Below are 115,343 nucleotides of genomic sequence, written 5' to 3' on the forward strand. Positions count from 1 at the left end.
ACTTACCTGTTCCATGTACCTGACTGGCTGGCAAACGATACTACTTTTAAGCTCACGGGGTACAGTGCTGAAGTTTATTTCGGTACAGCGCAATCCAATGCGCTTGGCCGTTTGCTGGGATCAGGTATCCTGAATGGTTTGGTGAAGAACGAAGTGGATTACAAGAATGAAAAAGTGTATACCGTTACCGAGTTCCTGAACGACCTGAAGAAAAGCATCTGGGGCGAGCTATACACCAACAAACCGATCGATATCAATCGCCGCAACCTGCAACGCACGTATGTTGATCTCTCATTCAATGCCTTCAGGGCCGTTAATGAAATTGTAGGCCGCAATAATGGCAACGGGACGCAGATCTATGTAAATCCCGATCCAACAAGAAATGATGTTTCCGGTGTGGTGCGCGCGCATTTACATGAATTGCGCAATGATATCAAAAAAGCCATTCCTTTTCAACAGGGGATTGCCAAAGCGCATTTGGAAGATCTTGTAGCCCGCATTGACAGGGTATTTAAGGGCGTGGAAATGCCGAAATAATGCTTTCGTCACAATAAATAAAGTATAGCCAGAATTACAAAGCGCCCCGACTCTAATGTTGGGGCTTTTTTATTCAATTCTGTACACAAACTGTCCGTTTTCGTACACCGGCATATTTTACAGAACTTTGCCTATGGAATAGAGCAGAATATCTTCCCATATCTCATGGTACTGGCGGCAGTCGCAGCCCTGGCGTTTGGCCTCATCAGTGTGCATTGTGCCAGGACCGCCGTGGCTAATCCGGTCGGAGCTTTACGTAGTGAGTAATATGGAGAAAAACTTTTGCGGAGATCCCGCTGAAAGCGGGATCAAGAGTTTAAGGACTGAATAAGCCTGTTATAAAAGATCAGGGTTTTGTTGGGGTTCGAACCGGTAATACCGCTGAAAGAACAGGATGATTGCCAGGATGAAGAACAGGAGAGACAGTGCATATAACTGCCTTACCACCATGGCAATGATAACGGCAAAGAACAGCTGTGCCACGTTTACGAGGTAATTTTTCAGATTGAGGTAATTGTACAGCTGAAGACTGTTGAGCAGCAACAATATCCCAAACCCAAAGAAGATAAAGAATCCTGCTTCGGAGTATGTTAGGCAGTCTGGGGTGCGTGCGGCGAGGGTAATTATTTCAGGAATAAACAAACAAAAATAAAACAGACAGTATTGAACGAATCGCCGGCCAATAGAAACAGGCAGACTGCGATAAAATGACAATCCGGTGTTTTCCATTTCCTTTAACCGGTGGACCAGGATGCCATGTCCCAGCATGCCCGCACTAAAGAAAAGCGCCATCATGCGAATGTCGGAGGAGCGGGCGGGGTCGCGGCCAGCTAACAACAGGTACAACGTTAGACAGTTATACAATTTAGTGACCAGGAATAATACTTTCCCCTTTTCCAACACATAGCGCAACAAAAAGCTAACGTAGTATTGGCGCTTCAGCAATGGCGGCCACTTCCATTTTATTACAAAGGGAAACGACCCTTGTTGCTGAAAAAGATATAAATAGCATCCTGCGCTTGTAGTGCATACGATCACATTGAACAGCAAGGCCAGGGAGGCAGCCACATACCAGTGTTCATGATAACCGATACCCAGTACAACCACGAGGTACGACAACACCGGTAAAAAGAGTATCAGCTGCACCTGTAGTAATAAGAGATATAACTTCCGCTTATTTACCAACGACAATTGGTATAAATAAGTGAACGCCGGCTTTTGCAGGGTACTTGCAACAAACTGTGCGCATTTGATGGCATAGATAAGCCACCCTCCACATACCGCCAACAAAAACGAGGTATCGGTAAGCATACCCCTGATCAGTGAGTAATGATATTCCAGCAGGCCCACCCCGTTGGCCCTGCCTACTGCCAGGGTCATTATATAATATACAAAACAAAGCAGGGCCGCATTCTGCCGATAAAACGGTGTTACGAGTGACTTAAATAATAATGACCGTTGGATGTTCATGGGATAGGCTGTATGGTATTGTCTGTAATGGTGAAGTTTTTGTCAATAGAAAGCGCGGCTGATAAAAATGGCTGGTGCGAACTGAAGATAAAACTGGTGCCATATTGTTGGCGGTATTCGTTTATCAGCTCAGGCAGGGCATGAACGGCTTCTGTATCGAGGGTAGCCAGGGGTTCGTCGAGCAGGATCCATGCCGGATTGCCAATAAACGCCAGCAGCAATGACAATCGTTTTGCCATTCCACTTGAATAAGTGCCGATAGGGTTTTCGAGCTGTGCGTGCAGGCCTGAGAATGCAATAAGCCGGTCTGTTTGTTGTTGGGACGCTTTCCTTATATCCTGGTAAAACAACACCAGGTCGCGGCCAGTGATGTAGGAGGGGTATACTGGTTCGGCCTCAGCAAAACTGATCAGTTTTCTATATTCAACGCCATTCTTTTTTAAACTGAGCTGGTTAATATGGGCGTCGCCGACAAATGGGATCATGCCGGCGAGGATCTTCAGAAAGGTGGTTTTACCAGAGCCGTTCAGCCCATAGATCCAGTAAATGCCCTTGTCGAGCTTTAATTCCGGAATATATAAGATCAAGTTATCGTGGTAGTACTTCTGAACCTGATGTAAATGGATCATGGGATACTGTTTTCTGCCTATTAGTAGCCCAGGCCCCGATAATGTTTCAAATAAAACGACATAAACTTTAACACTGGACAAGCTCTTATAGGCCTTATCGGCACTCCGACGAGTCGGAGCGCCATTTTTATTTAGTTAAACCAGACCTGTCAGGTCTGTTCATCAGGTTGATTCGGCAAATTCAAAAGGCAGACCTTACAGGTCTTTTATCTGAGCGCTATAATTCATAACAGGCACTCCGACGAGTCGGAGCGCCATTTTTATTTAGTTAAACCAGACCTGTCAGGGCTGTTCATCAGGTTGATTCGGCAAATTCAAAAGGCAGACCTTACAGGTCTTTTACCTGAGCGCTATAATTCTTAACAGGCACTCCGACGAGTCGGAGCGCCATTATTATTTAGTTAAACCAGACCTGTCAGGTCTGTTCATCAGGTTGATTCGGCAAATTCAAAAGGCAGACCTTACAGGTCTTTTACCTGAGCGCTATAATTCATAACAGGCACTCCGACGAGTCGGCGTGCCATTATTATTTAGTTAAACCAGACCTGTCAGGTCTGGTCATCAGGTTGATTCGGCAAATTCAAAAGGCAGACCTTACAGGTCTTTTACCTGAACGCTATAATGCAAAATAGGCACTCCGACGAGTCGGCGTGCCATTTTTATTTAGCTAAACCAGAATCTGTCAGGTCTGTTCCAGGTTTATTTCGTTAGAAGCCCAATTTGCTTCCCAGGTCACCCAGTATATTGCTGCCGCCAGCATTTCCGGAATCGCCGCTGGTGCCTAATAAAGAATCGATCTGGCCGCCGAATTGCGGGAACTTTTGTTTTACAAAATTAGCCACTACGTCTACAACCTGTTGCGCCTGTTCCGCAGGTACGCCTGTTTTCTCAACTATTTGCTTAATTAACTCGCTCATGATATTTCGGTTTTATATAATACTGCAAATGTAGGGTCTGCACGTGGATTTGGGTATTTTTCCTGCAATGTCCAGGGCTCTTTGTATATTGGCGGCCATGTATTCCCGTATTATTACCACCTTCCCCATACTCTCTGGACGAATGGGTATGCTTTTTTACCGGGAAGATCTAGTACTTTACTATAAACTACAAACATGAGAATATTTGCTTTCTTATTGCTTAGTACAATTCTATTGTATTCCTGCCAGTCATCCACCGAAAAGCCTTCCTTCGCAGCTACCAGCTATTTCAATACTGGTGATACCGGCGTGCGGATGGCGGGCATAAAAATGGTCCCGATACAAACACCTGTGGGTACTTTCAAAGTGTGGACCAAACGTTTTGGTAACAATCCCACTATAAAAGTATTGCTGTTGCATGGTGGGCCAGCTGCCGGACATGAATATATGGAATGTTTTGAAAGCTTTTTCCCCGAGCAGGGCATCGAGTTTTATGAATATGATCAATTAGGTTCTTCGTATGCTGATCAACCCACCGACAGCAGCTTATGGACAACCGAACGTTTTGTTGAAGAAGTAGAACAGGTACGTAAAGCATTGAACCTCGATAAAAGCAATTTTTATTTGTTAGGTCATTCCTGGGGCGGCATCCTGGCCCTGGAGTATGCACTGAAATACCAGGACAACCTGAAAGGACTGATCATTAGTAATATGATGGCAAGCGCTCCGGATTATGGTAAATATGCCGACAGTGTGCTGGCCAAACAAATGGACCCCAAAGTACTGGACACGATTCATCAACTGGAGAAGCGTGGTGCAACCAGCGATCCCAAATACATGGAACTGCTGACGACCCATTATTATAATCAGCATATCTGCCGCCTGGCGGAATGGCCTGAGCCGGTTAATCGTGCATTCAAACACCTGAACGGTGTTATTTACACCATGATGCAGGGCCCTTCTGAATTTGGGATCAGCGGCCGCCTGGCCAACTGGGATCGCAAAGCCGATCTGCCAAAGATCAAAGTACCTACTTTAACAATTGGCGGTCAATTTGATACCATGGACCCTGAACATATGAAGTGGATAAGCACTCAGGTGCAAAAAGGTTCTTACCTGTATTGCCCCAAGGGCAGCCATATGAGTATGTGGGACGATCAACAAACTTACATGAATGGCCTGATCAAATTTATCAGGGACGTGGATGGTGGGAAGTAGGATGAACTTTCCATAAATCTTAGTTAAATCAACGTGTATCCTTGTTTCCTGGCTGGGACTCAGATAACTTAAAGGTTATTTGTTTAAAGTGATTGCCCATGAGGAAAATAGTTACACTGTTCAAAATAACATTCTTCAGTTTATTGGTAGTTGGCTTTGGTGTTACTCAGTACTGCTGGTTGAAGTCGATACAAAAAGATAAATTGGAGCAATGCGAAACGAATATTGTTAGCGGTATTAATAACGCAGCGGTGGCAATGCCTGTAAACGAGGCCGGATATACCTTAAAGGAAAACACACTTACGGCCCTTTTACATCAGTCGTTTGCCGCCAGGAATTTGGGTGATATCCATTTTGAATATTCAATTGTAAAAGGAAGCAATCGGTTATCAACAAAGGGTTTTGATCAAACGCAACTCAACAATTCCCGTGATAAAGTTTGGTATTACCAGTTCCAGGACAATGGAATAAGCGGTGGCTATTCGGGTGATCAATTGATTGTAGTTATTAAGTCCTGGGAAAAAATAGCATTGAAAGGAATGGGCTGGTTGATTGCGGCCTCTCTGCTGCTTACTACATTGCTTTTGATCGTATTTTGTTATGGCTTCCTGATGATGGGCCGAAAACAACAACTGTTGTATGATAACAGAACAACTATCATTAAAGATATGTTGCAACAATTGGAGACCCCGCTCAGTACCGTATCGGTAGCAGTAGAAGCACTGCGCAATGATGGCGTAATGCACGACTCAAAAAAAATAAATTATTACCAACAGATCATTAACGAAGAAAATAAGCGCATGAATGAGCAGGTGAATAAATTATTGCGAGACCTTGTATGAGCCCGGAATTAAAAATATCGATCGATCAGTTGTACGATGGGAATCGACGGTTATTGATGAGAGAAAGATAGCCAATATAAACTAAATCTCAATTACTGTTCAAGTTCATTCAAGTGCGTCCAAAACAAAAAAGCTTCCGGTCTCTAATAGAGCCGGAAGCTTTTTTAATATAATGAAGCGCTGGAGACTATTCAAGCTTTCCTTCCAGCGCTAGGAAGAACGCATACTGCCAGGCTTTGTCTTTCAGGTAATCGAAACGGCCCGAAGCGCCGCCATGGCCTACATCCATATTGATCTTGAACAGGAGTTTATTGTTACTGGTATTGAGTTCACGCAACCTGGCTACCCATTTGGCTGGTTCAAAATACTGTACCTGCGAATCGTGCAGACCTGTTGTTATCAGCATATTGGGATATGCTTTCTTTTCTACATTATCGTAAGGCGAATAGGATCTCATGTAAAAATATTCTGCGCTGTCTGCCGGGTTGCCCCATTCTTTGTACTCGCCGGTTGTGAGCGGGATGCTGGGATCTGACATGGTAGTGAGCACATCTACAAAAGGAACATCTGCCACTACGCCGTGCCAAAGGTCGGGACGGAAATTGACAATACCACCCATCAGCAAACCGCCGGCGCTGCCACCATTGGCGTACAGGTGTGCAGTACTGGTATATTGTTCTTTGATCAGGTATTCACCGCAATCTATAAAATCGTAAAAAGTATTTTTCTTGTTAAAGAGGTGGCCCTGGTCGTACCACTGCCGGCCCATTTCCTGACCACCGCGGACATGCGCAATGGCATATACAAAACCGCGGTCGAGCAGGCTGATGATATTACTGTTAAAGCCGGGTGCAACGCTGTAGCCATAAGAGCCATACGCGTATAATAATAAAGGATTGCTGCCATCTTTCTTTAATCCTTTTTTATACACCAATGATAAGGGTACTTTTGCGCCATCCCGGGCGGTAGCCCATAAGCGCTCCGCTGTATAGTCTTCCTGTTTGAACCCACCCAGCACTTCCTGTTGTTTCTTCAATTCCCGTTGTTGTGTATCCATGTTAAAATCATAGATAGAACGGGGCGTGGTCATAGACGTATAGGAAAAGCGCAGGATATTGGTATTATAATCGGGGTTTACATTTTGGAAAGCCGCAAATACAGTTTCCGAAAAAGGGATGTAATAATCTTTGTGATCGGTTTGGTTTATTACACGCAACTGGTTCAGGGCGTCTTTCATTTCACTCAACACCAGGTGGTTTTTAAATACTACCATGCCGGAGATATATACATCTTTCCGGTGCGGGAGCACCTCCTTCCAGTTTTCTTTTGCGGTTGATGCTTCCGGTGTTTCCATCAGTCGGAAGTTTGGCGCCTCCCAGTCGGTCAGGACATAGAACTTGTTGTTGAAGTGTTCAATGCTGTATTGAAAGTTCTCTTTCCGGGGCTCAAAGATGGTGAATTCGCCGGCAGGATGGTTGGCCTCGAGCAAGCGAAATTCGGAAGATACCTGATTCATGTTGGAGTAGATGCCAACATATTTCTTTGATTTGGTGCGGTACACGCCAATGTAATAGCGATTGTCTTTTTCCTCGAATACCAGCACATCTTTGGCTGGATCGGTCCCCAGTTCATGTCGCCACACCTGGTAGCCCAGTAAAGTGGTAATGTCTTTTTTTACGTAGAAAATAGTTTTATTATCAGCTGCCCAGGCAATATCATTATCCTCCACATTGGTAATGGTTTCGGGATAAATAACGCCGGTTACCAGGTTTTTTATCTGCAGACCATAGAGCCTTCTGCTTACAGAATCAACCGTAAAGGCCAACAGTTCGTTGTTATCGCTTACTGCGGTGCCGCCGATGGAATAATATTTAAACCCTTCTGCCATTTTATTCTGGTCGAGCATGATCTCCTCAGGTGCGTCGAGCGTTTCTTTTTTACGGCAGAAAATGGGGTATTGTTTGCCTTCCTCATAACGGCTGTAATACCAGTAGCCATTATCTTTATAAGGTACCGACTCGTCTTTTTCCTTGATGCGGCTTTTCATTTCAGTATATAACTTCTCCCGCAGGTTGCTGGTACCGCTCATCATGGTGTCGAGATAAGTATTTTCAGCTTTCAGGTAGTCGAGCACCTTTTGGTCTTCACGCTGGTTCAACCAGTAATATTCATCAATGCGTTTATCACCATGGGCAATAAATTCCTTTGGTTCTTTGCCTGCTATTGGAGGCTTCACATCGGCCGGCCATTTATATTCATTCATAGTAGAAGATGATTGGTTACAGGCTGCAATGGATGCAGCAGTGAGCAATATAAGTATATTTCTCATACTTCAACTTTGATTGAATATACTGCTTCTGCCGACAATCATTGCAGCCGTTCATCAATCAGGTTATTGGCCTGGGATGATATTGCCTTCTTTGTCTATGGAATACCGTTTGCCGCCCATTACTACCCGGGCAATGCTATCTGTAAACGAAGTGGCATGGTGAAAGCGACAGGTAATTACTTCGTTCCCATGTTGATCAATATATCCCCACAATCCTTTTTTATTGCAAACCGGGGCTACACCGCCGCTAAAGCTGCCGGCACGAACAAAATGCAGGGGGATCACTACCCTTCCGGTAGAGTCGATAAACCCAAAAAGATCGTCTTTTTCTACAACGGCCAAACCTTCATGGAAGGAATACACTTCATTATATTGGGGTTTTACGAACTCATTCCCATTCCTGTCAACAAACCCCCATTTCCCATGAAGCGCAACCGCGCCTCTGTCCTCTGAAAATGCCATGGCTTCATCATAGATCAATGGAACTACTACCTGCCCCTGTTCATTTACATATCCCGATCTGCCCCCTTTTTTTACCAGAGCCAGTCCGTAGTTGCTGGCATCAATACGGTCATAATTTTTTGTCCAGCTTTGACCAATAGTATACATACTGAATGCGAGGAAACTTACAAGTAAAAGATATGTTTTCATAAAATATGCTTGAAATGCAAGGGCAAGGTACAGGCAACACCTGCCGGGAAAACATGATCTATTACAGTTGGGAAATTGATGTTAAAGCATAAAAGGCATGACGATTGTCATGCACTGGGTTGTTCTGGTCAATTATAGTAATTTGAGGTTTCTTTCTGTTAAATACAATGACAACTACGGCAAAAAATATTATGATCATCAATGGCTCGCTCCGGGGTGCGGGCGGTAATTCGGGCGCGGTAGCAAAACAGGCTGCCAGCATACTAACGAACGAATTTCAACAACAGGCAACCCTACTAACGCTGACCGATCCGCTGCCAACGATCAGGGAGGTATATGAAAAGCTGGTTGCTTGCGACGGCTTTGTTGTGATAACCGGGGTCTACTGGAATAACTGGAGTTCCCCTTTGCAACGTTTTATTGAAGTAATGACCGCTTTTGAAAATACACCGGCATTTTTCGGCAAGCCGGTTGTCAGTGCCGTGACCATGGATTCAGTAGGCGGTATTGAAGTGGCGGCCCGGTTGCAGGCCGTGTTTGGCGGACTGGGTTGCTGGAGCCCGCCCTGTTCTACGGTTGTCTTATCGCGAACAGGCCAGGAAGCCATGGCGGCGTCGGATGGTTCAGCAGAGGACCCTAATAACGATGTGTGGCGATTGGACGATCTGCCAATCGTTTTACAAAATCTGGTTACAGCCGCTGCTCTGCCGCGTCATAACTGGGTAGCCTGGCCGCATAGGGAACTGACGGTCCCTGATGGGCCCTGGCCTGGTCAAGGACCCCTGGATATGGGGACGCCTAAGTTTCTTTGAAGGCCCTCCTTCGCTAAAGCTTCGGCGGGCGAGGCAATGGGAGAAAGGCAGACGGCAGACGGCAAACGGCAGACGGCAGACGGCAGAAGGCAGACGGCAGACGGCAGAAGGCAGAGGGCAGACGGCAAACGGCAGACGGCAGACGGCAGACGGCAAACGGCAGAAGGCAGAAGGCAGAGGGCAGAAGGCAGACGGCAAACGGCAGACGGCAGACGGCAAACGGCAGACGGCAAACGGCAGACTGGACCTTCGCTGCGCTCAGGTCCGTTAATGGGTAATCAATGTCGTTTGATTAATGCTTGTTTTAAAGGTATCCCCTCCTGGGAGTGGTAGGGGTGGGTTCTCGCTGCACGCTGCAGCCTCCCGATGCATCAGATGGATTTAGCTCTCCTATTCGCTTAACTAATCGACATTAAATAGGCAATGAGTCTCGGTGAAGCAGGGCGCGAATAATAAAGGCGCCGATGATCGCTCACCGGCGCCAGACTTGAAGGTCTACTATTTTTTACTGATCGTAAACACGCGCGACAGATTAAACCCGAACCGCACTTCGCCTTTTCCCCAATCGCCGGTGGTATTGGTGATGAATGCTTTTTCGTTCATGCCAGTAGCATTGGAGAAATGAAGCTGGAAAACGTGTCCGCCGGTTTCGATGTCAAAGCCAACTGATAACGGGTCTTTGTAGATGTTTTTATCCAGGCCTTTTGCGATGTAATGGTAATCGGCAACAAAAGCAATTCGTTTGGATAATTTAAATCGCCCGCCTATGCCAATTGCGTATACGTCGTTTTCTTCGCTTGCCAGGGCTACCAGGTTCCGGTGTATAAAAATGGGTGCTACCTGCAGGCTAAACCGTTCACTGAACTTTCTGCCAATGATCACTTCATTATAAAAAGCCATCCGGTGGCTGAAGTTGTATTTATGACTGGTGTCGCTCCAGGGCGAAGTACCTATAGTTACGCCGGTTACCAGTACAATGGAAAAAGGAAATGAACCGGGGCCTGTTGATTGCCAAACGGGTCTGAACTTCAGGAACCCATCCAGCTCTTTGCCTGCCGTGCTGCGGCCAACCCCCACCATTAACCGGTTGGAAAGACCATAATCAAACCCCAGCCGCATATTGGCCTCATCAAGACCAAAGAGGTTACTGGCGCCTGAATTCAGTTCGCCAAAACGGTGCAGGATACGCACATCGAGCACGCCCTTTCCTAAAAATTCTATGGAATGACCGTTTATAACCCGGCTCGATTTAAACGCATTGCTAACAAATGCTTTCTTATTTTCTTCTTTATTGTCAATCAGTGCAAGCAGCTCCTGCGCCTGTAACCGTTCTGATACGACAACTAACAAAAGGCCTACCAATAATTTTCGCATGAACTCGGATTTTTATTTAAGCGGGTTATAGTTGCAGAGCACTTTTATGGTCACTGTTTTTGATACTTTGTCTTTTACCAGGGAGGGAATGGCTATATTATAATCGGCCAGTAATACCGTGAAATCTGCATTGGAGGCTATGGTCTCTCCGGTTACTTTCATGGTGCCGGTTGTTTCCACCTCTTTTTTTACTCCGTGCATATCGAGCTGGCCTTTTACTGTTACCGGGTATACGCCATTTTGTTGGAAATTGACCTTGTCAATATTCACAATTTTCCCTTTGAATAAGGCCTTGGGGTACTTATCGCTCTCCATATAATTTTCATTGAAGTGTTCCTGCATTAAGGCTCTTTTAAATTCAAAGCCTTTAATGAGTACCGCAAATTCCATTTGACCGGTAGCCCCATCCAACACACTAACGGTGGTCTTGTTGGTGGCATCAACATCTTCTACCGATGTGCCGGCGTTAAAGGTGATCTGTCCTGATTTAGTAAAGTATTTTTTCTGAGAAAAAGCCAGAACGGTAACCAGCAGGCATGCTGCCAGCATAATAGAATGTTTCATGTTATTTGGTGTTTCTTATAATTTAATCATTAGGCATGCCGGAATCGAACCAGCATTGCAGGATGGCTATATCATTGGCGGAAAGCGGGGCTGCAGGCGGCATGGTTTTATCTACAAGGGCCCGTTGTTTAATACGGGTTGCGTTTGCTTTTACCTGGTCATAGGTTTCCAGGATAACGCCACCTTTGGCTGCAGCTGCGCCATGACAGCGGGAGGAACTGCACTTAGAGGTCATGATCGATTTCACTTTGGTAAAGTTGGCATTCAGTGTATCACAGGCATTGGGCTTGGGCGGATACAACAATTCTGTTTTGTCGTACGTACAACCTGTACTGAATAGTATTAAAAGCGCGGGGAAGAATGAATTCCTGTTTCTGATAATGCTGGTGCTTTTCTTAAGCAGCAAATGGATATTAGATTTCACAATTCGTTTTCTTTTGGGTGAATAACTGGTAAATGATCAAGGCAATTTTAGCATTCAATTACTGTGCTTAAATGAGGATTGATCTGTTACAAATTACCCAGTGGTAAATATTGGTAACCGAATGGTCATTTATTGTTGCTGGTTGATCATCCCCGATGGACCGTTTATTCAAGGCATACTAAAGCCACCCAGAAGCCAGTTGTAGAAAGTATCTGTGCGGCCAAAACTGGTAATGGTATTGTAGTTGGTGTCAGGCCGTACAATCACTTGCAGCCGCGATTTACTGGCCGGGATCATTTTTACGATGGCAGACATATGAATGATGAACTGGCGGTTGATGCGGAAGAAAAGGGCGGGGGCGAGCAATTGTTCCAGTCGTTCAAGGGTAAAACCGGTGCGATACTTCTGCCCTGCAAAGGTGATGAGATACACGATCTTTTGTTCTGAAAAGAAATAAGCCACTTCGTCGGCTTTGACCAGTTTTACCTGTTTTCCTACCGTGACCAGGAACCTGTCCTGGAACCGATTGCCTTCAACAGCCGGTGCTGGCTCCTGGGGGTGTAAATACCGGTACCGGGAAACCGCTTTTTCAACTTCTGTCTTGTCCAATGGTTTTAATAAATAGTATAACCCATTTTGTTTGAATGCTTCCAGGGCAAACCGGTCGTTGGTATTCATATATACAACCGGTGGGTTGTTTTTAAGCGATCTGAATAGGTCAAAGCTCAATCCATCGGGAAAGGTAATTGCAGAAAATACCAGTTGGGGGTGGGTGTTTTTCCGGAACCAGTTCCTGGCTGTGGGGATATCGGTACAATGGCTGGTTGCCACGTCTGCTGATATGCCCTGTAAAATACATTCCAGGTCTTTTATTACTTCTTGCTCTTGCTCAATGATCAAAATGCGCATGTTCTATAGGATATATATAAGGTTTACACTATGGACATAAAGATCCACCACTCCCAAAGGGAGCCGGTTGTTTTGGCAAGCTGGGGTAAATTATCCTAATAAAGGCGGCAGGGCTGGTTGTAGGGAGTTGTTGTGTAGGGGGAAATCGTTGCATGCAAGTTATAAAAAAATGCGCATAAGTTGACTAACTATTTCCCAGTTCGTCTATTCGTTTCATTACACCGGCTACAATACGGTCACAGCAAACCAGGTTAAATTCATAGATGTCTTCGGTTGAATAATTTTTTTCAATTGCTTTTCTGAGCATGGCCTTGGCCCGGTTCAACCTGACCTTAACGTTAGAGGCGGTGGTGTTCATCGCTTCGGCGGTCTCAGCTACACTTAAACCTGCCAGTTCGCGCAGCGCAAATGTTGTTCTGTATTCCTCGGGAAGTTGTTGAAGACAGGCTTCCACCACTTTGTTGAATTCCTTGCTGAGGACTGCATCGTCGGTGTTGCTGTGGTTCTTAGGTAAAAACATAAGCGATGAATTGTCGGGTAAAAGATCCGCTGTTTGCTCTTTAAGGTAATTGAACTTATGTGTTTTTCGATAGCACTGGTGAAGCATAATGGTAATGAGCCAGGTCTTAAAGGAAGAGCGTTCAGCAAATTGTTTAAGATTTACATAACAATTGATAAATGATTCCTGCATCAGGTCCTCCGTATCCTGGTGGTTAAAACCATAGCTTCTCCCCACTTTATACAAATAGGGATTGTACCTGCGGATAATTATTTCAAATATGGCGGTATTGCCAGCCAAGACCTGCTGAATGATCTCGGGATCGGTATATTGCTGAACGCTCTTGTTAAATAGGTGGAATACCATATTACAAATTTACCAATTAGTATGTGATCGAATGCCTATCCTTTGGAGAATTGCACGCCGCTGCTGGTTGCCTGGTGAGCTTTGGAACCGCCTTCTGTACGGGCCAGTTGGGCCAGCGAATAAGCGCCTATGGACATTACCAGGTCACGCACGGCTACATCGAGATAACCTTTGTTCATAAGTAGGGTTAAAGCGATCAGTGCCAGCCAGGCCATTACAATGTAGGCGCCAATGGCAGGCCGGGCAAGAACGATCAGCCCTGCCACCATTTCAATTACCCCAACGATCAGCATAAAGGTATGTGGGCTAAACGGAAGCATCTGGGCGATGGAAGGGTTTAGGTATTTCTCCCAGTCTGTAAACAGGTTGGTGAATTTATCCAAACCGGCCACTATGGGTACCAGTCCATAGGTAAATCGCATCAGTGTATAAACCTGGTGTACTCTTGGTGTTGATAATGCTGCTGTTGTCATAAAATTAGCTTTTGATGATTATAATAGTAAGGCTCATCAAAAGAATAGAGCAGGTGAGGGGCCAAAAGGTAACAAAACAGGAAGAATTAATTTAAAATGCTGTTTTTGAGGTGGTAATGCTAATATACTGGCAAAACTACACCTGGGCGGCTATCTGAAGGGCGTTTGAAATTAAAAACTCTTTTGTATCTTTCCCTTCTCACCCAACCAAGGTTCACGAGGTCCCACCATTTAGATTGCGCTGGAAGCCGTTTTAATAATTTCCGGTAAAAGCGTATATTGAACTACGTAAAAACCAGCATGTTACTAATGCTGATAAAATTTGCCATATAAATAACCCCTGCCTGATGAGTAAAATAGCACTGAAATTAATACACACATGTTTGGAGACAAAGGAAACAAGTTTAGACCTTGGCAATTGCGGGTTGACGGATTCCGATTTTGAACCAGGTGCTCCTATTGATATTGAACTCCGCAAATGCAAGCACCTGGAAAGTCTTATCTTAAGTGATATGTGGTATAATGCCAAACGTGGATGGGTTTCCAATGACAAGGGGGATTATAATTATTTTACCAAGGGGCCTGCGGCCATCAATGAATTACAGGGACTATTAAGGTTGGAGTGTGCAAGTCATCAGCGGTCAGATTGGGGAATTGCCGATACTTTTTTTGTATCTCAATTGCATCAATTGCAATACCTGAATCTGCGAGGTAATAAAATTCATGATCTTGAGGGGTTAAAGAGTTTATCTGTTATTGAAGATCTAAACTTGTCATCAAACGGAATAAAAACTTTGCAAGGTTTTGGACCATTGCATGGGGTGAAAAAGCTGAATCTGTCAGGGAATTATATCTCAACACTCGATGGGCTTGAAGGCCTGATTTCTTTGCGGAATATTTCATTGGTAGGAAATGAGATAACAAATTTAGGACCCCTGAAGAGTTTGGTCAACCTTGAAATTCTTCAATTGCAAAATAATGGTATAACTGATCTGAAAAGTCTGAGAACACTCACCTCTTTGGAACAACTTAATTTGAGTCACAATCAGATTGGTAAGCTTGTAGATATTGAGGAGTTAAATCAATTGACTCAATTATCAATAGATAAAGCCAATATTACAAGTCTAAAAGGCATTGAAAAGCTGTTAGAATTAAAGTTTCTAAATGTAAGTGATAACCGTATAACCAGTTTAAAAAGCCTGGAAAAACTAAGTAACCTTATTACACTTATTGCAAGTCGCACTTATATAAAAGATCTTAGATCACTTGAAAAATTACCTGCCTTGGAAATATTGTTTGTAAGTGATACTAAAATTACCAGTCCGGAAGGTCTTGAAAAAATAACAACTTTACGTGAATTAAGGATAAGGGGCAATACTATTAGAGACTTTAAATGTCTGGAATCTCTGCATAATCTGATAAATCTTGATGTAAGTAACACGGGAATAAGTAGCCTAACGAGTTTACAGAAATTGACCTGGTTGAAACAATTGAATCTTTCGAGAAACAACATTTCAGACATAAGCGGTTTGGAAACTTTAACCGGGTTAATGGAATTGGATATTAGCTTCAATAAAATTAAAGACCTTTCTCCTTTACTTCCGTTCCTTACAAGGCCCAAAAAACCTTTGACCATAGTAGTGAAAAGGGTAGCGCTTATCGGTTTGGGTAGAATACACGTAGCGGGGAATCCCCTGGAAAATCCTCCCCTTTCGATAGTTGAACTCGGTAATGAAAGTGTTTTAAGACATTTTGAAAAAATAAAAGCAGAAGGCATCGATTATCTGTATGAAGCAAAATTAACGCTGGTAGGAGAAGGTAATGCAGGAAAAACTTCGTTGCAAAAGAGGCTGATGAATGCGAAAGCAGCATTGCCCACAGACGATACCCGGACAAGGGGTATAGAAGTAGTTGACTGGAAATATAAAGGGGCAAAAAGCAAATCGCATATCGCTCATATCTGGGATTTTGGTGGCCAGGACGTTTATTATCCTGTTCATCGTTTTTTTCTTACTGAAAATTCTGTATTCGTTCTATTGGCCAGCACCCGCCAGAACAATCATCATTTTGATTATTGGATCCCTACCATTGCCCAGTTTGGCGGTAAAAGCCCGATCATCCTGGGCCAGACCTGTCACCAGGGGAATAAGATCTCCTGGACTGACCTGGGCCATTATCTCATCAATGATCATTTTAATATCATTAAAGCCGGACAGCTTTCTTATACCGAGCTCAATTTGCAAAAGAAAAATGAAGGCCTGGAAGAAATAAAGAAAATAATTGTTGACCAGATTGAAAAGCTGCCACATTATGGAAAGGGCGTGCCTAAATCGTGGATCCCGGCACGAGAGGCAATTGCTGCAGAATCTACAAAGAAGGCCTGTATTTCATTTGAGGAATTTATGGCCATCTGCCGGAAAACAGATCCGGATAAAATGTCAGCAGAAATAGACATTATGGACTTTGCCAGGTTTTTACATAGCCAGGGGATCATCTTGTGGTATTCAGGCATTGAAGAGTTGAGGAACTGGGTGATTTTGCAACCAGAATGGGCCATGAATGCCGTATATAAGATCATAGATGACGAGGATATCCAAAAAAGGCGCGGACATATTATTGCGTCAGACTTTGAAAGGATTTGGCGTGAAGCGCATTATAAGCAACGGTTTGAGATCCTAAAGAAATTGCTCCAGGTCTTCAAGATCGCCTTCCCTAAAAAACATAACAACAAAGACTTTATTATTCCTGCCCGGTTACTGGCGATGCCAAAAGAGGCGCGATGGGAGAACGATCAGCAATGCCTCCGGCTGATCTACAAATATGAGTTTATGCCCAAAGGGCTGGTTAACCAGCTAAGCGCTGATCTAAGCAAGTTTATAAAATCGGATGGTGATGTGTGGAATGATGCGGTCAATATAGAGCATCCTGATACTGCGGCGCAGGCCCAGGTGATAGAAAATTTTTACGAACGAACCATTGAGATCAAAACAACGGGGAAAGATGCCCGGGGATTAAACATGATGATCACTGCAGCCATGGAAGACGTAACAAAGAGTTATAAGGGAGTGCATTATTCTCTATTTGTTCCTTGTTCATGTGGGGAATGTATTAATAGCAATAAACCAGAGAAATTCGAATACCAGAAATTGCTAAAGTGGTCTAAAGATCGCGATCATATAACCTGCAATGAAAGCCAAACCCGGTTGTCTATTGATAACTTACTTTTTAATGTTGGTTTGGCCTCCTCTTTAAGGGGGGTGTATAGAAGGATTATAAAAAAAGAAATTCGCCAATTAAAGACGTTTATCTCCTACTCGAAATCAGAAGGTGAATTGGCAAAAGATACTAATTATTTACAGGAGTTTAAAAACCGGCTGGCACCATTGAGTAAATTCAATAATACCCTTATTACCTGGGATGATACGAACCTGATACCTGGTGAGGAATGGGATGACCGGATAAGGGAAGAATTAAATACCTGCGATGTCATTTTCCTTTTAATAAGCCCGGCTTTTTTAAATACCAAATACATCAGGGAAACGGAACTAAATATTGCGATGGAAAGGCAAAGCAAAGGCGAATGTATGGTTGTGCCAGTGGTTATCAGGAATTGTGCCTGGACGGATATTCCTCTACTTAGTAAATTAAGCGGTATTCCACGAAAAAATATTCCTATTGCATCATGGAAAAAGAACAAGAAAGAATGGCCTTCCATAGATGATGCCTGGCAACATGTGTATGATGAAATAAAAAAGCTCATCCAGGCTTTTTATAAAAATGATTAACATTAAAACTTAAAGAAAAAGAAAACAACTGCGGCCCATTCTCTTTTAACATCGCTGGCATAGCCAATAGTTGAATGACTGCTGTTTTCTACTGTGCCATTTTCTTTTACATACCCTATGGTGGAATGGCTGCTGTTCTCTATAGTGCCATTCTTTTTTATATAACCAACGGTAGAATGGCTAGCGTTTTCAACCACTCCATTGTCTTTCAAATAGCCGATGGTGATGTGGCTGCTGTTTTCTATGGCGCCGTTTTCTTTAATATAACCTACTGTTGAATGGCTGCTGTTTTCTATAGTGCCATTGCTTTTAATATAACCTTTGGTGGAATGATTGCCGGCTTCGATAGTTTGTGCATGCGAGCAAAGGACTAGCAATAAGGGGGCTAACAGGACTATTAAATGCTTCATGCGTTTAAAAATAATAGCAGGGCCCCAGTATTCAAAGCAGGCCCCTGAATTTTAACAAATTGTCCCGATCCCGGCTCAGCCGGGACGGGACAACAGTTACTTTTAAAACTCAGCGATCAACGACAACCACCGGGCGGCAGGTGCTCCCCATACTTCTTTATAGGTAGCGGTATTAAATTGTGGCCAGTAAGGCGTGTCTTCATTAAACCTCGATTGCATGCCAACAGGAATGCCACCTACTGTTTCTCCGGGCAGTGCGGTATATAGCTGGGGATAGTTGCTTCCTTCACCCCAGATCAATGACTGACCAAAAGGGTTTTTCCCAACTATCCAGAATAATTGTTGTTCGGCAATATTCATCAATTCCTTATCCTTTAAAAATTTCCCGCACAAGGCAGCGGCTTTGCCAGTTGACAATTGCACTGCCGCATTTCCTCTAAAGGAGAACCATACCGGGAACACTTTTAGGTAATGTTCATTATCCAATTTAAATCCATTTTCCAACTGCGCTTTATAGTCCGTGCCGGCCCCACTGAATATGCCTACCTGTACTTTGTAAAAATTGACTGAGTCTTTTACTTCATTTATGTTGTATACCCCGCTTGGGACCAAACCATAGGGGGCTACATATTGCATGATCTTTTTGAGATATTCTCCATACATCCTGATGGAAGTGGTCCATTTCCCATAGTCGGGATGATTGGGCTGGGTCTCACAAAGTGTAGTCAGGGCCTGCATGTATACCTGGTCGCGCGACTGATGGGTGTAATGCACAATGGATCTCTTCTCTAAATCGCGATAAAAGAAACCGCTGGTTTTGTTCTTATCGCCCAGCGGCTCTGTTCGCTGGCATTGCAACGTGTATTGAATGGATTTAGCAGCCTCTGTTGCATAATATTTGTCGCCCGTTAATTTATACAGTAAGCTGGCCGCAAGCGAAATATTGGCTGAATACTGGCTGTTGGAAGCCATGGCTGCATGATCGCCGCCACCGCCAATGCTGCTCAGGTCGTTAAAGCCCAGGCTGTCGTAACGCTTTTTTGCCAGTGCAAAATCTTCAATCGCTACTTTGCGCAGGTTTTCCCTGAGCATGACATCGTTTTCTATCTTCATGGCGGCATAGGCTTCAATACCGGAAAAAACAAAATTCTCGAAGGCGCGGTTGTGAACATGTACCAGGCGTCTTTTGGTAGAATCATCTCCGGTGCCAATAAAACCGTCTGTCCATAAATTAGTGCCCCAGGTTTGGGCGCGGTAACCGTTACCAAGGCGGCCTTTTAAAATACAGTCAATGCCCCATTCTGCTTCTTCCTGTAGCCGAAGGAATAATTCTTTATTGTCTTTTTCTTTCGCCTTGCTGGTCATTTCGAGCAGGGAATAAACTATCTCGCCCGATTGCATTACCTGCTGCGACATATCCGCCGCATCATGCCAGCCACCATTGAAGGGAAAGGTCCTGCCGTCGACCACTGCATGCAGATCGTTGTGACAGGCGCCGTGTTTACCCGGGACCGGATAACCACAACGTTCGCAGAAAATAAAATTCAGTACCCGCCAGGCAGAATTGTCCCAGATATTGCGATTTATGTAAAAGGGCTGGCAGGTAACATTGCCAACGCGAATACTGTACTGCCCTTCCTTTTTAAAATCACTAAAGTCGATCGTTTCAAAGGTGCCGAGAGCTGTTTTCTTTGAAGTGATGTTGCCTTCATACACAACGCCGTTAGTTATATGATCTACCAGTTGAAACTTTCCAGTATGGTTGTTTACCCGTACGATGGCTGTTTTTTCACTTTCAACCCCATAGCCGGTAGTTGAGTAGATGATGCGATTGTCAGCGGGTGTCCAGCCGGTCACTACTTCAGGATGTTCAATGGTTTGCAGGGATACGGCATCAATATCAAATTTCAACGAATCGCCCATGGTACGTTCCTTTCCAAATACCTCTATGGCAAATGAGATCTTTGTTACCTTGTCACGGGCCAGTTCGCTCATTTCCACAAAACATTCATTCCATTGCCGGTTGATCAAATTGATCTCATGATATCCTTCCCGCTCATACTTGTCCGGTACTTTTATTTTGCCATCGTTCTCGACATATAAATTAAGGTAAATGCTGCGGGCGCCTTCACAATTTGGGTAAATATAAAAATGAAGCCGGTTGTATTTTTCCCAGTTCATTCCACCTACTTCGTAGCTGGCCAGGGAGGTACCAAACCCTAAACCCCAGTCAAGGAATTGCGGATAGGTGGTGGGCGCTGTCAATTGCAGGCTGTGTTTTCCGGAAACACTTCTTTCAGCGGTAAGCGACATGCCGCCAATTCCCTTATGCGACCATTTGTTGAGGTCCTCCATGTCGCAAAGCAGGTCGGTAGCAATCACTTTTTTGGTAAGGCCAAATGATTCAAACGACTTACTGTAGTCAAGCGAAAGCGGACTGTGCACATACCCGGTATTCCGGAGGTCTTCTTTTAATTTCCCGTCAATTTGAGCGAATAGTAAACTGCCCGGGCTAAAGAGCAATAAAGCCGATACTAATACTTTTTTCATAATGCTTTGAGGGTGTAAGTTAAACGTTATGTCCGCCAGGGCGGACTGTGGCAACCGATTGAAGTTAGGAAACAAAAAGGGGAGTACAAACTGCGCGGAGCCTGCGATGGATACTATTTTAGGATGACAGTAATCATAAAAAGAGATATATGATAAGCCTGATGAAGTTTTAATCAAATTCTAATTTGCCAGAAAAGGCAATATTGAACAGGCGTTAACGTTAGAGCTCCACCAAAAACTTTTCTCATTATGCACTTTTACAAATCTAAACCGTTAGTGTTTTTCCTATCGGCCCTATTAGGATTAGCTGCCTGTAGCAAATCTTCCGATTCCGATCCTGTCACTTTGCCGACCCCTGTAACCGAGCCGCTAAAAATAGCAGCCGCCAAACCAGGCGATACGCTGATCATCAAAGGACAAAATTTCAATGAAATAGCTGCCAATAATACCGTTAAAATCAGCGGCATAACGGCTACCGTTGTAAGCGCTACCACTACTGAATTAAAGGTGGTAATTCCGGCCAATGCAACTTCCGGCGCGGTTACGGTAAACGTTAACGGCATTACTGTTGACGTAGGCTCGTTAGTGCTAAATCCGCTTACTTTATATTGTGTTAAAATGGATACGGTTACCAATGCGCCCGAGTGGCTGGTTGGTATCAACCCGGCAGATGGTAAAGAGTCACCAATCGCCTCCATGGGGGAAATTCCGGAATATGCTATACCCAACATTGTATACCTGTCGGCTACCAACGAAGTGATCTATTTGAACGACTCGGCTACCGGGTTGATAAAAATAAATGTTGCCACCAAACAAACAAGCACGGTAAGACTGGCGGGTGCCGGCAACCTTGTAAGGTTTAATGAGCTGGTGACTGATAAAAGCGGCAACCTGTATGCTATTAAAAATGATGCCAGCATTCAGAATAACTATTATCAGAATTTTGTAAGAATTGATCCCAAAGACGGCGGCCTTACATCGCTTAAAACAATCGTCCGGAAAAACGGTTTACATGTGGAAGCCTCGACCTACGTTCCTGCTACCAATGAAATAGTTGGTAAGTCAGACTTTGGTGGTTTATTCAAGATAAACCTCAGAACTAACGATACCAGCACCATACAATTAACCAATGGTAATTTTGAAACAGTTTATGGAATGGGGCCGGACAAGCAGGGGAATTTGATCGGTTATAAAATGATCACTGATCCCAATACATACAACAGCACCGAACAGGTAGTGCAGATCAATACGGTTACCGGCGCGCAAACTGTACTTGTTCCTATAACCGGTGATATATATTTACCTCAAAATACCATCTGTGCTTTGCCTACACGGAATGAATTGGTAGGTCTTTATGAGAAAAACAAATTGTACAGGATCAATCTGGGCACAAAAACTGCTGATGTAGTAACGCTTACCACGCAAACCAATATGTGGTATTATAAGATGACAAATAATTAAAAGGGTAATAAATTAAAAAGGGATGGAACTCAAATTCCATCCCTTTTTTTATTTATTGAACTCAGGGTGATTTAAAAAAAATCAGGGCAATAGTCCGAAAAGGCCCTTTTTCCTTTAACGAAGAAATCCTTTTCTACGGCACCTGACAATAAAACCGGGTAAAAGATCGAAAAGGCACTTACGGCGACATTTTAATTAAACTACCTTTTACGGGGCAGGATTGATTACCTGCATCTTCGCCTTGAATCGAAGAAATCCTTTTCTACGACACCGGTTTCGTTATACAAAGATGGCTACCCGCTGCGCAACTGATCTGCGTAGTAGAAAATTTCTTTTTATTTTTTACGGAGTATGGAAACTTACACCCGACGCATCTAATTGAATTGGCTAAAGTCAATCAATTCTATTAACTATTGCGCCTTCCCATGAGAAAATTATCATGTCTTGTTTTTGTCCTTTTGTCTCAACTGGGCAGCATAACAGCCCAATCGTCACTGCCTGATAAAAATAAAGTGATGGAGTTTTTTCAGAATATGGAATACGAGGATGCCATCAACTATTTACTCATTGCTGAAAAGGCAGATAGTTTAAATCTTCAGGTGCTGGGCTATTTGGGGTATGCCTACCAGATGAATGAGGAGCCAAACAATGCCAGCAGATATTATCAAAAAATGTTGGATGTTGATTCCAATAATGTATCTGCCAACCAGTATTTTTCCAGTCTCTATAGCGATGAAGATCCTGTAACGGCCCGCAAATACTTATCCCGGTTGATCAACCGTAATCCACAGAAATCGGTTTACTACAGAAAGATGGGCGATCTGTTCCGGCGTAAAAATCAGAAAGATTCCGCTTTTATTTATTATGAACAGGCATTCCGGTTGTTGCCAAACGATAGCAGAAATGGAGCAGCCCTTTCTGATCTTTTAATTGATCAGAAAAATTACCAGCGGGCGGATAGTATTATTGATGAAGGCCTGCTCAGGGATTCTTTAAGTATTGCTTATTTAAAATTGCGGATAAAATCATCGTACGAAGCAGCAGCTTATCAAAAGGTCATTATACCAGGTGAAAGGCTGTTGCGGTTGGGGGAAGGATCGTCAACCACGCTTACCCAGGTTGTGTTGGCTTATTATAATCTGAAGCTGTATAAGGACTGCATCAGGGTTTGCGAGCTGCTGATCGAAAAAGGGATGGCTGGCGAAAATATATTTTATTATGCGGCTAAATCACATGCGAAATTGAGGGAATTTGAGGAAAGCAATGAACTGCTCAAAACATGCCTGGGGCTGGCTATCTCAAACACGGCTGAATATTATTTCCATGCATTGGGGGATAATTATGAAGAGCTGAAGCAATATAAAAAGGCCATCGCCCAATATGATACCGCATACTATTTATTTAAAAACCCATTGATGCTGTACGATTGCGGGCGGATATGGGATGGGAGTTTAAATAATTATAGTGCGGCTAAAAAATATTATAGCAAATACCTGTCACTGGCAAAGCCACAATCGACTGATGAAAAAAAAGCCTATAATTACATCAGGAAGAAGTATCGTAAAGAAAATGATCAATAAGTCACCGTTCAACACTATTGCCTGCCATGATCAGAAATTATTTTAAAACTGCCTGCCGGAGTCTTAAAAGGAATAAGGGTTTTACTTTCCTCAATATTCTGGGATTGACAATCGGCCTGGCCGTTTGCCTGTTGATAGTTTTTTATGTGCTTGACGAAACCAGTTACGACCGGTACAACAGTAATGGAAAGCGTATATACAGGGTAAACACCGATACGAAATTCAACACCAGCGTAACTTCCAGTGCTAATACAGCACCCAAAGTAGCAGAAGCTTTGCGGCTCAATTTTCCGGAGATCGAAAAAACAGTAAGGCTGCTGCCTGATGAAGGGGTGCGGTTCCAAAAAGGCGATGAATTGGTGGTGGAAAAAAACGCCCTGTATTGTGATCCCACCGTCTTTGATATTTTCACTTTGCCTATGCTGGAGGGGGATCCACACACCGCTCTTACAGAACCACACACCGTTGTTATTTCCGAACGAATGGCAGAAAAATACTTTAATACAACGCATGTGCTGGGTAGGGTGCTTGTTAGGGTAGGGGATAACAATCGAAACAGCAACTTAAAGATTACAGGTGTTATTAAAGACCTGCCTGTGCAGTCACATTTCGAGGCTGACGTTTTGGAATCGATGATCTCAGATCCTTTAGCTTCCAATGAAAACCTGGCAGCCATTTTCCCTTTTCATACCTATCTTTTATTGAAACCGCATACGGATCACAAAGCATTAGAAGCCAAGTTTCCAGCCTTTTTGAAGAAGTATCTTGATTTCATAGAAGAGATGGAAAAACAGGGCGACTATATAAAATTGAACCTTACTCCTTTATTTGATATTCACCTGCAATCAAACCGGTCAAACGAACTGGGGGCTAACGGTAATATTCAATACATCTATATTTATTCGGGCGTAGCCCTGTTCATATTGTTGCTGGCCTGTATAAATTTCATGAACCTTTCTACCGCACATTCCGCAAACCGGGCAAAAGAGGTGGGTGTAAGAAAAGTGTTGGGTTCATCACGCATGGGTCTCGTACTGCAATTTATTTCAGAGTCAATGCTGATGAGCTTTTTTGCAACGGTTGCCGCCATATTGCTTGCATGGGCGTTGCTGCCTTTTTTCAATCAAATATCAGGTAAAACGCTTGCCCTTACCAGCAGCACGTTTGTTTGGCTGCTGCCAGCTATAACAGGTATTACGCTGGTTGTTGGGTTATTGGCAGGTTCATACCCCGCCTTCTTCCTTTCAGCATTCATGCCGGTTAAAGTACTTAAGGGCAAAACTGCTGCAGGGATCAAAGGGAACGGGCTCCGCAGCCTGCTGGTCATATTCCAGTTCTCCATTTCCATTTTTCTTATCATTGGAACGCTGATCATCTATAACCAATTGAATTATATGCAACACAAGAGCCTTGGTTTTAACAGAAAGCAAGTGCTGTTGGTAAAGCAGATGAATGTATTGAATAAGCAGGCGAATGTATTTAAGCAGGAAATGCTGAATTTGCCGGGCGTGACAAGCGCTACGCTCAGCTCTTTTATGCCAACCGCTCACAGAAGATGGTCCAATTACGTTACTGCTAATAACAACGTGCATCAAACGGAATTCTGGCCCGTTGATGAAGATTACCTCCGTACGCTGAATATCAGTCTGGATAATGGAAGAGATTTCAACCCGGCGCTTTCATCTGACTCGTCTGCTGTAATTATCAATCAAACGGCTGCCAGGTCAATGGGCTTTGCCGGTGATGCCATTGATAAGACCATTGCGTATGGTACCAATCAGAAACAATATCATATTATAGGTGTTGTAAAAGATTTTAATTTCAATTCCCTTAGAGATAACATTACACCGGTGGTTTTAACAATGACCACCCCCTTTGAGCGAAAAAAACAAGGCGACGGACCAGATGTGCTGGCTATTAAATTGAATACCGGAGAATTACCGGTGCTGATGTCTCTGATAGAAAAAAAGTGGAAGGCTTTTTCGAAGGACCAGGCATTTGATTATTCTTTTATGGATGAAGATTTTGATGGACTGTACCGTGCAGAACAACGCACGGGAAAAATTGCTATCCTGTTTACAACGCTTGCCATTTTTATCGCCTGTTTGGGTCTGTTTGGTTTAGCCGCTTATACCGCTGAACAGCGTACCAGGGAAATAGGCATCCGAAAAGTGTTAGGAGCGAATGTGGCTGACCTGGTAACCATGCTTGCTGCGAATTTCATGAAACTCGTGTTTATTGCCTTCCTGGTGGCGGTACCATTGGCCTGGCTGTTTATGAATAAATGGTTACAGGGTTTTGCTTACCGGGAAAGCATTTCATGGTGGGTGTTTATTACGGCAGGGCTGGGGGCCTTCTTACTTGCACTGGTTACCATTATCTCCCAATTTATCAGGGCTGCCATAGTCAATCCGGTTCAAAGTTTAAAAGTTGAATAGTATGATGAGCTATTTCTTCATTGAAATTATTGGCAGCTGCTGCACGTTTATCGTCCAAAACTACACACTTATACCTTAAAACTGCACGAATATCAGCTTGTAAGACACATATATAGGAAGATATTATCTTTGCCAACCGAAATACATACCCGCTTTCGGGTGTATCTCGAATTGCATTGTAAAATATCAAATTGTTAAAGACCGATCTTATGAAAATGACTTTTCGTGGCGCCTTGTTGTGCGCGAGTATAGCCTCTTGTCTGATCCTGTTCTCCTGTAGCAAAAATGATTCATCGTCTGATCCTTCTTCCAATCCGCCAAAAGATTCTGTTGTAACTCCGGTTGTGAACTCCATCTCGCCTTCGCATGGTACAGCAACCACATCGGTGACCATTTATGGCGCGGGTTTCAGCGAATTTGTAACGCAGGATAGTGTTTTATTCAATGGAGTTAAGGCCGTGTTGGTCAGCGCCAGTAAAACACAGATCGTGGCTAAGGTGCCGCTGGGTTGTGGTACGGGCAAGATCACGGTGTACTGTAATGGAACACAGATCACCGGGCCGGTATTTACGTATGATCCCAGTTACGTCGTTAGTCTGCTGGCAGGCAGCGGGAACATGGGTTTTACAAACGGGACTGGTGCGGCTGCCAGTTTCTGGGGGCTGGGTGACGTAGTAACTGATGCCAGTGGCAATGTCTATGTTACTGAAATGGGCAATCATACCATTCGCAAAATTACCCCCGATGGGGTGGTTACCACCCTGGCCGGTGGACTTGGAACGGGTGCCGAAGATGGTACGGGAATAGATGCCCACTTTTATAACGTAAAAGGGATCGCCATCGATGCAGCCGGCACACTGTATGTATGCGATGATGGCAATTATATAATCCGGAAAATTACCTTATCAGGTGTCGTTACAACGTTAACCAGTGGGGGATATGGGTTTGCCGACGGACCAGGTGCTACTGCCAAATTTTCTACAGTCGAAGGCATTGCAGTTGACAAAAACGGGAATGTATATGTGTGCGATGCAGGCAATAACAGAATAAGAAAAATTACACCCGCCGGCGTGGTATCTACCCTGGCCGGGACCGGCGTTCCAGGTGGAAATGATGGCCCCGGCGCTTCTGCTACTTTCAATGCTCCTATTGATGTGGCAGTAGATATCAGTGGCAATGTGTATGTAACTGAGAACAGTCGTAAACAGTTTTATAACAATGTATATTATCCAGGTAATAATAAGATCCGTAAGATCACCCCGGACGGTACCGTGAGTACCTTTGCAGGTAGTGGTGCTGTAGGTGCAACCAATGGAAACGGTGCAGCTGCCAGCTTTAATGATCCCGGTGGTCTTTGTTTCGACAGCAATGGCAATTTATACGTGACGGAAGTGAGCGGCAATAGCATTCGTAAAATCACCCCCAACGGCGATGTGACCACTGTGGCCGGTTCTATATCAGCTGGCGCCACTAATGGTACCATTGATGTAGCTACCTTTAAAAACCCCGTCGGCATAGCTGCTGACAATAATGGTAATTTGTATGTAGCAGATTTTGGCAATGTGATGATCCGAAAGCTCTCCCTGAAATAATTATCCGGAACTCCCGGCATTGATGGGGCTGTTCCCATGTTGTTAAAAACATGGAGACAGCCCTTTTTTACTAGATTGGGATGGAACGTTCATTTTATATTGGCCTTTAGTTCTTTCAAAAGCGTATCGAATCGCACCCAATAAAAATTACAATCTTTTTCACTGGTGCCCCGGGTATAAAACAGATATTTCCCATCTGGCGATACATACTGCCCGAACCGGTGGGCGAGGCCATCGTTGATCGTTGGCCCCAGGCTTTGTGGCACTGTCCAGGTATTGTCTTTCTTTCTAAAACTGATCCAAAGTTCCGATTCATAACTTTGGGTTTCTTTGGCCGAGATAATAATATAAGACTCATCAGGGGCAATAAAAAAATCGCCATCGAAACCTTTTGTATTAATAGTATTTCCCAGGCTGCTGATCGCAGTATCTTTTTCTGAGATGGTCAGCTTACAAAAGTCGTATGTGCTCCAATCGCTTTTGCTTCCGGCAGTCCCATTGCTGCTCACATAATAGGTATCGGTACTGGCAGCCTGAAAATTGTACAGGCCGTATGGTTTCTCCAGCCACAATACGGGTTTCATCCATCCTTTTGTTGATTTTTGTAGAACCCATACCTGGCCATTGGGAGCGCCCAGAAAGATTGTTCTCTCATCAGGAGACAGGGCAGGATTGGTTAGATTTTCAGCAATAACGACCGGCTTTTGCCACGATTCCCCATTAAACACCAGTTCCTTTGTGCCGGAGCCTTCATTGTTAAACCAATGTTTCGCATAGGAATAGTAGAAGGCCCGGCCGTCGCTTGAAAAGCTCACTTTTCCCAATACAATGCCCGAATCGGCCAATATTCCTTTCCCAAATATCTCAGGCGTATCGCCTGGTGGTTTTTGACCCAGGTAGGCGGCTGGACTGTTCCACAGATCTTTTTGGCCAATAGCATTACACGATAAGCATGTATAAAACAAAGAAGCAAGGATACAAATGGCAAGGCGTTTCTTGTTCATTTTAATAGTTTGCAGGGTTACTGTTATTTGTTGCAAATCTTTGTAATCCGGTAGAAATTATGCCTGTATGGGCTGTTCAAGTTGGTTCAAATTTGTTCAAGATCGGCCCACCTATTTTTCATCCATTTATATCGATTTATTAATTTTAATTCGTTGTTAATGAATAATTAGAAACTTTTGACCAGCCGGTATGTTAATAACCAATAATTTTACCGACTGTTTTTATCCTACCCATCGTTTTTACTCCTGCCCAAATTGTTAGCCGTTATTTAATCACCTGTTATTACACTTCTATGAGAGGAGTATCTACTTTGCTATTGCTATTGATACTGTGTCCTTCAATAATGTATCCGCAGGCAATTACTGATACGCTTAAGGAAGCGACCCTTCCCAATTGCATCCGGTATGGGCTGGAACATCAGCCTGCCATCCGGGCTTCCCTGATTGATGAAGAGATTACCGAAGCAACTATTAAAAACAAACTGGCCGACTGGTACCCACAACTAAATGTAACGGCTAACTTTCAGCACTACCTGAAAATGCCGGTTTCTATCTTTCCGGATTTCACCAATCCCAATGGCCCCAAACGGGAGGTGCAAACAGGGGTACGTAATTACTTTACACCGCAGCTTGCATTAACACAAACCATTTTTGACCGGGATGTACTACTGGCAAGCCGTACTGCCCGGGATGTTCGCAAACAGGCTAAACAAACTACTACCGCCAATAAAATTGATGTGGCGGCTGCTATTTCAAAAGCGTTTTACGATGTGTTGCTTTCCATGCAGCAAATACAGGTGTTGGAAGAAACCATTACCCGGCTCGACCGGAGTTTGAAAGATGCGTATTATCAATACCAGAGCGGTGTAACAGATAAAGTCGATTATAAAAGAGCTACCATTTCGTTGAACAACTCCAAGGCCGACCGGAAGGTGGCCCAGGAAATGCTTTTTGCCCGGTATGCCTATCTTAAACAGCAAATGGGCTATCCCGCCGAAAAGTCATTACAACTGTCATACGATACCACACATATGGAAGGGGAGGTAGCCTTCGATACGTTACAAAAAGTACAGTATGAAAGCCGGATAGAATTCCAGCAATTGCAAACCCAGCAACGGCTGTTACAGGCCAATCTAAAATACAATAAATGGAGTTATCTCCCCACGTTGTCGGCCTTTGGTTATTATAACCTTATTTATCAGAATGATGAATTTTCAAAATTGGGCAGTCGGTCGTTCCCCAATTCGTATGTCGGCCTTGGGTTCGCCTGGCCGCTTTTTCAGGGCGGCAAGCGAATATGGAATGTAAGACAGGCCAACCTGGAGTTAAAACGAAATGAGGTGGCCATGACTGACCTTAAAAATAATATCAACGCCCAGTTCAGCCAGGCTATAGCTACTTATAAAGGGTTTCTCGCTGATTTTTATGCCCAGAAGGAAAACCTTGACCTGGCCAGTGATGTATTAAGCACCCTGACGTTGCAATACAAGTCAGGGGTTAAAACCTACCTGGATGTTATTATTGCCGAAACCCAATTGCACACTACTCAATTGAACTATTATAATTCCTTATACCAGGTAATATCAAGTAAAATAGATGTTGAAAAAGCACTCGGTACCTTGACGTACTGAAATAATAAAGCTAATGTATATGAACAAAAAGCTTTCATGGGCAATTATTTTTACCGCCGCAGGTTGGTTGCTGTCGTCGTGTAAAGATGATAAAGCCAATTCCCAACAAGCCGCTCCGCCGCCAGTTCCTGTAAATGTATATACCGTAAGCAAAGGCAAGGCCTCTTATTATGATCAATATCCCGCTACGGTAACGGCGTTGAACCAGGTTGACCTCCGGCCACAGGTGAATGGGTATCTCACCGGCATCTTTTTCAAAGATGGCAGCCGGGTAAAAAAGGGGCAGAAGTTATATGAAATAGACCGCCAGCAGTATGTAGCGAATTACCAACAGGCCCAGGCCAATTTACAGGTACAGCAAACCAACCTGATAAAAGCACAAAAGGATGCCGACCGCTATCATGAGCTGGAAAAGCATGATGCTATTGCTAAACAAACGGTAGACTATGCCGACGCGGCCCTCGCTGCTGCCGAAAAACAGGTGGTTGCTGCCAAAGCAAATGTAGAAAGTGTTCAAACCGGTTTGCGCTATACTACTATTTATGCACCCTTCGATGGTACCATTGGCATTTCACTGGCCAAAATGGGAACTGCTGTTTCTGCCGGACAAACTTTGCTTAATACCATTTCTTCTGATGATCCGATGGCTGTTGACCTGGCCATTGATCAAAAAGACCTCTATCGTTTTGCGCAGTTGCAAAAGAAAAACGCCAATGCGAATGATTCTACTTTTAAGCTGATACTTCCGGGACAGGAAACTTATCCTCATTCCGGCCAGATCTATTTAATTGACCGGGCCGTTGATCCACAAACAGGTACTATAAAAGCCCGGCTGCTTTTTCCCAATAAACAAAGCGAACTGAAAGCGGGGATGACAGCCAATGTGCGGATCCTGAACAACGCCAATACCGAAAAATTACTGATACCCCAAAAAGCAGTTGTTGAGCAAATGGGTGAATACTTTGTATATACTACCGATGGCAAAACGGCCCATCAGAAAAAGGTTAGCCTGGGCGCAAGAATTGGTGACCGGATTGTTGTTAACGATGGGGTGACTGAAGGTGAACAGGTTATAACCGATGGCCTGCAAAAGTTAAAGGAAGGAGCGCCTGTTCAGTTGGGGCAATCAAAACCAGCCTCAGCACCCACTGCAGCTAAGTAATAATGAATATTGACCATTTTCAAGAAGCTACAATATGATCGCCAATACATTTATAAAACGACCAGTGACCGCTATAGTGATCTCTATTGTGATTGTTATGACAGGCTTACTGGCAATGAACGATTTACCCGTAGCGCAATACCCCAACATCACGCCGCCGGTTGTTCAGGTGACCGGTGCTTTCACCGGTGCCGATGCCCAAACGGTTGAACAAACAACTACTACTGCCGTTGAAACGCAAATAAATGGTACACCTGGGATGGCTTTTTTGCAAAGCAACAGTACAAGCGATGGCCGTACCACCATGAATGTGACCTTTGAAGTAGGTACCAATGTTGACATTGCTGCCCTGGATGTACAAAACAGGGTTAGTGTGGCCACGCCTGCCTTGCCTGATGATGTTAAACGGCTTGGTCTTACCGTTCGTAAGCGTAACCCCAGCATACTAATGCTGGTAGCCATGTACTCACCCAAAGGGACACATGCGGTACCCTTCCTTGACAATTTTACCAATATATATGTAAAGGACGCTTTATTGCGGGTAAAAGGCGTTGGCGATGTATTTACCCGTGCAGATGATTTCAGTATGCGGGTTTGGTTGCATGCCGACAAACTGGCCCAATTAGGCATCACGGCCAATGAAGTAATTGCTGCGCTGCAGGAACAGAATCTGCAAGTGGCTGCCGGTTCTGTTGGTGCTCCGCCGCAACGCTCGGTCCAGGCTTTTGAATACACAGTGTTCACAAACAGCCGGCTTACTACCGCAGACCAGTTTAAAAATATTATTGTACGTAGTAACCCACAGAATGGTTCTATAGTTTACCTGAAAGATGTTGCCAGAGTAGAATTGGGTAAGTTCAATTATTCAAATAATTCTTTTGTAGATGGTCAAAGGGCTTCGTACTTATTAGTTTACCAGGCGCCTGGCAGCAATGCATTGGAAACTGCACAAGGGGTATATGATGTAATGAGCCGGTTAAAAAAATCTTTTCCTACCGATGTTGAATATGTTGTTCCTTTTGAAGCGGTTTCAGTGGTGGAGGTTTCTATTCATGAAGTAGTGCATACCCTGTTGGAGGCATTGGCGCTGGTAGTACTGGTCGTATTCCTGTTTTTACAAAACTGGCGGGCTACTTTGATCCCTGTACTTGCCATTCCCGTTAGTATTATTGGGACTTTTGTGTTTTTTTTCCCGCTTGGGTTCACTATAAATACGCTCACCTTGTTTGGTTTTGTACTGGCCATCGGGATTGTGGTTGATGATGCTATTGTGGTGGTGGAAGCGGTGCAGCATTATATGGATGTGCAAAAAATGTCGGCCAAAGATGCTACGGCGGCTGCCATGGGCGATATCTCGGGGCCCGTTGTGGCTATTGCCCTGATACTGGCATCGGTTTTTATTCCGGTAGGTTTTATCCCGGGTATTGTGGGCCGGTTGTATCAGCAATTTGCTATTACGATTGCCATTTCGGTGTTGATCTCTGCATTTGTAGCGCTTTCGCTCACCCCGGCCTTATGTACTCTTTTATTGAAACCCAGCCATATTAACAAAGACGCAAAGGGTCTTAACCGTTTATTCTTTTTGTTTAATGAATGGTTTGCCCGAACAACAGATTCTTATGGCCGCGGCGTAAGCAGATCTATTAAAGGCGCCCGGTATATAGTAATATTGCTGGTGTGTATTCTGGTAGGTACTTATTTACTTTTTAAGACCAAACCTACCGGGTTTATTCCAACCGAAGATGAGGGCCGTGTATACATTACCTACGAGCTCCCCGAAGCATCTTCTACCACCCGTAGTATCGAAGTATTGACTACCATTCAAAATACTTTGAAAAGCATGCCGGCCGTAGCGCATTATGCTGCATTGGGCGGATTGAATGTAGTTACCTTCTCCACCAAATCGAACGCGGGTACGGTATTTACGCAATTAAAACCCTGGGATCAAAGAAAGGATAAACAGCTGCAGATAAACGGCGTAATTGCAGAGGTACAAAAGCGATTGTCTGTCATTAAGAACGCCAATATTGTAGTGATCCCGCCGCCACCCATACCGGGGTTAGGACAAACTGCCGGTTTTACCTTTGAATTACAGCAACGGGAAAGTACTGACGATCTTAAAACCTTTGAAAAGGTAGTGCAGAATTTTGTGGCGGAGGCCAATAAGCGGCCTGAGATAAACCGGGCCTTTTCATTTTTTACTGCCCGTACACCTGGTTATCAGGTGAATGTAGACCGGGAGCAATGCAAAAAGCTCGGCGTGTCTATTGCTGATGTGTACAACACCATGCAAACATTTCTTGGCAGCCGCTATGTAAACGATTTTAATATTTATGGAAGAAACTTCCGCGTGGTAGCCCAGGCTGATACAGCTTTCCGCGGTGATATAAGCGAACTGCAAAGGTATTATGTGCGTAACACCGCAGGAAGCATGATTCCGCTAAGTGCAGTTACTTCTTATTCTTCTACTGAAAGCGCCCCGCTGATCCAGCACTATAACCTGTTCAGATCTGCAGAAATAAACGGCGGCTCAAAAGAGGGCTACAGCAGCGGTGACGCGCTTGCGGCATTAAGGGATGTGGCCGATAAAGTGTTGCCTACTGGCTATGGGTATGAATTTTCGGGTCTGAGCCGGGAAGAAGTGAACGCCGGTTCAAAAACAGTGTACATTTTCGCCCTGTCAGTGGCATTTGTATTTCTATTCCTGGCGGCGTTGTACGAAAGTTGGTCGGTACCTTTTTCTGTCTTGCTGGCGGTACCTATTGGTGCCTTTGGGGCTATTCTAACCCTCACGTTCATTAAAACTCTTTCTAATAACGTATATGCTCAGGTAGGATTGATCACATTGATCGGTTTGGCTGCCAAGAATGCTATTCTGATTGTGGAATTTGCGAAGGAACGGGTAGACCGTGGGCAGGAGCTCCTTGCTTCTACGCTGGAAGCGGTAAAACTTCGGTTACGGCCTATTCTTATGACTTCGCTGGCATTTATACTTGGTGTACTGCCGTTGGCCTTTGCCAGCGGGGCGGGAGCTAATGCCCGTATGACCATCGGATGGACGGTTTTTGGCGGCATGCTATCAGCTACTATGTTATCGATATTTATAGTGCCGGTGTTATTTGTGGTCATCACCCGCTTCTCTTATGGTAAGCAAAAACTCGAGGCGTTGCGGAAAAAGGAAGGCAAGTTGGCTGAATAACACAGCTATAACCAAAAAAACAGGACAAGCGTGCGAAAAGCTGCTTGCCCTGTCTGAAATCCACAAACACTGACCCATTTATAATTCTATGCGAATACCGGCCTGAACAAAAATAGTCCTGGTTTTGCCAACATCAATAGTATTTACGTCATCACTTATATCGGTTAGCGACCATTCATAGGACGCATCCAGGAAGAACATGGAGATATCAAGTCCTGCTCCGGCAAATACACCCCATTGGGCATTCTTTAAATCATCTTTATTTATACTTTTTGTATTGGTAAGTATAAAGGCAGAGCCGCCGCCAAAGATGCGTGCTTTGACACTTGATTTTGAATCACCCAGGGTATAGCCGATAGATACGGGTATGCGTATGCCGCTAATGTTGAAATCAAGGTCTTCGGCAGAGCTGCCTGTAGAATCAAATTTGCTTGATTTTTGCACATAAAAGATCCCTGGTTCCAGGTAAAAGTTCTTTTCTCCCAACACCACGGTGCCACCGATCTGCCAACCTACTTTCGCTTTGACCTCAGTGCCCGCTGCATCTTTTGACAGGTCTGTAAAATTGACCCCGGCAGCTGGTTTTATTACAAACTGTGCCTGTGTCATCGTAATTCCAAAGAACAATGCCGAAAATGATAAGAATAGTTTTTTCATAAAAGAAAATTTATCCTTGTCTGTACAAGGGATTAAAAATTAATTAGTACTACACTCCAGGCAACAAAGGGAATATGTAATCAGGATAAGTCGGGCACAAAAGGAATGCACAACCCCGTAGGATTATACGAATTGTAATATTGGGAAGAAAGAGAGCGGATTTCTGGAAAGGCAATATTATGTATAAAAAATTTCAGGTAACCGAAGAGCAACCTTTTTATTATGCCTCAATTTGCCAAAACGGGCAATACATAAAAAAGCTCCCCGATGAATCGGGGAAACTTTTTCCTGATTCCGTCGATACAATTTTTTCGATAAATAGGTAGGATACTTATAACTGCTTTGACGTTTTATCTCCCATTAGTGGCTTTGTAATTCCTGTATTTTTTCCATTAATTGCGGACCTAAGATCATAGATAGTGTTTTGAGATGAACACATGTTGGGTTGCAAAATGGTAACTATCATATGTGACACTTGTCATGGGGTAGAACCGCCATGTTGAATTTTATTTTGGCAGGTTTTCTACAAAATGGGGGCTATCGGATCAATTCAACTATTCCCTTTCTGTACTTCGGGTCATCGCCTTTCAGCTGATATCTGCATTGCCATACAAAAGTTCCGGAATTGGCCGGTGTTCCATTCACTTTTCCATCCCAGCCCTTTAGTGGGTCCTTGCTGGTAAAGACCAATTGCCCATAACGATTGAACACCTGCAGTTCAAAATTGATGGCTATGCCATATACCATGGCGCGAAATACATCATTCTTTCCATCATTCCCTGGCGTAAAGCCATTGGGAATGAAAACTCCGGCAAGGCAATCCTTCCGGTAGATCTGTACCGTATCACTGCCGGAACATCCGTCCTTATTCGCTACGCTTAAAATATAAACTCCCGGCTTATCGATAGTAATAGACGGTTGTAAAGAACCGGTAGACCACAGGTAATTACTATAAGAACCCGATGGTACCAGCTCAAGTGAAGCATAGCTGCATAATGAATCACTTGCCGTAAGGAAATTGGCAGGCGATGGAACAATCTTCTTTATATTGATGCTGTCCTTGCTTATACATCCATGACTGTTTGTTACGCTGACCTTGTACAGGCCTATGTTATTGACGGTGTAGTACCGGGAAGTGCTGCCGTCTTGCCATGCATAACTGCTCTGCTGGCCCGCATCAAGCACCACGGGGGATTGCCCCTCGCAGAGGTTGCGGTCGGCCCCCAGGTTTACGTGTGGAAGTGAATACAATTGCTGGATTGTGAGGGTGTCGTTAGTAGTGCAATTATTAGTATCCAATGCGGAAATGATATAGGTGGCAGCTTGTTTGGCAATGATGGTTGCTGCAGTAGCTCCTGTATTCCATAGATAGCTGGCATAATTGGCGCCTGCTTGCAGGATAATAGAATCTCCACTGCAAAAGCTGGTATCGGCGCCTAATGAAACAGGTCTCGCATTTTTTACCTCCATCAAAACACTGTCTTCTGCCTTGCAGCCTTCTTTGGTGGTAGCCAGCAGGTTCACACGTTGTGCCTGTAAGAGTTTAAACGATGCGGTTTGATTGGTTGAGAGCTGGGCACTCCCTGATCGCCACTGATATGTCTGGAACTGACCAGGTGCAGTAAGCAACGCCGGACCGGCATAACAAACAAGGGTATCGCCTGAAATGTCAAGTGGAGGAACGGTTATGGCTGTTATATTGACCGTATCATAGAAATGTTCGGCGCATTTATTATCTGTTTCTACAAAATATTGTCCGCCCTGCTTCACCTTGAAGTCTGTATTGGTTGATCCATCCTGCCATTTATACGAATTAAAACCGGTTCCCGCCGTCAGTAATAAAGAATCTCCCGGACACAGGTAGCTGTCATTGCCAAGGTTCAGGGTTGATCCGTCACTTTGAATTTGGACCAGTTTGCGGTCGGTAATGAGGTGGCAGCCATCATCTACTTTAGCTTCCACCCATATGCTACCTGTTTTTTTGAACTGTAATTCCAATTCACCGGTATTGTTGCGGATGCGGGTGGCATAAGCCGTGTCGAATGTCCATTGAGGAAGCACTTTACAGTCAATATCCTTATCGGCCAGATAATTATAGGAACTACCAATTCGGCAAATATCGTTGGGCCCGGTGATCTGTAAAGCCGAACACACGTCGAGGTGATTACAGGGAATGGCTGTAACTTCCTGTCCGTCGTCATCAGGCGCCAGGGTAATAGTTTTGCTGGCAGTTTGAAAGCTCACGGGGTAAGGGGTCACTATGATCGGGATAGGAGCAGGGTCCAGATCGAGCAATGGCAGGGTGCCTTCTACATATGGGCAATCGCCGCGTTCGCCAGTACTGCTGAGTTTAATTATATAGGGGTCCCAATAGTAGCTGTTACTGCCCCCAAAGCTATTACCAGCCAGGTATATACTGCCGTTATCAGCCACAGATAACCCACTGGGGCTTCCATAGTCCAAAGGATATTCATGCTTGAATACTGCATCCAGCGCCGTATCTATTTTTATCACTACATTGCTGTATGCTGAGCCCTTTAAGGAATGACACGCTGCATACATGAATCCGTTCTTCACATCGCCAGCGCTGTATCCACTTGATTGTTCATCAATTATCCGCATTTTTTCAATCTTGCCGGTGGTGTCGTAAGTAGCCATAAGGAAGTGGCTATTTTTGTCATTACCAGCATAGAATATATGACCGTTGTCGAATTTTGCCAATCGGGTATATAATGAAGATCCAAAGCCCACAGCTTTTGTAAGCCGGTAGGCATTCAGTGCATTTCCTGTTTGCTTATCAAGGCGGATAGTGGTGGTGGCGTCGCCTTCCATAATTATAATTAAAGATGTATTGGTAATGGCCATGGTGAGGGGACCGCCATTGCCCGTTGGTAATTCATAGGCCTTTAGCCAAACGTCGTTGCCCAGTGCATCCATTTTGTACACCAGCACTTTTGCTTTTGTAAATCCGTACCCCATTACCGATTGAATAAAATAAAAATTGCCTTCCTGGTCTTTATACATGTCGCCGAATACCAATCCTGCCCCTGCAGAAAAGTTCGAATTGGTGATCATTGTTTTTGACCACAGCATATTCAGGTTATCTGAAAGCAATGAGAATGTGTATATAGTTTTTCCAGAACTCCCATCATAGGTCTGTAACATCATTTGGTGCTCGTCCATTTTATTGGCATATACAGGGGTAGCTACGCCATCACTGAACACTTTTACTCCTTTTACAAAATTTCCCTTTTCATCGAATAGTTTAATGCCGCCGGAAGTCACGGCAGCATCACCAATGTAGCGGTCTTGCCGTGAGGTCACTGTTACCTGGATCGTATTGTTCAGTAAAAAATATTTAGTGAAACCGTCGTAAAAACTATGCGAAGCGTATTTCTTGTAATAAGAAGTGAAACAATCATCGAGGTTGGGAATAAACGGGCAATAATTCTGGTTGCAATCAAAGCTGGCATTGATGAAGGCATCGGTCAGTGAACCTGAGCTGGCAGACAACGGTACAGGTTGCGGCGATGCAGAAAAGGACATCACTTTATTGGGGGCTTGTATCTTCTCATTCGACTGATTAACTTCCTTCTGGTAACCGCAGCCAGTGGCGCCAATGCTATCAGTTTTAATAAGAATAACCTCTGTGCCGGCGCTGGTATTCAGTCCAAAAAGAAACCCGCCATCGCCACACGCGGTAACGCCTTTTAATGCTGCACCGATGGGAACTGTAATGCTTTTGGAATGTTCAATCGAGGTGGTATAGTCGGGAGGTTGCCGCAGAAAGAACAGTTTCCCATCCTGCGGAACGCATACTCCCATTGCACGACCTGTATTGTCCAGGCCTACAGTCGAGTTCCAGTCAATGTTGGCAGGCGCCAGGTAAGTATGTTGGGTTTCAGAGCCGGCCGATTGATAAGTGATATTACGTATCAATGAAAATCCGGTTGGGCGTTTTAAAATGCCAAGCAGGACAGTGCGGCCAAAAAACCTGGTCATGGCGCCATATTGTGTTTCATCGGTTCCATTATTCATTTGGGCGCCGGCTGTAAGGGCGCCGGTATTGACATTCATTTCCACCAACCGGGTAAACCGGTTGCCGGTCTCCAGTACGTTACAGACCAGTAACATTGTTGAATTCGAATAATTATAACCGGTTATATCCACCAGGTTGGGCACACTTACCTGAGACGAGTTGAGCGTAGTTCCACTCAGGTTGATTGTTGCGCATATAACAGCATCTGTTATCCGAATGGCCAGCGCGATGCGATTGTTTTCAGATAATTGCATGCTTACCTGTAACGGACTGGTTGGTGCAGTATATTGCTGTAGCCAGGTTATAGTGAGATCAGCAGCAAGCCTGGCTACGAATACCTGGTTAAGCCCGTTGTTAATGGTGCCTGCTATTATCATATCGCCTTGTGCCAGGGTGCCAACTGCGTGTAAGGTACAGGGTTGGCCATTGATCAGTAATGTTTTTTGAAGTAGTGTATTGCCTGCATTATCCAACCTGATCAGCAGACCTTCCTGTTGTAAACCCGCTGTTGTGATATTACCGGCGACGATAATGGTTGCGTCAATTAAGGTTTGGAGTCCCCTGATCTCTATCTTTTCACCGGCTGCCGGCGTAAGCCGTAGGTAATAGGTTGATGTTTTGCATGCCCTTGAAGATGTCACTGCCAGTTTAGCAGAGCGCAAGGCATTGAGATTATTTTTGGGTAGAATGGCTTTAATAGTTCTAAATCTGGATGTATCCAGGGGGATTTCACCTGACTTGCCAGCAAGTGGGTTTATATTGAATGGTATCGGCTGGCTATACACGATCAGGCATAACAGGCATAGGACGGCAACGGAAATAAGGGGTTTGATATTTTCACGGTTTTGGTCAGATACAAAAATGCTAAAAAAGTCGGAAAATCTGGGAAAACGAATACCGGAAGGCGTCAGGGGCATAAAAAAAAGCATCCACCGGTAAGTAAATGCTTTAATTCAAGGTAAACACTTATATAATAATCATCACATAATGCATTGATTGTTATCAGGTAGTGTTATGCTGCCTGCAATCTTTTGCCGTATGAATTTCTTTTTCCTATTTTTTTTCGAAGGAGAATATATTGATCGTACCATTATTATAACTACAAACCCAGGCTTCCAGCTTATCATCATCTTCAAAAATATCCACGCCTACCGGGTGGCCTTTGCAGGGAAGAGATGCCACACGGATAAATCTGTTATTATTAGTTTTAAATACTTCCACTTTATCACTGCTATAGCAGGTTACAAACAGGAACTTATTATTTTTTGAAAGCACAATGGTACGAGGTTGTGCGGCGGTTTTGGCTGTATATAATGTTTTACGGGTTATAGGATCAATACAGGCGATCCGGCCCAGTTTATTGTAGGATACCAATAACCTGCCACTATCAGCTAATACAATATGGCGGGGATTGGAAGCAACGGGAATATCCGATTCCTTTTTCCAGGTATCGTTATTTATGACCGTAATGAGGGCGCCACCCATTATGGCAACATATGATTTTTTTCGTTCGTCATCCACGACTATCCCTCTTGGTATGGCAGAGACAGGGAGGGTGCTTACTGTTTTCGCGTAAGGATAAGCTACAGAATCAATGGCTAATACGCTCACGCTATGAGAGTGCCAGTTGCTTACCAACAGATGTTTGCTATCGGCTGTACGGGCAATTATTTTTGGGGTAAGACCTGTGGCAATTGCCGGTACCTGTATTGAATCTTTGCTGGCAGAACCTGCATATTCTATATAGATCTTTTTTTGTTTTACCGTGCTTTGTGAGGTGTCTTGTCTGTAACCAATAACTGGATCGGTGGGAATGGGTACAATGCTTGCCGCATTATGCAAAGAAACCCAAAGTAATTTGTCGTCATTGCTCAGGCACGCTTCTACCGGTTTTTCTTCAAAACTTGGCATGGTTTTGTTGGTTTCATAATCCCAGCCGGTACCTACTGTAGGTTTAAATTTAAATTCCCGTTGTAACAGTCTGCTGTCCCTTTGAAATTCGTATATGCTCATACCTTCCAGGTTCATGGCGTATAGTTTCTGACCGGTTTTATTAAATAAAACTGATTTTGTGCCGGGGGCAGCCTTTATGTGTTCAGATTTCTGAAAGATCAGTCTTGTATATGGTTTTAATGAGGTGTGAGACTGAATGGTGTCACCGGTTGGATGCTGAGCCGTATTGGTTTTGTTTGAAATAAAGGAGCTGTCGCTAAGAGGGGAGTCGGTTAAGTTTGTATAAGGAGTTGTTGGGAATGCACTATAAGGTATACAAAAAAATAAGGATACGATTACCGGGTACGATTTCATTTGATTGGGTTTATCACTCAGGCTACATGTATCTGTTTGCTGATAGGGGTCTGAGTGGGAGTTTCGGGGGCGAAAAATATAAAAAAAATGGAGAAAGTGGAAATATCTTCACTTTTCCTTTATAGTTATTTTCTCATAAACGCAGTTATGACTGTTACCTACAATCGCTTGCCGGATTTAAATTTTCTTTATCGGTTGAGATAGTTGCCTGGCCATTTTTGAAAGTAACTATCCAAATAGAGTCAAAATCGTCATTGCTCCATTTCATTCCTTTGGCATCTGCCCCCAGGGCTTTCACCAGATTGTCTATTTTATCGTGCTCCCAAACTACCAGGGCGTAACTTTTTGTTTTTAGAATAGCTTCCGCCATCTCTTTTACATTGTCTACATCGTATTTTGAGTTGATGCTGATGTTGTATTTTACTGCAAACGGAGTAATAGTTTCAAGCATTCTTAAATGACTGGCCGATTTTGTGTTCCCCATCGACGGTACGAAGATCTTATCCGGCGTTTTGTATTTGGTATATAGGACAGCAGGCAATTGCAGCGACCTGTTAAATCCTTTGCAGGAAAGATTGTCGCCATTTTCCGGTTTTTCGGCATGACGGATAATGACCACTTTTTGTAAACTTTGAGCAAAACTATTATTACAAAAAAAGGCGAATGTTATCACTGCAACAAAGCACTTAAAATGGGTTTTCATACTTCATGATTTAATGCTGTCTGTAAATTAGTAAATTAGGGGTATAGCTGCATAACATAAAAAGTTGCGCCACATGGGGTAGGGGCATAAAAAAAGCTCTCCCGGCATGTAGGGGAAAGCTTTTTTCCGTAGTTCAGCTATTCTTATTTTTGGGACATCTTATTTTTCCTTTTCAGGGCGATTATTAAAAGGGAAATGGCAAGCAGCATAACAGCCAAAATGGTAAACACTATCGGTTTAGAATTGCTGTTTTCTGCATTCCACACTACTTGTCCGCCTTTTAAATGCCCTTGCTTGTCGTTAAGTTTAAAGGCAAGCTTGGAACGATCAACAAAGAGCGAATCATATTTTACCTCCAGTACCGTTTCCCCTTTCGTATTTACCACTCCCCATTTGTTGTTTTCCATTAGAGCGATCATTACTTCATCTCCCACGATGAAATTTGATTGCTCATATTTAATAGGAACAAGCAATCGGCCCGAGGTGTCTATTACGCCCCATTTTCCATTCAGCCGCACTAATGACAGGTATTGAACAAGATCTGATGCCGCATCATATGCAGGTTGAATAACTACTTTTCCTTGGGGATCAATAAAGCCCGCTTTTCCATTTAACTTAACAGCCGCATAACCCAGTTCGAACGCGCTCACCTCGTCGTAGCTGAATGGTACCTTTACATTGCCCAGCGTATCTATATACCCCCATTTTTTGCCCAGTTGCACGGGGATCCTGTTCTCTCTCCAGTCAGGGTTTATCCCTACTGCATCATATTTTGGGCTTACCACTTCCGCTCCATTCCAATTGATCAGTCCATATTTGTTGTTATTTTGTATATATTCCAGTCCGGCATAAGCAAAGGCACTGCCGGCTTTATCATACTTAGGGACAACTATTTCTTTTCCTTTGCCATCAATAAAGCCCACCTTACCTTTTGACATTACCCATGCCCGGTCATTTTCAGGGTAATATTCGTCAGCAGAATCATATTTTAAGGCAGTTACCAGGTCGCCCTGTTTAGTAATATATCCCCACTTCCCATCCTTCTTCACGCAGGTGATTTTACCCCAATAATCTCCTACATGATCATATTGGGCAACGATAACTACTTCACCCTTATCATTTTTAAATCCATATTTTCCGTTCTCTTCATATTGGATGTTGTTTTGTGATATCGCTGCTAATGACAGCCCTGTCATGGCAATTAAACCCAGTAATTTTTTCATAAGATATTTTTAAGTTGCAGGGCTCAAATATACTTCCGCGGTAACAGATATGCAAGCGGGGGGATCCCGTCTTTTTAGGGTTTTCAGTTGGAAAACTACCGGGAAGGGCTTTATTTTGTCTGCAAAAACCTGAATACTTATGAGCGATAATGTCGGCAATACTGTAACGCTTCGGTTTCTAGCGGAGCCTTCGGACGTAAATTTCGGCGGTAAAGTACATGGAGGCGCTGTAATGAAATGGATAGATCAGGCTGGCTATGCCTGTGCTGCCAACTGGAGCGGGCAATATTGTGTGACCATATACGTGGGTGGGATCCGTTTCTTCAAACCCATTGCTATCGGGGATATGGTGGAAATTACTGCTACTGTTATTTATACCGGTAATTCCAGTATGCATATCGCGATCAATGTACAAGCTGGTAATCCGCGTCGTCAGGAAAGGATAAAAACTACCCATTGTGTGATGGTGTTTGCGGCAGTGGATGATAGCGGCAAAACAGTACCCGTTCCTAAATGGGTACCCGAAACACCCGCCGGTATTGAGATGGAGAGTTATGCCAAAAAGTTAATGGCGCTAAGACAGAATATTGAAGATGAGATGAAACCACATATGTAATTGTAATTGAACCCCGAGATGATCGGGGTTTCTTTTTTAGCTGATGAATTTCATGTACTTTACAGTGGGATCAATATGAAGCATAAATTACGGCAACATATAGAGGAAATTACACCGCTTACTGACAGCGAATTTGACTACATTCTTTCTCATTTCACTCCTAAAAAACTTCGAAAGCATCAGTTCCTGGTGCAGGAAGGCGACCTGGTAAAGAATGATTATTTTGTGCTTTCAGGTCTTCTTAAAGCCTATTATATAAACCCCGATGACGGGAAAGAGCATATTTTACAACTTGCCTGGGAAGACTGGTGGATCACAGATTATCAGGCATATTTCAATGGGACCAGTTCAACACTTAATATTGACTGCGTAGAAGAGGTGCAGGTGCTTTGTTTATCGCTTCATAACCGGGATAAGATCTGTGCTGAGCTGCATAAAATGGAACATTTTTTCAGACGAAAATCCAATAGTGGCTATGTTGCCCTGCAACGCAGAATATTGTCCTTGCTTACCAATACAGCTAAAGAAAGATATGAACAACTCCTGAGCGACTACCCAACTTTGTTTCAGCGGGTACCTAAAACGCTTATTGCTTCTTTTCTGGGTGTTTCGCGGGAAACACTAAGCCGCCTTTCCCAATAGCGTGATATAGATCACACAAAACCTGTGACCTGGTTCCTGTGTCTTCTCAATGGCCCTGACGAATTTTACAATGTCAATCAAGCATTATAACAAATGAAAAAAACATTGCTAAAGATCGCAACAGGGCTAATGGTTATTGCAGGCTGCACCGTTTCCGCTGTTTTTAACAAAGCAACTGCACAATCCAAAAGATCACTTCCTGGAATGGAAAAGAAAATTCTTTTTGTAGTTACAAGCCACGCACAGAAAGGCGCTACAGGACAATCAACCGGTTATTATCTGGCAGAAGTGGCACACCCATGGGATGTACTTCATGCTGCAGGTTATGAAATTGATTTTGTAAGTCCTAAGGGCGGGAAAGCACCCGTTGACGGTTTTAATTTAGAAGACCCCGTCAATAAAAAATTCTGGGAAAACCAGGTATACCGGAGAAAGGTAGAAAACACCTTAAAGCCCTCACAAGTAAATGCATCACAATATGCGGCCATTTTCTTCGCAGGTGGGCATGGTGCCATGTGGGATTTTAAGGACGATCAGGAGATCGCTGAAATTGCCAGGGAAATATATGAAAGTAATGGGGTAGTCAGTGCTGTTTGTCATGGGCCGGCGGGGCTGGTGAATATCAAACTTAGCAACGGTAAGTACCTGGTGGAAGGAAAACGTATAAACGCCTTTACAAATGAAGAAGAGGCGGCTGTTAAATTGGAGAATGTAGTACCCTTTCTTTTAGAAAGTAAACTGATTGAGCTGGGAGCTATTTTTGAAAAATCAGGGCTTTGGCAAAAGCGCGTTGTTGTTGATCAGCGGTTGGTCACCGGGCAAAATCCTGCATCTGCTCAGGGGGTTGGCGAAGCCATGCTGGAGCTGCTTAAATACAACATTTCGACGAAAAAGTGATTGACCTGGTAAAGGCATTCGACAGCGATAATAAAATTGTAAAAGGAAAGGAAACTACTTCCTGGTGGAGTATGATGGTGGACCTGAAAAATGCGGGATCCATAGTGAAAGATCAACCGGTGGTTAAAAGTAAAAATCTGATCACCAGTCGCGCATCAATAGATCTTGCTCCCTTTACAACAAAAATTATCAATGCTTTGAAAAAGTAGCGTGTAATAGAATGCTTCCGGATCGCTCCGGTCTTGAGCTGGGTTTGATCTCAGCGTTGTTCGGACTTTGTTCGGATTTTCCCTGGGTACACCCGAACATTCCCGGGGAGAGTCCGAACAACTTCCGAACATTGTGCACAATAATACAGGCACAATACCGGCGCCATCCCAAACAATTGCCGGCTTTCCCTATAACCAGGCAAGACACTTGTAGACACTTGTAGACTCTTGTAGACAATTGTAGACACAAATGGGAAACATAATCCATTATAGACTCGTCTGGACATGCCTGTTATTGCTGAGCCAAACACCTGTTGTACCTTTGTATGGTGTTGCAACTGCTCCTGCGCAAAGCAGCTGTAATACACCTTACAGCTCTTTGACATAGTTAAGAATTTCAGCTTTGGATGCAAACCACTCAGCCCCGCTGTTCAACCATCCTTCAATAAGCTTCAATTGCTCATTCTTGCTTTTTTATTTGGCTAAATGCTAATAGCTTAGAAATGTTTTCGGGCAGAAATGCTGAATCTTTTATTTAACTTTAAAAAAAGAAAAGTATTCTTTTTGAGTGAGACATTGCCTTAAAGAATGCAGCATGAAATACTTCAAATGCATATTGCTTCTTATTCTCATTTTTCTTTCTACAATTGGTTTTGCTCAGGAAAGGTGTGTTGACAGTCTGAAAAAGCTCCTGCCATTAATACACGATAGTGTAAAAGTGAAAACACTGATCCAAATTGGGTGTTGGTATGGAAATATGTGTAGTACTGGTGATACAGGTACTAATAGAGATTCTTCACTTCTTTATTTAAACCAGGCTTTTAACGAGTCAGTAAAAATAGGTTACATCGAAGGAACAGCCAGTGTTCTATTCGCCAGGAGCATGGATGAAATGAACCGGCATCACTATCCGGCTTCCGAGCGGTATCTTCGTCAATGTGTTCCCTATTTTGAAAAAGTTCGGGATAGCAAGGGGATAGCATGTACACATATTTTACTTGGCTATTTACTATATCAACAAGGGCGTTTTGATAAAGCCATACAAGAACTTCAAATTGGTATCTCTCTTTTGCAAAAGTTCAATACAAGCGAGGATAGATTAGGTATCAGTCAAGCGTTTGAAATATTAAGTGTGACGTACGGTTTAAAAGGTGATCTGGCAAAGGGGTTTGAAATTGCCCAAAATGAGTTAGCGAAAAGTCAGCAAAGGAATGACTCTTTAGGTATGGCTTTCCCCTTACTGATTATAGGTGATCTGTACGAAAGTATGGGCGACCACAATATTGCGTTGGAATATTATTATTCAAGTGCTGCATTGGGTGGGAATTTAGATCTCTATCTGGCGTTGCAGATGGCTGCTGTTCATAACGCGATGCACCAGTATGATTCCGCTTTATACTATTACCGAAGCGCCTCCCAAAGAGATACGGCCAATTATAGTGCGCGTGTATATTTGGGCGAAATTTATTTGAACCAAAAAAAATACAACGAGGCCCTGCAGGTCTTTAAAAAATCAACAATTTTCTTAAAAAAGAATAATGGATACAACGGGTTGCTGCGGGTACTACCTGATATGGCAAAATTATATGTGGCCTGGAATAATCATCAGCAGGCCCTGTATTATGCACGGGAGGGGCTGAAACTGGCTCAAAGAACGGGCGCCCGCCAGTATAAAGCGGAAGATCTGAAATTGCTCTCAGAGATTTATTCGTCAATGGGGAAAAGTGAGATGGCGCTTTCTTATTTAAAGCAATTTATGACACTGAAAGATTCCCTGTTGAACGATCAGTTAAAAGCTAAGTTGTTTGGTTATAGATCGAGGGTGGAAAATGAGAAAAAGCAGGCGCAGATAGAATGGTTAAAAAAGGAAAAACAGGTGAGTGCGCAACTGCTCGAATTGCAGCAGCAGCGATTGCAACAGGCTTCCCTGTTGAGAAAAATACTTCTTACCGGCATCCTGGCCTTTGTGTTTCTGGGTGTTATTTTTTTCAGAAATTTGACACTCAAGCGAAGGAATGAAAAACTGCTAAGCGAAAGAACACAGACAGCCCTTCAGCACAAAACAGTAGAATTGGAAATGCAGGCGCTTCGGGCACAAATGAATCCTCACTTTATTTTTAACTGCCTTAGTTCTATTAACGGGTATATTTTGAAAAGTAAAAGCGAATCGGCTTCTGATTATCTTATCAAATTTTCAAGGCTCATTCGCATGGTTCTTAATAGTTCAAAAAAAACAGTCATTCCCCTTGAAGATGAACTGGAAATGTTGAGGCTTTACCTTGAAATGGAAAGATTACGTTTTCAATATTCTTTTAACTATACTATTGATGTTAAAAATGAAATTGATATCCAAAATGTTTTCATTCCGCCGCTCTTGTTACAGCCCTTTGCCGAAAATGCCATCTGGCATGGATTGATGCATAAAGAGGGCAATGGGCATCTTGAAATTGAATTAGGCATGGAGGAAGAAATATTGACCTGTATAATAGCTGATAATGGAATTGGCCGGCACAAAGCCGGTGTGATCAAAAGTAAATCGGCGGAAAAACAAAAGTCAATGGGGTTACAGATCACCACCGAACGCCTGGCTTTGTTAAGCCGGGAAAAAGAAGCAAAGACATTTTTTAAGATTGAAGACCTTTCAGATGAGCAGGGAAATCCCACGGGTACCCGTGTGATCCTTAAAGTACATTGTATGGATGCTATAGAAAGCATAGCTGAATTGCATTAAACGTTAATTTATATGATCACCGCCACCATTGTTGATGATGAGCCATTGTGTTGCGAGTCGCTGGCTACGTTGCTTGAAAATTACTGTCCGGCAATAAAAGTGTCCGATATATGTGTATCAGCGCCCGCTGCATTGAAAAGCATCTCAGAACATCCGCCGCAAATACTTTTTCTGGATATTGAAATGCCACAGATGAATGGGTTTGAATTACTTGAAAGATTACAGGAGATAAATTTTCAACTGATCTTTACCACGAGTTACGATCAGTATGCCATTAAAGCCATTCAATTCAGTGCACTTGATTATTTATTAAAACCCATAGAACGCGAAGAATTGAAAGCTGCGGTGCAAAAAGCGGTGCAGCGGATCCAGCGCCCGCTTCCTGAGCAAATTGAAATGCTCCTGCAAAAATTGTATCATCCGACCATGTCACTCAATAAGATCGCAATCCCTACCCTGGAAGGACTTCAAATGATCTTTATAGAATCTGTTATTTTTTGTAAAGCAGAAAGTAATTATACTATCCTGGTTTTAAAAAATAAGCAAAGAATAACCGCTTCCCGCACATTAAAAGAAGTGGAAGCAATGCTTGAAGATCATTCTTTCGCCAGAGTTCACAACTCCTGGGTCGTTAATCTCAATGAAGTAGAAAAGTATGTTAAAGGCGAAGGGGGTTATTTAATTATGAGCGATGGCTCTACTATTGATGTTTCCCGTAACCGTAAGGAGATGATGTTAAAAAAGCTTCAGCCGGGAAAAATGTAGTAACCCAAACAACTTCATCTGATAAAATATTTACATATTCATATCCGTTGGTATACGTTCTGTTGTAATGCTTTACCTGCTTACACGTCTATTGCCTGAATCTGCACGAATAACGGAGAAATCAACACACTTATCAACTTGGCTTGCATAAATAGGAAGTATAATATAGTTTTGTGCCCGTAAAGCTTATATCCTTTAGACACTAGTTAGATAGCTATGAAAACCATCATCCTTTCGTTAGTAAATTCTATGGTTGTTAATACCATAAAATCGATTAGTACATATACTAAGTATTGTCAGCTTCTCAAACGGGCTATTCTTGCCACTTAGTTAATATACCTGTTTCCATAGTCTTGCTATTCTATTAAAAGTTTCTTTTTGAAACTAAACGATTGTAATTCCTTCGTCAATGTATTGTTATGTCTGTAGGTTAAGCTTCAGATAATATTCAGTTTAAATATTCAATTATAATATCAAATGAAAAAGACCCCTATCATTTCGCTTGTAACGGAAATAAAAATGAACAAGATCACACAATAGCTCTTGTGCCTTTTCCATGTTTTTGAAGAACCATTGTACTAATCACCATATCCCTAAATCCCAACCTTGAGAAAGCCCAATGTAAAATACTTCGTGTATTTATTGTTGTTGTATGTGCCAATGGCAGCCTGTAAAAAGGAGCAGGAAGCAGCTTTAAGCGTTGATTTCGCATATACTGTTGTTAACAACGATCTATCGGCGCCTGTAAAAATAAATTTCACCAATAATACAATCGGGGCCACCCATTATAAATGGACGTTTACCGGTGGTGAGCCTGCCAGTTCCGATAAAAAAGATCCGGGAACGATCACCTTTGCCACTGCCGGCAATTCTTCGGTTACGCTCGAAGCCTGGAATGATGATAATCGCCATTCCAAAACAGTAGACATCCTTATAGATAGTTCGGTAGCTATTGGGTTCGATGCACTTCCCCAGGTAAATGATTTTGTGCCAGCCGATGTTACGATCATTAATAAAAGTACCGGCGGTGTTAGTTATAAATGGACATTCGAAGGCGGACAGCCGGCTACATCTACAGCAAAAGATCCTGGGGTTATAAAATTCAATACCCCGGGCAACCATACTTTTACCCTGGTAGTAAATAATGGCCGAAAAGATTTTACGTTGACTAAAGTTCTTGTTCTGCGGCCTGCCTTGCTCCCGGCTTTTACGATCATCCCTTCTTTAGACGATAATGATTATGAAGCGCCGTTAACTGCAACGCTCAATAATGAAACCGTTAGCGGCCTGCACTGGAAATGGACAACTACCGGTGGTGTTATAGATAATGATACGGCCCGAAAACCAGCCATTCATTTTACTTCAGCAGGTTCCTATACCATTACGCTGACTGCGGGTAACGACAAAGAAACAAAGTCTGTTCAACAGACTATTAATGTATTGCCAAACGCGAACCTGCGCACTTTTACCGATGTGCGATTTGGAATTAATACGGCGCATGGCTCTGTTGGCTGTTTTTTCTCTACCAAACTGCAACGCAGTTTTAAGGCGTCAGACGACCTGTCTGTTGCCGGAAAAGATATTGACCTGGTGTTTTTCGGTTTGAACCAGGGCTTTACCTATAACCGCTTTGTTTCACCCGATTCAGCCAACCTTTACACTTTTGACGCTATTCCGGGCGCTCAACCAGCCTCCATTATTAATTCTCAGGAACGATGCGGTTGCCCTTCCAGTCTTACAGTGGCTGATTTTAATACAATGACAACCGATGCGCTGCTGGCGGGAATGCCGGTAGATTTTACCGCAGGTGGCTGGATGCAATTCACAGATAATATACAGCCCCGCGTGGTCCTATTCAAAACCAGCGATGGCCGCAAGGGCGCAATTATAATAAAACAGTTCGTGCCGAACGGCGCTGATTCATATATCGTAACAGATATAAAGGTTCAGAAAGAGCCATGATGCAATATCATGAAGCTCCCCCTAAACGAATCCCTGAACGCTATGCAAAAAATTGTACACCGGTCCTTGATCATCATACTGCTTATCTGTTGTAAAAAGGGTATTGCCCAGCAGGTAGATATTGAAGGTTTGAAAAATGTATTCAAGGCAAAACCTATCAGGTTCAGCGGCGGCGTAGCCGCCAATACTGCTTTTTATAGTGGTAATGGCAATTACGGTCGTGCCCCGTTCACCTGGTTCTTACAGGGTAATCTTAATGCCAATATATTTGGAAAGATCAACCTGCCTTTTTCTTTTAACCTCACCAATGCCAGTCATGGCATAACGTATCCCACACCGCCTAACCGGTTGAGTTTACATCCAACTTATAAGTGGATTGCCGGGCATATCGGTGATGTGGCTATGAGTTTTTCGCCATACACATTAAGCGGTCATCAGTTCACCGGCGCCGGGGTTGACCTAACGCCGGATGGCCCGTGGAAAATAAGTGCGATGGCTGGCCGCCTGCAGAAGGCGGTACAGTACGATAGCGCTTCAGGTATTTTACCCGTGTACAAGCGAATGGGTTATGGCGCCAAGGTGGGCTATAATCAAAAGATGTACAGGATCAGCATCTCGGCATTCGCCGCTAAAGATGTACAAAGCAGTTTGTCTACCCCGCCTGACAGTCTCCTTATATTTCCCGGACAAAACCTTGCCTTACATTATGAGGTGGGTTTACAGCCGTTAAAAGGACTGGACCTTACAGCAGGGTATGCTACCAGTGTATTAACGCGCGATGTGCGTGACAGTACCGAAAATCTTAACAAGGGCGTGTCAAAGGTATTTTTGCGGGGAAATGGTTCCACGGCTGTTTATCATGCCCTGAAAACCCAGTTGAGTTACAATTTTCGCAAAAGCACCGTTGGGGCAGGGTATGAGCGCATCGATCCCGGCTATCAGACTTATGGTACTTACTATTTTAATAACGACCTCGAAAATATAACTGTTAATCTGGCGCAAAGTCTTTTAAGAGACAAAGCCAGTATTTCAGCCAACATCGGGATTCAACGCGATAACCTCGATTACAGCAAATCCGGAACTACCCGCCGATGGGTGGGCGCGCTTAATTTAAACTATGCGCCTTCAGAAAGATGGCAGACCAGTTTTAGTTATTCCAACTTTCAGACCTACATGAGTATTCGTCCGCAGTTTGAATACATAAACCAGTTGCCCTATCAACAAATGGATACGCTGAACTTTACCCAGATCTCGCAAAACGCTAATCTGAATGTAAATGTGCTTACCAAAAAAAGCGAGCAACAAATGCATTCATTGAACATGAACCTGAACTTTCAGGATGCATCGGACGATCAGGGCGGCACCGTTGCTAAAGGCAACAGCTCGCAGTTTTATAATATGGCCGCTTCTTACGGTATTCAGTGGTTACAGCAGGGCATGAACCTGACAGCAGCCTATAACGTGAGCTATAACACTATTGCCCGTAATGATTTTATGACCATGGGCCCTACAGTTAGCTTTATGACGAAGATGTTTAAAAAGAAAATGTCATCGGGGCTGTCTGCTTCCTACAATTTCAGCAAACAGGATAATATTCAAATAAGCAGTGTGCTGAGTGTACGCCTGAATGCATCCTATACGGTGTTCAAAAAACACCGGTTGAACCTGAACCTTGTCAATCAAATTCGCGAAACACAACAAACTAAAAATACCACCGACCTCACGGGTACCATGGGGTATAGTTACAGTTTTTAAGTAGTGAGTATTAATTAAATGTACGCTATGAAACGTTTTTGTTTTGGTTTATTGCTGCTGCTTTGTTTTTCCGTTGCAAAGGCGGCGGGGCCGGAAGCTGATAGCAGTAACGCAAAAGTTTATACAGGTTCTACTGCAACAGATCAGGGTTTTGCCGATTCTGCGGCCATTAAATCGATGGCCATAAGTGCTGTGCAGAAAGTAGAGGAGTCTGACAAATGGCTGGAGACGTTGCAGCCCGATGATTTGAATGAATTGCCGGTTGGCCTGCGAAGGACCATCAGCAACATTACCTATAAAATAGCGATCAGCAGTGCGGTGTTCCATGAAACGTATGCTGAATTGACTGTATTTGCCAAAGTGACCATTCCGCAACGCGATGAGCCATTATTCTTTGGCATTAGCTCACTTAAACTGTCTTATCGTGGTGGTATTGTTGGCGATGCAAAACTGGTTTTGCTGGGTGATTGTAACATACCCATTCATGGCGGTAATGCCATGTTGATCCTGAAAGGTGGATTCAATTTGCAGAGCGGGCAGGCGCAATCGGGTCTTACGTATCTTACTATAGACTGTAATGGGTTTAAAGAGTTAAGCGTAGCCGCCCAGGTTGAGTTTCCCCGTTCCTTGCTGATACCCTGCAATAATAGCGGCGATAAGATCACTGATCCGAAAACTAAAGTGAGCGCAGATTTTCAGGCTATTATTTCTGACTGGAATGACATCCTGATCTCAGTGAGTTTGCCAAAATTCCAGGTAAATAAACTGGAAGGGATCGTGTTTACTGTAACGAATGCGGTTTTCGATTTCAGCGACACCCGTAATAGCCCTGATGTGGTTTTTCCTACGGGTTACGAAGCACAGTATTTACATTATCCCAATCCTTTTATGTGGCGGGGCGTGTATATACAAACCATCGATATTGAACTGCCTAAAATGTTCAGGCGGGCCGGTTCAACGGGGCCGGTTTCATTTGGTGGCCACAATATGATCATTGATAACAATGGGGTAAGTGGTGTATTTTCCGGAAAGGGTATTTTGCCCTACAAGGCAGGCTCTGCATCTGGCTGGCATTTTTCGGTTGATGATGTTAGTATCGGTCTGGAGGCAAATCACCTGGTGTCCGCTTCTTTTAGCGGTAATCTGGGATTGCCGGTAGCCGATAAAGACTCCCTCGAATACGAAGCTGTTATAACAGAAGATAATAAATACTGGCTTACGGTAAAGCCAAAGAAACAACTCGATTTTCAACTGTGGCAGGCCAGGGTGGACCTGGACTCCAATTCATATATAAAACTGCTTGTTGAAGATGGAAACTTCCGGCCTGAAGCTAATTTATGCGGCCGCATGACCATTGCCGCCAGTAATGGATCAGGTTCTTCCATTGCCGAACTGAAAGCGATCACCTTTCGTAATATGCATTTAAAGACCGTGAATCCCTATTTTACGGTTGATTACTTTGGTTATGATGGGGAGATCAAGATCGCAAAATTCCCGGTATCAATTGATAGCATCGTACTGACTGCCAATGCTACCAGGGCCGATCTGTCGTTTGGGGTAAAGCTTACCCTGTCTGAGAACGCCTTCAAAGCTTCCACCCGGTTAAATATCGGTTGCACCTATAACCAACAGAATGGTTTCAGCAACTGGAAGTTTGAAAAAGTTTCCCTTTCCAAAATAAAGATCGACAATGCCAAGATAGGCGGACTTACGCTTAATGGTGAAATTGATTTTATGCAGGATGATCCCACCTATGGCGATGGTTTTGGCGGCGGTATCACTGCGAATTTCGATGCGTTGAATAAGGTGGAAGTAAAAGTGCGTTGTATGTTTGGTTATAATAAATTCCGTTACTGGTTTGTAGACGGGTCTGCTAAATGGGGTGAGGGATTCCCGGTAGGCGGCGCCTTAAAGATCAACGGATTTTCAGGCGGGGCCTATTATCGCATGAGTAAAATGAATGCAGCGTCGGGTACTACGCTTGGTGAAATGCCGAATTATAAACCCGACTCCGTATTGGGACTCGGTATTAAAGCCGGGGTGTTCTTTAACGTAATGAAGCCGGAAGCCCTGCAGGGGATGGCTGAATTTGAAGTGGCCTTTAACCGCGGCGGCGGGATGAACTATATTGGGTTCTTTGGCAATGCCAAGTTCATGGGCAAGCTGCCGGGCATAGCCGGCAAGTTTATGGAAAAGTCTGCCGGCCTGTTCGATAAAATTGAAAACAATGTAAGCAAGCAACTGGAAGGATTGTCCGATGCCGCTAAGCTTGAAAAAATAGAAGCACTTCAAAAACTCAAGATCACCAATCCGCAACAGGCGGGCCGGGAGATACCACCGGATGAGGATATGAAGATGTCAAATGGTATCTCAGCCTATGTGGGTATGTTCTATGATTTCCAAAGCAGTACATTCCATGCCAACTTCGACCTGTATGTAAATGCAGCCAAAGGCTTGTTACAGGGTGTTGGTGATAATTACCGCGCCGGATGGGCGGTTATGCATTTTGCCCCTTCGGAATGGTATGTATATATGGGTACGCCTACCGACCCAATTGGAATTCAATTCGGTTTAGGTGGTTTTAAAATAAAGACCCAGTCGTATTTAATGCTGGGGACCAATATACCCGGCTCACCGGCACCGCCACGTGAGGTGGCTGATATCCTCGGTATGGAGGTAGATCAGTTGGATTATATGCGCGATGCCAATGCCCTGGGCGAAGGACGGGGTATTGCATTTGGTTCCAGAGTGACTGTTGAAACGGGCGATATTACTTTTTTAATCCTGTATGCCAATTTCAAAGCGGGGCTTGGTTTCGATATGATGCTGAAGGATTATGGCGATGCTCATTGCGAAGGCAGTACCGAGCCTATAGGGATGGATGGCTGGTATGCCAATGCCCAGGCATATGCGTACCTGCAGGGCGAACTGGGCGTTAAAGTAAACCTGTGGTTCCTTAAAGCACGTATCCCCATTATACAGGGCGCTGCTGCTGCTTTGGTACAAGCGAAACTTCCGAACCCCTCCTGGTTTGCAGGTTACCTGGGTGTGAGATTTAATTTACTCGGTGGGTTAGTGAAAGGGAACGTGCGGTTCAAGGTAACAATAGGAAATGATTGTAAGATCGTAGCAGGCGGAGGCGAAACAACGCCGGTGGGCATTGCAGTTATCTCCGACATAACTCCCAAAGACGCAACGCAGGTAGATGTGTTTGCGGCGCCCCAGGCAGCCTTCAATTTTGCCATTGGAAAAGATATTCCCATTTCCGATGATAAAGGAGACCACACTTACCGTATACAGCTCGATCAATTCAACCTTACGGCAAATGGAAATACCATTGCCGGTAAACTGAAATGGAATGCGAATAACGATGCGGTTACCTTCTATTCCAATGAAATATTGCCGCCCTCCACATCGGTAACAGCCACCGTGAAAGTAAGTTTCAAAGAAAACCAGAACGGCGCCTGGCAAACCGTGTACATCGATGGAAAGAAAGCGGAAGAGACCCGTACGCTTTCTTTCAATACTGGTACAGCACCTGAAAGTATTCCTTTATCTAATATAAGTTACGCCTGGCCGGTAGTAGATCAACAGAATTTTTATACCGCTGAAACCAACCAGGGCGTTGTTCAATTAAAGCGGGGACAACAATATTTATTTTCCATTCCTGGGTATATTCCCCAGTTGATGGTACGGCCCAAAAACGGGGGAGCGGCTATCAAACTGCCATTTACCTACGATTCAAATGAATGCCGTTTGCGGTTTAACATCTTTAAGGTCCAAAACAACGCCGCCTATGAACTGGTGTTGCAAAGTGTTCCTTCCGCCAGTTCCGCCAGCAATGCGGGTGGTTTTGTTACCAATACTACCACCACCGATGCCGGCGATAGTGTACAGGTAACAGGTAACAGTGCAACGGATGTGGTACGCGCCGATACTGGTAAAACCTTACTGAATTACGCCTTCCACAGCAGCCGGTATGGCACGTTTGCCGAAAAAATGCAGGGTATGCAGCCCGGAAACAGTACGGTTAGGGTGCTGGCTTCCGATCTGTTCACCCTGCAGATGGGGGTAACAGGGGCCGAACCGCTTGATCTGAACGAACTGACCGGTACCGATTACACCGATAACCTTCCGCTGGTGCAGCCTTTGGCTATAACCGATGATGAGTTTTTCAAATCGTACATATATCCGCTCAACTACAAGAATTACCCGGTTGCCGGAAATATTGTCATCAGTGAACGCGACACGGCGGAATTGGGTTTTGTTCCCGTTCGTTCCTTGCCGGTATCGCTTGGGTATCAGAGCCTGGTAAGTCAGGGCAATTTTACCGATCCGCTGGTAACCAACTATCTGCCTTATTTATACGATCTGCCGCGGATCTACAAACAGGATTTCATTGACCTGCAATACCAGGCAGTAAGCAGGTACCTTGGTACGCCGCAACAAAAAGATTACGAATGGCTGATCAATGGATTCTATCCAATGATGAAACCCGGATATTATAAAGTGAATTATCAGTTTGTACTACCCGGCGGAATACAAGGCAGTTCGCATATTGTTCAATATTATAACCCGATCCGATAAGCTATGAAACGCCTGATAATATTGTTTTTTATAGGGATGCTTTTTGCCACTGGTGTCTTTGCGCAGCGTGGCAGACAGGCCGCCTCACAAATAAAAATGATCGCAAGACCCGACAGTACGGGTCGTACCATCCGACTGCGATGGGCTGCTACCAATGTAGCTTTGTGGAAGCTGACCAATCAATATGGGTTTATCCTGGAACGGTATACGGTATTGCGTAATAAACAGATGCTCGATAAGCCTGAACGCAAGGTGCTGAGTGCAGGGCCTATCCATTCAAAACCGCTTAATGCCTGGGAGGAATTGGCAAAGAAAAATCAGTTTGCAGCTGTAATGGCGCAGGCTTTGTATGGCAGCGACTTCCAGGTGGCCGGTAACGACTCCAAAGGCGTTGGCCGCATCATCAGCCAGTCGCAGGAAGCGGAGCAACGGTTCAGTTTCTCGCTGTTTGCAGCAGATATGAGTTTTGAAGCGGCGCTGCTGGCAGGCTGGGGGTGGGTGGATAATGAGGTTAACCCTAATGAAAAATACCTGTACCGGCTTACCACCGCCGTACCCGTAAATCTCACAAAACCCGATACAGCCGGTGTATATATTGGTGCTGAAAATTATGAATCATTACCGCAGGTGCAGGAAGTAAATGCTCAGTTTGGCAACCGTACGGTAATGCTTGCCTGGGATTACAACCGCGTAAAGGCATATTATACTTCATACTATGTAGAAAAGTCGGAAGACGATGGCAGAACCTTCCGTCGCTTGTCCGACGTGCCGGTGAGCAACCTGAATGAAAAAGATAAACATGCTTCAGGCAAAATGTACTTCACCGATACACTGCATGAGAATGGGGTTTCTTGTCAGTATCGCGTTCGGGGTATTAGTCCGTTTGGAGAATCCGGACCACCATCGGAAGTGATAAAAGGAAAAGGTGTCAACCTACTTCCTTTTGTGCCGGGTATTCAATCGGCTTATGCAGATGATAAAGGCATGCTGCAAATGCAGTGGTTTTTTGAAGAAAAGGCAAATGCATTGATCAAAGGGTTTCAGCTCAATAAAGCCGACAATGAAGCAGGTCCATACAAAATATGGCTCGATAATATAGATGCGTCAAAGCGAACGCTTGAGATCAAAAAAGCGGTTGGTGAGCCTGGATATTTTACCCTGACCGCGGTGGCGAAAGAAGGCGAAAGCCGTACCTCTTACCCTGTATTGGTTCAGCCGATTGATTCTATTGCACCGGCCGTACCAACCGGACTGAAAGCGATCATCGATTCCAATGGCGTGGTAACGCTAACCTGGAATAAGAACAGCGAACGCGATCTGATGGGGTATAAGATCTACCGCGCTATGAAGAAAAACGAAGAGGCTGTTCCGCTTATTGATTCAGTATGGCGCGGTAATAAATTTCGCGACAAGCTCAGTCTTAAGCTGCTGAATAAAAAAGTATACTATGCTGTTTCCGCGCTCGATAAACGGTTTAACCAGTCGGCTCCTACAGAACTGGTAGAATTAAAAAAGCCTGATATTATTCCCCCTTCTGCTGCTGTGATCAACAAATATAAAGTGGCCGGCAATAAGGTTACGTTAAACTGGATAAATAGTGGGGATGAAGATATTGCTGCCCACATCCTGTACAGGAAAGCAACAGGCGACAGCAGTTACAGTATTGTACAACAGTTTACCGGTAAAAGTTACAATACTTATACGGATACCATACAAGGCGCTGCCGGTTCATACAATTATTATATAGCCGTTAAAAGTGAAAGCGGGCTCACCACTGCTTCGGAACCCCTGGGTGTTACGGTTGCTGCAGGTGCTACGGGCGCTTTACAGCTGACCCGGTTATATGCTTATGCCCAGCCTGAAAAAAGAAGGATAGAAGTGGTTTGGGACGATGAATTGAAACAGGTGGTCAATTACCAGGTATTTAAGTCATCAGGTAATAGTCCCATAACATTATATAAAACAGTACCAGCCGGGCAAAAAGGTTTATACGATACCGACATACAGGTAAATACCACGTACCAGTATGCGGTAATGGCGGTGCTGGCCTCCGGCGCTTTTAGCGAAACAAAAAAAGTAACGGTTAATTATTAATAGGCTTTTATGAGAACACGAGTATTGCTCCTGATTACTGTTCTGTTGCTGGCAGCGGTATCTGTTACACTGGCGCAACCAAAATATAGATTGAGAATGTACACCCAGATAGGTTGCCCGTATAAAAATTACGGACTTACCTGTACTGGTAACCTGTACACGGCAGATGCGTATTTTATTAACCCCACCGTAACGCCAGTAAGGCTTTCCACAAAAGATCGAATGCTTGATGGCAAAACGGGGTACAACCTGATGTATTTGCTATCGAACTGTAGTTCAAACCCCAGGAAGTATTGGGATTCTACCACCTGGAACGTATCCCAGACATTAACAAAGATACATTTGTATAGTAGTAGCGATGACGTCGAGTGCCATACAAGTTGCCAATCGAACAGTGACTGGGTCATGGGTGACAATTATACCTCGAACGGCTTTTTTTACAGCAAGTATGTTGAACCCTCCGATTGTTTTTCCGTTGAGGCCCAGGCGTGGATCTTTCCTGACAAAATAACGTTAACCGCCAGCAAGACCTATTTGCCGAGCACTGATCGCATTACCATTTCAGCTACTGCCGATTATCCTGCAGCCGTATATAAATGGAATTACGATGATGGTACCGGCTGGAAGGAGTTTCCGGCATCAACCAATACATATGGTAAAAGCACTATTAGTATCTCCGGTTACGACCTGATGGGCCCTGCTTTCGATAACTTATCCCCCGGTACCCAAGTCAGGTTCTGCGTAAGCCCGGTCAGTTATTTCGCATCTGATATAATATCCTTAACGGCCACGATCCCTTGTCCACATATCACTTCAGTAACTCCTTTTCCTAACAAATGTTTTGGTGTAAAGGATGGCACGCTTTCCGTTCAATTCGACCGGCCGCTGTATGCGGGTGAAACCCTGAACATTGTATTGAATGACGATTTGAATGATCAGCATGCAACGGCAGCAGATGTTACCCTGGATGCCAGCAATAGCTATACTTTCCCCGCTACATATGGCCCGGGAAATTTCGAGATAAAACTGCTCGGCAATTACAAAGGTGTTTCCTGTTATAACGGTGATCCGAGTCATACGAATACAACCGCTTTTTCAGGACCCACGGCTGTCAGTTTTTCCAATATCACCAGGAATGTATACTGTTTCAGCGGTGCTGATGGAACAATAGTGTTGAATGCATCGGGGGGAGTGGGTAATTATTCGGCTGGGTACAAACAGGCACAGGATGATACGTATGCCTGGACTGGTTTTGGTTCGCCGAGCCAACATACCATCACGGGCCTCGATAGCGGTGTGTACCAGCTTAGAATATACGATGGCAATAATTGTATTATGAAAGATGGCGCCGGTAATGAAGTTGTCCAGACGGTAACCATTACGCAGCCTGCGGAGCCTGTTCAGGTTGATTACAGGGAAACAACCAATCCGCTGGCATTTGGCCGAAAAGATGGAAACGCCATGGTAATTATTATAGGAGGTTCTCCACTTAATGGCAATAGTTATAATATGACCTGGAAAGACAGCACTACTGGTTCGGTATTAAATACGGTGACCAATAGCACCGATCCGTTTACTACCAAATTACAACAAATAGGCGATGGGACTTACCTCGTAATTGCCAGCGATGCCAATTATGCACTGGCAACTGGCGTAAATGCTGCAGGTTGTATGGTGGCCGATACGCTTCATTTGCACCAGCCGCCGTTGTTAACAGTTGCCGTGGAAGAACGTCATTATGTTAGCTGTAAAAACGGCGCCGACGGCGAGCTGTATGCCAATGCGCAGGGTGGTATTGAAATACCTTCAAAGCGATATAGCTATCAATGGTATCGTAATGTCAATGGCAGTTGGACGAGCATTGCACAGACCGACAGTTTTGCGGTGAAACTTACTGCCGGCACCTATAAAGTAGAAATTACCGACAAAAATAATATCGATGTAGAGTCTGACCCGTTTGTGCTGGCCGAACCCAATTTGCTGACGGTTGCTTTAAGCAGTACCCAGGTGATTTGCAGTGGCGGGAACGATGGAACGGCATCGGCGGTGATCGCCGGAGGTACAGCTCCATATGGCATAGCCTGGAGCAATGGAGCAACCACACAAAAAATCACCGGATTAACAACTGCAAATTATCTGGCGTTTGTAAATGATGCCCGTGGATGTCAAACCCAGCAACAGGTAAAAGTAACTACACCCAACCCAATTGTTTTCAATAACCCTGTAACTGTACAACCCGTGTGCGCCGGTTATTGTAATGGCGCCATCAGTTATACAATATCTGGCGGAACAGCCCCTTATAGTTATCAGTGGAGTAATGGCAGTAGCGCACAAACGCAAACCGCATTATGTGCTGGCGCTTATTCGGTAAAGGTCATTGATGCGAAGGGATGCTCAGAACAGCAGGTATTCAATTTACAGGACCCCTTGCCGCTTACGGTAGCGCTTGGCCCCGATCGTACACTTTGTGCTGGTCAGGCCTGGGTTGCCAATGCCGCTATCGCTGATGCGAATGCGGTGTACAATTGGAGCGGCGCCAATGGATTTAAAGCGAGTACGGCAAGCGTTTCATTGACCGAGCCTGGAAAATATACTGTACAGGTAACAGATAGTAAAGGATGTTACGGAAGTGGCAGTATAAGCATTAGCAGAAGCGATGCTACGGTAGCGGCAGATTTTGCGGGCAGCACCCAGGCGTTCAAGGGGGAGAAAGTAACCTTTGTAAATATCAGCCAGCCCTGGCCGGAAACAACGGAATGGCTGGTACCCGCAGATAATATTACAGTGACCCGCCGTACCGATACGCTTATCGAATTGCAGTTTAGTGCTACCGGTACCTATCGGATAGGAATGCGTTCGGGTGTGGGCAGCTGTACCAAAGAATATGGCAGTAACATTACCATTGTAGAAGGGCAAACGTTCGATAGCCCGGGTTCTGCAACCACCGATCCTTTTGTGCTTGATTATGCGTTGGCCCCAAATCCAAGCAATGGGACGTTTACTGTTACTGTTGGTCTGCGGGAGATTGCTGACATTAGTCTGCGCCTCATTAATCTGCAGTCCGGCGCTATCATTGATCAGCAGCGGAAAAGCGGCAGTGACAAGTATACGGTCCCTTATAAAATAAATGTAGTAAGCGGTGTGTATGCGCTGGTGCTTGAAACGGCAAAAGATACCCGCATCCTCAGAGTGTTGATATTGTAATAAAAGGCATAGCTCAAAAGCGTAAATAATGTTAGTTACCCTATATAAGAAAACTATAAGCAGGTTATTGATCTTAGTAGCCTGCTTATTCCTCGGGCAATTGGTTAATGGACAACAGTATCCGGTTCAAATAGTACCTCAGTTGTTGCCGCCTTATACTTTAAATGTAAGTGACTATTACAATGGTACCAGTGAAAAACTGGTGTTGTTGCTAACCAATACCGATCTGAATAAGGCCACCCTGCAGGTGCGTTTGCGCATGAGCATACAGGGCCAGGCAGCCAAACTGATCAGTCGTGATAATGTGTATTATCCGCCTGTTAGCCTTGATGGCGGTGTGCCAACCCGCATCAGCTTATCAGACCTGGCTCCTTATTTCAGAGCCGACAATCTTATATTCGAGGGCATCACCCGTGCGCAATATGTGCAAAGCGGTAAGTTGCCCGAAGGGTTCTATCAGTTTTGCTTTGAGGCAGTAGAGGTTAATTCAGGCCAGGTAGTTGGCCGCAGCAGTTGCGCCATGGCCTGGATCAGTTTGAGCGATCCGCCTTTACTAAATATGCCCAGAACGGCTGAAAGTATTGTTTATAAAGATCCGCAAAATATAATCTTTCAATGGACGCCGCGCAATTATAACAGTCCCACCAGTGCATTCAATACAGAATATGAATTCACACTTGTAGAAATATGGGATAATGGCCTGGCGCCGGAAGCTGCTTTTGGTACGGCTCAACCGCTGTACCGCACTACCACGCAGGCAACTACTTTGTTATATGGCCCCGGCGAACCTTTGTTGTTATCGGGGCACAAGTATGCCTGGCGGGTACGTGCGCAACAAACCGATGGTTCAAAGGGCTCTGATGCCTTTCGTAACAACGGATACAGTGAGATCTTCTGGTTTAACTGCCAGAATAATTGTGCCGCGCCTTTAAATGTGCAGCATGAACTCAGTGGCGGGCGTGCAACCATAACGTGGGCAGCTAATCCTAACCAAAGCAGTTTTACGGTTGACTATCGGGAAAAAGGGCAGGACGGTACTACCTGGTATAATACCCCTACCACGGCCAACCGCATGATGGTGTATGACCTGAAGAAGGACAAAACCTACGAATACCGCGTTGGCGGCACCTGCGATAATGGTCTTACTTATACCTACAGTGATATAAAAACGCTGGTGACGCCAGCTGCTGATAGTGCCGTAAATACAGAATGCGGCCTTTTGGAACCGGAAGCAAATATTGCTAACCGTACCCCCATTCAAACCCTGCTTACAGGCGACGTAATAACCGCAGGCGATTTTCCGGTAAAACTATTACAGGTAAGCGGACAGGGGACATTTACAGGCGCTGGTTATGTAACCGTTCCTTTCATTGGTCAAAGCCGGGTAAAGGTCAAGTTTAACGGTATCACTGTTAATACGGATAAGCAGCTGATCGGTGGTGTTATAGAAACAACCTACGATGCTAAGGAATCGCAAATAGGAAACCTCGACAAAGTAATAGAAGGCGGTGGGGATGTTGGTATTGTGGTGAACGGAGTAGACACTGCCGGCTATTATATAGATATGGTAATCCCTGACGCCAGCCATATAGCCGTAGAGCTGAACAGCACGGCAGATAGCTCGGGGAATGCTCCCGCGGGTGGGGCTACTTTAGCCGTTACGGGCAGTGATGGTAAGGTAGAACAGGTGAAAGTAGAGGAGTTGCCGGCAACCATAAAGGATAAGAACGGTACCATTTACGGTGTTGATAAAGAGGGGAATGTTTCGAAGGTCGCTTCAACCGAGGCGATGAATATGACATCGACTGAATTGAACTCGATCAAAACTGATAAGGCGGTTGTTAAGTTCTTGCCGCATGGAAAACAGCAATACGCATTCGATGAATACCAGCCGGTATATAAAGCCAGCGTTCTTTTCAGAGAGAAATACGAAAAGCTGAATGACAATTATTATGTAAACAGCAAAGCGATCGTTGAAGCGAAGACCGATGTGGTAAAAGCGGTGGTGGAAATAAAGGATAAGAGCATTGTTGTAGACAGCATTCGCTTTGTAACGGGTAAAGGAACAAGGTATGAAAGCACCCTCCTCGCAGATAGTACGAGCTGGGAGATAAGGATCGTTGGTGGGCCTGCTGCTGATGCGCAGGAATTGTATGCGCTGTACCCACAGGGCGGGGGTAAATTCCTGTCGCTCGGTAAGTTGCTTATAGCATCATACCCTGAACGAACCTTTAAACTGGTGTTGGTGCCCGTAAATGGGGCTTCGGTCAATAAAGATGCTATCAGCCAGAAACTGGATGCCATCTATAAGCCGGTAGGCATTTCCTTCCAGGTGACGCAGGACCAGTCGTTCGATGACAATAGCTGGGATCTGGTTCACGACAATAAACTGGCCGTATCAGGTAGTGGCTGGTTGTCGACACTGACCGATGAAATGAAGGCATTGAACAAAGCGTATAGTAGTGCACGTAGCGTTCAGCAGGATGCAGTTTACCTGTTTGTTCTGGACGGCAGCGACAGCACCATAGCCGGTGATATGCCAAGAGGAAAACAATTCGGCTACCTGTTTACTGGAAGCAACGGTAACGTAGTGGCGCATGAACTTGGACATGGATTGTTTAAACTGAAACACACATTCGATAGCTATGGTTTCCAGCAAGGGGAGTTGTCCGGGAATGTGATGGACTATCCTGCCGGCTACAGCTTTACGAAATATCAGTGGGACCAGATACATGATCCCGGTATAGCGGTGGGAATATTTGACAGTGAAGGCGATGGGCAAAGTCTTGCTGAAGCGTATTTAAAATGCGTAAATGACGATAAGATTGCTGCGGGGTTAGGGAAAATATTTTATGACCCAATTGGACAAACAGTACAGCTCGACGATGATATGACCCCATACGCCTTCTTTGGAAGCCGCGAAGGGGACATTTATGGTAATCTCGCTGCATTTAAAAAGGGTGGGAAAATATACCTCTACTTATTGTATTCCGGTGGTGCAAACGCTGGAGAGTATGGAGGAGTTTACGGAACCATTGATGGCACCAATAAGAGCGTAACCTTAAAAGTGGTACATGCGACTGCCAAACAAGTAAAAATCGATGACAAGAATAAGCTTGAAGGACGTCAGCTTGCAAATTGTTCCTGCAATAATTTAACCAAGGTCGTTGAGCCAGGTAATGAAGTTAAAGTAGCAGACAAGAAAACAGGTAAGGTCACCAAAGGTACTGCCAGTCAGAAGGAAGAGATTAAAATATGTGATAGTGATCCATATAATCTGAAGCATGAATTGGCGGTACAAGCGGAGGATGGCACTACAACCTGGGGTGAGAAAATTGTAAAACAACTGAACTACCAGATTGAAACAAACAAAAAGAATAAATTCGGCGACAACCTTTTAATGGCCAAGTTGAATGGAGTTTCTTATATTTCAACAGGTCATGACTATAAAAATAATCCAGTCTTTCAGGGTGGGTATAAGCTGGAAGAATTGGACAGTAAGATGGCCTATCTTGAGATCAGCAAAGGCTATCAGTTCTATACGAGGTTTATCCAAACCACTTGTACGGTCCCTCAACAGGTTGCCGACAAATTTGCTCAGGATGTTTTCGACAAATCAGCAATAAGTAAGGAGAAGGGAATCATATGCCTGGTGTTGTACAATAACAAGGCGCCGGACAACGACCCTCAGCAATATACAATTGGTCTTGCCTTTGGTAGTGGCGTGTCAGAAGCCACTGGTATCAGGGAAATACTTAATGCTGCTGACGGTGATGTTCGGGAAACGATAGTAGGCAAATTAATTCATGCTTATAGGTCTATTCCTAAAAAGCGTATAGTATTTAACTATTTTATTTCCCGGCCTACGGCGCAACAAATTTCAGAACGTAATGCGTTAAGATACGCAGACAAACCCTATCCTGAATTACGTGGAGTTTTAAAATCGACAGTAGATAATATTGAAAGCGAAACCGGGAATGCGTTAGCAGTGCGATATTTCATTGCAGAAGCGACGTCAGACAAAATTGAGAGTGAAATTATTGATGAGAAAAAGGCTTTAAAAGAAGAGTACGTTGTTGACGAGTCTGTTAAAGTGGCCCTTAATTACGCTGTTAAATATGCCGACTGGAATTTATATTCCTGGGATGGAAGCACTGCAAAGGACGACAAGATCGTTGTTAGTTCAGAGCCGGTAGTTACAGCCTGCCATTTTACACTGGGAAAGCCCTGTGATATGGTGGCGATTGATAACTTGTTTTTTGTAGCCACGCTTTTTACCCCGCAGAAGTTGATGTTCATACCGGTTGCGGCTGCCGTGGTGTACTATGGGGCTACGGATCAGTGGAATGAAGCGGGGGCTTATCTGGGCGGATACCTGGGGTATTATGTACTTACAGACGTGTGCATACCAGTGCTTAAGTACGCAGCTTCCAAGACATATTCATTGATCAAGTTTGGGCCCAAGGGATTAAAAGATATTGCGGTAGCCCTTGAATTTAGAATAGCATCCAGTAAAGGGTTGCCTCGGGAGGCTATAGAAACATTGTTTGCAAAACAATTAAGTGCAGAAGTCGCAGAATATTTAATACCTAATGAACTAACTAAGAACCTTTGGATAAAAACGGAGAATAGTGGGGGGCAAATTGGCAAAGTGCTGGTAGGTTCAGTTGAGGGAAATACGGTGGTGGTAAGGGGGTATAGGGAAGGCACTAAATATGTTATAGAGTCAATTGATGAAGTCCGGTTGAAGCAGATTGCGGAAGAGGTGATGGAGTTTAAAGCTGAAGCGAATGCCGCTAAAGCGGGGGAAAATCCGGCGGCTTCCACTACGGGTAACCGGCCTACGCAAGGTCAGGCTCCTTCGCAAACACAAACGGTTACTGAGGGCAGGCCAGGTACGCAGGAACCAACAGGTACATCGAATCAGCCTCCTGTAGAGGGATCACCAACCACGTCAATAGGTACCGGCTCGCAGGGCCGCCCAGGTGAACCAACAGGTACATCGAATCAGCCTGCTGCACAAGGATCACCAACTACTGAGGGGCAAACGGGTACACAAGGTCGAGGAACAAGCACCGATAACCAGCCACCTACGCAGAATACATCTACGTCGGGTGGAGGGACCACCAGTGGGGCTGCCAATACTGAAAATACGCTGGAATCGTGGCTGACAAAGCGTAACCTGAAAGGAAGCCATATAGATGACTTACTGGCAAATGCCGGTTCCGCCCGGGCGGCTTTGATGATCCAGATAGAGAATTGGGAAGCATCGATCCTTAGAAAGCTGAATGCCGATTTAGAAAGATACCCCACACTGGGAAGTGAATTGATAGCGGCGCCCGAATTATTAAATCACTGGCACGCTGCCAATACGAAATGGTGGTATAAGTATGCGTTGTTAAGAGAAGTTTACCTTCAAAGTAGTCCCTTTGCAGTACCGCCTGGTTTGCAGCAATCTATTGAAGACCTGCAAACAATAGGCCTGGTGCGGGTTGGTAGTGTTAGACCAACCAACAGGATCCCGGATCTTGGGAACTTATTCGAAGATGACCTGATTGCAGAAATAGGAAGTGGATTCAGGAACAGCGGAAACTTTGATCACCTGCCCCCGGATTTGAAGACAAAAATGGATGATTTGTACAACCAGGGATATAACGTCATGTTAACCCAAAGCAGGGTTAAGCTGACTCCGTGGTTTACTAATAAGCCACAGCCAGATCTGCTGTTCTTTAGAGCCAATACACGTACCTTTGAAATTTCATTTACCGATATTGTCTATATCGACGGTAAGATAACGCCGACCACCAGTTTTTCAACCGCCCAAAAGAATTTCAATAGCTTAAAAGGAACTGGCAAGCAAGTATCTGTCTTTGATTTTGCGTGGGATAAAAATCCGGAGATCTTTTTCACTGGACCTCCCGATACCCATGTACTGGATGATGTTTTAAATAAGCCATTTACCCTCAAGGAAGTTGGTAAAATTGCAACTGAGTATAAAAACAATACCTTTAACATTGTTTATAAACTACAATAAAATGAATCTGAAATCTTTTGAAAAGGGGTTAAGGAAGGAATTGAATAAATGGTTTTCAGAAAAAGGCTTTGCTGTTTTTGAAGAGCTGGGTTTTACATATTTTAAAAAGCAGGAAGGTTATACGGATTATGTTTCTATCAGGCTGGGTGGCAAAGCGTACCTGCATGAATTATACGCGCAGGTAAGTATGGGCCGGAAAATAGCATCGATAGAAAGCTATTGGGAAGAATATGCTGATCTACTGGGAATTCAAGGCGGCATGCGGTACACTATGAATATCGACCAGCTAGACGAAAGGGGTGTTTCACAATTGGCGATCACTGTAAAAGATGATGACACCGAAGCGGTGGCAAAGGCCCGGGACTATATCATTCAAACTTTTGAGAACCTATTATATCCTCAGGCGGAATTGTTGACAGATATAAAAGAACTGGACCGGTTACATAATGACGTACCTGATACCAGGCGGTATGGGTCCATTGAAAAGTGGTATAGAAGAATGATCATTGCGAAACTGGCCGGCAATGAGAACTATAAAAAGATATTGAACATATATTTAACCATGCATAACGAAGGCCTTCAGGAAGAACCAGGAAACAAAGATTTTTATGAAAAGCGGATCTTTGTTGCCAATGAACTGGATAAAAAGTTGAATAATGTTCTTCCATTGAATGATCCGAAAGCTATCGTTTAATCTTAAGGATACTGTTAAAGATAAGAACCCTTCAGGTCATTAGATCTGAAGGGTTCTTTATTGTGAGGTGAGTTGATTTCAATAGTTAGCTTGTGCTCAATCCGCTGCCAATATTGCTGTCACTACTTATTGGTCATAGTTATGACTTTAACAATAATTATGAATATCAGGTTCTTTGTATTAATTTTTCAAATACCACTGTCTCCTGACTTAGCGCCGAATAACCACGAACCACAGTAATGCCGTCCTGATTGGGAGATCCAATCAGCGTCATACCCATTTTGTTTTGATGAAACTCTATTGATTTATTATTGGTTGGAGACGTTATTGCCTTTATCTTTTTTATTCCCCTGGACTTAGATACCTGTATAAAGTTATCATATAACAATTTGCCTAGTCCCTGCTTTTGATATCGTTCCCGAACACCGATCAAATGAACATATCCCACACTGTCAGTTTGCGAGAAAAAGCCAAACATATAAGCAATTACAAGTCCATTATCTCTGATCACAAACGCAGTATTGCCAAATTCATACACTAAGTATGGATGATGCAAATGCAAAAGTCTGTCACTACCCCAAAAATCAATAATGTCCTTGATTATTTGATTAAAGTCCTCAATGGTGCAATGCTCAATTGTCATGATAATATGCTAAGTTTTCGAAGATAAACAATAGTGAGTAATTATGATCTGGATGAGTAGCGAGGGCTCATAAGGAGCCTTTGTTCGATACTTTTCTTTTGCTGTGCAGGATCACCTGGTCGGGCCGAAGGGTAATGAGTGCTTTCATGGCAGGAGTATGACCGGTGGATTGTATTTCAAATTCCGTTAAAAAAGCATGGACAAAGAAACACATCTCGGTCATGGCAAAATGGTTTCCCACGCACATCCTGGGGCCTGCCCCGAAAGGGAAATAATTTTTGGACCGGGTGGCTTTTCCGCCGGGCATAAACCTTTCCGGATCGAACACAGAAGCGTTTTCCCAAATCTGTTCATCTCTGTGCAACCCAAAGAAAAAGGGGATAATAATGGTACCCCCGGGAAAGGAGTAGGGGCCGAAGCGGTCCGCTTCGATGGCTACCCGTTCCGTCATCCAGGCGGCCGGGTATAGCCGCATAGCCTCGCTGATGGTCGCTTTCAGACACTCATTGGTTAAAGCATCCTGCACGCTGGTGTCGATCAGGGAAGACTGCAATTGTTTAAGGGCAGGAGGATTGTTGGCCAGCAGGTATAGGAGCCAGGACAGGGTATTGGCCGTTGTTTCATGTCCGGCGAAAATAAGTATCAGTACTTCATCAATGATCTGTTCCTCCGCCATGCGTTCACCAGTGTCCTCATAGGTGCTGTGCAAAAGCATATCCAGTAGATCTCCTGTTGATTCTCCGCTGGATTTTCTTTGGTGGATGATATCTCCAATGATGGCCCTTAACCGATGCGCTTTTCGGGACGTGGTACGCTGCTCTCCGGTAACCGGATACCACAACCGCCGTACCGGCTGGTTGGTGTCTTTGATCAGGAACTCCTGAATATCGGCGAATAATTGACCTATTTCCGCGATGATGTCCGGGGTCAGGGGAACATCAAAGATCGATCTGAGCAGCATCCGGAAGGACAGTCCGTGAACAAAAGGATATAGATCAACTGCATTTCCGATAGGACATTTTGCTATTGACTCTTTGATCGTTTCAATAATAACGGCCTGCAATCCTTGCAACTTCTCCCGGTGAAAAGCCGGTTGTATCAGTCTGCGTTGCTGCAACCAAAAAGCACCGTTGGAAAAAAGGATCCCATACCCGAGGTACCTGGCGGCTTCTGTAGCGATTGGTGATTTTTGATAATTTTTATGATTCTCTTGTAAAACATGGCGGATGAAAGCCGGGTCTTGTGTGAGAATGAGTTTTCTTTTGAAGCCAATGGCAGCCGTGTAGGTCCCGGCAAAGCGGTGCATACTGTTGGAAACCGATTTTACCGGATTTTTTAAGAAGGCTCCTGACAACAGAATACTTTGCAATAAGGAGTATCCTTCAGGCAAAAGGTGTTTATTTTTTAAGGCATCTCGCTGGACAGGCATTTTCGTTGATTAGGAAAGCTAAATTAATGCAATTATGTCTGTAGCAGCGGAAGCTTATTACGGCGTTTGTTTGAATCCGGACAAATACAGTAACGAAAGCGAACAGACGCCTTCGTGTTGTTTGCGCAAATTGTTGATTTATAGCTGCATGTAGGTTAGGTACAGTTATGGGATTTATATGCTATTTTGACTATACCGCATTCCGTAAAGGTGTTGAATGGTGGTATCTGGCAATTGCACCCTTACTGGTATTGGTCGTTGCTTTTGCTACCGTAAGCTTTCAGGCGGTCAGGGCTGCATTGGCCAATCCTATCAGGAATTTGCGAGGCGAATGATCTTGTTAAGCGGAAGTGTACCCTTATAATCAGGTTACTGATAATAATTTTTTACCGATCGTATTAATAGTTGTTGGGTCTCGTAAAATATTCTTAATGTCGGAATAATGTGCATTTCTTCTGAAATTGTCAATGACCATCTATATGTAGCCGAAATGTTTTTTTCTCCGTAAATCATAATTGTGCTATTGCAATCATGTGACGTTATCGGAAGTGATAGATAAGTTGTTTTGTGCTTTTTCTTTGCATGCTTTATAAGCTGATCCTGGAGAGCATCCTCGCTTATCTGATGAATGTCATTGAGGTGGTTTTGAAATAGCTTTTTCTCTATGCTGTCAGCATTAAATATTTGTAGCTCTGTCTCGTATGGTTTAAACTCAACTATGTCGCCGTTTTCAAGTGTGTCAATTATTGTGGGCAGCGGAACATCGCGCTGCAGGTTTTTAATGAAATAACCTGTCCAATGTGAATTTTCCTGAATCAGGTAGAAGGCGACATGTCCTTCACATATCTTGTAAATTATGGTGTTTTTCGGGTTGATCCTGGTTGCAATAGAATCTTCCACTTCTTTATAGCTTTTATAAAATTGATATACCTTATTAGTATTTATTGTTTGCGCAAAGGCTGGTTGTATGCTAATGATAAAGACAAAAATATGTATTGCTCTCATGGGGGTATTTCTTCTAAAACTTACTGGCTAAACTGGTTTGATTCCTGAAGAATTGTTTGTTCATTTTCAGAAGACTTAACACAGTTTGCAAGCTTTCGGTTTGATATCCAATGCTTTGTCTGCCAGTTGTTCCCGCTCTTCCAGCTGCATAAAGCATTAGTACTGAAAATACTAGGTGAATGTTTGGCGGAAGGATAGGTTGTTATGTGTCCTATAGTAATGATGTATCCATATGGTCCTATGCCTGGGTTGGGATAAATGAGTGGCCCGGCAGGGACACTAATGGAATTGCGTAAAAATAAACATTCTTAAATAATAATAAAATGGCAACCAATAACTGGGTTTTAGATCCTGCGCACAGCGAAGTGCAATTTAAGATCAGGCACTTAATGATTACCTACGTTACAGGGAGTTTCAATTTATTTGAAGCACATGCTGTAACTGAAAATGAGGATTTTTCAAAGGCGAAGATCTCGTTCAAGGCCAATATTGGAAGTATTAATACCAATAACGAACAAAGAGATAATCACTTGAAAAGTCCTGATTTTTTTGATGTGGAAAAATTTCCAACACTTAGTTTTATTTCTAATAAAACGGAGGGGGCTGAAGAAAAAGGGGATTTTGTTCTGGTAGGGGATTTAACCATTAAAGATGTAACAAAAAGTGTAAAATTCAATGTAGAGTTTGGAGGTATTACCAAAGACCCTTACGGACAAACAAAGGCCGGGTTTTCCATCTCAGGAAAAATTAACCGAAAAGATTTTGGGTTAACCTGGAATGCCACCTTAGAGTCTGGTGGATTGATGGTAGGTGAAGACATAAAACTTACAAGTGAAATACAACTTATAAAGCAGGAATAACAGTTGTTGAATATTGGAAAAGCGCTAATTCAATGTTACTATAAACTAATAGAGAACTTATCCAGCGTATAATAGGTGAAAATTCCGATGCCTCCATTGATATTGGACTTTATGGTTTCAGGATTTAAGAGCGGATCGAGAAATGCACTGCTTGCATTCTCGACTGAATTTAAATAGTCATAATACTCCTTCTGAATATGAAATAACGTGACTACAATGGAATCTGCATCGTTTTTATATTTGGATAACGGCATCACGCACGATGTGCTATTGCTGTTGCTTTGATCATACAATAGGTTTTTGGTGAGGGCTGGTTTCCCGTTTTTGTAATTGGCAAAGGAGAGTTTGAAATACTTGGAAGTATCAGTCAATAAGTTGTGATGTACAACAATGTTGTCATCATTCATTTCAACATTTTCAATTTGTACAGCGCTGACTATTTTCGTTGACGCCTGCACAGATCTTCCATCTTTGGTAGTAATGTTCAAATTAAAGAATGAGTGTGAGCCTTGTCTTACGGTGTCTCTGCAATTGTAGTTCACAACAATATGCCGGTCGTTTTTATTGTACAGAATGTTTTGGGCAATCATTGTGCCTGTATCTGTGTTTATTTTAACCTGGGCGTTCCAAATTGCCAGTAATACCAGATCATCATTGAGTATATTGCTTTCGGATAGGGTAAGTTCAGCGGGGTAACCGGGCGTTACATAGCCTTCCACTACAATGTTTCTGGGGCCTTCGGGGATCTGCACGTTAATGTCGGCTTTGGAACAACCTTGTGTAATAAATGAGATAATTGAAATTAAAAGGATCAGTCGTTTCATGTTTTTTAGAATGCTGCTTTTATTGAAATAAATGGCACCAGTGGAAGGATCGATTTTGTTTTCGCTTGTAAATACTTGTCGCCATTTTCTTTTTTTTCGGTTACGAAATAAACAAAATAAGGGTTTTGATATGCATACACATTGTAGAACCCTCCGTTCCATGAGCAGCTGACATTTTTTACATTGAACGTGTGTTTTACCGATATGTCCATTCGATGGTTCAGGGGCATTCGGTAATTGTTTCTTTCTGTATAAACAGGTACAGGCTGTAAATCGCCATGACTAACGTCGACATTTTGATGAATGTATAAGCCGGTAGGCATTGTGATAATACTGCCGCTTTGAACATATTGTGACAGGGAAAATGACCATTGTGGTTTGAATTGCCACAATAGTGAAAAGTCTGCTTTGTGTCGAATATCGTAAGGCAGCGAATACTCTTTGCCACCATTAATGCCAGGAAAATGACAGGTTGATTTGCCGTAAGTATAATGCCCCTCCATCTGTAATGTTTTGCTGTTGTAAGTCAGGTTGAACTCTATGCCACGAGATGATCCCGACCCCTGAGTAGTTTTGAAGTCAAGCGAAGAGAAATAGTTCTTGTCTAAAAACTCAGTTTGATTTGCCAATAAAATATAGTAAACAGAAATGCTGCCTTTTATTTTTCTGCCAGATACACTGCTAAATGTTGTTGCAAAGTGCCAGGCATCTTCCGGTGGCGCGTTTTGTACACTCGGATACCAGATGTTTATAGGCAATTGTATGCCTGTGGGTACATAGAGGTGTGAAAACTGCAATTGTCTGCTAATACTTACGAGAACGCCTTGTTTGTATTTATTGTAAATGAGATTTAATGATGGTGCTATATTGTAGAATTCTTTGTTAGATGAATATCGATTGATATTTGTGCCCAGTTTCAACTGAAGATCATGGCTCAGCGAGATATTGCCGGAAATGTAGGTCCCAATATTGTTTGCCGGTTTATTTATTGAAATGCTATTTTCCATGCTGTCTGCATCAGCAAGGGTCAGCGAGCTCATTTTAAGTTTACTGGCTTTCATGTACACTCCATAATCCAGGTAAAAGCTTTTTGCGGCGGTCCAATGCATATCCACTGCCACTGTTGATTCTGTAATTCCATTTTTAAGCTGGCGGCCAAGGCTTTTATAGGATACTTTTGCCTGGTAATCAGATATTCCCGCATTTATTTTCATGTTCAGTTTATCGGTTAACCGATATTGCCAGTTTATGCCGATCGTACAATTTTTCCATATCGCATCAAGATAAAGTTGGGCGTTGTCCATGTTTAGCCGGTCACTGGAGTTGAAGGTGTTTATTTTAAACAAACCGGCTTTGCTGTCAAGAATAATTGTGTTGTTCCAATCATAGAAACCATACGATGGTAAGGGGGAATAGTCTCGTTTGTTTTTATTAAAGCTGTTGTAGGTGTTGGAAATAAGGTCAAAGTAGGAGCGTCGTATGTTGCTTATAATACCCAATTTGTTTTTTACCAACGGAACTTGCACACCCAGTTTGGAAGTAAGGATGCCTAGCTCTGCATTTGTATGAACACTGTCCGGGACGTTGTTTTCGGTTTCCAGTAAAAGATAGGAGGCCAGGTAGCCGTTATATTTTGGATGGATGTTGTCTTTCAGTAATTGAATATTTTCAAAAGCGTCTGCATTTACCGGCGGGTAGATGCCAAGCAGGTGATTGCCGCTGAAGGTATTAATGCCGTCAAGCAACATCGCTGTATTACCTGAGTTGAATCCTCTCACAAAAAGCCCGCTGTTTAATTCTGAGGTGTGAATAATGCCCGCTTGTTTTTGCAATGCCTCATAAATGTTTGTCTCCCCCAGCACACTTCCTTTTCGTACGATCTCTTCGTGGCTCAATTCAATATTGGCGGAAGGGGAGAGTGGTTTCCCGGAAAATATGGTAACTTCTTTGAGTGTGTTGTTTTTGGTATCCAGTAAAATTTGAAGACTGGTGTCTTTTAAGACTGTAAATGTAATTTCATAAGGAGCGCATGATACGTAAGTGACCTCAAGCCTGTATGTTTCTTGTGGTAAAGAGGAAAAAGAAAAGTAACCGGTGCTGTCTGTTACTTGTTGGTAGGTTTTCCTTCCATTCAGCTTTACTGAAGCATTTTGTAAGCTCTTTTGTTGATAATAAACATGCCCGGTAATATGTACCTGTGCCTGTAGGTTATAGCAGGCAAACAGTAATAGGAGAGGGAGGAGGCTTTTGCGTATTTGGATTTCCATTGGGTCAAAAAGTCAATAGGAAACTGCCGTAAACAAATGGTATTGTTTACGGCAGTTTGCGTTGTGTTCAACCAGTTATATTAGTTGGTTTTTTTGATATAGTTGGCAATCAGCTCAAAGCGGATGCTGCCTTCCTCGGAGGCGGCGTTGGCAACGATTGTTTGAGGGTAGCCGAACTCGTTGAAGTCCTTATATTCAATAGAGCCAAAAGCGATGCTGTTAGCATAGGTTATTCGTTTTGGCGCATTTACAAAATTGTAAGCACCTAAACCGGGGAACACTGACCCTATTGTATTGCCAAAGAAGTTTTTAAAGTTCGTGTATTCTAATGTAACATACAAATACAAACCAGCAGGACGAACGACTGCACCACCCCATGGATTTGATGGATTGCCCCATGGGTCGAACTGGTCATAACCGTAGGAGTACATTTCGCTCTGATAAGTATATATTTTTATCGGATTTCCATTGGCGTCATATTCAGCCTTCATCATTTCTGTAGTAGTAGCACCGTCTTGTTCCTTTACAGATGTCAGCTGGTTAGCTGCATTATATTCGTAATTCATCGTTTTGCCAGCTACACTATTAATATATTCTACGCACTGCGTTACTTTTTTTGCAGCATTATAGGTGAATGTCACATACCGCTGCTCGGCGGTATTGGATGCTTTACTGATCAATCCGTCTGAGTTGGTTTCAAACGCATATGTATCTGTTGAGACAAGATCACCCGCATTGCTTTCGCCTGTTTTGTGATATTCGTAGTTTGCCTGGTACCAGAAGCTACCAGCTACGGTAATGACACTGGTGCTTATATTATAGGCTATGGTTTCACTGTATTTCACATAGGAAGTGTAATTGGGTAAAGCGGTGGACGTTTTGTACATATTTGTGTACTTGGCGTAATAATAGTTGCCGCCGCTTTGACTGGTTAATATATACAATGTGTACAAGCCGTTTGTGCCTCCTTCAGTGTAAGAACTACCTTTGTTTGAGGTGAAAGTTACCGTCTGGCTAGAAGAATTTAAATAAGTATACGTATATGCTATTTCTCGCTTTGTTGCATATCTCTTCACCGTTGCACCACTCAATTTACCTGCGGTATAGCTTTTTGTGATCTCTGTGTTTTTCCTGATCTGACCATCAACAATTTCACTTGATTTTGCTGTGACAGCATCAAAGGTGGCAGGGTCATAGGTCATTTCCAGGTATGGGACTGCACCTGCATAAATCGAAGAAATTAACTGCTTGCCATTTGAATCTGAAAGCAACACTGCAGAAAGGCTGCCATCTGCACTGGTAATGATCTGGAAGGAAGATTCGTTTCCGTTGGTGAGTTTGATCTTTAAAACGCCTGTAGTTTGATCGTAAGTGATGGAAGTGATGCCTACTCCATCTTTACCAGTTGCTCCGGTGGCACCTGTCGCACCATTGTCTCCCTTATCTCCTTTAATTCCTGCTGGAATGGGAGTCGTTACTTTTTCTCCTGTGTTGTAGGTTAAGATCATGTTCGTGCCATCGAAAGCTATCATGGTAATTGTCTTGCCTTTTTCAAGCGCATCGAGTCTTTGTTGGAGTTCTGTGATCTCATTGCTGTTGTCGGAGTTCTTATCACAACCAAAAAGAATGCTGCTAAGGGCTAGGGATAGGACCAAAACTTTTCTAGTCATTATTGATATTTGAAGTTTTAAAAAAGGGCAATTGTATAATAGGGTTGAAATGCGTTATGTGGTCCATGTGATTTCGGAAACTATTTTCTTTAATGGTTTGCAGCTAACGTCATCTGCTCGCCTGGTCGTAAATTTTAATTTTTAACGACCAAAGTACAAAAGTTCAATAGAATTACAAATAGTGATAGGCGTTATTATTTAGATCATATTTTGTAAATCCCGGTTGGCGGTAGTCCTTCATCTCGCGGCTCGAATGTGCTACGTAGTTTGCATTATTTGAATGTTAGGAATTAGGCACAGGGACCAAATGTTTGTTGAAAGAATTCCTTTCTAAGCGATTAATAGTTAGCTGTTTAATGTTGTTAAATTGTCTTGAGGCGTAAAAGTGACCTGCGGCAAATGAAGGGGGGCAATTGATCAAAATCAATAACAGACTCCAAATAACATAAAAGGAAATAAATCTAACGTAAACGCCGTTCAATAGCTATACAGCACGCAAAGCGCTGTAATACCACTGTTATACATCTGCAGGTGTTTCTCGCCTCTCTTTCTCCTTAATCCCATCTCAATTCCACCTCTTTGCCTTCTCGGTAGTGGAAAAGCAAAAGAGCACTCATCGTGGCTCCAAACTGGGGTGTATTACTTACGAAATGATTTACCAAGAGGAGTGTGCTGTAGTAGGTACATAGTGGAGTTATAGTGGGAATATGGTACATGTATAGTGGGAACATAGGTAAAAGGGATGCAAAGAGGAGGCAAGTAGAAGGCATGTCGCTATTAGGTCGTTATAAAGTCGCCGTAAGATGGGCAGTAAAATGGGCGTTTCGGCAGCGTTTTTTAAAGCATCCCTTGCAGATATTTACAGTAGTAGTAATTATTTAGTCTGCTAAATTTTTCAATTATGGCCAAAACGATGGTTCAAACGAAAGGCGCAATTGTACTGCGCCTTTCGTGACCCCTGTTAAGACAATTTTCCGATAGATTTTTAGAGACTAAAAAGGCTTGCAAAGCATGCGGTTTGATCATCAGCGTGTTGCCGATCTTTTGTGTTGGTGATCGATTAAATTCATTTTATCGTCCCGTGATCCACTTGTCAATCGAGTAACGGCCTCCCCCTGCTATGAAGATGGCTATGCACATACCGAGCACTAATAAATGGTATTCAAAGCCCTCTTTGCCTGACGGAAGTTTGCCGAACCAGTTCATGAAAAATCCATTTCTGTAATGCCAGGTGGCTATCATGCCAACGAATAATCCAAAAATGCCAGCTGATGCAATTCTTGTAGCGGTGCCGGTTAGCAACATAAAAGTTCCCAAGCATTCAATTGTGATAGCGACAATTGCAGTGAATACAGACAAGCCAGCCTGTGTTGTCATAAAGCTCATTTCACCTGCTAATCCGGGGCCGTTAAACCATCCGAACATTTTTTGAGTTGTATGTGGGAAAAGAACAATGCCAAGAGTGATCCGCAAAATAAAACCTATCAAACTGTCGTCGGTTGCAATAATGGAATTGATAAGATCTTTGTACATCATCAATTGTAATTTTGAACAAAGATGAGGGCAGCGTTATGGATGATATTGTGAGGTTTGGTAAAAAATTGTTGTGACAAATATCACATGACTATTTCTCAGGTTGTGCGGCGTGGTTCCTTAGCCGGCTCAGGCTTTCCCGGGTTATCCCTAGATATGATGCAACGTGTTGCTGTGATAATCGGTTTTCAAGATGTCCATATAAGTTACGAAAATGCGCATATCTTTCAATGGCGGGTTTTTGTAAAACAAGTATACGACCCTGCCAGTTGGCAAAGGCATGCTGTAATACGATATGGAAATATCTTTCAAGGCGTGGAATTGTGATAAATAATTGTTCAAGGGTATCTTTTTCAATTTGAAGCACCTCGGTTGGTTCCAGCGCCTGAATGTTATAAATGGACGGAGAGCTGGTTAACCAGCTATACCTGTCGTTTATCCACCAATCTTCAAACCCAAAATGAATAACTTTTTCCCGCCCTTTGTCGTCAACTTCGTATTGTCGAACGCCTCCTTTAATGACAAAATAATCGTGACGGCAAATCGTTCCTTCCTGCAACAGATATTGGTATTTACGTAATTTCACTGATTTCAGGGTGGCGCAAAATGTGTGTAGGTCCTGCTCGTCAACCGACACATATCGGGCTATGTGATTTGATAAGAGTGGATACATAGTTTCAAAGGTATGACCATTCCTGCATTCTGATTGGAGCTCCGATCGAAAAGCGGAATTTTTGATAGCTTCGGGAGCTATTTTTACTAAAATATGAAATGGACAATAACAGATAAAGGTTCCAATCAAACTATTGAAAGAAATCTGGACATAAGATTCGACCCGCCGGATGAAATTGCATACGCCTTTTTTATCGGCACAAACGTGTATTATTTTCCTGCTTTACTAAATGATGCAGTGGTGGAGAGGCTATTTGGAACCGGAATGCTGGGTGTTATGTATTATCATGAATTAAGCTTTGATGACTTTGCCTCGGGTGAAATATTTAACGAGGATCAAGTAGGGTTAAGTCATCAGACCTGGGGTTTTACGGTAATGAATAAGCAGCTTTTTTTTGAAATATTATATGAGTATGCCGATAAACATTTAACTGCATATCGATATAATATGCATTTGCAGAATGGCTATAGCCAATGGTTGACAAGGGAATTAAAATCACTGCGGGATTCAGGATACAGCTTGTTTAATCCCAATTGGGCGTTGGCTACGCAGGAAGGGCTGGCAAGGTTAAAAGCTAAAATGGATGATAAAACGGGTACATAAAGGAGTTATTTGCCATGCGATGGCGCGCTACATACTAATTGAACATAAAAAAATAAGACAGCCTCTAACAGAAAGACTGCCTTATGGAATTAAATAGTGCTCCGTAATCTACAGTAATTAAGTGGGTTATAAGATTATAACTCGATTACAAATATAGAATATTTTAAACATGCGAGCGTTAAGTGCTTACACTGTTAATTCGGTTCTAATGCTTTTCTAATGCTTATGTGGTATGAAATGGTGTAATGTTTGTGGATACAAAATTATGGATCACACTTACCAGCAACAAGATTTGCAAACGTTAATTGACTTGCTGGCAGAGGAAACGGAAAAATATACCAAGGCTTTTGTTGTTGGCAGTTTAAAAGAAAGTGCACAACATAGGGCTATCATCAATGCACTTGTTGAGGAAATCAACATTCGAAAACGTGAAGTAACACATCGTAATGTGGGCCAGGGTGGTTTAAAAATGAGTGATAATTTTCCTTGCTGCTAATTACATCCGTTTCCGATGCCGTCTGCAAACACGGGCTCAGATTAGGTTAAAAAGTCAAACGAAGTAGGGGCGAAAGCCCAAATAGTACGCGAAATACTAGTTACTCCAATTAAAGCGATTCTGATCCGCTTTTACGCGTCAATTATATTTGTATTTTTTACCTGGGGCGAATTTTCCGCAGCCTGGATTTTAAGTTCTTCTTTTTCCTTAATTGAAAGAGCATCGTCCAGTAATCTTATCTGCTCTCTTATTTCCTCAAGATCGCTTAAGGGTGAATTAAACTGTAAGGCCAATATGAATTTACGCCTCTCGTCAAGGATCATATTTCTCAATTCAATAGCAGAAAGACCAGCAAACCGCAATTCCATACCACGACTTTTTAAATAAAAAGCAATACTTATGCCTCGTTGTTAGTGTTTGTACTATCGTTTATACGGAAAAATACATAAGATAAATACATTATATTTTGGTATAGAATTTGCATCTTTTGGAGGTTTTGCAATCAATAAGTCCAAAACAATTCAATAATCCATACCTATAAAACTATGTGGACAATCATTCAATCAGGTGAAAAAGTAGCCTTGGGCGATACAGTTAGGTTCATCCCATCTGGTAATAGCTCCCCCTTCAAAGAAAAGATATTCCAGGTATTTAAAACGGAACAGCATTATTTTGAGATTGTAGTGAAACAGGAAAACGATGGTTTCATGGATAATCCTGTAAGAAGAATAGTTAGGTATATAGACATCGGTTATCATATCGGCATGGAAGTATGGATGGAGTCTTCACAGGCTACAATAATTAACTTGTATGAAGATGTAAGTAAGCAGGATTTTGAACATTCTTATATAAGTGCATCATACTAAGGTAGAAATCTCAGTCGCAAAAATTACCCGTAAGTATACTTTCGTATAATTACGTTGGTGTATCCTGTATGGTACTCTATTAAAAAGTGTATGCTCATTAACTTGTAAATTATACATAATGTGTATATTTTTGAGCTATTCATTATTTTTAATCCAGTATCATGTGGGAACCGTTAATTTCCCCTCAAATACTTAATCAGGGGAATAAAATTAGATTTATTGATCGTCACGCTGTTGATGATATCCAATCTTCGTTTATTGTTGTAAGAACAGATGCTCATTATTTTGAAATTCTTCCTGTGGTCCGCGATTTTGAAGCACTTCCTGGTGATTTTAGAAAAAAGGTGGTCAGGTTTTTTGATATAGGATACGGCATACAGATCGAAGTTTGGACAGAGTGAGCTATAATAATTAATAGAGGTTAAATTTTGTCTAGCCCTTATTCGCTTTATTTCTTGAAGGGGCGCAGCAGGATTTCGTTTCTATTTGTTTTTCTGCATACACAGTAATACTCCTAATGCCAGTTCCGGATGAACTATAGTTATGCAGGAATGTTACGCACAAAATATTATTCTCTATCAATAAAGATCACCTCACCATTCTCTGTCAACTTTGAATAAATTGGTGCTTTACATAAGGGTGGGGGTGTCGGTTTATTAAGAAAAACGGCCCCGTTTTGTTTGGCCCAACGAACCACTGCCATCAATTTTACAAAATTATTTAAGCGGTGGTAATCATAAAATACTCTTGTCAATGCAGGCAATACCTTGCAAAATTCCGGGCGTTCCTGAGAGATATTTTGTCTTTTTTTATCTGTGGTTATGGCATTAAAGATCACAAAGCCATCTCCCATCTGCTTATTAATTCTTTGGACCTGCAGAAAATTTTTATCAAAGCTGATCTGCAACGAATCATCCGAAAACTTCCATCCAATTGAGTCAGTCCCGCGAAGCCATTGTTTGCATGCTTTTATTTCCTCTTCAGTTGCACCTTTTTGCTGCATTTTTTGAATCAAAGCGGGTCCTATTCTGGGTAAAATATCACAACGATACAAGCTTCTTCCCAGTTGCAGATTAGCAATGACAGGATACAATACAGCCTTATTGCAATACGAGATATAATTCATCATACTAACTGTTTCCTTTGGATATTTCGCTTTGAAAATTCGGTTGCTTTTTATGTAATTCTCATATAAAATAGAATCATGCTGAAACTCACTATAAGTTGCTCTATATTTAGTGATTTCTTCCTTTCGTTGAATTTCCAGTATTTGTCCCAACTCAAGCATTTTTTCATATGACGATCCATATTCTTTTATTTTTTTTTGCAAATCATCCATCTGCCGGTCTATTTCTTCAATATTTTTGGCTGTTTTATTTAATTTATTTACCCTGGCTTTATAGCCAATTATAAATTTTTCCCAATCAGAAAGAAGATTATAATAGGCTAATTCAGTGGATGTTAATCTAAAGCTTTTTATCAGAGAATCGTATACCCTGTCTTCTGAATATACTTTAGGATAATCAGCTCCTATTAAACCGATTCCATCTCCTTTATTTAACGGTAGATTTTTATTGTCAACATAAATGATGTTGTATGCTGCATATATATCCTCCCATAAAATACCTGGTAATCGTTTAACAATGTTATCGGCGAACCAAAATTCAAGGTGCCCAGAATAATTTATCCCGTTGGCATCCTGTTCATGTATCCACACAATCTGTTTTAGTTTCCCGATATTTTTTGCCTGTGAAATTTTATTCCCTAAAATAACGCCTCCAAATCCCCTATCGTATCTACGCATTGTCTTGAATTTTTTGGACTCTGGAGTGGGATAATTCTCATGCAAAAAGTGGTCGTATTCATACCTGAGTTTTTCACGTTGAGGTTCTGAATGTAAAGTCGCTCCCGGTTTTTCTACAATGAAATCGGGCATATCAAGTATTTTTACTATCTCCTGATCCATATTGGCAGTAAGATAATTTTCCCGCAGGTCGGTTAATATTTTAACCAGCCGCTCTTTTTTTTCGGGAGGAATAGATGCCAGTTCGATACCTCTTATTAAAGCGTCGAAATCTGTAGCACTTTCACGCAGTAATTTGACAACTACCTCATCAGGCAAATCAAAATAATATTTTAAGATCCCGTGTGTGCCACCTAATGCTTTGGCATCCGTGTATTTGGTAATAGTAATAATAGATTTTGAAATGTCGGTTGACACGGTAGCAGGCAGGTGTATAGTGGCCGGTGAAGCAAACATTGGCATCTCATCCGGTAATCTCAAGAACTCAGTGGCCGAAGCATCTGCAGAAACAGATTCAAATTCCCTGCCCAAGCGCTTAAACAAAAAGGCAATGAGTTTTTGCCCGTTGCCCGGACCGGCTTGTTCTGCAACCCAAAAAGCTGTTTCCAGTTTTCTATATGCTGAAAATTTATCCCAATGTTGTTTCAAAAATTCAGGAATTTCAAAATTTGCTTCACGCAATAACATTGTTGTATTGTCTGCTTTGCGGCCACTCGTGACCTTTGAGATGCTTGTTAATGCATCAATTATTTCCCGGGGTTGCGCATATAGTGATAATGGCCATAATAAAATTACCAGCAATACAATTGTTGCAATGCGCTGCAAAAACATTTTCATAAAAAGTTTGTTTAAGAGTGATTTTTTAACTGCATCAACAATTTTCGTCTTGCCTCTTTTGCTTTGGCACTAAACTGGTCATCTGGAACTATCAGCAATATCGCAGCAACCATTCTTGGTCCCTGCAATCCTGCGTATAGAAAAACATCCTGCCAAAAATCAAATGCGGCAACCTTTTCGGGAGCAAGAATTTTATACAATGGAATGATGAAATTAGTATCGGGACTTGCCTCAAGCCTGAATGCATTGGCTTCCGACACAACCAGTTTCGATTCATTCTCCCCAATAAAAGCACTATAAGTTTCGATCAATACTCTTGGGATCATATGAAAGGGCACTAGCGGCCCCGCGGGAAAGGACAACAATATATGTTGTTTCTCGATTTGATAATCAGGCACTATCGGTTCTACCGATTTAAAGTGGACCAAACATTCAATCAGTTTATTAGCCAGATTTGTGACACTTCCCGAATTTTTCAGATCAATGCCTTGAAGCAATCGCAAACCGTAGGGAAGGTCATCAATTATGCCATTTAAAAAAACAGGAATGATGCAGTGACTATTTGGATCTGTTCGCCATAGTGCAATAGCCGTTTGTACTTCTTCTCTCACAAAATGCGACTGCCGAATGTTACCCGAAATCAGCACAATGGTAATGAGCGATCGTTTCTGCGCATCTGGTATGGCCAGATCCCATGAGGCACCAGGCAATATAGATTTTTGATCTAAAAATACTTTATAGTTAACACCATGAAGTACTTCGTAAATCTCAAGGGCTGTTTGTTTGTCAACGTGAGAGTGGGCTATAAAAAAATCCCACAATGGATGATTACTAATAGGTTCCATGATTAATGTGAATATTACAAGTTGGTTTCTTTTTGCAAAATAAAAAAAGGTGTTTTACCCGTTTTTTATGTGCAGATTATTCAATATATATGTAAAGATTTAGTTTTCCACAAGGAGGAGCAGCGAGTTGTTTGACGTATATATAGCTGATAGCTAAAGTCTATAATTCAGATAAAGTAGATAAAGAGGTTCGGATTGCCGGGCTTCTAACGATCAAAAACAACAGGGGAAGGTGTTTGCAGAATTGCATAAGGTGAGTATCATGCAAATACAATGATGTGAGAAATATTTAATAGGAAATTTAGTAACTAAAAATAGGAGAGGGATCTCAAAGGGATCGCATCGTTTAATTGTCAAGCCTGTTGTCTCTGCCATAAAGGTTTGCAGTTCCTTTTTGGGTTGTCGCAAGTTGGCTTAATTCTCTTTGGAAGTTGTCAATTGCATTTGGTTCAACAATAATTTCAAGTTTCAATTTGTTCTTTTCCTGGTGCCTGAATTCTGTCGCTACAGTATCTTCTAAATTTATTTCAACTCCAATGTGTCCAGCATTGTCAATGCAATAAAAATTCATAGAAAAGTAAGCATACCCATTTTTATTACCTGCGTCGTGAAACAATTTATTATTGTCTTTGGGAAAACCAATGAGTGTTTGAGCGAAACTAAATAATGATTCTGTAGTATCATAAACTTCTGTTGTTCCAAAGTAGCGACCATTTGATGCTGTCACTTTTAATTCGAACATATCTTCGTCTTTCCAGACTATTTGTAATTCTAAAAATGATTTCAGGCAGTCTTTGTTCATATAGTTGTAAAAATAGCCAGGGTGATCAGGGTTGTCCTATTCTGTTCTTTTCAGTCATTATTAGGGTATATGTTAACTTTTAAAATCAGAAAAAATGACAAAGAGAATTAATGTAGTTGAAAAGGCTATGCCGGCAATGCTATCAATGTCTGGCATGGGCAAATACCTGGCGAAGTCGCAGGTAGAGCGGTCGCTTTTGGAATTAATTTATTATCGGGTATAGCAGATTAATGGATGCGCCTATTGCCTGGACATGCACACTAAAGACCTGCGTGAAATGGGTGAAACGGAGCAACGATTGTACGTTCTGCCAGCCTGCCTGAGAAAACGATTGAATGACTGGTTGTGCAAAACTTAAAAAGAACGTAAAAACACTGGTTGTTAGTAGGGCAAGGAACTTGGTCATATAGGTCTTTGGGTTACTTGGTTAGCCCAAAAATAACCTTTTCTTTTAGTAGGGTCAAAATTTACGAGGCGGATTCATGTATATCCTGGAATGGAATATCGAACCCATGTCGATAAAGGCTTTATTCTAATGCAATTCAGGTATTGCCGATGTAAATTAAGCTGTCAGTAAGTAAATATCGGGTACTACTGATGTACGTCGCTTTTGGTAAATATTGTTGAAGATCGGGTGAGAATTAACGTCACTGCCCAAATATTTTAATTAAGAATAACGCCTGTTTCAGATTTAATTCCCTTCTCCTTTTTGTATTCGAAAAACCGTTTTAACTTCAGAAAATTCAACTCAAATAAATAATAGCTTGCTGATGCTACCATATAAGTAAACGCGACTGAAATAATAAAATTTAGTGCCAGGTTCATTTTGGGAAAAGCACTCCAGGTTGCATCATTACAAAGAGGGTGATATAAATATAAACCATAACTTATTTTCCCCGAAAACAACATTGGCTTACTGCGCAGGATCCTTTTAATCCAACTTGTTTCTTGTAATGAAATTATATATCCTATCATACACAAATAGGTAAACACAAGTAATTTGTATTTAACTAGCTGAATAATGGTATTGCCCATATCGGTAAATATTACCAAAAGAGCAATTGTCGGAATACCAAGGATCACTGAGATTAGTAAAAATTTATTTGCATTCTTGTTAATTAGTTTATTCTTTATTTCAAGAACAGCTAATATGGCACCCATGGACAATTCGTCTATTCTGGCAAACGTAAAATAATAAGCTACATAGTCACGCTCAATCATAACATACCTTACCACAAAAGCCATTACAATTATAAATACAATAGCACTTACAATCTTTCTAATGCTAAGTATATAGATCAAAAGCGGCCAGAACAAATAAAAATGTTCTTCTACAGAAAGAGACCAGAGATGACTGGGACCAGCATGTGGCCATCTAAACGTTAATGCAAAATTTTGCAGGTAGGTCCAGCTATATGCTTGTAGATTGAATGGCGGAAAAGGCTTTCCGGAAAATAACGGAATTACAATGAAAGTTAACGTAAGGAATAAATAATAAAGTGGAAATATTCGCAATGATCTCCTGGCATAAAAGCTGGTGAAATAATTAGGAGAATCTTTTGTTGCAATAAGAATACGCGTTATTAAAAAACCGGATAATACAAAGAATAATGAAACCCCTGTTCTGCCAAGATTTGCAATCTTGAGCAAAAGCGACGGCAAATTCGATTCTAAGAAAAAGAAGAAGTGAAAGAATATGACCATGATGGCTGCTATAGCTCTAACGCCATCTAATTCTTTGTGATACTTTAAATTCATATAAAATAGGGGGCTGAACTGGTATAATAAAATTAATACAAATAATAGTGAAACAAGGGCTTTATGGTAATGACACTCATTAGTAGTTTTAAATAATGAAGATCCGTAGCACAATTGCCTTAAATTCGCATCTTCTAATCTGTACTGCTGACACTATTAGTCCGGAAATATCCCAACGAAATTATTGCTCCTTAAATAAGGCTCATTATGCAGATTGATGACTAAAATCATTCTGTTAGGTTTCTATATATGCCTAATTTTAATTGTTTGTAAAACATCATAGCTTTAAAATCAAGCAAGTTATCAAAGGAAAGAAGTCTTTTAAATATAAAAAGATATTAGTGCAATGAAACAGACAATTGTAAACGACTTTTATGATCTAATGATTAGCAGAAAAATGTTTTCCAACAAAAAAAATCTTCAATTTAAACTCGACTCCCTTTTCAAAAATGTTAATCTGACAAACAAGAATGTGTTGGATGTGGGCGGAGGCAGTGGGCTACTGTCGTTTTATGCAGCAGTTAAAGGAGCCAAAAAGGTCGTATGCCTTGAACCTGAGTTCGCTGGATCTACAAATGGAATAATAAAAAAATTTTATGACCTGCAAAAAGAGTTACCGGCATCGCTACCTGTTGAATTGAACACGCATACATTACAGGATTATTTTCAGGAGGCAGGCAGCGAAATGTATGATGTAGTGATAATGCATAATTCAATTAACCATCTCGACGAAGAGGCCGGCATCAATTTGCTGAAAAGTGATGCTTGTTACAAGACCTATTTAGCCATCTTTAAGAATGTATTCAGCATAATTAAAAAAGGGGGTGTTTTGATTGTGACCGATTGTTCCTGTAAAAATTTTTTTAACGATATAGGTGTTAAAAATATACTGGCACCCTCTATAGAATGGCATAAACATCAAAAGCCTCGCACCTGGATAAAATTGCTTAAAGCGGTCGAATTTAGAAATTCAAAAGTAAAGTGGCTTACTCCAAACCGGTTGGGAAAGATCGGTATATTTATATTAGGCAATCCCTTCATGGCATATATGACGGCAAGTTATTTTAAAGTGACGGTTATTAAATAGATAAAAATATGGAGAACCCAAACTTTAGTGATCTATGAAAATTCTTTCGTCTCTCACTAATGACGAAAACGCTTACTTGCATTAAAGTGCTTTTCGATCAACCATCAAAACTGCAAACCAATAAAACCCATAACCATCAACGGCAATAGCTGATATCGTTCAACAACGGTTTCGGTAGGTAATATGGAAGAATAAGTATAATGTTTTTGGTTGAGCAAATTTTTACACCTTGCGCCCCATTGAAAACGGTTATTCTTTGAATGAATATTTAATTCAGCCGAAGTAAGTAAAAAACTCGAAGCTCGTTGGCCGGACGGATTTACATTATTTGCATCGATTCTTGTATTAAACAAAACAGCAGGCGAAATTTTCCAGGTTATATCCATATTCCATTTGAGTATGCTATTTTTCAATTGTTCTTGTGTAGAGGAATTATTCTTTTGCCAGGAAAATGCATAATCAACGCCACCTTTGATATTGAATGGGGCAAAATTAAAGGCCATTTCGCAACTTGTTTTTAATTGATTGAATCTATTTTTCCGTTTTTCGTAATTTAACATGCTGTTGGTGATCCCTGTCGAAAAGCTAAGCTGCGGTGATATTTTAATTTTCATATCGAAAAGATACTTATCGGCCCGTGAAAAAAAACTGGTGGTAGTAGTAGTGGTACTGGAAGGTATTTTGTAAGCCAATGTATAGTAGGGATCGGGTAATTGGTTGTATAAATACAGGTCAGGCAATTTTTGATACACAATGCCTGAAAAAAATAATAATTTTTGGCCTATAAGGTCAATAAACGAATATATTAAATTGCCGGTATAAGCAGTGCTAGATCCAATGGCTGCGCTCCCTTTCGAAACCCTTGTTAATCCATTTATAGTAAAGCCATCTGAAATGTCCTGGATGGAGGAAGCTATATTTCTGGCGGAGAATGAGAAATTCAATTTATTGAACTTATTTAGTTGCATATTGGCTGATAAAGCAGGTAGAAAATACATCCGGTGAAATCTGTCGTTATTCTTACCATTATACTTATTTCCCTTTTCATTTATGAGATACAATACACTGCCCTCAGCAACTAAGGTTAACAGCCGATTTATAGTAAAAACATCCCGTACCTTTAGATTTATATTAGTTTGATCGTATAAAATATTATTAACAGAATCGGAGCGAACCAGGTCGACCTGGCCAACCGCGTTTTGTAAATTGATATTATTATCAAACTTCGCCTGCTGCTTATTGAATCCAGCTTCTATACTTACAGCATGTTTTTTGTATTTCAGCAAATAGGCCAGGGTTCCGCGCCAATATGAATCATCATGTTTTTCGTTTTGTGAAATGGCCGTAGCATTGCTCCCTTTTTTGAAAAAGCCGTCGAAATTAGATGGAAATTGAGAATAAGCATAAGGAGCATGAAGGGAATGGTATTCGAAATTGGCCCTTATTGCTGAATTATTGAGATTTATATGGTTATAAGATAGTTTCAATCCGAACTGGCTACCGAACCCGTTGAGCGTATCCTGGAATTCTTTGAACAACAGCGTACTGTTGTTTTCATGAAGTGCATCCTCATACTGGTTGTTCAGTAATAATACCAACTGGTTATTCTTTCCATCCCTGTAATTAATACTGATCTTATTGTTAAGCAAATTGTTGTGTTTTAGTATCTGCTGTGACTGTGTAATCGTCAATGGTTGTGGAACCGTCAAGATGTTCCTAACAGTAAGACCGGATTGAACAAATTGGTTATCGACAAAATTGGAATTGGTCTTTATGGTAAACCTATTGCCTATTTTAAAAAAGCCGTTAAACCCGGTCTGGAGGGATCTGTTGGACGCAATCATCAAATCATTTTGATAATTACTTTTGATATCGGAAATGCGGGCAACAGGTGAAAAGCCAAGTAAAGACAGATCTAAAAAGTCATCTGAGTTTTTAAATAAATTGTCGTTTGCAGGTTGCTGAATATTTGCGGGGAGATGCCCGGTTGTATTATAGTTACCAGTAGTTATGAATTTTGCCTTGCTTAATAAAGAAATAATTTGACCATTTAGGTAATAGTTTTTTAAAGGGTATCCTCCATTCGCCTCTATATTGCCGAATGTTTTTGATAAAAAATTCTTTTTATATTTTATGTTCAGTACCTGACTTTTAGCATTGTATATGGAAGCGGTAATATTTTCAGGATCAATGTAATTATTAATTACCTGAAATTTATCAATGCCATTTATGCCCAGTGTTTTTGTTAACTGTTCATACTGTTTACCGGTCAGATCGTCACCTTCTATTAAGATCCTATCGATTGCCTGCCCATTGAATAAAATCCTTCCATTTTCAGTCACTGTAAAACCAGGCATATTAGATAACAAAGAAGCAATAGAACGCTCATTGCCCTGTTTAAATGCTTCTGCCCGAAATGATATCGTGTCTCCTTTTACCTGTATAGCTGGCTCACTTTTTATTATCACTCCCGGGAGTGCATGATCCAGGGGTGACAAAATAATGGGAAGGTTGAGAGATCCATTTGATAAATTCTCCAAAACGAGCTGTTTAACTTCAAAGCCGATAGCGCTTACCTCTATGATGCCTTTCGTATCTTTGTTATTATTGATGGTTAGCTCATAAAACCCGTTTGCACTAGTGATACAATAAAAATTGGCAGTACCGGAAACTGTAGTTTTAAACTTTACGGTAGCAAAAGCCACAGAATCTTTTTTTTCGCTGAGCACAAATCCACTTATTTTCAATTGACCCTGCAATTGAACAAAGAATAAGCATCCTAATATGGTAAAATATATTTTAATAGGCAGCTTTGAAATTTATGGTGGCAAGGTATGCTATTGGTTGCCAGATTTTGTACCGTTCTTTTTTATAGATTCGGCCAGTTTGTAAGCGTCAGCATTTTGTTTTTCTCTGATGGCCTGCAATTCCTGTTTTGAGATAAAAGGAAACGCTGTACAAGGCGCCATTACTATTTTTTGATTGTTGGCCGGCCATTCAAGATCGATCAAAGACACTGTTACTTTATTCATTTCGTTGGTTACTTTCATCAGTAAACCGGGCAAGCCTCTGAATTGTAATGGCGCAGTAGAAACAGGAATGGCGGTTGAAAACCAGGCAGTATAGGCTATGCCATTTAATTTACCAATAGCCTTCTGACAAGTTTGTCCAAGGATTGTGGTGGTATCACTGCTCAACTCCCATGTTACCCATTTAATGGTATCTCTGATACAGTATTGTTTATTCTCATTGTCGAAACTTGAATAAACTACTACGTTGTCGCCAAGCTGTCCATACCAGAATTGCTCTGGCATCGATTTAAGCCCTTCATTGAACTTTTCAATAATTCTTACATCTTTTAAAGAATCTTCAATGCTAGAGTAGGTTTTATTTTTAAACTGGGGTAGCTGCCTTGCGTCCCTTATTTTTCTGTATTGGTACGTGTATTCCTGTGTTGAAAACCAGCAATCTATTATTGGATGATTAGAACCGGACGCTACTTCGTAGGTAGCTTTTCCTATTTGTTTCGTTTGTTGTGCTTGCACTTTTAGAACACAGCAAAGCAAAATAGTGATAGATGATATTTTTAACATACTTTATTATTTTAAAAAGTGTTGTTGGTTTTAAAGTCTGGATGTTTATTTGTTAAGCACACTCATAGTCACAAAGACCGGGAGGTACGATAGTTACTCCACGTACAATGCCGGTTTCGCACTCAAATTCAATTGAAATTATCCCCGTGTATTGAATTTCTCCATCGCAACATTGCGTTGAAAAAAGTCTATCTGCAAAACAGGTACTACGTGGTTTTTCAATTTGCTTTACTTCTGTTTTCGGAGATTCCGGAAGCTTAGGATTGTCTGATACTTCTTTACTAAACGCCAATGTGGATCCACCGATTACAAATGCAAGTAGAAGGGCTATTCTTTTCATAAATTAAGTTTAATAGTTAAGCCTTAAAACCAACAACAACTTTAAGTTAGAAAGAAAACTGATCACTCTTTGTTGCATAAAAACATTTATTTTAAATTAATGCTTGTGTTCGTGTGTCAAATGTTTTGTGAAGAGTTGTAAATGAAATGAATAACCGATAAATGACAAAGATTCGGATGTGAAATGAAGAATATGTTACGTATTTGGGTATGCGTTCTTTTCGCATATGTCAGTTTAGTAACGACATTTTACTGGTAAAAGACTTTACAGGCAGGACGAACAAGAAAAGATTATTGGATACGTTGATAAGCTATGTTTATTGCCAACAGTAGTTTAAGCCAAAGAGCCGCCTTTGAACATGGCAGCTCTTTGTGTATATAAATGGATTGGCAGTAGCGGCTTTGTTATTTGATTAAACTCTGTAAGGTGGTCTCCAATTCTTCTCCTCTAATATTTTTGGCAACAATTTTTCCTTCCCTGTCGAGTAAAAAATTCTGGGGAATCGCCTTTACGTCGTATAATTTGGCTACCTCGTTGTCCCAGAATTTAAGGTCAGATACGTGGGTCCATTGCAACTGGTCATCGTGAATAGCTTTCAGCCATTTTTCTTTTTGGCCCGGACGGTCAAGAGAAACTCCCAATACAGTGAAGTCCTTTTCTTTGTATTTATTAAACGCGGCTACTACATTGGGGTTTTCGGCCCTGCAAGGACCACACCAACTGGCCCAAAAGTCGATCAATACATATTTGCCTTTGAAGGATGCCAGGCTTACTGGCCGTTCGAGGGTATCGTTTTGAATAAAGGCGAGTGCTGGTTGTCCAATTTGCAATTGCCGGGCTATGACAATTCTTTTGGAGAAAGCAATGCCTGCAGGAAGTTTTTTTATTTCAGGTCCTAAAAGATCGTATACAGGTTGGGCTTTATCAGGATCGATTGAATAACCGGTATATTCAGCAAGCGCATATAAGGCTACAGGCGACCGCTTTCCATTCTGTCGAATAAAATCCTTATATACTTGTTCATCAACCACCTCTTGTAAGGAGTCGATCTGTTTGCGTATTGTATTTCCGGCTACTTGATCCTTTTCTTTTCGGGCCTTACGATATTGATTGAACAAACCCTCAAAGAGGGGGGCATATGCTGCCACTTTTTCTTTCAGAATAAGGTAATCCTGGTGTGTTGAGGAGCCTGTTACTTTGGTGTTGGCCAGCGAGTCTTTTACGACAGCTGTTATTTTTCCTGGCTCAATGTATAAACTATAGCTGTCGCGTTGATAATGATTACGCTGCCTGTTATTATCTGGAGCTGTAGATTCTACACGAAGTTGAGCTAAAATAGGTTCATCGATAGTGGTTTTAAATGTAATAACTTTTTCCTTACCGATTGTCACACTATCGGTATATCTGAACTTGCTGGTTGTGTTGTAATAAGTAAAGAATAGTTTGTCAGCCTCATTGGCTAACCCGGATAAGTCTACAGTAAGAGACAGATTTTTATTATGCTGGGCGTTGGTAATAAGGAAAAGGCCTGCCAGCAATAAAGTGATGGCTGTTGCTTTCATAAATGATGGTGTTCGATCTGTGGAAGTAAAAATAATGGTCATTACTAATCTACGAATAAATATTAGTCTATTGTAGAAATAGACTAATATTTATTTAGATGGCATGTATTTATTAGTTATATAGGTTCGGGTTGTTTTGCTCTTCTGCCTGTGGTATTGCAAAAATATAATTAGGACTATTGGCCACAAAAGGGGTGCCGTCGGCAAATTTCAAGGCCGTATGATATTTGGCTGGCACTTGTTTTAAAACACCGTCTGGAGTGGTGATCGTAACCAGCCGGTCATTACCGCCCGCATCTACATATGGTTTACGTATTACTGGTAGTTGATTGCGGATGATGTCGGCCAGGGCAAAGCCTTCTCCCCACAACTCTTTCCGGCGTTCAACAAGAATTGCGTCAATCAGTTGTGCTGAGGTAGCACCCACTGGATTGAAAAGGCTGGCGCCCCGCGCTGTGCGTAAGGTGTTGAGGGCAGCAACTCCTTCCGTAATCTTATTTTCACGCGCATATCCTTCTGCTTTGATCAGATATGCCTCAGCACTTCTCATTAAAACCAAATCGCCGGTTTGATCGTCGCGGAACCTAAACTTTTTGTATTGCAGGTATCCTTCACGGCCAGGGTTGTTGTCCCAGGAAAAAAGGGATTTGCGGATATCGCCATTTTCGAAAAGCTCCCCAAAAAACGGATCTGCCATGAAGCTATAATAATAAGAAGAGGATGACGATACGTCGAGAAAATGGAAGCTGTAACTGCCATCGCTCTGACTGGGTATTTCCGGATGTCCCCAGATCCATTCTGAATTATTTATATCATTGAATCCTTTGCTATAGTCGGCTGGTGACATTAGGGGATAGTTTTTCAATGCCTCATTGGCCGCGTCGGCAGCAGCAAGCCATCTTCCTGTGTTTAAATAGGCTCGTGCCAGCAATCCGTTCACCACATCTTTGTTGATTTTGTATTTGGCGGTACGTTGATGTCCTTCGAGCAACCCTTTTGCTTCCTGTAAATCTGAAATGATCAGCAAATAGATGTCTTTCAGCGTTGCTTTGGGATTGCCGCGGGTTGTGTCGGTAGTAGGTGTGGTATAGATGGGTGCTGTTTTAGCCAGCGAGTCCTTTAAATACGAAAATTGGAAAAATGATGCAATGGTGAGATAGGTATGTGCCCGCAGGGCGAGTGCCTGGCCTTTCAGCACCTTTTTGTCGGTAGCATCGCCAGTCACCCTATCTATATTGGCAATGATAATATTGTTATTGTTTATGATCTTATACAACTGGTTCCAGATAGCGTTGTTACGGCTTTGCGTTTTGTCAACTATTTGTGTGAACCGGTAATTGGGCGCATAACTGTATTTGGTAGTGATCAACGCTACGTCATCCCCCATAGCTTCGCTTACCAATGCTATGGTCTTGAAACCAGGATTGCCATAAATATTGGCATAAAAGTCATCCATCATGGATCTCCAGGTTCCTTCAGACAAAGCAGTTAAGTTGCCAACAGTTTTCAATACGATCTCTTCAGCAACTGCATTAGATGGAGCGGTGTTTAATTGTTTGTTGCAGGCTGTCAAACTGGCGAAAAGCCCTGCAATGAATATATAAGAGCTAAAAGCTTTCATGTAATAATGTTTTAATATGATTATAAACCTATTTGTAAACCCACAGATATGGTCTTTATTTGAGGGTATTGATAATAGGTAGTTCCATCTACAGATTGTTCCGGGTCCATGCCCTGGTGGCCATAAAAGGTCAGCAGGTTTTCGGCCAGGCCATAAACTTTTGCCGATTTGAATCCAATCCTGTTTAACAGGGTTGCCGGAAGGTTATAACCCAGTGATATTTGTTTAAGCCGTGCATAGGTGGCATCATACAGAAAACGCGTTGAGGTGGAAGTCCAGCTGAGGTCGTCTGTCGTTAAACGGGGGACATTGGTGTTTGTATTGTCGGGTGTCCACCGGGTCAACAATTCGGTTGACCAGTTGCGACCCGGCGATACAGCGCCGGACAGCAGGGAAATGTAATCTGCATCCAACACTTTACCACCGATGCTATAAGCCAGTATGAATGATAATTCGAGCTGCTTATAATTAAGCGAGCTGGTAATGCCACCGGTAACATCGGGTAGGGCGGTACCCGCATAGTATTGTGTTCCCTGTGCGTAGGTAGTAGTGGTTTCCTTTTTGCCATCAGTTGTGGTGCGGTACCACAATGGATTGCCTGTTGCAGGATCAACGCCTGCCCACTCACGCAGAAAGAAATCATATACAGACGTGCCCACCATTAATTTTTTGGTACCACTGACTATTTCTTTTTGTGGCAATGAAGTGATCTTGTTTTTATTGTGGCCTATATTAATTCCTACTGTCCATTTCCAGTCGCGGGTGCTTACAGGAATTCCGTTCAATTCCAATTCGACGCCGGTATTGCGCAATTCGCCAATATTGGCGCTCACAGAGCTGAAACCGGTGGAACCGGCAAGTGGTTTGGCATATAGCAGGTCTTTGCTGATTCGTCTGTAATAATTAAATGTTCCATAAATACGATTTTTTAATATGCCGAAGTCAATACCAGCATTGAAATTAAGGTTGCTTTCCCACTTCAGACCGGGTGTTGGTAATCTCGAAGGTACCACACCACCATTACCCAGGTTGTTTTCGATACTATAGAGAGCGAGGTAAGCATAATAGCCACCATTGGATGAGGAGAGATTGTCGTTGCCGGAAGCGCCATAGCTTGTTTTTATTGTCAATGCGCTCAGCCAGGGGGCCTGTTTCAGAAATGCTTCTTCCGAAATGCGCCAGGAAGCGCCTGTTGACCAAAACGTACCCCAGCGTGAGTCGGGTGAAAAACGCGAAGAACCATCCCGGCGAATCGAAGCGGTAAAGAAATATTTTCCCAGGTAATTATATTGCCCCTGTCCGAAAAAGCTTAGCTTGGTATAGTTGTCGGAAGAACCGGAAAAATCCATTAACTGAGAGGCCGCCACCGGTTCATACAGATCAGGCAAGGCAAAATTCTGGCGACTACCACTCAGTCCGCTGGAACTCAGATAATAGTATTCATGACCTGCCAGCAGGTTGATATGGTGTCCCTGTTCAATGTCTGTTTCATACGTGGCAATGTTGTTCCAGGTATAAGCAAGAAATCTGGTGCTGGTTTTGGAAACGGTGCCTCCAATAGCTGCATCTTCACCAACAAGTGGATTGGTATAATACAACGTATTGGTGTTGGTATAATCCAGGTTAAAACTAGTTTTAACTTTCAATGCCCTTGTGATAGCTGCTTCTAGAAATGCGCGCGTAGAAACATTCTCATTGGTGTATCTTGATTTGTTAAGAGGTAATGAACCAATAAGATTGTATCGTGCCAATGCAGCGTTAGGTCGGTATGCGCCGTAGTCGAATTGTTTTTGGCCATTGATATCGAGCTTGTAGGTGCCGTCGGCATTACGTTGGTAAATAGGGTAGAAGCTGGGAATAGTACGGCCGAAAAGTACCACATTGGTTTGTTTTGAATCAGAAGAAGTAGGGTAGTCTTGTGACGTGCTGGCGCCGCTTAGGTTAAGACCCACCTTTAACCAGGATTTCGCCTGCAGGCTAAGGTTACTTCTGAAATTATATCGTTTGAAACCGGAGGCCAAATAAGCGCCTTCATTATTTGTGTAGCCACCGCTAATGTAGTAGGTCGATTTTTCGCCACCGCCTGAGATGCTGAGTTGTCCCTGTGTATACCTGGCGTCCTGGAGCATGCCTTCTTCCCAATCATCATTCCACAACGGTTTGGCGCCGGTCACTATTTTACCATCCCGGCCAACGGGTTCAGCATAATCAGGGCCATATGGATTTATTCCGAGGCCTGATACCAGGCTGCTACTGGCTGTGGCGGCTGCCTGAGTGGCTGTTTGTCCATTCGAAAGCGCTTTGTTCCGAAGAGCCTCCCAGTATAATTCGTAGTACTGATCTGTGCCGAGCTTGTCATAATCTTTTACGGCGCGGCTGCTCCAGCCATGATTTATTGTGGCGTTGATGGACGCATCGTTGCCCTTCTTTCCTTGTTTGGTAGTGATAATAATAACGCCATTGGCCGCCCTTGATCCGTATAGGTTGGCAGCTGTTGCATCCTTCAGGATATTGATGGCGGCAATATCAGCAGGGTCCAATGCATTAATGTCACCTTCATAAGGGGCCCCATCAACTACGAATAGCGGGGCGCTTGAAGCATTGATACTTCCCACGCCGCGAATGCGAATGGTGGAACTATTACCGGGTTGTCCGTTGGCAGATGTTGTTTGTATACCAGGGGCCAACCCTTGCAGGGCATTTGTGATATTAGGCGTGAGCCGGTTGTTAACCTTGTCAGAAGATATAGTGGTTACAGCACCAGGGTAACCTGATCGTTTAACTGTCGTATACGCAACGGCCACCACTTCGTCAAGCGATGCCGTTGAGTATGGTAAAAGAATAGTAATGTCTGTTTGATCTGCTTTTACTTCCACTTCCAAAGTTTCTCTGCCTACATAAGAAATGGTGAGCAACGATTTCTCATGGGTTAATTGAAGTTCAAAACGTCCTTCACTATTAGTTGTAGCGGGGCGTCCTGACTTGCTTTCGATTATAGTAACGCCATCCAGTGGTTGTTTGTTTTCCGCGGCCAGTACCACACCGCGCAGTTGTTTGGTTTGAGCAAAGATCCCGCTGCTGACGAGAAGGATCAGTGCCAGTAAGCCATGTTTTTGTAGCATACGCATATAGATTAGTGTATAGAATAGAATGCCAGTTGCGATCACAATGGTATGATGGCAATGTCAGTTTATTTGGCCCGCTGTAGGGGCGGGTTACCAGTAAGTAGTGTTGAAATAGGTTTTAGCCTGTGCAACAGCAGCGGTCGTACTTTAAGCGGAACGGGAACGGATGTGAAATGTGCTGCAATTGTGCTATTGGTCTCATGCTTTGACTTGTCTGTTTTATGCAAAGTTATACCCTATTAAAATAGTAGACAAATGTATTGCTGAAGATATTTAAATGGTCAATGCCGTTGATGAAGGAGCGCAACTTGATAGCTTTGTTTTTTAAAACCGCATAATTACTGTTTAGCCCTGACTGATATAACCATCTTATTACAATAAAAAGGCCCCGATACATCGGGGCCCTGGCTAAGCTTTAAATCCATATATTAATAATAGCTGTTATTTTGCGTATATAGGTCAGGCTTGGCTTGAATTTCTGTGGCTGGTACGGGATAAATTACATAATCAGGTACCATCTTGTTCACGTTTATCAGCGCATCATAGGCTATCCAGTTATTGATAGCGGTAACAGCGGTGCCTTGCCGTACCAGGTCATTCCAGCGTAATCCCTCGCCGGCAAATTCGCGGCGGCGTTCTTCCAACAGGGTGGACAGATTTACATTGGAAAGGGCGTTGACACCTGCTCTAATACGTACCCGGTTAATGATATCGTCCACCTCATTCTGAGAGCCTGCTGCGCCATTTAGTATACATTCTGCTTTCATTAATAAAATGTCGGTATATCGAAGTACTATAAAGTTAATAGGCCAGTCAGTGCCGCTGGTGCCTTTCTTTGTTATGTCGACATACTTTTTTATAAAGGGGCTTTTAGTATAACCAGTGGCTACATTGAACGCATACCGGCTATCAGTGCCGCTGGTGACATTGTTGGTATAGGCTGTCTTTAAACTTTTGGTAACGGCAAACGTGCTGGAGCCATAACCATTTCCGTAAGTGTTCGCGATGCCAATGCTTGTCCAGTAGGCTACAGGAACCAGGTGGCTTGGAAAGCCGGCGCCGTTGATACCGCTCGCATATTGAACATCAAAGATAACTTCCTTATTGTTTTCATTTGAATAAGAGAAGATGGAAGTGTAATCATTCAGAAAGCTATATTGATTGCTGCTGATGATCTCATTGAAAAGCACCAGCGCTTTTTCATATTCATTACTGGCCAACCCGGGCCCGTCGATACTGTAGCTGGGGCCTGATCGGGTAAGGTAAACCAAACCCAACAATCCTTTTGCTGCGTATGAAGTGGCTCTGCCAACATCTGATCCGGTGAAGGATTTTGGTAAATTGGCAGCCGCGAAATTCAGGTCATCTATTATAAATGTATAAACATCCTTTACTGTACTTCTGGCAATTGTAGTCACGCCTTCGCCCGTTGTGGGCTTATCGATAAGCGGTACAGGTCCAAACAAACGGACCAGTTGAAAATAATAGAATGCGCGCAAAAAGCGAACTTCGGCGGTGTACCTGGTTGCCAAACCTGCGTTCCCGATCACATCGCCCTTGCTGGCAAGCGCTTCCAGTACGCTATTGGCGTTGTAAATGCCATTATAATTGTTTTTCCAGGCATTTGATATAAATCCAACTGTTGTAATATTGGGTGAAAAATTGTTAATGCCATCCCAATCTCGGTTCCCATCCGATACGGCATTGATATTATCGCTGCGCATTTCACCTAAAAACAAAGCCTGTTCGGGATAATTCTTTAACTGGGAGTATACGCCATTTACAGCTTGAAGGAAGTCGTTGTTGTTGGTGTAGAATTTTGAAGTGGGCAGGCTCGACACCGGTTGTTGGTCGAGCTGTTTTGAACAACTACTTGCGGCTGCCAGGATTAATAGTAGTATATAAACCTTTTTGTCCATTGTAATGGTCTTTTATAATTAAAAACTGATAGTTACACCAACAGAGGCAGTTTTGGTTAATGGCATGGCGCCATAATCACCGGCAATTGCATAACTGTTGTTTCCGCTGGCATTGGTGTTTTGTGCTTCGGGGTTTACACCGCCTTTATATTTGTCGTGTCCAAAGTAGTTTTCAAGCGAAATAAAGATCCGTGCTGTGTTGATGGTCCTGTATGTTTTGAAGAGGCTTTTCAGATTGTAACCCAGGGTAATATTCTGTACTCTTATGAAATCGGTTGAATAGATCCAGTCGGAGGTAACATAGGGAACAGTGTACGTGGAACCGAATTTTCCACGTGGCGCATGGTAGTTTTGGTTGTCGGGTGTCCAGCGATCACGCCAAATGCCCAATACGTTGGCCGTGGTGCTGCCACTGAAATCAATTGCGCGGCCGAGATACGAAAGTAACGAACCTCCATGTTGTCCATAGATCAGTATACTCAGATCAAAATCTTTATACCGGAAATTGTTTGTCCAGCCCCAGGTGTAATCTGGCATGGGGTGCCCCATCACTATGCGGTCTTTTGCATTAATAATTCCGTCTTCGATCGCATCGCGGTATTTGGCATCGCCAACCGTTTCGTTCTTTAGTTTAGCTGTTTTTGCATTGGATATATCGTCGGCCGTTAAAATGCCCTCTACTTGTGTAACATAAAAGCTGAAGGCGGGTAACCCTTCCTTTAGCAGGTAAGGTGCGTTATTGCCACTGTATGCAGAAGCTATTTCAATAGGTGCGTGGTCGGAACCCAGGGCAGTTACTTCATTCCTGTTGAATGCAATATTCGTATTCATGGTCCATTGGAAGCCCCTGGACCTCAGGTTCACAGTACTGAGACTGATTTCAAGTCCTTTGTTCACAACAGCACCAATATTCTTCAGGCTTGTGCTAAAGCCGCTGGCGGCCAGTACAGGAAGGTTCAGTAGCAGGTCTGTGTTCTTTTTGTAATAAGCATCTGCGGTCATGCTTATCCGGTTTTTAAGCAGGCTGATGTCAAATCCAAGATTGGTGGTAGTGGAAGTTTCCCATTTTAAAAACGAGTTGGCCAAAGCTGAAACCACCTGGCCGGTGCCTGCGGTTCCCGCAAAACTATATGAAGAGCTGGCCAGGGTTTGCACGGCATTGTAATCGCCAATATTATTATTTCCAGATTTGCCCCAGCTGAGCCGGAGTTTCAGATCGTTGATGGCTGTTATATTCTGAAAAAAAGCCTCTTTGGAAATACGCCAGCCGATAGAAGCAGAAGGGAAAGTGCCCCAACGGTTGTCTGCGCCGAACTTGGAAGAAGCATCTCTTCTGATGGTGCCCGCAAGCAGGTACTTGTCCTTGAGATTATATTGTAGCCGGCCGTACCAAGATAGGAGTGTATTGTTGCTTTCTGTATTGGTTCCGGTATAGGTAACATTCGAAGGACTGGGGATCGCATTATTGAGCGTGGTGATAATGTCGTTGGCAAATCCACCTGCTGTGGCCAGGTTAACCGTTTCATAATGCACACTGCTGTACGAGAGACCCGCAACGGCAGCAATGGTATGTACTTTATTGATGACTGTATTATAGCTGAGGGTATTTTCATTAAGAAAATTCCTTTTCTTTACTACATTGTAGGAGCCCGAGGAATTCAGGCCGGGGTTGGTGGTTAAAGCGGCAGAAGCGCCCACCGTTACTTTATCGGAAACATATTTTTTGGTATCGCGGTCAAGCCCGTCGTAGTTGACAGTCGATTTTAAGGCCAGGCCTGGAATAATCTGGTATTCGGCATAAACGGAACCTAACAACCGGGTAGCCGTGATCTTGTTGACAGCAGTTTGCAGGAACGTATAGGGACTGATCAGCCGCGGGCTACTCCAGGTATATGTGGCATTACCATTGGCGCCGGTGTTAAGCCCTGCGTCGCTTTCTGCAACAGGCACCATTTGCGCCAGTTTCATTAATTGGTTGTCTTTTCCTTCTGCCGGTGGCGAATTATTGATAGAGTAGGAGGGTGCCAGATTAATACCCGGCTTGAATTTTTTACTGGCATTGGCTTCAACATTGGCGCGCAATCCATAATTGATATAGTTGGAATTGATCAGCGTGCCATCCTGGTTTAAATAATTGCCCGAGATAAAATATTTTACATTATCGGTTCCACCGCTGGCAGCTGCTTCATAATTCTGGTACCACGCTTTGCGATATACTGCATCCTGCCAGTCGATATAATCAAGACCTGGATGACCATCAATAGCCCATCGGGGGTCGGCCATGTAAGAGGTGTTTATCGAATCAGGTTTGAGGCCAAGGAGCGTTGCGCGTTCATTATTCGTTTGACTGGTGGTTCGCCCCACGCCTGAGTTCACCCAGGCTGTATTGGCTACTTCGGTTGCCATGGTTACCCATTCACCGGGGCTTAATAGATCGAGTTTTTTGGCCACCTGGCCAATACCAGATTTGGCATTAACGGAGATCTTCATTTTGCCCGTTTGCCCTTTTTTAGTAGTGATAATCACCACGCCATTGGCTGCGCGTGATCCGTAAATAGCGCCTGCAGCCGCATCTTTCAATACCTGTATACTTTCAATGTCATTCGGATTGAGATTGTCCAGGGGGTTATTGGAAAAGCCTCCGTCTCCATTCTGACTGCTCACGTCAAGAGGTAAACCATCTATAACATACAGTGGTTCACTCCCAGCTGTGATAGAACCGGAGCCGCGTACCAGAATGCTCAATCCACTACCCGCCATGCCTGTTTGCTGTCGTACCTGTACGCCGGGCATTTGCCCAATCAGTGCCTGTTCAATCCGGTTGATCGGTTTTTCTTCGGTATTCCTTGCAGGGAGCGTGGCTACAGCGCCCGATACTTCGCTTCGTTTCTGGGTGCCATAACCAACTACCACTACTTCATTAAGGTTGCCTTGTTCCGGGATCAATGAAATAGATAACGCATTCTTTCCGTTAGGATGAACTTCCTGTACAATATAACCTACGTGGGTGATCACCAGGGCTGTTTTGGTATCGGGCAGCGTAATGGTAAAACTTCCGTCTTCACCGGTGATTACACCCTTTTCGGTATTTTTTATGCGAATATTTACACCGGACAAGGGGGCTCCTTTTTCATCGGTTATTTTGCCGTTTACCGTGATCTCTTCAGAACGTGCAGCGATATTGTTATTATAAGGAATGCCGGTGTTATATCTACCGTCGAAGTTTTCATTAGCTGCGTGAGCGCGGATCGACAATGCTGTAATGGAAACGACCATTATTGACCGCCTTATTGTAAGTCGGTCTATGCAACGATTCATTGCAATTGAGTTTTGATAATTATAAAATGCCAGCATATTCCTGGCCGAACTGCTGTAAATTGATAAACCGGTAATGGCTTGCAAACGTATGGCGGATGATATGTCCGTGGAGTGGGAGTAAGGTCCAAAGCAGGCTTTGAAGGATCAGCTTTCGCGTAAGCTTCATCGAAGTAGGGCCGGCTGGCGACCTTGCGGTGCAATAAATTGTTTTGCAATAATAGGTATATTTGATAAGTCTACAAAATAAGTGGACAATAATAACGATTATCACTAAATATAAAAGCCACTAGAAGTATTCTGGCGGCTTTTATACTAATCTGTTTTAATAACATTACCGTTTCATATGCAACGGGTATTCTCGGTTTTCGCGGTCCAATACTACATAAATGGAATCATTAAATTCGTTAGTGCCCTGTAAAATGATCCTGTTGGGAGTTGGCAAAAAATCTGTTGGTCGGGTAATGAACTGCATATAAAGGTGGAAGCGGCGCCAGTAAAAGCATACGCTACAAAAAGTGAAACTACAGCTTAACCTGCTCTACTAAAACATCCCAGTGCGCCAGCAGCAATTCAAACCGATGTTGTTCTTCCTTGTTTAGTTTATCTAAATCAGGGTACAGCTGCTTTTTGTAAGGCGTGGTAAGGTTGGGATCAAATGCGGCTTGCAAATTTTTAAAGCGGATAACTACTTTAAAATCCCATCGGGTGTCCTCGCCGCTATGTAACGTCGGCTTCTCTGCAACAACGGTAATAATATCTCCTTTTTCCTGTGCCTTCTTTAATAATGGGTAATGATTACGCTTCCATAGTGTAATAAACTCTTCGGCAAATCCCCATTTTATTTTGTAGTAATTTTCAATTGTAGTCTCGCTTGTTTCTGATTGCGCTGAAAGTTTATTCCATGTGGAGGTAATTAATAATAGACCGGTAATTATAGTAATAACTTTTTTCATAATAAAAGCGGCTTTGTTGGTTGATCAAATCATGTAATGCTGTCTCTGACTCTTCTTAATTAAAAAAGAACGACCGTTACTAATCTACGAAAATATATTAGCCTATTTGAAAATAGTCTAACGTTTTTTGAAATTATCTCCTTTTTAATGTCTACTTATTTTGTGGACTATATAAATAATCCTATTATTGTAATGAAAAAAATATGAAGGTCATGTGGCCGAGCGGCAAGGCACGGGTCTGCAAAACCTTCCACGACGGTTCGAATCCGTCCGTGACCTCTTTTTTTTAAATGTTCTTTTCCTGCTATCCTTGGTTGACAGTACCATTCGGCAATAACCTATTTATAAAAAATTAAATTGATTTTATGCATTTGGCTGTTGAACGTGAAGGAGCGGCCAGGGTGGCAGCATTCCAAGACATAATTGAACCTAATAACAATCAGGATGTTCCCTGTTTGATTGAGTTAATAACTGGTTCTGCAGTAATTGATCTGTTATTGAACCCGGGATTTCAGAAAGACTTCGATAGGCTCTTTAATGCTTGTCCCTGGGCTACCGTTTTTCAAGACAGGTTATACATAACTGCGTGGTATCAGGCTTACCAGGAGAAACATCTTCCTGTTTTGATTAAAGGTGAAATAAATGGCTATTTTATAGGTGTGCTGCCTATGGTTTTATTACATACTCAGGCAAACGATAGACGTGTTTATTCTAATGGCAATAGAATTACAGGTGTAGGACATTATGATGCGGAATACCAGACCTGGTTGGCTGTACCGGCTCATGGCGAATCGTTTATCAGGCAGGCGCTTGACAAACTCATAAAACAATTTCCAGGTAATCCGATCTCCTTCAGGTATCTGCCGCCAGGCACTCCATTAAATTGGATAAAGGAAGATAAAAAGTGGCGCAGCTATAGTACTGCACAATCGCATACCAGACCCCTGATAAAGTTAAGTGAACCAGACCATGCAAAACTATTGGAGAGCAGGCAGTTTAAGAATAAATTGAACCGATTGAAAAGATTAGGGGAGGTTCAGTTAGAGCCCATTACTAACCTTGAAATATTTAAAAGCTATCTGGACGAGTTATCGGTTCTCTATGATTTTAGGTTTGGTGCATTGTATAATAAACACATCTTCAGGGACGATCCCGTTAAAAAGGAGTTTTTGATTGAGTTATTTCGATCACAATTAATTCATGCAACTGTATTGAAAGTTGATCGGGAAATTTATGCGGCCGTAGTTGCAATATCAGGAAAAGGCTGGTTGCATCTTTCTGGATTTACTTGTCACTCCCCGTTTAAGGCCAGGTCATATTCACCCGGCCTTTTGCATTTTTCCTTTTTAGCACAAAAGTTAAGAAAGGAATGTATGCAATATTTAGATCTTACGCCAGGCTATGATTCCTATAAGGAAAAATTGGCCAACATGCACGATGAGGTATATGAATTAGTGGTCAGCAGAAAGCTCACATATCGTATAAAAAAACGAATCAAAATCTGGATGCACAATCGACTAATTGTCATGGGAATAAGGCCCATGACTGTTGAACTTAAGGTGAAGAAGTACATATATAGGCTGCGGCATATTCATATACTGACTCTTTTGAAAAAACTAGCAGAAAGGTTCACTCGAAAAGCGTATCAAAAACGATATGTTATAAATACCCCCGTTTTTAAATCCGGAGGGAGGAATTTGTTGCATGAGAACAATCTCAATCATTTGCTGCAGTTTCAAACAGATAAGGCAACAGGCATTACGCGGTGGGAATTCCTTGCGGACGCTATGTACCGCCTGGAGACCGGCCAATATTGTTATACATGGATAGAAAACGGCAAGCTGTTGAGTTGTGCCTGGTTCAATTTTCCCGATGCTTCTTCAAAGGAAGGAAAGAGTTCCCAGGAACATAATTATGATATTGAATTGAAAGAACTTTATTGTTATATTAAAGACAGAGATAAATTGCGATCTTTTATTTTTAGCATGATTGATCATGTTGCATCAGAAAAAAATGATATTGGTATTCGAACAAATAATAAATTCTTTAGTCAGGCCATGGAGGCTATAGGATTAAAAGCTGAATAAAGATACTCAGAAAATTTTGACGTTTGACGGATTGGGAGTTCGTGCCTCGGGGCTCAATGGCTGTTTCGCTGATATAAGCCGCTGATTTATATTATTTGCACAATTAATTAATCGTAATACTTTCAACGCCTTTTTCAAAAGCTGTTTCTTTAATACCATCAATTCTTAATCCTTCAACCCTAATAATGGCAACGTCTGTAATGCCGAGAAATCCAAGTAAGAATTTGAGATATGGGCTAACAAAATCAAACGATTGAAATTGGCCTTCGGAATAAACACCACTTGATGCAGTCGCAACATAAGCCTTTTTGTTTTTCAAAAAACCTTCTGGCTGCCCGTTTTCGTTATATCGGAAGGTAATTCCAGGCCTTGCAATGTGATCTAAGTATGCTTTCAAAGTAGAAGGAATTGCGAAGTTGTAAAAAGGTGCGTCAATTACATAGATGTTTGCTTCCTGCAATTCTGCAATCGCTTCCTCTGAAATTTTGATAGCGTCTAATTGTTCAGGCGAGCGGTTTTCCGCAGGTGTAAACCAGGATCCGATTTGTACTTTGTCCAAATGCGGAAAAGGGATTGTTGTCAGGTTTCGCTCTTTGACGAAGCTATCGGGGTATTTTGCTTTAATTTTTTCAATAATAGCATTTCCGAGTTTTTTACTAACGGACGATTCTCCTTGTGGGCTTGAGATAATATGCAGTATTTTTTTTCCCATAGTTTTTATCATTTGATATTACAAACATATGTACATTTACTAGTTAAATATTAGCAGTAAACTAAAGGTTAGTAGTAATGTTTTTGTTACTACCTCTAAAAAAATGGGCGAATTATTAGGTAAAAAAACAGCTTTTTCCGAAGTGCAATGTGGTAAACATTTATCCGCGACGGAAGACGCTTTATATGTTATTGGCGGAAAATGGACGTTGAGAATAATGATTGCTCTGTTAAGCGGACATACGCGGTTCAATCAATTGCAACGAACTATAAAAGGTATTTCGGCAAGAGTGCTTTCTGGGGAATTAAAAGATTTAGAAATGAATGGGTTAGTAAGTAGGGTGGTTCTCACTGACCAAAAACCTGTCGCGGTTGAATATGTGCCTACGGAATACAGCAAAACATTGAAAAATATAATTTCGGAGTTGGCTGATTGGGGCGCAAAACATAAAAAGAAAATTACAGCTCACTAATAATACATGTTCAAAACCTACTACCAGATCCTTCTTGACTGACAAACGCAGTCGGATACACCAACAGTCCGTTATCCGGTACTCCGGCTTTGAGCGATTTATCTACATCTTTCGGACACTCCATCATTTATCCCACATTTAAGAAACTTACACAGCGTTAGTGGTTAATGCTGCCAAAGTGAGCCTTAAACCTTTGACTGACACATTTTCGTAAAAATGTATCCTTATTCCGCTCTTCTGTATAATTCTGTTGGCGATGCCAGGTGTAATTTTGTTCTATCAAAAAAGGAAATAAATGTCAAAGACAATTTTTATTACGGGGGCATCCCGCGGGTTCGGAAGGATATGGGCAGAAGCATTTTTAAACCGTGGAGATAAAGTGATTGCCACATCAAGGAGTATGGTTGGATTAAAAGAACTGGCTGATAAATATAAAAGTGCCGTGCTGCCCATAGCGCTTGATGTAACGAACAGAGCCGCCTGCTTTGATGCTATGGCTAAAGCAAAGGCCCATTTTGGTACTATTGATATCGTGATCAATAATGCAGGTATAGGCGTATTTGGGGCAGTGGAAGAATTAGAGGAACAGGATGCCAGAAATATTATTGAAGCGAACTTTTTTGGCACCTTATGGGTTACACAAGCTGCATTACCTATATTTAGAGCTCAGGGTAGTGGCCATATTCTACAACTTTCAAGTGCTATGGGCATCTATACATTCCCTTCGTTAGGTATCTATAGCGCCAGTAAATTTGCGGTAGAAGGATTGAGCGAGGCGCTGTCTATGGAGGTAAAAGACCTGGGTATCTACGTCACGCTGGTGGAACCGAATGGATTTGCAACAGATTTCAATTCAACATCAATAAGTAGCAGCCCTAACACAGCGTATGATAATATGAGAGCCCAATTATATGCAGATCCAAATATTATTGCCAATGATGTTTACGGGGATCCGAAGGCAACTGCCGAAGCAATATTAAAGCTGGTAGATTCTCCTAATCCGCCGCTGCGGCTGATCTTGGGGAAAAAGGCGCTTCCTCTGGCGCAATCTGCTTATTCAGCCCGATTAGCTGGCTGGGAAGAGTGGAAAGATGTTTCTATCAAAGCACATGGCCTTTAGTTGAATGAATTATTCGTAAATTTATGAGTGGATCAGCCTGTGTTGTCAATATGGACTGATCTTAATATTTTTTACATATGCATTTTAAAAGTCTGAGCGATGTACATCATTGCAATAATTATCCCTCACCAGAAAATCCGTTGCTTACATTATTTACCTGCAATCCACTACGCAGTGTGAGTAGCTATGAGGTGACTACTGATTTTTATATCATTGCATTTAAGAAATTGAATGCTGGTGAGATTAGGTATGGAAAAACCCGCTACGACCATGAAAGTGGATCTATGTATTTTATGAAGCCACAGCAGACTATACAAATGAAAGACATATCCCTGAATGGTGATGGTTTTGAAATATGGTTCCATGAAGATTATTTAAGCGGTCATCCGTTACATACGGAAATAAAGAAGTACAGTTATTTCAACTATGAGTTAAACGAGGCCCTCCATACATCTTCGAAGGAACAACAGATCATTTGGGAATTATTTGAGAAGATTGAAACAGAGCATAACAATAACGAAGATGAATTTACCCGGGGTATTATTCTTGGGCACATTGAATCCATTCTTAAATATTCTCAGCGCTTTTATAAGCGGCAGTTTCTTAACCGAAATATACTTTCCGGAACTACCGTTACCCGGTTCAACGAGGCACTTTCTACCTATTTCGAAAATGGATTGCTGCAGAATAAGGGATTGCCAACGGTAGCTATGTTTGCTGCTGAGTTGCATTTATCCCCCAGGTATCTGAGCGACCTCCTTAAACAGGAAACCGGAAAAACGGCTATGGACCTGATACAAAGCTTCCTCATTTCAGAGGCCAAGAATCTGCTAAACGGAGGCGAACATTCTGTGGCAGAGATCGCTTATTTGCTGGGATTTGAAAACCCTCCTTATTTCTCCCGTTACTTTAAGAAAGAAACAGGTATAAGTCCTAAACAATTTAGAAAACAGTTTTTTAATTAAAGGGGAATCTTGATGCAACTTATTCCTTAGAGCAATTGTACGGAGGCAAATACTTCGTAGTGTTGCACTTTCTCTTCAAACTCTAATAGAAAGTTGTTGTCCTCTGGATAGTATTTTGCTTTTTCAAAATCTTGCCCTGCAAAATTTTTAATTACTTCAAGGTTTTCCCAAAATGTTATGAGGTTAAAATGTACCTCGCCATTCCTGACCTGCCTTAAAAAAGTTAAGCCCTTAAATCCTACCGTCTTTTGATAGTCAGGGATGGCAACGTGTTTTAAAAAATCGGTGTAAACGTCAACGCTTTCTATGCTTATTTTGCCATGCCAAATTCTTGCAATCATATGGTGTTTTATTTACAGATAGATTTCACCACGCATTGTTAATATTGAAGAACCGCCCACCAAAATATCACTATCCCTTACCATTGTTTCAATTAGTGAAGGTTGATTTAATTTTACACCTTGCAATATTTTGTATTGTTTATTAAGCTGTATATAATTATTATTTGCAAGAAACCCTACAAGCGGCCCGGCAGCAGTACCTGTAGCGGCGTCTTCGTTAATTCCAATTAGTGGATTGAAAAATCTGGATTCTACAAAGTGGTCCTGATCTTGCCCTGGAAAGGTAAAACAATAAAATCCTTCAAACTGATATTGTTTTGAAATTTCAATAAGTTGTTTATTGTCAGGCATGCAACTATTCAGTAATCGCGGATTTTTGATCGGAACCATTGTGTGGGCAATCTCCGTTTGAATTACTGTAGGGACAAGGTTGTCAATTTTTAAATCATCAATTGTTAAACCCAGCGCCTTTGCTATTCTTTCGGAAGGTATGGTTTGTAAAACAATAGCCGATTTTTGTTGCATTTGTGCAACAGCCGTTTGATTTACTTTATCGAAAGTGGCTTGCAAGGATATTGGAGTATCTTTCATCATCACAAAACGATTGGCTTCATCCTGCTCTTCGAATATATTTACTCCCTTTATCAGTGCGGCGCAAACGGCTCCTAATAAATTGTGCCCTGCTCCATCTACCTCAACACCTGTTGGTGTAAAAGAACGAACATCAAGGGCCTTGTTTTCCAGGGAATAATAAACAAAAGAAGTCTCGGAATAACCAAATTCTTTTGAGATATTTTGATATTCGTTTAATTCTAAGTTGCCATTGGTAAAGACTACAGCTAATGGATTCCCTTTGTAGCTTTTATCTGAGAATACATCCAGAACAAAATATTCTAATGAAATTCTTGCTTTCATTTAAATGTCTTTAAGATTTAAAGTTGAGATGTGGCTCGATGACTGGTAACGGCATTCGGTATATACAAATATAATTGTTAGCCCCTTTAATGGAAATTATTTTGATGCGGCATCCCAGGGGAAAGGTAGCCGGGAGGTACAAAAGGGGCGCAATAGGGTAACAGATAGCCAATCCCCAAGCCTCAAACCATAGAATCTAATGCTTCTTCAACCGTAAATCTTTTTCTGAAAGAAAAAGCATAAGGTGTTTCGCCGTGCTTTCTTAAATAATTTAATCTTTCAACAGCTTCCTGAACGGTAGGTGCATGTTCGGCAGGTACATACCATAAAGCCATATACATCTCCGGCATTTTTTCAAACCATTCTTTGCGTCGTTTCACGAATTCGGTGTGCTGCGACTGGTAAACAAACTGAAATAAGGCGTCGATATTTTCCCATACCGACATGTTTACGATAATGAAGTCATCATCGTACACTTTTATGGAAGTGGCGTTATTATTATCATCTTTCAATCGCCATGCAAAACCCGTGCTTTTTTCAGCTAACGAGTTTATGGGATCGAGGTTGGCAACAAATTCAGCCATAACGGAACTATCGATAGGTCCAAGGATTTTTCCTATATTTAATTGGGCTAAGTGGTATTTCATTGTTAGGTGTTAACTTTAATTATTCGAAATTAAAGCACGTTATCACATGAAACAAGTAGTAACGAAAAGGTTACCGGTTAAAAAATCAACAAGTAGCATTCCTCTCCCTCAATGTTCGGTAATTGCCACGCTTAAATTGTTTGCCACCAAATGGAAGCCCTGTATCATCTGTTACCTTTCGAAAAAGCCCCTTCGGTACAACGAATTATACAGGATCATTCCAAATGTCAGTCGTAAAATGTTGTCAGAGCATTTGAAAGAAATGGAGGCCGATGCAATAATTGTGCGCCGGGTTTATGATAAAAAACTTCAACGGGTAGAATACAGCTTATCCCCCAAAGGAATTTCTTTACTGCCCCTTTTAGAGCAATTGCAATACTGGGGTTTGAGTAATATAAAAAATGTGTTATCTATTGAGGAAATGCTGGCTGTAACCATGATTGATTAGCGAATGGTCATATTATTTATATTTTACTTCAGTATCGGACATTTATAAACGCATACAAACCGGCGGTCATCCCAAAAGGGCAATAAAAAAGACCATAAGATTTATCATCAGATGATTTTTGAGCATGTTGTATGTTGTTTATATTTGTATACCTGCATCGGTATCCAATCTTATCAAGAATCACTACACCTTCCAATAAAGCCTGCTATAAAAACCGCTATGCCTTTGCATTCAACTTCTTTCATTATATGAAAAAACATTATATCATAAGCTTTTTCCTGGCTTTGCTCATAACGTCGCAAGTCCACAGCCAGAATACTTTGGCCGTCGAATGGGAATATTCCTTTGGTGGCTCAGGAAGCGACTTAGGCAAAAAGCTGCTATGTACAACACAAGGCGATTATGTTTTATTAGGCGATGGAGTTGCCACCCACGACGGCGACCTGCCTCCTGCTATTGGTGGCGCTGACATAATATTGACAAAATTCTCTAAATGGGGACAGAAAAAATGGGTAAAGACCTTTGGGAGTGATGATGGATTATGGTGGGACAAAAATAGTACAATGGCAGGCGATTTTTGTCAAACGATCGACGGCGGATTTATCATTATCGGCAACGAATGGTCAGCCATGCATGGCGATTCCACCGTTATAATTAAAACCGATAGCATAGGTAATCAACAGTGGAGAAAAACATATAAGGATCTATATCAGCCCTGGGCCATTCGTCAAAAAAAGAACGGCACCTATGTATTGGGATTGCTATCGGGGGGTGATATAGTGATAGCGGGACTGGATATTATAGGAAACCTGAGCTGGAAAGATACCCTCACAGGTTCAAAAATTGAATATGGGAATGATCTTGAACTGACGCAGGATGGAGGATTTGTGCTAACCGGTTCAACCATGTCACATGATGGTGATTTTTCCACCAGCAATGGTTCTGACTATTACGACGCTTTTATAGCAAAATACACAAAAGACAACCAGCTGCAATGGGTAAAGTGTATGGGTGGTGCTTACCATGATATTTTACGTACTGTACAGGAAGATATTGATGGATCTTTCTGGGCCGGTGGAGAAATGCAATCTGATGATGCCTGGCTTGTTAAAACAGATAAGGATGGCAACCTGTTGTGGCAGAAAACCTGGGCAGGAAACTGGACTAATATAATCAGAGGACTGACCTTGACAGCCGATGGTAATCTGGCGGTATGTGGAAGCGTGCTTTCTACCGATGGCGATTTTACCGCCAATAT

84 protein-coding genes and 1 tRNA gene (2 of these 85 cut by a window edge) are annotated in these 115,343 nt (G+C 42.6%); 40 read left to right on the plus strand and 45 right to left on the minus strand.

Features of this window, described 5'->3' with window-relative positions; translation table 11 throughout:
- A protein-coding gene (locus J7I42_RS22105; protein WP_209141054.1) for a zinc-dependent metalloprotease crosses the window boundary here: on the plus strand, positions 1-537 show its end. Its footprint begins 2,001 nt before the window's first position; 537 of the gene's 2,538 nt are visible here — the last part of the coding sequence; its start codon lies beyond the left edge, outside the window; its stop codon occupies positions 535-537.
- Positions 538-873: 336 nt separating this feature from the next.
- Here J7I42_RS22105 and J7I42_RS22110 read toward each other — a convergent pair whose 3' ends face one another.
- From J7I42_RS22110 to J7I42_RS22120, 3 genes are all read right to left on the minus strand, one after another.
- Complete coding sequence (locus J7I42_RS22110; protein ID WP_209141055.1) at positions 874-2,007, minus strand: hypothetical protein; 1,134 nt, start codon at positions 2,005-2,007, stop codon at positions 874-876.
- A complete protein-coding gene (locus J7I42_RS22115; RefSeq protein WP_209141056.1) occupies positions 2,004-2,636 on the minus strand; it encodes an ABC transporter ATP-binding protein in 633 nt (210 codons plus the stop codon). The genes J7I42_RS22110 and J7I42_RS22115 overlap by 4 nt, the downstream gene beginning before the upstream one ends.
- A gap of 707 nt (positions 2,637-3,343) precedes the next feature.
- Positions 3,344-3,553 carry an HU family DNA-binding protein gene (locus J7I42_RS22120; RefSeq protein ID WP_209141057.1) on the minus strand — a complete coding sequence of 70 codons (210 nt, stop codon included), beginning with the start codon at positions 3,551-3,553 and terminating at the stop codon, positions 3,344-3,346.
- A 195-nt stretch (positions 3,554-3,748) separates the two neighbouring features.
- Between J7I42_RS22120 and J7I42_RS22125 the strand changes: the two genes are divergently transcribed.
- Both J7I42_RS22125 and J7I42_RS22130 read left to right on the plus strand, forming a co-directional pair.
- Entirely contained in the window at positions 3,749-4,771 is a 1,023-nt protein-coding gene (locus J7I42_RS22125) for a proline iminopeptidase-family hydrolase (protein WP_236065551.1), read from the plus strand.
- Between the two features lie 98 nt (positions 4,772-4,869).
- The gene (locus J7I42_RS22130; RefSeq protein ID WP_209141058.1) at positions 4,870-5,613 is read left to right on the plus strand and encodes a histidine kinase dimerization/phospho-acceptor domain-containing protein; all 744 of its coding nucleotides are present in this window, start codon (positions 4,870-4,872) and stop codon (positions 5,611-5,613) included.
- A 187-nt stretch (positions 5,614-5,800) separates the two neighbouring features.
- On the opposite strand, the gene J7I42_RS22135 is transcribed toward J7I42_RS22130, so the two are convergent.
- Both J7I42_RS22135 and J7I42_RS22140 read right to left on the minus strand, forming a co-directional pair.
- Positions 5,801-7,942, minus strand: a complete 2,142-nt coding sequence (locus J7I42_RS22135; protein ID WP_209141059.1) for a S9 family peptidase — start codon at positions 7,940-7,942, stop codon at positions 5,801-5,803.
- A 63-nt stretch (positions 7,943-8,005) separates the two neighbouring features.
- Entirely contained in the window at positions 8,006-8,593 is a 588-nt protein-coding gene (locus J7I42_RS22140) for a WG repeat-containing protein (RefSeq protein WP_209141060.1), read from the minus strand.
- Between the two features lie 167 nt (positions 8,594-8,760).
- On the opposite strand from J7I42_RS22140, the gene J7I42_RS22145 reads away from it, so the two are divergent.
- Positions 8,761-9,405 carry an NAD(P)H-dependent oxidoreductase gene (locus J7I42_RS22145; protein ID WP_209141061.1) on the plus strand — a complete coding sequence of 215 codons (645 nt, stop codon included), beginning with the start codon at positions 8,761-8,763 and terminating at the stop codon, positions 9,403-9,405.
- A gap of 498 nt (positions 9,406-9,903) precedes the next feature.
- Here J7I42_RS22145 and J7I42_RS22150 read toward each other — a convergent pair whose 3' ends face one another.
- The 6 genes from J7I42_RS22150 to J7I42_RS22175 form a co-directional block, all read right to left on the minus strand.
- Positions 9,904-10,779: a DUF5777 family beta-barrel protein gene (locus tag J7I42_RS22150; protein WP_209141062.1), complete on the minus strand. Its 876-nt coding sequence runs from the start codon at positions 10,777-10,779 to the stop codon at positions 9,904-9,906.
- Positions 10,780-10,791: 12 nt separating this feature from the next.
- Positions 10,792-11,343, minus strand: a complete 552-nt coding sequence (locus tag J7I42_RS22155; protein WP_209141063.1) for a YceI family protein — start codon at positions 11,341-11,343, stop codon at positions 10,792-10,794.
- A gap of 22 nt (positions 11,344-11,365) precedes the next feature.
- Entirely contained in the window at positions 11,366-11,767 is a 402-nt protein-coding gene (locus tag J7I42_RS22160; RefSeq protein WP_209141064.1) for a hypothetical protein, read from the minus strand.
- 168 nt (positions 11,768-11,935) lie between these two features.
- Positions 11,936-12,676: a LytR/AlgR family response regulator transcription factor gene (locus J7I42_RS22165; RefSeq protein WP_209141065.1), complete on the minus strand. Its 741-nt coding sequence runs from the start codon at positions 12,674-12,676 to the stop codon at positions 11,936-11,938.
- Between the two features lie 184 nt (positions 12,677-12,860).
- Positions 12,861-13,541, minus strand: a complete 681-nt coding sequence (locus J7I42_RS22170; protein WP_209141066.1) for a sigma-70 family RNA polymerase sigma factor — start codon at positions 13,539-13,541, stop codon at positions 12,861-12,863.
- A gap of 35 nt (positions 13,542-13,576) precedes the next feature.
- A complete protein-coding gene (locus J7I42_RS22175; protein ID WP_209141067.1) occupies positions 13,577-14,014 on the minus strand; it encodes a hypothetical protein in 438 nt (145 codons plus the stop codon).
- Between the two features lie 347 nt (positions 14,015-14,361).
- Between J7I42_RS22175 and J7I42_RS22180 the strand changes: the two genes are divergently transcribed.
- A complete protein-coding gene (locus J7I42_RS22180; protein WP_209141068.1) occupies positions 14,362-17,799 on the plus strand; it encodes a leucine-rich repeat domain-containing protein in 3,438 nt (1,145 codons plus the stop codon).
- 2 nt (positions 17,800-17,801) lie between these two features.
- Here J7I42_RS22180 and J7I42_RS22185 read toward each other — a convergent pair whose 3' ends face one another.
- Both J7I42_RS22185 and J7I42_RS22190 read right to left on the minus strand, forming a co-directional pair.
- A complete protein-coding gene (locus tag J7I42_RS22185; protein WP_209141069.1) occupies positions 17,802-18,209 on the minus strand; it encodes a 5-fold beta-flower protein in 408 nt (135 codons plus the stop codon).
- A gap of 102 nt (positions 18,210-18,311) precedes the next feature.
- On the minus strand, positions 18,312-20,759 hold the full coding sequence (locus J7I42_RS22190) for a glycoside hydrolase family 9 protein (RefSeq protein ID WP_209141070.1): 2,448 nt from the start codon (positions 20,757-20,759) through the stop codon (positions 18,312-18,314).
- Between the two features lie 249 nt (positions 20,760-21,008).
- On the opposite strand from J7I42_RS22190, the gene J7I42_RS22195 reads away from it, so the two are divergent.
- The 4 genes from J7I42_RS22195 to J7I42_RS22210 all read left to right on the plus strand — a co-directional run bounded on the left by J7I42_RS22195 (position 21,009) and on the right by J7I42_RS22210 (position 27,830).
- A complete protein-coding gene (locus J7I42_RS22195; protein ID WP_209141071.1) occupies positions 21,009-22,220 on the plus strand; it encodes an IPT/TIG domain-containing protein in 1,212 nt (403 codons plus the stop codon).
- 425 nt (positions 22,221-22,645) lie between these two features.
- On the plus strand, positions 22,646-23,800 hold the full coding sequence (locus tag J7I42_RS22200; RefSeq protein WP_209141072.1) for a tetratricopeptide repeat protein: 1,155 nt from the start codon (positions 22,646-22,648) through the stop codon (positions 23,798-23,800).
- A 26-nt stretch (positions 23,801-23,826) separates the two neighbouring features.
- The gene (locus J7I42_RS22205; protein ID WP_209141073.1) at positions 23,827-26,238 is read left to right on the plus strand and encodes an ABC transporter permease; all 2,412 of its coding nucleotides are present in this window, start codon (positions 23,827-23,829) and stop codon (positions 26,236-26,238) included.
- Between the two features lie 209 nt (positions 26,239-26,447).
- On the plus strand, positions 26,448-27,830 hold the full coding sequence (locus tag J7I42_RS22210) for an SMP-30/gluconolactonase/LRE family protein (RefSeq protein ID WP_209141074.1): 1,383 nt from the start codon (positions 26,448-26,450) through the stop codon (positions 27,828-27,830).
- 89 nt (positions 27,831-27,919) lie between these two features.
- Here the strand turns inward: J7I42_RS22210 and J7I42_RS22215 are convergent, their stop codons facing one another.
- On the minus strand, positions 27,920-28,834 hold the full coding sequence (locus J7I42_RS22215; protein ID WP_209141075.1) for a hypothetical protein: 915 nt from the start codon (positions 28,832-28,834) through the stop codon (positions 27,920-27,922).
- Positions 28,835-29,127: 293 nt separating this feature from the next.
- Here J7I42_RS22215 and J7I42_RS22220 point away from each other — a divergent pair, with 293 nt between their 5' ends.
- The 3 genes from J7I42_RS22220 to J7I42_RS22230 are packed head-to-tail and all read left to right on the plus strand — an operon-like array spanning position 29,128 to position 34,826.
- A complete protein-coding gene (locus J7I42_RS22220) occupies positions 29,128-30,465 on the plus strand; it encodes a TolC family protein (RefSeq protein WP_209141076.1) in 1,338 nt (445 codons plus the stop codon).
- Between the two features lie 19 nt (positions 30,466-30,484).
- Positions 30,485-31,627, plus strand: coding sequence for an efflux RND transporter periplasmic adaptor subunit (locus J7I42_RS22225; protein ID WP_209141077.1), 1,143 nt, complete (start codon positions 30,485-30,487; stop codon positions 31,625-31,627).
- A 34-nt stretch (positions 31,628-31,661) separates the two neighbouring features.
- Entirely contained in the window at positions 31,662-34,826 is a 3,165-nt protein-coding gene (locus tag J7I42_RS22230) for an efflux RND transporter permease subunit (RefSeq protein WP_209141078.1), read from the plus strand.
- Positions 34,827-34,904: 78 nt separating this feature from the next.
- On the opposite strand, the gene J7I42_RS22235 is transcribed toward J7I42_RS22230, so the two are convergent.
- The 5 genes from J7I42_RS22235 to J7I42_RS22255 form a co-directional block, all read right to left on the minus strand.
- The gene (locus tag J7I42_RS22235) at positions 34,905-35,483 is read right to left on the minus strand and encodes a porin family protein (protein WP_209141079.1); all 579 of its coding nucleotides are present in this window, start codon (positions 35,481-35,483) and stop codon (positions 34,905-34,907) included.
- A 537-nt stretch (positions 35,484-36,020) separates the two neighbouring features.
- Positions 36,021-40,184, minus strand: coding sequence for a gliding motility-associated C-terminal domain-containing protein (locus J7I42_RS22240; protein ID WP_209141080.1), 4,164 nt, complete (start codon positions 40,182-40,184; stop codon positions 36,021-36,023).
- A 391-nt stretch (positions 40,185-40,575) separates the two neighbouring features.
- Entirely contained in the window at positions 40,576-41,829 is a 1,254-nt protein-coding gene (locus tag J7I42_RS22245) for a YncE family protein (RefSeq protein WP_209141081.1), read from the minus strand.
- 154 nt (positions 41,830-41,983) lie between these two features.
- A complete protein-coding gene (locus J7I42_RS22250; protein ID WP_209141082.1) occupies positions 41,984-42,532 on the minus strand; it encodes a histidine phosphatase family protein in 549 nt (182 codons plus the stop codon).
- Positions 42,533-42,675: 143 nt separating this feature from the next.
- Complete coding sequence (locus J7I42_RS22255) at positions 42,676-43,755, minus strand: WG repeat-containing protein (protein ID WP_209141083.1); 1,080 nt, start codon at positions 43,753-43,755, stop codon at positions 42,676-42,678.
- A 139-nt stretch (positions 43,756-43,894) separates the two neighbouring features.
- Here J7I42_RS22255 and J7I42_RS22260 point away from each other — a divergent pair, with 139 nt between their 5' ends.
- The 13 genes from J7I42_RS22260 (at position 43,895) to J7I42_RS22320 (ending at position 69,945) form a co-directional block, all read left to right on the plus strand.
- Positions 43,895-44,371, plus strand: coding sequence for an acyl-CoA thioesterase (locus J7I42_RS22260; protein WP_209141084.1), 477 nt, complete (start codon positions 43,895-43,897; stop codon positions 44,369-44,371).
- A 75-nt stretch (positions 44,372-44,446) separates the two neighbouring features.
- Positions 44,447-45,013: a Crp/Fnr family transcriptional regulator gene (locus tag J7I42_RS22265; protein WP_209141085.1), complete on the plus strand. Its 567-nt coding sequence runs from the start codon at positions 44,447-44,449 to the stop codon at positions 45,011-45,013.
- A gap of 93 nt (positions 45,014-45,106) precedes the next feature.
- A complete protein-coding gene (locus J7I42_RS22270) occupies positions 45,107-45,910 on the plus strand; it encodes a type 1 glutamine amidotransferase domain-containing protein (protein WP_209141086.1) in 804 nt (267 codons plus the stop codon).
- Positions 45,907-46,119: a DJ-1/PfpI family protein gene (locus tag J7I42_RS22275; protein ID WP_209141087.1), complete on the plus strand. Its 213-nt coding sequence runs from the start codon at positions 45,907-45,909 to the stop codon at positions 46,117-46,119. Before J7I42_RS22270 ends, J7I42_RS22275 begins: the two co-directional genes overlap by 4 nt.
- Positions 46,120-46,714: 595 nt before the next feature.
- Positions 46,715-48,850 (plus strand): tetratricopeptide repeat-containing sensor histidine kinase, encoded by a 2,136-nt coding sequence (locus J7I42_RS22280; RefSeq protein ID WP_209141088.1) that lies wholly within the window; start codon positions 46,715-46,717, stop codon positions 48,848-48,850.
- 12 nt (positions 48,851-48,862) lie between these two features.
- Entirely contained in the window at positions 48,863-49,615 is a 753-nt protein-coding gene (locus tag J7I42_RS22285) for a LytR/AlgR family response regulator transcription factor (RefSeq protein WP_209141089.1), read from the plus strand.
- A gap of 606 nt (positions 49,616-50,221) precedes the next feature.
- Complete coding sequence (locus J7I42_RS22290) at positions 50,222-51,577, plus strand: PKD domain-containing protein (RefSeq protein WP_209141090.1); 1,356 nt, start codon at positions 50,222-50,224, stop codon at positions 51,575-51,577.
- A gap of 42 nt (positions 51,578-51,619) precedes the next feature.
- The gene (locus J7I42_RS22295) at positions 51,620-53,332 is read left to right on the plus strand and encodes a TonB-dependent receptor (protein WP_209141091.1); all 1,713 of its coding nucleotides are present in this window, start codon (positions 51,620-51,622) and stop codon (positions 53,330-53,332) included.
- A 27-nt stretch (positions 53,333-53,359) separates the two neighbouring features.
- On the plus strand, positions 53,360-57,919 hold the full coding sequence (locus J7I42_RS22300; RefSeq protein ID WP_209141092.1) for a hypothetical protein: 4,560 nt from the start codon (positions 53,360-53,362) through the stop codon (positions 57,917-57,919).
- Positions 57,920-57,922: 3 nt separating this feature from the next.
- Complete coding sequence (locus tag J7I42_RS22305) at positions 57,923-60,013, plus strand: fibronectin type III domain-containing protein (RefSeq protein ID WP_209141093.1); 2,091 nt, start codon at positions 57,923-57,925, stop codon at positions 60,011-60,013.
- A 9-nt stretch (positions 60,014-60,022) separates the two neighbouring features.
- Positions 60,023-63,217 carry a SprB repeat-containing protein gene (locus J7I42_RS22310; RefSeq protein WP_209141094.1) on the plus strand — a complete coding sequence of 1,065 codons (3,195 nt, stop codon included), beginning with the start codon at positions 60,023-60,025 and terminating at the stop codon, positions 63,215-63,217.
- A gap of 28 nt (positions 63,218-63,245) precedes the next feature.
- Complete coding sequence (locus tag J7I42_RS22315; protein ID WP_209141095.1) at positions 63,246-69,251, plus strand: hypothetical protein; 6,006 nt, start codon at positions 63,246-63,248, stop codon at positions 69,249-69,251.
- Position 69,252: 1 nt separating this feature from the next.
- Positions 69,253-69,945, plus strand: a complete 693-nt coding sequence (locus J7I42_RS22320; RefSeq protein ID WP_209141096.1) for a hypothetical protein — start codon at positions 69,253-69,255, stop codon at positions 69,943-69,945.
- A 166-nt stretch (positions 69,946-70,111) separates the two neighbouring features.
- On the opposite strand, the gene J7I42_RS22325 is transcribed toward J7I42_RS22320, so the two are convergent.
- The 3 genes from J7I42_RS22325 to J7I42_RS22335 form a co-directional block, all read right to left on the minus strand.
- A complete protein-coding gene (locus J7I42_RS22325) occupies positions 70,112-70,588 on the minus strand; it encodes a GNAT family N-acetyltransferase (protein ID WP_209141097.1) in 477 nt (158 codons plus the stop codon).
- A 67-nt stretch (positions 70,589-70,655) separates the two neighbouring features.
- Complete coding sequence (locus J7I42_RS22330) at positions 70,656-72,017, minus strand: cytochrome P450 (RefSeq protein WP_209141098.1); 1,362 nt, start codon at positions 72,015-72,017, stop codon at positions 70,656-70,658.
- 369 nt (positions 72,018-72,386) lie between these two features.
- Positions 72,387-73,022, minus strand: a complete 636-nt coding sequence (locus J7I42_RS22335; protein ID WP_209141099.1) for a hypothetical protein — start codon at positions 73,020-73,022, stop codon at positions 72,387-72,389.
- A 323-nt stretch (positions 73,023-73,345) separates the two neighbouring features.
- Between J7I42_RS22335 and J7I42_RS22340 the strand changes: the two genes are divergently transcribed.
- Entirely contained in the window at positions 73,346-73,882 is a 537-nt protein-coding gene (locus J7I42_RS22340; RefSeq protein ID WP_209141100.1) for a YceI family protein, read from the plus strand.
- A gap of 38 nt (positions 73,883-73,920) precedes the next feature.
- On the opposite strand, the gene J7I42_RS22345 is transcribed toward J7I42_RS22340, so the two are convergent.
- From J7I42_RS22345 to J7I42_RS22365, 5 genes are all read right to left on the minus strand, one after another.
- Positions 73,921-74,706 (minus strand): DUF4249 family protein, encoded by a 786-nt coding sequence (locus J7I42_RS22345; protein WP_209141101.1) that lies wholly within the window; start codon positions 74,704-74,706, stop codon positions 73,921-73,923.
- 5 nt (positions 74,707-74,711) lie between these two features.
- On the minus strand, positions 74,712-76,973 hold the full coding sequence (locus J7I42_RS22350) for a TonB-dependent receptor (RefSeq protein ID WP_209141102.1): 2,262 nt from the start codon (positions 76,971-76,973) through the stop codon (positions 74,712-74,714).
- A gap of 80 nt (positions 76,974-77,053) precedes the next feature.
- Positions 77,054-78,643: an RHS repeat domain-containing protein gene (locus J7I42_RS22355; protein ID WP_209141103.1), complete on the minus strand. Its 1,590-nt coding sequence runs from the start codon at positions 78,641-78,643 to the stop codon at positions 77,054-77,056.
- 1,071 nt (positions 78,644-79,714) lie between these two features.
- A complete protein-coding gene (locus J7I42_RS22360) occupies positions 79,715-80,179 on the minus strand; it encodes a DoxX family protein (RefSeq protein WP_209141104.1) in 465 nt (154 codons plus the stop codon).
- An 88-nt stretch (positions 80,180-80,267) separates the two neighbouring features.
- Complete coding sequence (locus J7I42_RS22365) at positions 80,268-80,849, minus strand: Crp/Fnr family transcriptional regulator (protein ID WP_209141105.1); 582 nt, start codon at positions 80,847-80,849, stop codon at positions 80,268-80,270.
- A 93-nt stretch (positions 80,850-80,942) separates the two neighbouring features.
- Here J7I42_RS22365 and J7I42_RS22370 point away from each other — a divergent pair, with 93 nt between their 5' ends.
- Together J7I42_RS22370 and J7I42_RS22375 are read left to right on the plus strand one after the other, a co-directional pair.
- Entirely contained in the window at positions 80,943-81,452 is a 510-nt protein-coding gene (locus J7I42_RS22370; RefSeq protein ID WP_209141106.1) for a hypothetical protein, read from the plus strand.
- A 265-nt stretch (positions 81,453-81,717) separates the two neighbouring features.
- Complete coding sequence (locus J7I42_RS22375) at positions 81,718-81,948, plus strand: hypothetical protein (protein WP_209141107.1); 231 nt, start codon at positions 81,718-81,720, stop codon at positions 81,946-81,948.
- Positions 81,949-82,079: 131 nt separating this feature from the next.
- Here the strand turns inward: J7I42_RS22375 and J7I42_RS22380 are convergent, their stop codons facing one another.
- Positions 82,080-82,316 (minus strand): hypothetical protein, encoded by a 237-nt coding sequence (locus tag J7I42_RS22380; RefSeq protein ID WP_209141108.1) that lies wholly within the window; start codon positions 82,314-82,316, stop codon positions 82,080-82,082.
- A gap of 177 nt (positions 82,317-82,493) precedes the next feature.
- Between J7I42_RS22380 and J7I42_RS22385 the strand changes: the two genes are divergently transcribed.
- Complete coding sequence (locus J7I42_RS22385; RefSeq protein ID WP_209141109.1) at positions 82,494-82,814, plus strand: hypothetical protein; 321 nt, start codon at positions 82,494-82,496, stop codon at positions 82,812-82,814.
- Positions 82,815-82,975: 161 nt separating this feature from the next.
- Complete coding sequence (locus tag J7I42_RS22390; RefSeq protein ID WP_209141110.1) at positions 82,976-83,215, plus strand: hypothetical protein; 240 nt, start codon at positions 82,976-82,978, stop codon at positions 83,213-83,215.
- Between the two features lie 167 nt (positions 83,216-83,382).
- On the opposite strand, the gene J7I42_RS22395 is transcribed toward J7I42_RS22390, so the two are convergent.
- From J7I42_RS22395 to J7I42_RS22405, 3 genes are all read right to left on the minus strand, one after another.
- On the minus strand, positions 83,383-85,455 hold the full coding sequence (locus tag J7I42_RS22395) for a hypothetical protein (protein ID WP_209141111.1): 2,073 nt from the start codon (positions 85,453-85,455) through the stop codon (positions 83,383-83,385).
- Between the two features lie 11 nt (positions 85,456-85,466).
- Positions 85,467-86,300 (minus strand): toll/interleukin-1 receptor domain-containing protein, encoded by an 834-nt coding sequence (locus tag J7I42_RS22400; protein ID WP_209141112.1) that lies wholly within the window; start codon positions 86,298-86,300, stop codon positions 85,467-85,469.
- A 346-nt stretch (positions 86,301-86,646) separates the two neighbouring features.
- The gene (locus J7I42_RS22405) at positions 86,647-87,102 is read right to left on the minus strand and encodes a hypothetical protein (RefSeq protein WP_209141113.1); all 456 of its coding nucleotides are present in this window, start codon (positions 87,100-87,102) and stop codon (positions 86,647-86,649) included.
- A 94-nt stretch (positions 87,103-87,196) separates the two neighbouring features.
- Between J7I42_RS22405 and J7I42_RS35450 the strand changes: the two genes are divergently transcribed.
- The gene (locus J7I42_RS35450; RefSeq protein WP_262898149.1) at positions 87,197-87,325 is read left to right on the plus strand and encodes a hypothetical protein; all 129 of its coding nucleotides are present in this window, start codon (positions 87,197-87,199) and stop codon (positions 87,323-87,325) included.
- A gap of 3 nt (positions 87,326-87,328) precedes the next feature.
- The gene (locus J7I42_RS35200) at positions 87,329-87,460 is read left to right on the plus strand and encodes a carboxymuconolactone decarboxylase family protein (RefSeq protein WP_317196258.1); all 132 of its coding nucleotides are present in this window, start codon (positions 87,329-87,331) and stop codon (positions 87,458-87,460) included.
- A 305-nt stretch (positions 87,461-87,765) separates the two neighbouring features.
- On the opposite strand, the gene J7I42_RS22415 is transcribed toward J7I42_RS35200, so the two are convergent.
- Complete coding sequence (locus J7I42_RS22415) at positions 87,766-88,860, minus strand: acyltransferase family protein (RefSeq protein ID WP_209141114.1); 1,095 nt, start codon at positions 88,858-88,860, stop codon at positions 87,766-87,768.
- Between the two features lie 346 nt (positions 88,861-89,206).
- Here J7I42_RS22415 and J7I42_RS22420 point away from each other — a divergent pair, with 346 nt between their 5' ends.
- Positions 89,207-89,947 carry a class I SAM-dependent methyltransferase gene (locus J7I42_RS22420; protein WP_209141115.1) on the plus strand — a complete coding sequence of 247 codons (741 nt, stop codon included), beginning with the start codon at positions 89,207-89,209 and terminating at the stop codon, positions 89,945-89,947.
- A gap of 104 nt (positions 89,948-90,051) precedes the next feature.
- Here J7I42_RS22420 and J7I42_RS22425 read toward each other — a convergent pair whose 3' ends face one another.
- The 9 genes from J7I42_RS22425 to J7I42_RS22465 all read right to left on the minus strand — a co-directional run bounded on the left by J7I42_RS22425 (position 90,052) and on the right by J7I42_RS22465 (position 106,378).
- On the minus strand, positions 90,052-92,652 hold the full coding sequence (locus J7I42_RS22425) for a TonB-dependent receptor (protein ID WP_209141116.1): 2,601 nt from the start codon (positions 92,650-92,652) through the stop codon (positions 90,052-90,054).
- Positions 92,653-92,784: 132 nt separating this feature from the next.
- Positions 92,785-93,540: a GLPGLI family protein gene (locus J7I42_RS22430; protein ID WP_209141117.1), complete on the minus strand. Its 756-nt coding sequence runs from the start codon at positions 93,538-93,540 to the stop codon at positions 92,785-92,787.
- 52 nt (positions 93,541-93,592) lie between these two features.
- On the minus strand, positions 93,593-93,880 hold the full coding sequence (locus J7I42_RS22435) for a hypothetical protein (protein WP_209141118.1): 288 nt from the start codon (positions 93,878-93,880) through the stop codon (positions 93,593-93,595).
- Positions 93,881-94,284: 404 nt separating this feature from the next.
- Complete coding sequence (locus tag J7I42_RS22440; protein ID WP_209141119.1) at positions 94,285-95,442, minus strand: TlpA disulfide reductase family protein; 1,158 nt, start codon at positions 95,440-95,442, stop codon at positions 94,285-94,287.
- Positions 95,443-95,554: 112 nt separating this feature from the next.
- Complete coding sequence (locus tag J7I42_RS22445) at positions 95,555-97,063, minus strand: RagB/SusD family nutrient uptake outer membrane protein (protein ID WP_209141120.1); 1,509 nt, start codon at positions 97,061-97,063, stop codon at positions 95,555-95,557.
- Positions 97,064-97,083: 20 nt separating this feature from the next.
- Positions 97,084-100,185 (minus strand): SusC/RagA family TonB-linked outer membrane protein, encoded by a 3,102-nt coding sequence (locus J7I42_RS22450; RefSeq protein WP_209141121.1) that lies wholly within the window; start codon positions 100,183-100,185, stop codon positions 97,084-97,086.
- Between the two features lie 431 nt (positions 100,186-100,616).
- Positions 100,617-102,107, minus strand: a complete 1,491-nt coding sequence (locus J7I42_RS22455) for a RagB/SusD family nutrient uptake outer membrane protein (RefSeq protein ID WP_209141122.1) — start codon at positions 102,105-102,107, stop codon at positions 100,617-100,619.
- 18 nt (positions 102,108-102,125) lie between these two features.
- Positions 102,126-105,425, minus strand: coding sequence for a SusC/RagA family TonB-linked outer membrane protein (locus tag J7I42_RS22460; RefSeq protein ID WP_209141123.1), 3,300 nt, complete (start codon positions 105,423-105,425; stop codon positions 102,126-102,128).
- 521 nt (positions 105,426-105,946) lie between these two features.
- Positions 105,947-106,378: a hypothetical protein gene (locus tag J7I42_RS22465; RefSeq protein WP_209141124.1), complete on the minus strand. Its 432-nt coding sequence runs from the start codon at positions 106,376-106,378 to the stop codon at positions 105,947-105,949.
- Between the two features lie 208 nt (positions 106,379-106,586).
- On the opposite strand from J7I42_RS22465, the gene J7I42_RS22470 reads away from it, so the two are divergent.
- Positions 106,587-106,657: transfer RNA gene (locus J7I42_RS22470), tRNA-Cys, on the plus strand.
- An 86-nt stretch (positions 106,658-106,743) separates the two neighbouring features.
- A complete protein-coding gene (locus J7I42_RS22475; protein ID WP_209141125.1) occupies positions 106,744-108,465 on the plus strand; it encodes a GNAT family N-acetyltransferase in 1,722 nt (573 codons plus the stop codon).
- Between the two features lie 103 nt (positions 108,466-108,568).
- Here J7I42_RS22475 and J7I42_RS22480 read toward each other — a convergent pair whose 3' ends face one another.
- The gene (locus tag J7I42_RS22480; RefSeq protein ID WP_209141126.1) at positions 108,569-109,177 is read right to left on the minus strand and encodes an FMN-dependent NADH-azoreductase; all 609 of its coding nucleotides are present in this window, start codon (positions 109,175-109,177) and stop codon (positions 108,569-108,571) included.
- 103 nt (positions 109,178-109,280) lie between these two features.
- On the opposite strand from J7I42_RS22480, the gene J7I42_RS22485 reads away from it, so the two are divergent.
- The 3 genes from J7I42_RS22485 (at position 109,281) to J7I42_RS22495 (ending at position 111,734) form a co-directional block, all read left to right on the plus strand.
- On the plus strand, positions 109,281-109,649 hold the full coding sequence (locus J7I42_RS22485; protein WP_209141127.1) for a winged helix-turn-helix transcriptional regulator: 369 nt from the start codon (positions 109,281-109,283) through the stop codon (positions 109,647-109,649).
- A 295-nt stretch (positions 109,650-109,944) separates the two neighbouring features.
- Positions 109,945-110,769 (plus strand): SDR family NAD(P)-dependent oxidoreductase, encoded by an 825-nt coding sequence (locus J7I42_RS22490; RefSeq protein ID WP_209141128.1) that lies wholly within the window; start codon positions 109,945-109,947, stop codon positions 110,767-110,769.
- Positions 110,770-110,846: 77 nt separating this feature from the next.
- A complete protein-coding gene (locus J7I42_RS22495; RefSeq protein WP_209141129.1) occupies positions 110,847-111,734 on the plus strand; it encodes a helix-turn-helix domain-containing protein in 888 nt (295 codons plus the stop codon).
- A 26-nt stretch (positions 111,735-111,760) separates the two neighbouring features.
- On the opposite strand, the gene J7I42_RS22500 is transcribed toward J7I42_RS22495, so the two are convergent.
- The 3 genes from J7I42_RS22500 to J7I42_RS22510 all read right to left on the minus strand — a co-directional run bounded on the left by J7I42_RS22500 (position 111,761) and on the right by J7I42_RS22510 (position 113,637).
- Positions 111,761-112,075, minus strand: coding sequence for a hypothetical protein (locus tag J7I42_RS22500; RefSeq protein ID WP_209141130.1), 315 nt, complete (start codon positions 112,073-112,075; stop codon positions 111,761-111,763).
- A gap of 12 nt (positions 112,076-112,087) precedes the next feature.
- The gene (locus J7I42_RS22505; RefSeq protein ID WP_209141131.1) at positions 112,088-112,990 is read right to left on the minus strand and encodes a PhzF family phenazine biosynthesis protein; all 903 of its coding nucleotides are present in this window, start codon (positions 112,988-112,990) and stop codon (positions 112,088-112,090) included.
- Between the two features lie 182 nt (positions 112,991-113,172).
- On the minus strand, positions 113,173-113,637 hold the full coding sequence (locus tag J7I42_RS22510; protein ID WP_209141132.1) for a DUF3291 domain-containing protein: 465 nt from the start codon (positions 113,635-113,637) through the stop codon (positions 113,173-113,175).
- Between the two features lie 46 nt (positions 113,638-113,683).
- On the opposite strand from J7I42_RS22510, the gene J7I42_RS22515 reads away from it, so the two are divergent.
- Positions 113,684-114,085, plus strand: a complete 402-nt coding sequence (locus J7I42_RS22515) for a winged helix-turn-helix transcriptional regulator (protein ID WP_209141133.1) — start codon at positions 113,684-113,686, stop codon at positions 114,083-114,085.
- Positions 114,086-114,333: 248 nt separating this feature from the next.
- Positions 114,334-115,343, plus strand: the 5' end (the start) of a protein-coding gene (locus tag J7I42_RS22520) for a T9SS type A sorting domain-containing protein (protein WP_209141134.1). Its footprint extends 2,158 nt past the window's final position; only the first 1,010 of its 3,168 coding nucleotides appear in the window; the start codon lies at positions 114,334-114,336; its stop codon lies off the right edge, out of view.

It is taken from the genome of Niastella soli (assembly GCF_017742245.1).
Lineage (GTDB): Bacteria > Bacteroidota > Bacteroidia > Chitinophagales > Chitinophagaceae > Niastella > Niastella soli.

Bases quoted from the DNA above. Each gene is read 5' to 3' on its own strand.
- J7I42_RS22280 (WP_209141088.1), top strand. From the start codon at position 46,715: ATGAAATACTTCAAATGCATATTGCTTCTTATTCTCATTTTTCTTTCT.
- J7I42_RS22430 (WP_209141117.1), bottom strand. From the start codon at position 93,540: ATGTTAAAAATATCATCTATCACTATTTTGCTTTGCTGTGTTCTAAAA.
- J7I42_RS22510 (WP_209141132.1), bottom strand. From the start codon at position 113,637: ATGAAATACCACTTAGCCCAATTAAATATAGGAAAAATCCTTGGACCT.
- J7I42_RS22365 (WP_209141105.1), bottom strand. From the start codon at position 80,849: ATGTATCCACTCTTATCAAATCACATAGCCCGATATGTGTCGGTTGAC.
- J7I42_RS22165 (WP_209141065.1), bottom strand. From the start codon at position 12,676: ATGCGCATTTTGATCATTGAGCAAGAGCAAGAAGTAATAAAAGACCTG.
- J7I42_RS22460 (WP_209141123.1), bottom strand. From the start codon at position 105,425: ATGAATCGTTGCATAGACCGACTTACAATAAGGCGGTCAATAATGGTC.
- J7I42_RS22225 (WP_209141077.1), top strand. From the start codon at position 30,485: ATGAACAAAAAGCTTTCATGGGCAATTATTTTTACCGCCGCAGGTTGG.
- J7I42_RS22325 (WP_209141097.1), bottom strand. From the start codon at position 70,588: ATGACAATTGAGCATTGCACCATTGAGGACTTTAATCAAATAATCAAG.
- J7I42_RS22330 (WP_209141098.1), bottom strand. From the start codon at position 72,017: ATGCCTGTCCAGCGAGATGCCTTAAAAAATAAACACCTTTTGCCTGAA.
- J7I42_RS22285 (WP_209141089.1), top strand. From the start codon at position 48,863: ATGATCACCGCCACCATTGTTGATGATGAGCCATTGTGTTGCGAGTCG.
- J7I42_RS22355 (WP_209141103.1), bottom strand. From the start codon at position 78,643: ATGACTAGAAAAGTTTTGGTCCTATCCCTAGCCCTTAGCAGCATTCTT.
- J7I42_RS22440 (WP_209141119.1), bottom strand. From the start codon at position 95,442: ATGAAAGCAACAGCCATCACTTTATTGCTGGCAGGCCTTTTCCTTATT.
- J7I42_RS22435 (WP_209141118.1), bottom strand. From the start codon at position 93,880: ATGAAAAGAATAGCCCTTCTACTTGCATTTGTAATCGGTGGATCCACA.
- J7I42_RS22360 (WP_209141104.1), bottom strand. From the start codon at position 80,179: ATGATGTACAAAGATCTTATCAATTCCATTATTGCAACCGACGACAGT.
- J7I42_RS22180 (WP_209141068.1), top strand. From the start codon at position 14,362: ATGAGTAAAATAGCACTGAAATTAATACACACATGTTTGGAGACAAAG.
- J7I42_RS22385 (WP_209141109.1), top strand. From the start codon at position 82,494: ATGTGGACAATCATTCAATCAGGTGAAAAAGTAGCCTTGGGCGATACA.
- J7I42_RS22320 (WP_209141096.1), top strand. From the start codon at position 69,253: ATGAATCTGAAATCTTTTGAAAAGGGGTTAAGGAAGGAATTGAATAAA.
- J7I42_RS22120 (WP_209141057.1), bottom strand. From the start codon at position 3,553: ATGAGCGAGTTAATTAAGCAAATAGTTGAGAAAACAGGCGTACCTGCG.
- J7I42_RS22490 (WP_209141128.1), top strand. From the start codon at position 109,945: ATGTCAAAGACAATTTTTATTACGGGGGCATCCCGCGGGTTCGGAAGG.
- J7I42_RS22340 (WP_209141100.1), top strand. From the start codon at position 73,346: ATGGCAACCAATAACTGGGTTTTAGATCCTGCGCACAGCGAAGTGCAA.
- J7I42_RS22215 (WP_209141075.1), bottom strand. From the start codon at position 28,834: ATGAACAAGAAACGCCTTGCCATTTGTATCCTTGCTTCTTTGTTTTAT.
- J7I42_RS22515 (WP_209141133.1), top strand. From the start codon at position 113,684: ATGAAACAAGTAGTAACGAAAAGGTTACCGGTTAAAAAATCAACAAGT.
- J7I42_RS22350 (WP_209141102.1), bottom strand. From the start codon at position 76,973: ATGGAAATCCAAATACGCAAAAGCCTCCTCCCTCTCCTATTACTGTTT.
- J7I42_RS22170 (WP_209141066.1), bottom strand. From the start codon at position 13,541: ATGGTATTCCACCTATTTAACAAGAGCGTTCAGCAATATACCGATCCC.
- J7I42_RS22125 (WP_236065551.1), top strand. From the start codon at position 3,749: ATGAGAATATTTGCTTTCTTATTGCTTAGTACAATTCTATTGTATTCC.
- J7I42_RS22185 (WP_209141069.1), bottom strand. From the start codon at position 18,209: ATGAAGCATTTAATAGTCCTGTTAGCCCCCTTATTGCTAGTCCTTTGC.
- J7I42_RS22405 (WP_209141113.1), bottom strand. From the start codon at position 87,102: ATGAACAAAGACTGCCTGAAATCATTTTTAGAATTACAAATAGTCTGG.
- J7I42_RS22205 (WP_209141073.1), top strand. From the start codon at position 23,827: ATGATCAGAAATTATTTTAAAACTGCCTGCCGGAGTCTTAAAAGGAAT.
- J7I42_RS22245 (WP_209141081.1), bottom strand. From the start codon at position 41,829: ATGAAATCGTACCCGGTAATCGTATCCTTATTTTTTTGTATACCTTAT.
- J7I42_RS22270 (WP_209141086.1), top strand. From the start codon at position 45,107: ATGAAAAAAACATTGCTAAAGATCGCAACAGGGCTAATGGTTATTGCA.
- J7I42_RS22345 (WP_209141101.1), bottom strand. From the start codon at position 74,706: ATGAAACGACTGATCCTTTTAATTTCAATTATCTCATTTATTACACAA.
- J7I42_RS22175 (WP_209141067.1), bottom strand. From the start codon at position 14,014: ATGACAACAGCAGCATTATCAACACCAAGAGTACACCAGGTTTATACA.
- J7I42_RS22155 (WP_209141063.1), bottom strand. From the start codon at position 11,343: ATGAAACATTCTATTATGCTGGCAGCATGCCTGCTGGTTACCGTTCTG.
- J7I42_RS22190 (WP_209141070.1), bottom strand. From the start codon at position 20,759: ATGAAAAAAGTATTAGTATCGGCTTTATTGCTCTTTAGCCCGGGCAGT.
- J7I42_RS22500 (WP_209141130.1), bottom strand. From the start codon at position 112,075: ATGATTGCAAGAATTTGGCATGGCAAAATAAGCATAGAAAGCGTTGAC.
- J7I42_RS22335 (WP_209141099.1), bottom strand. From the start codon at position 73,022: ATGAGAGCAATACATATTTTTGTCTTTATCATTAGCATACAACCAGCC.
- J7I42_RS22235 (WP_209141079.1), bottom strand. From the start codon at position 35,483: ATGAAAAAACTATTCTTATCATTTTCGGCATTGTTCTTTGGAATTACG.
- J7I42_RS22445 (WP_209141120.1), bottom strand. From the start codon at position 97,063: ATGAAAGCTTTTAGCTCTTATATATTCATTGCAGGGCTTTTCGCCAGT.
- J7I42_RS22220 (WP_209141076.1), top strand. From the start codon at position 29,128: ATGAGAGGAGTATCTACTTTGCTATTGCTATTGATACTGTGTCCTTCA.
- J7I42_RS22375 (WP_209141107.1), top strand. From the start codon at position 81,718: ATGGATCACACTTACCAGCAACAAGATTTGCAAACGTTAATTGACTTG.
- J7I42_RS35450 (WP_262898149.1), top strand. From the start codon at position 87,197: ATGACAAAGAGAATTAATGTAGTTGAAAAGGCTATGCCGGCAATGCTA.
- J7I42_RS22305 (WP_209141093.1), top strand. From the start codon at position 57,923: ATGAAACGCCTGATAATATTGTTTTTTATAGGGATGCTTTTTGCCACT.
- J7I42_RS22210 (WP_209141074.1), top strand. From the start codon at position 26,448: ATGAAAATGACTTTTCGTGGCGCCTTGTTGTGCGCGAGTATAGCCTCT.
- J7I42_RS22300 (WP_209141092.1), top strand. From the start codon at position 53,360: ATGAAACGTTTTTGTTTTGGTTTATTGCTGCTGCTTTGTTTTTCCGTT.
- J7I42_RS22130 (WP_209141058.1), top strand. From the start codon at position 4,870: ATGAGGAAAATAGTTACACTGTTCAAAATAACATTCTTCAGTTTATTG.
- J7I42_RS22465 (WP_209141124.1), bottom strand. From the start codon at position 106,378: ATGAAAAAAGTTATTACTATAATTACCGGTCTATTATTAATTACCTCC.
- J7I42_RS22195 (WP_209141071.1), top strand. From the start codon at position 21,009: ATGCACTTTTACAAATCTAAACCGTTAGTGTTTTTCCTATCGGCCCTA.
- J7I42_RS22485 (WP_209141127.1), top strand. From the start codon at position 109,281: ATGGGCGAATTATTAGGTAAAAAAACAGCTTTTTCCGAAGTGCAATGT.
- J7I42_RS22395 (WP_209141111.1), bottom strand. From the start codon at position 85,455: ATGAAAATGTTTTTGCAGCGCATTGCAACAATTGTATTGCTGGTAATT.
- J7I42_RS22380 (WP_209141108.1), bottom strand. From the start codon at position 82,316: ATGGAATTGCGGTTTGCTGGTCTTTCTGCTATTGAATTGAGAAATATG.
- J7I42_RS22200 (WP_209141072.1), top strand. From the start codon at position 22,646: ATGAGAAAATTATCATGTCTTGTTTTTGTCCTTTTGTCTCAACTGGGC.
- J7I42_RS22455 (WP_209141122.1), bottom strand. From the start codon at position 102,107: ATGGACAAAAAGGTTTATATACTACTATTAATCCTGGCAGCCGCAAGT.
- J7I42_RS22250 (WP_209141082.1), bottom strand. From the start codon at position 42,532: ATGAAAACCCATTTTAAGTGCTTTGTTGCAGTGATAACATTCGCCTTT.
- J7I42_RS22265 (WP_209141085.1), top strand. From the start codon at position 44,447: ATGAAGCATAAATTACGGCAACATATAGAGGAAATTACACCGCTTACT.
- J7I42_RS22475 (WP_209141125.1), top strand. From the start codon at position 106,744: ATGCATTTGGCTGTTGAACGTGAAGGAGCGGCCAGGGTGGCAGCATTC.
- J7I42_RS22145 (WP_209141061.1), top strand. From the start codon at position 8,761: ATGACAACTACGGCAAAAAATATTATGATCATCAATGGCTCGCTCCGG.
- J7I42_RS22390 (WP_209141110.1), top strand. From the start codon at position 82,976: ATGTGGGAACCGTTAATTTCCCCTCAAATACTTAATCAGGGGAATAAA.
- J7I42_RS22505 (WP_209141131.1), bottom strand. From the start codon at position 112,990: ATGAAAGCAAGAATTTCATTAGAATATTTTGTTCTGGATGTATTCTCA.
- J7I42_RS22480 (WP_209141126.1), bottom strand. From the start codon at position 109,177: ATGGGAAAAAAAATACTGCATATTATCTCAAGCCCACAAGGAGAATCG.
- J7I42_RS22400 (WP_209141112.1), bottom strand. From the start codon at position 86,300: ATGGAACCTATTAGTAATCATCCATTGTGGGATTTTTTTATAGCCCAC.
- J7I42_RS22115 (WP_209141056.1), bottom strand. From the start codon at position 2,636: ATGATCCATTTACATCAGGTTCAGAAGTACTACCACGATAACTTGATC.
- J7I42_RS22110 (WP_209141055.1), bottom strand. From the start codon at position 2,007: ATGAACATCCAACGGTCATTATTATTTAAGTCACTCGTAACACCGTTT.
- J7I42_RS22230 (WP_209141078.1), top strand. From the start codon at position 31,662: ATGATCGCCAATACATTTATAAAACGACCAGTGACCGCTATAGTGATC.
- J7I42_RS22135 (WP_209141059.1), bottom strand. From the start codon at position 7,942: ATGAGAAATATACTTATATTGCTCACTGCTGCATCCATTGCAGCCTGT.
- J7I42_RS22140 (WP_209141060.1), bottom strand. From the start codon at position 8,593: ATGAAAACATATCTTTTACTTGTAAGTTTCCTCGCATTCAGTATGTAT.
- J7I42_RS22450 (WP_209141121.1), bottom strand. From the start codon at position 100,185: ATGCTACAAAAACATGGCTTACTGGCACTGATCCTTCTCGTCAGCAGC.
- J7I42_RS22415 (WP_209141114.1), bottom strand. From the start codon at position 88,860: ATGAATTTAAAGTATCACAAAGAATTAGATGGCGTTAGAGCTATAGCA.
- J7I42_RS22150 (WP_209141062.1), bottom strand. From the start codon at position 10,779: ATGCGAAAATTATTGGTAGGCCTTTTGTTAGTTGTCGTATCAGAACGG.
- J7I42_RS22370 (WP_209141106.1), top strand. From the start codon at position 80,943: ATGAAATGGACAATAACAGATAAAGGTTCCAATCAAACTATTGAAAGA.
- J7I42_RS22255 (WP_209141083.1), bottom strand. From the start codon at position 43,755: ATGAAAAAATTACTGGGTTTAATTGCCATGACAGGGCTGTCATTAGCA.
- J7I42_RS22295 (WP_209141091.1), top strand. From the start codon at position 51,620: ATGCAAAAAATTGTACACCGGTCCTTGATCATCATACTGCTTATCTGT.
- J7I42_RS22315 (WP_209141095.1), top strand. From the start codon at position 63,246: ATGTTAGTTACCCTATATAAGAAAACTATAAGCAGGTTATTGATCTTA.
- J7I42_RS22495 (WP_209141129.1), top strand. From the start codon at position 110,847: ATGCATTTTAAAAGTCTGAGCGATGTACATCATTGCAATAATTATCCC.
- J7I42_RS22260 (WP_209141084.1), top strand. From the start codon at position 43,895: ATGAGCGATAATGTCGGCAATACTGTAACGCTTCGGTTTCTAGCGGAG.
- J7I42_RS22420 (WP_209141115.1), top strand. From the start codon at position 89,207: ATGAAACAGACAATTGTAAACGACTTTTATGATCTAATGATTAGCAGA.
- J7I42_RS22310 (WP_209141094.1), top strand. From the start codon at position 60,023: ATGAGAACACGAGTATTGCTCCTGATTACTGTTCTGTTGCTGGCAGCG.